Annotated in this window: 100 protein-coding genes and 1 pseudogene (2 of these 101 only partly in view); 54 read left to right on the top strand and 47 right to left on the bottom strand. The window is 64.1% G+C overall.

What is annotated here, in order from left to right; all coding sequences use genetic code 11:
- Both GGD40_RS31230 and GGD40_RS31225 read right to left on the bottom strand, forming a co-directional pair.
- Positions 1-519 carry the 5' portion of a haloacid dehalogenase type II gene (locus GGD40_RS31230; RefSeq protein ID WP_179710387.1) on the bottom strand. It extends 150 nt beyond the left edge of the window, so the window shows 519 of its 669 coding nt (coding positions 1-519); the start codon lies at positions 517-519; its stop codon lies off the left edge, out of view.
- A gap of 266 nt (positions 520-785) precedes the next feature.
- The gene (locus GGD40_RS31225) at positions 786-2,276 is read right to left on the bottom strand and encodes an aldehyde dehydrogenase family protein (RefSeq protein WP_179746233.1); all 1,491 of its coding nucleotides are present in this window, start codon (positions 2,274-2,276) and stop codon (positions 786-788) included.
- A 277-nt stretch (positions 2,277-2,553) separates the two neighbouring features.
- On the opposite strand from GGD40_RS31225, the gene GGD40_RS31220 reads away from it, so the two are divergent.
- From GGD40_RS31220 to GGD40_RS31205, 4 genes are all read left to right on the top strand, one after another.
- The gene (locus tag GGD40_RS31220; protein ID WP_373565380.1) at positions 2,554-3,474 is read left to right on the top strand and encodes a GNAT family N-acetyltransferase; all 921 of its coding nucleotides are present in this window, start codon (positions 2,554-2,556) and stop codon (positions 3,472-3,474) included.
- Positions 3,475-3,480: 6 nt separating this feature from the next.
- Complete coding sequence (locus GGD40_RS31215) at positions 3,481-4,407, top strand: 2-hydroxyacid dehydrogenase (protein WP_179746232.1); 927 nt, start codon at positions 3,481-3,483, stop codon at positions 4,405-4,407.
- Positions 4,408-4,592: 185 nt separating this feature from the next.
- Positions 4,593-5,990 carry an aspartate aminotransferase family protein gene (locus GGD40_RS31210; RefSeq protein ID WP_179746231.1) on the top strand — a complete coding sequence of 466 codons (1,398 nt, stop codon included), beginning with the start codon at positions 4,593-4,595 and terminating at the stop codon, positions 5,988-5,990.
- Positions 5,991-6,041: 51 nt separating this feature from the next.
- A complete protein-coding gene (locus tag GGD40_RS31205) occupies positions 6,042-6,539 on the top strand; it encodes an Lrp/AsnC family transcriptional regulator (RefSeq protein ID WP_035555332.1) in 498 nt (165 codons plus the stop codon).
- 27 nt (positions 6,540-6,566) lie between these two features.
- Here GGD40_RS31205 and GGD40_RS31200 read toward each other — a convergent pair whose 3' ends face one another.
- Positions 6,567-7,514: a LysR substrate-binding domain-containing protein gene (locus tag GGD40_RS31200; protein ID WP_111934234.1), complete on the bottom strand. Its 948-nt coding sequence runs from the start codon at positions 7,512-7,514 to the stop codon at positions 6,567-6,569.
- A gap of 136 nt (positions 7,515-7,650) precedes the next feature.
- On the opposite strand from GGD40_RS31200, the gene GGD40_RS31195 reads away from it, so the two are divergent.
- From GGD40_RS31195 to GGD40_RS31170, 6 genes are all read left to right on the top strand, one after another.
- Positions 7,651-8,733, top strand: coding sequence for a tartrate dehydrogenase (locus tag GGD40_RS31195; RefSeq protein WP_179746230.1), 1,083 nt, complete (start codon positions 7,651-7,653; stop codon positions 8,731-8,733).
- A 45-nt stretch (positions 8,734-8,778) separates the two neighbouring features.
- On the top strand, positions 8,779-9,768 hold the full coding sequence (locus tag GGD40_RS31190) for a succinylglutamate desuccinylase/aspartoacylase domain-containing protein (protein ID WP_179746229.1): 990 nt from the start codon (positions 8,779-8,781) through the stop codon (positions 9,766-9,768).
- Between the two features lie 33 nt (positions 9,769-9,801).
- The gene (locus GGD40_RS31185) at positions 9,802-10,146 is read left to right on the top strand and encodes a cupin domain-containing protein (RefSeq protein WP_035555324.1); all 345 of its coding nucleotides are present in this window, start codon (positions 9,802-9,804) and stop codon (positions 10,144-10,146) included.
- Between the two features lie 320 nt (positions 10,147-10,466).
- Positions 10,467-11,687 carry a porin gene (locus GGD40_RS31180; RefSeq protein ID WP_179746228.1) on the top strand — a complete coding sequence of 407 codons (1,221 nt, stop codon included), beginning with the start codon at positions 10,467-10,469 and terminating at the stop codon, positions 11,685-11,687.
- A 75-nt stretch (positions 11,688-11,762) separates the two neighbouring features.
- Complete coding sequence (locus GGD40_RS31175) at positions 11,763-13,121, top strand: MFS transporter (RefSeq protein WP_179710400.1); 1,359 nt, start codon at positions 11,763-11,765, stop codon at positions 13,119-13,121.
- Positions 13,122-13,249: 128 nt separating this feature from the next.
- Positions 13,250-13,582: a hypothetical protein gene (locus GGD40_RS31170; protein ID WP_179710402.1), complete on the top strand. Its 333-nt coding sequence runs from the start codon at positions 13,250-13,252 to the stop codon at positions 13,580-13,582.
- 43 nt (positions 13,583-13,625) lie between these two features.
- On the opposite strand, the gene GGD40_RS31165 is transcribed toward GGD40_RS31170, so the two are convergent.
- The 6 genes from GGD40_RS31165 to GGD40_RS31140 form a co-directional block, all read right to left on the bottom strand.
- Positions 13,626-14,795, bottom strand: a complete 1,170-nt coding sequence (locus GGD40_RS31165) for a glycoside hydrolase family 53 protein (protein WP_179710404.1) — start codon at positions 14,793-14,795, stop codon at positions 13,626-13,628.
- Between the two features lie 70 nt (positions 14,796-14,865).
- Positions 14,866-16,836, bottom strand: coding sequence for a beta-galactosidase (locus GGD40_RS31160; protein WP_179746227.1), 1,971 nt, complete (start codon positions 16,834-16,836; stop codon positions 14,866-14,868).
- 37 nt (positions 16,837-16,873) lie between these two features.
- Positions 16,874-17,725: a carbohydrate ABC transporter permease gene (locus GGD40_RS31155; RefSeq protein ID WP_105511463.1), complete on the bottom strand. Its 852-nt coding sequence runs from the start codon at positions 17,723-17,725 to the stop codon at positions 16,874-16,876.
- Positions 17,726-17,744: 19 nt separating this feature from the next.
- Positions 17,745-18,650, bottom strand: a complete 906-nt coding sequence (locus GGD40_RS31150) for a carbohydrate ABC transporter permease (RefSeq protein ID WP_035555311.1) — start codon at positions 18,648-18,650, stop codon at positions 17,745-17,747.
- A gap of 66 nt (positions 18,651-18,716) precedes the next feature.
- Complete coding sequence (locus GGD40_RS31145; RefSeq protein WP_179746226.1) at positions 18,717-19,970, bottom strand: ABC transporter substrate-binding protein; 1,254 nt, start codon at positions 19,968-19,970, stop codon at positions 18,717-18,719.
- Positions 19,971-20,081: 111 nt separating this feature from the next.
- Positions 20,082-21,221 carry an ABC transporter ATP-binding protein gene (locus GGD40_RS31140; RefSeq protein ID WP_179746225.1) on the bottom strand — a complete coding sequence of 380 codons (1,140 nt, stop codon included), beginning with the start codon at positions 21,219-21,221 and terminating at the stop codon, positions 20,082-20,084.
- A 204-nt stretch (positions 21,222-21,425) separates the two neighbouring features.
- On the opposite strand from GGD40_RS31140, the gene GGD40_RS31135 reads away from it, so the two are divergent.
- The 7 genes from GGD40_RS31135 to GGD40_RS31105 all read left to right on the top strand — a co-directional run bounded on the left by GGD40_RS31135 (position 21,426) and on the right by GGD40_RS31105 (position 28,885).
- Complete coding sequence (locus GGD40_RS31135) at positions 21,426-22,442, top strand: LacI family DNA-binding transcriptional regulator (RefSeq protein ID WP_179710409.1); 1,017 nt, start codon at positions 21,426-21,428, stop codon at positions 22,440-22,442.
- A gap of 216 nt (positions 22,443-22,658) precedes the next feature.
- Complete coding sequence (locus GGD40_RS31130) at positions 22,659-24,134, top strand: NAD-dependent succinate-semialdehyde dehydrogenase (RefSeq protein ID WP_179746224.1); 1,476 nt, start codon at positions 22,659-22,661, stop codon at positions 24,132-24,134.
- Between the two features lie 113 nt (positions 24,135-24,247).
- Positions 24,248-25,147, top strand: coding sequence for a LysR family transcriptional regulator (locus GGD40_RS31125; protein ID WP_179710413.1), 900 nt, complete (start codon positions 24,248-24,250; stop codon positions 25,145-25,147).
- Positions 25,148-25,271: 124 nt separating this feature from the next.
- The gene (locus GGD40_RS31120; RefSeq protein WP_179746223.1) at positions 25,272-26,594 is read left to right on the top strand and encodes an MFS transporter; all 1,323 of its coding nucleotides are present in this window, start codon (positions 25,272-25,274) and stop codon (positions 26,592-26,594) included.
- A 79-nt stretch (positions 26,595-26,673) separates the two neighbouring features.
- Complete coding sequence (locus GGD40_RS31115) at positions 26,674-27,714, top strand: amidohydrolase family protein (protein ID WP_179746222.1); 1,041 nt, start codon at positions 26,674-26,676, stop codon at positions 27,712-27,714.
- A complete protein-coding gene (locus tag GGD40_RS31110; protein WP_179710417.1) occupies positions 27,711-28,379 on the top strand; it encodes an RraA family protein in 669 nt (222 codons plus the stop codon). The genes GGD40_RS31115 and GGD40_RS31110 overlap by 4 nt, the downstream gene beginning before the upstream one ends.
- 107 nt (positions 28,380-28,486) lie before the next feature.
- Positions 28,487-28,885: a hypothetical protein gene (locus GGD40_RS31105; RefSeq protein ID WP_179746221.1), complete on the top strand. Its 399-nt coding sequence runs from the start codon at positions 28,487-28,489 to the stop codon at positions 28,883-28,885.
- 58 nt (positions 28,886-28,943) lie between these two features.
- Here the strand turns inward: GGD40_RS31105 and GGD40_RS31100 are convergent, their stop codons facing one another.
- From GGD40_RS31100 to gcvA (GGD40_RS31090), 3 genes are all read right to left on the bottom strand, one after another.
- Positions 28,944-29,798 (bottom strand): AraC family transcriptional regulator, encoded by an 855-nt coding sequence (locus GGD40_RS31100; protein ID WP_179710420.1) that lies wholly within the window; start codon positions 29,796-29,798, stop codon positions 28,944-28,946.
- An 18-nt stretch (positions 29,799-29,816) separates the two neighbouring features.
- Positions 29,817-30,533 carry an alanyl-tRNA editing protein gene (locus tag GGD40_RS31095; RefSeq protein ID WP_179746220.1) on the bottom strand — a complete coding sequence of 239 codons (717 nt, stop codon included), beginning with the start codon at positions 30,531-30,533 and terminating at the stop codon, positions 29,817-29,819.
- Positions 30,534-30,693: 160 nt separating this feature from the next.
- Positions 30,694-31,584, bottom strand: coding sequence for a transcriptional regulator GcvA (gcvA, locus tag GGD40_RS31090; RefSeq protein WP_179746219.1), 891 nt, complete (start codon positions 31,582-31,584; stop codon positions 30,694-30,696).
- Positions 31,585-31,715: 131 nt separating this feature from the next.
- Here gcvA (GGD40_RS31090) and GGD40_RS31085 point away from each other — a divergent pair, with 131 nt between their 5' ends.
- From GGD40_RS31085 to GGD40_RS31055, 7 genes are all read left to right on the top strand, one after another.
- Entirely contained in the window at positions 31,716-32,561 is an 846-nt protein-coding gene (locus GGD40_RS31085; protein WP_179746218.1) for a transketolase, read from the top strand.
- A complete protein-coding gene (locus GGD40_RS31080; protein WP_179746217.1) occupies positions 32,558-33,556 on the top strand; it encodes a transketolase family protein in 999 nt (332 codons plus the stop codon). The genes GGD40_RS31085 and GGD40_RS31080 overlap by 4 nt, the downstream gene beginning before the upstream one ends.
- Positions 33,557-33,661: 105 nt before the next feature.
- Positions 33,662-34,426, top strand: coding sequence for an SDR family NAD(P)-dependent oxidoreductase (locus tag GGD40_RS31075; protein WP_179746216.1), 765 nt, complete (start codon positions 33,662-33,664; stop codon positions 34,424-34,426).
- Between the two features lie 125 nt (positions 34,427-34,551).
- The gene (locus GGD40_RS31070) at positions 34,552-35,595 is read left to right on the top strand and encodes a TRAP transporter substrate-binding protein (protein ID WP_179746215.1); all 1,044 of its coding nucleotides are present in this window, start codon (positions 34,552-34,554) and stop codon (positions 35,593-35,595) included.
- A 4-nt stretch (positions 35,596-35,599) separates the two neighbouring features.
- Positions 35,600-37,459, top strand: coding sequence for a TRAP transporter large permease (locus GGD40_RS31065; RefSeq protein ID WP_035555263.1), 1,860 nt, complete (start codon positions 35,600-35,602; stop codon positions 37,457-37,459).
- A gap of 184 nt (positions 37,460-37,643) precedes the next feature.
- Positions 37,644-39,734, top strand: coding sequence for a transketolase (tkt, locus tag GGD40_RS31060; protein WP_179746214.1), 2,091 nt, complete (start codon positions 37,644-37,646; stop codon positions 39,732-39,734).
- A gap of 18 nt (positions 39,735-39,752) precedes the next feature.
- The gene (locus tag GGD40_RS31055; protein WP_035562702.1) at positions 39,753-40,718 is read left to right on the top strand and encodes a D-2-hydroxyacid dehydrogenase; all 966 of its coding nucleotides are present in this window, start codon (positions 39,753-39,755) and stop codon (positions 40,716-40,718) included.
- 54 nt (positions 40,719-40,772) lie between these two features.
- On the opposite strand, the gene GGD40_RS31050 is transcribed toward GGD40_RS31055, so the two are convergent.
- Positions 40,773-41,462, bottom strand: a complete 690-nt coding sequence (locus tag GGD40_RS31050) for an LrgB family protein (RefSeq protein WP_179746213.1) — start codon at positions 41,460-41,462, stop codon at positions 40,773-40,775.
- Between the two features lie 9 nt (positions 41,463-41,471).
- On the bottom strand, positions 41,472-41,867 hold the full coding sequence (locus tag GGD40_RS31045; protein ID WP_176061214.1) for a CidA/LrgA family protein: 396 nt from the start codon (positions 41,865-41,867) through the stop codon (positions 41,472-41,474).
- 239 nt (positions 41,868-42,106) lie between these two features.
- Between GGD40_RS31045 and gcvA (GGD40_RS31040) the strand changes: the two genes are divergently transcribed.
- On the top strand, positions 42,107-43,045 hold the full coding sequence (gene gcvA / locus GGD40_RS31040; protein WP_179746212.1) for a transcriptional regulator GcvA: 939 nt from the start codon (positions 42,107-42,109) through the stop codon (positions 43,043-43,045).
- A 7-nt stretch (positions 43,046-43,052) separates the two neighbouring features.
- Here the strand turns inward: gcvA (GGD40_RS31040) and GGD40_RS31035 are convergent, their stop codons facing one another.
- On the bottom strand, positions 43,053-43,829 hold the full coding sequence (locus GGD40_RS31035) for an SDR family NAD(P)-dependent oxidoreductase (RefSeq protein WP_035555257.1): 777 nt from the start codon (positions 43,827-43,829) through the stop codon (positions 43,053-43,055).
- 198 nt (positions 43,830-44,027) lie between these two features.
- On the opposite strand from GGD40_RS31035, the gene GGD40_RS31030 reads away from it, so the two are divergent.
- Positions 44,028-44,636, top strand: coding sequence for a TetR/AcrR family transcriptional regulator (locus tag GGD40_RS31030; protein ID WP_179746211.1), 609 nt, complete (start codon positions 44,028-44,030; stop codon positions 44,634-44,636).
- Between the two features lie 123 nt (positions 44,637-44,759).
- Positions 44,760-45,908 carry a peptidyl-alpha-hydroxyglycine alpha-amidating lyase family protein gene (locus GGD40_RS31025; protein ID WP_179710438.1) on the top strand — a complete coding sequence of 383 codons (1,149 nt, stop codon included), beginning with the start codon at positions 44,760-44,762 and terminating at the stop codon, positions 45,906-45,908.
- 14 nt (positions 45,909-45,922) lie between these two features.
- Here GGD40_RS31025 and GGD40_RS31020 read toward each other — a convergent pair whose 3' ends face one another.
- Positions 45,923-46,891 carry a LysR family transcriptional regulator gene (locus tag GGD40_RS31020; protein WP_179746210.1) on the bottom strand — a complete coding sequence of 323 codons (969 nt, stop codon included), beginning with the start codon at positions 46,889-46,891 and terminating at the stop codon, positions 45,923-45,925.
- Positions 46,892-46,992: 101 nt separating this feature from the next.
- Between GGD40_RS31020 and GGD40_RS31015 the strand changes: the two genes are divergently transcribed.
- The 6 genes from GGD40_RS31015 to GGD40_RS30990 all read left to right on the top strand — a co-directional run bounded on the left by GGD40_RS31015 (position 46,993) and on the right by GGD40_RS30990 (position 53,381).
- A complete protein-coding gene (locus GGD40_RS31015) occupies positions 46,993-48,069 on the top strand; it encodes an ABC transporter ATP-binding protein (RefSeq protein ID WP_179710441.1) in 1,077 nt (358 codons plus the stop codon).
- Between the two features lie 94 nt (positions 48,070-48,163).
- Positions 48,164-48,889, top strand: coding sequence for an HAD-IA family hydrolase (locus GGD40_RS31010; protein ID WP_179746209.1), 726 nt, complete (start codon positions 48,164-48,166; stop codon positions 48,887-48,889).
- Between the two features lie 5 nt (positions 48,890-48,894).
- Positions 48,895-50,232: an NAD(P)/FAD-dependent oxidoreductase gene (locus GGD40_RS31005; protein WP_179746208.1), complete on the top strand. Its 1,338-nt coding sequence runs from the start codon at positions 48,895-48,897 to the stop codon at positions 50,230-50,232.
- Entirely contained in the window at positions 50,229-51,137 is a 909-nt protein-coding gene (locus GGD40_RS31000; protein ID WP_179710445.1) for an ABC transporter permease, read from the top strand. The genes GGD40_RS31005 and GGD40_RS31000 overlap by 4 nt, the downstream gene beginning before the upstream one ends.
- Positions 51,134-51,928 carry an ABC transporter permease gene (locus GGD40_RS30995; protein ID WP_179710447.1) on the top strand — a complete coding sequence of 265 codons (795 nt, stop codon included), beginning with the start codon at positions 51,134-51,136 and terminating at the stop codon, positions 51,926-51,928. The genes GGD40_RS31000 and GGD40_RS30995 overlap by 4 nt, the downstream gene beginning before the upstream one ends.
- 25 nt (positions 51,929-51,953) lie before the next feature.
- Complete coding sequence (locus GGD40_RS30990; protein WP_179746207.1) at positions 51,954-53,381, top strand: aldehyde dehydrogenase family protein; 1,428 nt, start codon at positions 51,954-51,956, stop codon at positions 53,379-53,381.
- Positions 53,382-53,416: 35 nt separating this feature from the next.
- Here the strand turns inward: GGD40_RS30990 and GGD40_RS30985 are convergent, their stop codons facing one another.
- The 6 genes from GGD40_RS30985 to GGD40_RS30960 all read right to left on the bottom strand — a co-directional run bounded on the left by GGD40_RS30985 (position 53,417) and on the right by GGD40_RS30960 (position 59,802).
- A complete protein-coding gene (locus tag GGD40_RS30985) occupies positions 53,417-55,102 on the bottom strand; it encodes a GMC family oxidoreductase (protein WP_179746206.1) in 1,686 nt (561 codons plus the stop codon).
- A 117-nt stretch (positions 55,103-55,219) separates the two neighbouring features.
- A complete protein-coding gene (locus GGD40_RS30980) occupies positions 55,220-56,278 on the bottom strand; it encodes an ABC transporter substrate-binding protein (RefSeq protein ID WP_179746205.1) in 1,059 nt (352 codons plus the stop codon).
- Positions 56,279-56,703: 425 nt separating this feature from the next.
- The gene (locus GGD40_RS30975; RefSeq protein WP_218901355.1) at positions 56,704-57,423 is read right to left on the bottom strand and encodes a YbhB/YbcL family Raf kinase inhibitor-like protein; all 720 of its coding nucleotides are present in this window, start codon (positions 57,421-57,423) and stop codon (positions 56,704-56,706) included.
- 168 nt (positions 57,424-57,591) lie between these two features.
- Positions 57,592-58,476: a helix-turn-helix domain-containing protein gene (locus GGD40_RS30970; RefSeq protein WP_179746204.1), complete on the bottom strand. Its 885-nt coding sequence runs from the start codon at positions 58,474-58,476 to the stop codon at positions 57,592-57,594.
- Positions 58,477-58,545: 69 nt separating this feature from the next.
- A complete protein-coding gene (locus GGD40_RS30965; protein WP_179747106.1) occupies positions 58,546-59,046 on the bottom strand; it encodes a GNAT family N-acetyltransferase in 501 nt (166 codons plus the stop codon).
- Positions 59,047-59,199: 153 nt separating this feature from the next.
- The gene (locus tag GGD40_RS30960; protein ID WP_179746203.1) at positions 59,200-59,802 is read right to left on the bottom strand and encodes a hypothetical protein; all 603 of its coding nucleotides are present in this window, start codon (positions 59,800-59,802) and stop codon (positions 59,200-59,202) included.
- Between the two features lie 242 nt (positions 59,803-60,044).
- Between GGD40_RS30960 and GGD40_RS30955 the strand changes: the two genes are divergently transcribed.
- Complete coding sequence (locus tag GGD40_RS30955; RefSeq protein WP_179746202.1) at positions 60,045-61,946, top strand: potassium transporter Kup; 1,902 nt, start codon at positions 60,045-60,047, stop codon at positions 61,944-61,946.
- An 85-nt stretch (positions 61,947-62,031) separates the two neighbouring features.
- On the opposite strand, the gene GGD40_RS30950 is transcribed toward GGD40_RS30955, so the two are convergent.
- Together GGD40_RS30950 and GGD40_RS30945 are read right to left on the bottom strand one after the other, a co-directional pair.
- Positions 62,032-62,727 (bottom strand): hypothetical protein, encoded by a 696-nt coding sequence (locus tag GGD40_RS30950; RefSeq protein ID WP_179746201.1) that lies wholly within the window; start codon positions 62,725-62,727, stop codon positions 62,032-62,034.
- Between the two features lie 105 nt (positions 62,728-62,832).
- On the bottom strand, positions 62,833-63,084 hold the full coding sequence (locus GGD40_RS30945; protein WP_179746200.1) for a hypothetical protein: 252 nt from the start codon (positions 63,082-63,084) through the stop codon (positions 62,833-62,835).
- A gap of 514 nt (positions 63,085-63,598) precedes the next feature.
- On the opposite strand from GGD40_RS30945, the gene GGD40_RS30940 reads away from it, so the two are divergent.
- On the top strand, positions 63,599-64,423 hold the full coding sequence (locus GGD40_RS30940; RefSeq protein WP_257030631.1) for an alpha/beta fold hydrolase: 825 nt from the start codon (positions 63,599-63,601) through the stop codon (positions 64,421-64,423).
- Positions 64,424-64,578: 155 nt separating this feature from the next.
- Here GGD40_RS30940 and GGD40_RS30935 read toward each other — a convergent pair whose 3' ends face one another.
- The 4 genes from GGD40_RS30935 to GGD40_RS30920 are packed head-to-tail and all read right to left on the bottom strand — an operon-like array spanning position 64,579 to position 69,458.
- On the bottom strand, positions 64,579-65,544 hold the full coding sequence (locus tag GGD40_RS30935) for an efflux RND transporter periplasmic adaptor subunit (RefSeq protein WP_179746199.1): 966 nt from the start codon (positions 65,542-65,544) through the stop codon (positions 64,579-64,581).
- Positions 65,545-65,600: 56 nt separating this feature from the next.
- Positions 65,601-65,801 (bottom strand): DUF1656 domain-containing protein, encoded by a 201-nt coding sequence (locus tag GGD40_RS30930; protein ID WP_179710466.1) that lies wholly within the window; start codon positions 65,799-65,801, stop codon positions 65,601-65,603.
- Positions 65,785-67,284 (bottom strand): efflux transporter outer membrane subunit, encoded by a 1,500-nt coding sequence (locus GGD40_RS30925; protein WP_179746198.1) that lies wholly within the window; start codon positions 67,282-67,284, stop codon positions 65,785-65,787. Before GGD40_RS30925 ends, GGD40_RS30930 begins: the two co-directional genes overlap by 17 nt.
- Positions 67,281-69,458: an FUSC family protein gene (locus tag GGD40_RS30920; protein ID WP_179746197.1), complete on the bottom strand. Its 2,178-nt coding sequence runs from the start codon at positions 69,456-69,458 to the stop codon at positions 67,281-67,283. Before GGD40_RS30920 ends, GGD40_RS30925 begins: the two co-directional genes overlap by 4 nt.
- A 253-nt stretch (positions 69,459-69,711) precedes the next feature.
- On the opposite strand from GGD40_RS30920, the gene GGD40_RS30915 reads away from it, so the two are divergent.
- Complete coding sequence (locus tag GGD40_RS30915) at positions 69,712-70,632, top strand: LysR family transcriptional regulator (protein ID WP_179746196.1); 921 nt, start codon at positions 69,712-69,714, stop codon at positions 70,630-70,632.
- Between the two features lie 9 nt (positions 70,633-70,641).
- Here GGD40_RS30915 and GGD40_RS30910 read toward each other — a convergent pair whose 3' ends face one another.
- The 3 genes from GGD40_RS30910 to GGD40_RS30900 all read right to left on the bottom strand — a co-directional run bounded on the left by GGD40_RS30910 (position 70,642) and on the right by GGD40_RS30900 (position 75,405).
- Positions 70,642-73,659, bottom strand: coding sequence for an ATP-binding protein (locus GGD40_RS30910; RefSeq protein ID WP_179746195.1), 3,018 nt, complete (start codon positions 73,657-73,659; stop codon positions 70,642-70,644).
- A gap of 172 nt (positions 73,660-73,831) precedes the next feature.
- Complete coding sequence (locus GGD40_RS30905; protein ID WP_179746194.1) at positions 73,832-74,368, bottom strand: DUF3331 domain-containing protein; 537 nt, start codon at positions 74,366-74,368, stop codon at positions 73,832-73,834.
- A gap of 44 nt (positions 74,369-74,412) precedes the next feature.
- A complete protein-coding gene (locus tag GGD40_RS30900; protein WP_179746193.1) occupies positions 74,413-75,405 on the bottom strand; it encodes an MBL fold metallo-hydrolase in 993 nt (330 codons plus the stop codon).
- 219 nt (positions 75,406-75,624) lie between these two features.
- Here GGD40_RS30900 and GGD40_RS30895 point away from each other — a divergent pair, with 219 nt between their 5' ends.
- From GGD40_RS30895 to GGD40_RS30885, 3 genes are all read left to right on the top strand, one after another.
- Positions 75,625-76,761 carry an FAD binding domain-containing protein gene (locus GGD40_RS30895; protein ID WP_179746192.1) on the top strand — a complete coding sequence of 379 codons (1,137 nt, stop codon included), beginning with the start codon at positions 75,625-75,627 and terminating at the stop codon, positions 76,759-76,761.
- A gap of 274 nt (positions 76,762-77,035) precedes the next feature.
- Entirely contained in the window at positions 77,036-77,950 is a 915-nt protein-coding gene (locus GGD40_RS30890; RefSeq protein ID WP_179746191.1) for a helix-turn-helix domain-containing protein, read from the top strand.
- Positions 77,951-78,198: 248 nt separating this feature from the next.
- On the top strand, positions 78,199-81,210 hold the full coding sequence (locus GGD40_RS30885) for an ATP-binding protein (protein WP_179746190.1): 3,012 nt from the start codon (positions 78,199-78,201) through the stop codon (positions 81,208-81,210).
- Here GGD40_RS30885 and GGD40_RS30880 read toward each other — a convergent pair.
- The 11 genes from GGD40_RS30880 to GGD40_RS30830 all read right to left on the bottom strand — a co-directional run bounded on the left by GGD40_RS30880 (position 81,197) and on the right by GGD40_RS30830 (position 93,735).
- Positions 81,197-82,018, bottom strand: coding sequence for an alpha/beta fold hydrolase (locus GGD40_RS30880; protein WP_179746189.1), 822 nt, complete (start codon positions 82,016-82,018; stop codon positions 81,197-81,199). The two genes, GGD40_RS30885 and GGD40_RS30880, sit on opposite strands and share 14 nt — an antisense overlap.
- A gap of 144 nt (positions 82,019-82,162) precedes the next feature.
- Complete coding sequence (locus tag GGD40_RS30875) at positions 82,163-83,920, bottom strand: FAD-dependent oxidoreductase (RefSeq protein WP_179746188.1); 1,758 nt, start codon at positions 83,918-83,920, stop codon at positions 82,163-82,165.
- Positions 83,921-83,976: 56 nt separating this feature from the next.
- Positions 83,977-85,512 (bottom strand): alginate export family protein, encoded by a 1,536-nt coding sequence (locus tag GGD40_RS30870; protein WP_179746187.1) that lies wholly within the window; start codon positions 85,510-85,512, stop codon positions 83,977-83,979.
- The gene (locus GGD40_RS30865) at positions 85,502-86,449 is read right to left on the bottom strand and encodes a VOC family protein (protein ID WP_179746186.1); all 948 of its coding nucleotides are present in this window, start codon (positions 86,447-86,449) and stop codon (positions 85,502-85,504) included. Before GGD40_RS30865 ends, GGD40_RS30870 begins: the two co-directional genes overlap by 11 nt.
- 106 nt (positions 86,450-86,555) lie before the next feature.
- A complete protein-coding gene (locus tag GGD40_RS30860) occupies positions 86,556-87,230 on the bottom strand; it encodes a YoaK family protein (RefSeq protein ID WP_373565379.1) in 675 nt (224 codons plus the stop codon).
- Positions 87,231-87,270: 40 nt separating this feature from the next.
- Entirely contained in the window at positions 87,271-87,543 is a 273-nt protein-coding gene (locus GGD40_RS30855; RefSeq protein WP_179710495.1) for a DUF1427 family protein, read from the bottom strand.
- A gap of 32 nt (positions 87,544-87,575) precedes the next feature.
- Positions 87,576-88,217, bottom strand: a complete 642-nt coding sequence (locus GGD40_RS30850; protein ID WP_179746185.1) for an HD domain-containing protein — start codon at positions 88,215-88,217, stop codon at positions 87,576-87,578.
- A gap of 215 nt (positions 88,218-88,432) precedes the next feature.
- The gene (locus tag GGD40_RS30845; protein ID WP_179746184.1) at positions 88,433-89,902 is read right to left on the bottom strand and encodes a mechanosensitive ion channel family protein; all 1,470 of its coding nucleotides are present in this window, start codon (positions 89,900-89,902) and stop codon (positions 88,433-88,435) included.
- Positions 89,903-89,941: 39 nt separating this feature from the next.
- Entirely contained in the window at positions 89,942-91,810 is a 1,869-nt protein-coding gene (locus tag GGD40_RS30840; RefSeq protein ID WP_035555183.1) for an amidohydrolase, read from the bottom strand.
- 64 nt (positions 91,811-91,874) lie between these two features.
- Complete coding sequence (locus GGD40_RS30835) at positions 91,875-92,567, bottom strand: hydrolase (RefSeq protein ID WP_179746183.1); 693 nt, start codon at positions 92,565-92,567, stop codon at positions 91,875-91,877.
- 247 nt (positions 92,568-92,814) lie between these two features.
- The gene (locus GGD40_RS30830; RefSeq protein WP_179746182.1) at positions 92,815-93,735 is read right to left on the bottom strand and encodes a LysR family transcriptional regulator; all 921 of its coding nucleotides are present in this window, start codon (positions 93,733-93,735) and stop codon (positions 92,815-92,817) included.
- 130 nt (positions 93,736-93,865) lie between these two features.
- Here GGD40_RS30830 and GGD40_RS30825 point away from each other — a divergent pair, with 130 nt between their 5' ends.
- The 6 genes from GGD40_RS30825 to GGD40_RS30800 all read left to right on the top strand — a co-directional run bounded on the left by GGD40_RS30825 (position 93,866) and on the right by GGD40_RS30800 (position 101,236).
- Complete coding sequence (locus GGD40_RS30825; RefSeq protein WP_179746181.1) at positions 93,866-94,519, top strand: DsbA family oxidoreductase; 654 nt, start codon at positions 93,866-93,868, stop codon at positions 94,517-94,519.
- A complete protein-coding gene (locus tag GGD40_RS30820) occupies positions 94,516-95,664 on the top strand; it encodes an FAD binding domain-containing protein (RefSeq protein ID WP_179746180.1) in 1,149 nt (382 codons plus the stop codon). Before GGD40_RS30825 ends, GGD40_RS30820 begins: the two co-directional genes overlap by 4 nt.
- Before the next feature lie 30 nt (positions 95,665-95,694).
- Complete coding sequence (locus GGD40_RS30815) at positions 95,695-96,909, top strand: MFS transporter (protein ID WP_179746179.1); 1,215 nt, start codon at positions 95,695-95,697, stop codon at positions 96,907-96,909.
- A gap of 273 nt (positions 96,910-97,182) precedes the next feature.
- Positions 97,183-98,460: a c-type cytochrome gene (locus tag GGD40_RS30810; RefSeq protein WP_179746178.1), complete on the top strand. Its 1,278-nt coding sequence runs from the start codon at positions 97,183-97,185 to the stop codon at positions 98,458-98,460.
- Positions 98,457-98,975, top strand: coding sequence for a (2Fe-2S)-binding protein (locus tag GGD40_RS30805; RefSeq protein ID WP_179710511.1), 519 nt, complete (start codon positions 98,457-98,459; stop codon positions 98,973-98,975). Before GGD40_RS30810 ends, GGD40_RS30805 begins: the two co-directional genes overlap by 4 nt.
- Entirely contained in the window at positions 98,972-101,236 is a 2,265-nt protein-coding gene (locus tag GGD40_RS30800) for a xanthine dehydrogenase family protein molybdopterin-binding subunit (RefSeq protein ID WP_179746177.1), read from the top strand. The genes GGD40_RS30805 and GGD40_RS30800 overlap by 4 nt, the downstream gene beginning before the upstream one ends.
- Before the next feature lie 56 nt (positions 101,237-101,292).
- On the opposite strand, the gene GGD40_RS30795 is transcribed toward GGD40_RS30800, so the two are convergent.
- Positions 101,293-102,675, bottom strand: a complete 1,383-nt coding sequence (locus tag GGD40_RS30795; protein WP_179746176.1) for an MFS transporter — start codon at positions 102,673-102,675, stop codon at positions 101,293-101,295.
- A gap of 138 nt (positions 102,676-102,813) precedes the next feature.
- Between GGD40_RS30795 and GGD40_RS37110 the strand changes: the two genes are divergently transcribed.
- The 4 genes from GGD40_RS37110 to GGD40_RS30780 all read left to right on the top strand — a co-directional run bounded on the left by GGD40_RS37110 (position 102,814) and on the right by GGD40_RS30780 (position 106,918).
- Positions 102,814-102,939: a hypothetical protein gene (locus GGD40_RS37110; RefSeq protein WP_257030630.1), complete on the top strand. Its 126-nt coding sequence runs from the start codon at positions 102,814-102,816 to the stop codon at positions 102,937-102,939.
- A gap of 69 nt (positions 102,940-103,008) precedes the next feature.
- Positions 103,009-104,481, top strand: a complete 1,473-nt coding sequence (locus tag GGD40_RS30790) for a benzaldehyde dehydrogenase (RefSeq protein ID WP_179746175.1) — start codon at positions 103,009-103,011, stop codon at positions 104,479-104,481.
- A gap of 20 nt (positions 104,482-104,501) precedes the next feature.
- Positions 104,502-105,647, top strand: a complete 1,146-nt coding sequence (locus GGD40_RS30785; RefSeq protein WP_179746174.1) for an NAD(P)-dependent alcohol dehydrogenase — start codon at positions 104,502-104,504, stop codon at positions 105,645-105,647.
- 98 nt (positions 105,648-105,745) lie between these two features.
- The gene (locus GGD40_RS30780) at positions 105,746-106,918 is read left to right on the top strand and encodes a helix-turn-helix domain-containing protein (RefSeq protein WP_179746173.1); all 1,173 of its coding nucleotides are present in this window, start codon (positions 105,746-105,748) and stop codon (positions 106,916-106,918) included.
- Positions 106,919-106,960: 42 nt separating this feature from the next.
- Here GGD40_RS30780 and GGD40_RS30775 read toward each other — a convergent pair whose 3' ends face one another.
- The gene (locus GGD40_RS30775; protein ID WP_179746172.1) at positions 106,961-107,995 is read right to left on the bottom strand and encodes an MDR family NADP-dependent oxidoreductase; all 1,035 of its coding nucleotides are present in this window, start codon (positions 107,993-107,995) and stop codon (positions 106,961-106,963) included.
- 92 nt (positions 107,996-108,087) lie between these two features.
- Here GGD40_RS30775 and GGD40_RS30770 point away from each other — a divergent pair, with 92 nt between their 5' ends.
- The 4 genes and pseudogenes from GGD40_RS30770 to GGD40_RS30755 all read left to right on the top strand — a co-directional run bounded on the left by GGD40_RS30770 (position 108,088) and on the right by GGD40_RS30755 (position 112,571).
- A complete protein-coding gene (locus GGD40_RS30770) occupies positions 108,088-108,777 on the top strand; it encodes a TetR/AcrR family transcriptional regulator (RefSeq protein ID WP_257030629.1) in 690 nt (229 codons plus the stop codon).
- Between the two features lie 141 nt (positions 108,778-108,918).
- Positions 108,919-109,513, top strand: a pseudogene (locus tag GGD40_RS30765) (SDR family oxidoreductase).
- Between the two features lie 313 nt (positions 109,514-109,826).
- Entirely contained in the window at positions 109,827-110,801 is a 975-nt protein-coding gene (locus GGD40_RS30760; protein WP_179746171.1) for a CPBP family intramembrane glutamic endopeptidase, read from the top strand.
- 99 nt (positions 110,802-110,900) lie between these two features.
- A complete protein-coding gene (locus tag GGD40_RS30755; protein ID WP_179710526.1) occupies positions 110,901-112,571 on the top strand; it encodes an ABC transporter ATP-binding protein in 1,671 nt (556 codons plus the stop codon).
- A 20-nt stretch (positions 112,572-112,591) separates the two neighbouring features.
- Here GGD40_RS30755 and GGD40_RS30750 read toward each other — a convergent pair whose 3' ends face one another.
- The gene (locus GGD40_RS30750; protein WP_179713910.1) at positions 112,592-112,984 is read right to left on the bottom strand and encodes a nuclear transport factor 2 family protein; all 393 of its coding nucleotides are present in this window, start codon (positions 112,982-112,984) and stop codon (positions 112,592-112,594) included.
- A gap of 29 nt (positions 112,985-113,013) precedes the next feature.
- Between GGD40_RS30750 and GGD40_RS30745 the strand changes: the two genes are divergently transcribed.
- Positions 113,014-113,412: a VOC family protein gene (locus GGD40_RS30745; RefSeq protein ID WP_179746170.1), complete on the top strand. Its 399-nt coding sequence runs from the start codon at positions 113,014-113,016 to the stop codon at positions 113,410-113,412.
- A 49-nt stretch (positions 113,413-113,461) separates the two neighbouring features.
- Here GGD40_RS30745 and GGD40_RS30740 read toward each other — a convergent pair whose 3' ends face one another.
- A complete protein-coding gene (locus GGD40_RS30740) occupies positions 113,462-115,048 on the bottom strand; it encodes a DHA2 family efflux MFS transporter permease subunit (RefSeq protein ID WP_179710530.1) in 1,587 nt (528 codons plus the stop codon).
- Positions 115,045-115,343, bottom strand: the 3' end of a protein-coding gene (locus tag GGD40_RS30735; protein ID WP_179746169.1) for an HlyD family secretion protein. Its footprint extends 835 nt past the window's final position; 299 of the gene's 1,134 nt are visible here — the last part of the coding sequence; its start codon lies off the right edge, out of view — the gene reads right to left on this strand; it ends in the stop codon at positions 115,045-115,047. The genes GGD40_RS30740 and GGD40_RS30735 overlap by 4 nt, the downstream gene beginning before the upstream one ends.

The raw sequence follows: 115,343 nt of genomic DNA, 5'->3' as shown, positions 1-115,343 counted from the left end.
CGACACGTGCAGCACGTCTTCCGGATTGCAGTCCAGTTGATCGAACATGTATTCGAAGCCTTGCATGCGCGGCTTGTACGATTGCGCCTGCTCTGCCGTGAAGACTTTATGGAACGGCGCGCCGAGCTTGTCGACGTTGCTTTGAATCTGGTTGTTCGAGGCGTTCGACAGAATCACCAGCTTGTACTTCTTCGCCAGACGCGCGAGGCCTTCCGGCACGTCGGGATGCGGGCCCCAGGTCGGCACGGCCGTGTAGATCTTCTCGGCTTCCACTTCGTTGAAATCGACGTTCATGCGCTGGCAGGCACGGCGCAACGCGTTGACCACCACGTCGCGATACGGCTTCCATGCGCCGAGCACTTCGTCGCGGCGATAACCGGCGTAGAACGCGACGAGTTTTTCGAGGTCGTCGCCGCTCAGCAGGTGGCCGAACATTTCGCGCGTCATGTCGGCCATGCGGAATTTGGTCAGCGTGCCGTAGCAGTCGAAGGTGATGTACTTCGGTTCGAATTCGATCATGATGATGCAGTCCTATCGAGGTGGTGAACTCGCAGCGAGCTCATTGACGAAAACAGCGGAAAGCTCAGCGCTGTAGAAGATTTAATCAGCGCAAAAACATAGATGTTCCTGATTCGGGTGCTGCTGGTGACACAAACCATGCGTTTTGGGGCCGCTAGACAGCACAGAATGCGGCGATCGGGCCGAAAGGCTTGCTGGTTATGGGTTTGCGGTCGGCGTACCGCGGTGAGACAGGCTTTTGCCGCAATCAGCCGACCAACGCGCGCTCAAGGTCGCAGATCGATCAGCACGCTTTTGAAACGCAGGTTGGCCTCATAGGCCTGACGGCCGAGATCCTTGCCGATGCCCGAGCGCTTGTAGCCGCCCGTCGGAATCATGAAATCGGAACTGCGCCCGTAACGGTTGACCCACACCGTGCCGGCTTCGAGGCCGCGCACGAAGCGCAGCGCCCGGCCGAGGTCGGCTGTATGCACGCCCGCCGCGAGCCCGTAGTCGGGATGCTGGGCGAGCGCGAGCGCTTCTTCTTCAGTATCGAAGGTTTGCAGCGTCAGCACCGGACCGAAGATTTCCTCGCGCACGGCCTCCGACTGAGGCGTGACGTCCGCGAGCAGGGTCGGCGAGTAGAACGCGCCATGCGCGCCGCCGTCGACGCGCGTACCGCCATAACGCAGCGTCGCGCCCGCTTCGAGAGTACGTCCGACGATTGCCTCGATACGTGCCGCCTGCGGCGCGGAGATGATCGGCGAGAGCGTCGTATCCGCGGCCCACGTCGCGCCGGGTTTCAGTTCGGCGAAGAGTTTGCCGATGCGCTCGCTCAGCTCATCGGCAAGGCCTCGTTGAACCAGTAACCGCGAGCCCGTCACGCACACCTGGCCGGCATTGCCCGTGATCGAGCCGGCAATGCGGCGCGCCACGTCGTCCAGACGCGGGGCGTCGGCGAAGACGACTTGCGGGCTCTTGCCGCCCAGTTCGAGCGTGACCGGCTTGGTGCCGCTTTGGGCACAGGCTGTCATGATCGCGGCGCCGGTGCGCGTGGAGCCCGTGAAGGTGACCTTGCTGATCCTCGGATGACGCACGAGTTCGTCGCCGGTCACACGGCCGTCGCCCTGAATCACGTTGAAGATGCCGGCGGGCACGCCCGCCTTGACCGCCAGTTCGGCCAGCCGTAGCACCGAGAACGGCGTCATCTCCGACGGTTTCAGCACCACCGCGTTGCCCGCCGCCAGCGCGGGGGCGATCTTCCACGACGCCATCACCAGCGGGAAATTCCACGGCGCGATCGCGCCGATCACGCCATAAGGTTCGGCGATCATCATGCCCAGATGATCGTGATCGGTTGCCGCGACTTCGCCGCCCAGCTTGTCGGCGAACTCCGCGTAGAAGCGGATGCCCTCGGCGGTGAACGGCACGTCCCAGCCGACCGCCTGAGCGATCGGACGCGTCGAGCCGAGCGCTTCGAGGCGGCCGAGCGTGGGCGCGTCGGCTTCGACCAGGTCGGCGAAACGGCGCAGGATCTTTGCGCGCTCGCGCGGCGCCATGCGCGCCCAGCCGCTGTGGCGGAAGGCCTGCCATGCATTCTCGACCGCGCGGTCCACCATCGCGGGATCGGCGAGCGGAATGGACGCGTAGATCACGCCGTCCGACGGACGCAACACGTCGAGGCGACGCGCGCCGTCGTGCTCGTTGCCATCCACATACTCGCCGCCGATGAAATGCCCACTGCGAATCGCGACGTCGTTCGGATTGAAGCTGTGCATGAGAGAGGTCCTGTGTGACTGGCTGGAGGATCCGCGCGGCCGGCCTTCACCACGCCGCCGCCATGACAAAATCGTAGAGCCGCGTGCCTGGCATATGTCGCCGACAAAAATCGCCGCACAGCAGAACGCGCTGGTAATACAGGTCCAGACTGGGCGTTTTGCATCGATTTGCACGGCGGCCCGTTCCGGCGCCCCGGATAAAAAGATCGTCCTAGTCACACCGCGCAGCGGATGACACAGTGACGGCGTAAGCCTTCAGCCATTCAGGGAGTCCGGCGTGTCCGATTCGAAGACCGATTCGATTACCTATAGACGCTTCACCCTCGACGACATCGCCGCCGCGCACGCGCTGACCGTCGAGCTCAAGTGGCCGCATCGCGCGGACGACTGGCGCTTCGTCGCGCAACTGGGCGTGGGTTTCGTCGCGGAAGACGCGAGCGGCGTGATCGGCACCGCGCTGTGCTGGAAGTACGGCGCGAATCGCGCGTCGCTCGGTATGGTGATCGTGTCGCCGGCGCGGCAGGGGCACGGCATCGGCAGAAAGCTGATGGAATGCGTGCTCGAAGAACTCGGCGGCCGCGTCACGTTTCTACACGCGACACCCGCCGGTCAGCCGCTCTATGAAAAGCTCGGCTTTCGCGCGGCCGGCACGCTCGATCAACATCAGGGCGCGGCGTTCCAGCCGCCGCTGGTGTCCCTGCCGCCGGGCGAGCGGCTGCGCCCGCTCGGCTCCCGCGATACGGCACGGCTGGTTGAACTGGCTTCGCGGGCCAGCGGCCTGGATCGCGGCGAGGTGCTACCCGCGTTGATGAGCGCCGCCGACGGCATCGCGCTCGACCGCGATGGCGAACTGGTTGGCTTCGCGCTGTTTCGGCGCTTCGGGCGAGGCTTCGCGATCGGGCCGGTGGTTGCGCCCGCATCCGACGACGCGAGCCGCGCCAAGGCGCTGATCAGCCACTGGCTCGCGCTGAATGAAGGCGTGTTCGTGCGGATCGACACGCCGGGCGACAGCGGTCTGACTGAATGGCTGGAACAGTTGGGGCTGCCGCGCGTGGATACGGTGGTGAAGATGGTGCGGGCCGAGGCTGGCGTCACTAACGAACCCGCACAGGCAAATGACGTTGCGTCCGCAAGCACTGCTACCGCCGGACACGCCGCCTGCCTTCAATACGGCATCATCAACCAGGCAATCCTCTGACCGACCATGGCCTTTCTCTACAAAGCCGACCCGGCGCGCGGCGCCCAGTGGGCGAAACTCTTCGCGCAGAAAGCGCCGGACCTGCCCTTTCATATCTGGCCCGACCACGGCGATCCGGCCGCGATCCGTTATCTCGCCGCCTGGCAGCCGCCTGACAATCCCACCCGCACCTTTCCGAATCTGGAAGTCGTGTTCTCGGTCGGCGCCGGTATCGATCAGTTCGACCTGTCGAGCGTACCGGCGCATGTGCCGGTGGTGCGCATGATCGAACCGGGGATCGTCGAAGGCATGGTTGAATACGTCACGCAGGCCGTGCTGACGATTCATCGCGATCTGTTCGACTATGGTTTGCAGCAACAGCAGCAGGCGTGGCGCGAGTTGCCGCTTATGCCCGCCGGCCAGCGGCGCATCGGCGTGCTCGGACTCGGCGTGCTCGGCACGGCCGTACTGGAGCGCTTGCGGCTGTTTGGCTTCGACTGCGCAGGGTGGAGCCGCTCGGCACGCGAGATCGAGGGCGTCGACTGTTATGCGGGCGAAGGCGCGCTAGACAGGTTTCTCGCTCGCACCGACATCCTGATCTGCCTGCTGCCGCTGACGCCCGCGACCCGCGGCCTGCTCGACGCGGCATTGTTCGCGAAGCTGCCGCGCGGCGCGTCGCTGATTCAAACGGGGCGTGGACCCCATCTGAATCAGCACGACTTGCTCGCCGCGCTGGAGAGCGGCCAGTTGCACAACGCGATTCTCGACGTCACCGATCCCGAACCGCTGCCAGCAGGTCATCCGCTGTGGATGCATCCGCGCGTGCGCATCACGCCGCATATCGCCAGCGCGACGCGACCGGACACCGCCGTCGACGTGGTGCTCGACAATCTGCGCCGTCATCGCGAAGGCTTGCCGATGCTCGGTCAGATCGACCGGACCCAAGGTTATTGAACACGGCGCCGGACGCAAAACGGGCACGCCAAGCCGCTTTTGAACACCCGCAGCAGAAAATGCCGAGTTCATGCATCAAAACGCGTCGCGCGCGCTTTTCCGGCATTTGTTTAGGCAAGCGGTGAATCGTCGCTCGTCAGTAGTATGGAACGGTCAACAGCCTTTTCCCGCGACGAGAACCCATCATGCCGATTCATTCGCTCATTGAAGCCGACCGTAAGCATCTGATCCATCCGGTCATCAACTACCGCGCGCACGAAGCCCGTGGCGTCACCATCCTCGAATCGGCCAGCGGAGCGTTTCTGCGCGACGCGGCCGGCAACGAACTGCTCGACGCCTTCTCCGGCCTGTGGTGCGTGAACACCGGCTACGGCCAGCAGAGCATCGTCGACGCGGCGACCGCGCAGATGCAAAAGCTGCCCTACGCGACCGGCTATTTCCACTTCGGCTCGGAGCCGGCTATCGAGCTGGCGCAGAAGCTCGTCGAGGTATCGCCCGCTTCATTGCAGCACGTGTATTTCACGCTCGGCGGCTCCGACGCGGTCGACTCCGCGCTGCGCTTCATCACGCACTACTTCAACGCCACGGGCCATCCGTCGAAGAAGCACGTCATCGCGCTGAAACGCGGCTATCACGGTTCGTCGACCACGGGCGCAGGTCTCACGGCCTTGCCCGCGTTCCATCGCAACTTCGATCTGCCGCTGCCGAACCAGCATCATCTGCCGTCGCCGTATGCCTACCGCAACGATTTCGCCGACGACGCCGCGTTAATCGCCGCCTCGGTCGCCGCGCTTGAAGCGAAGGTCGCCGAACTCGGCGCCGACAACGTCGCGGCGTTCTTCTGCGAACCGATCCAGGGGTCGGGCGGCGTGATCGTGCCGCCGGTCGGCTGGCTCAAAGCCATGCGTGAAAGTTGCCGTAAGCTCGGCATCCTGTTCGTCGCCGATGAAGTCATCACCGGTTTCGGCCGCACCGGTCCGCTGTTCGCCTGCCAGGGCGAAGACGTCGAGCCGGATCTGATGACAGTAGCGAAAGGTTTGACCGCCGGCTACGCGCCGATGGGCGCGGTGCTGATGTCCGATGAAATTTATCAGGGCATTGCCGATGGCGACGCCGAAGCGGTGGTTGGCCACGGTCACACGTATTCGGCGCATCCGGTGAGCGCGGCGATCGGCCTCGAAGTGCTGCGCCTGTATCACGAAGGCGGGTTGCTGGCGAACGGCGTGGCGCGCGCGCCGCGCTTCGCGCGCGGTCTCGATGCGTTGCTCGCGCATCCGCTGGTGGGCGACTCGCGCCATCGCGGCCTGCTCGGCGCACTCGAACTGGTCGCCGACAAAGACAGCAAGGCGGGCTTCGACCCGGCGCTGAAACTGTCCGAGCGGATCGCCGCCGCCGCGTATGAAAACCGCCTGATTTTCCGCGCGTTCGGCGACAACATTCTCGGCTTCGCGCCGGCCTTGTCGTACACCGAGGCCGACTTCGACCTGATGTTCGAACGGCTCGAAAAGACCCTCGACGACGTGCTCGCGCAAGCCGACGTGCGGGCCGCGCTGAAGGTCAAAACTCACGCCGCTGCATGCTAGAGTAGAGGCACACTCAGCCTGTCCCACAACCGCCGGAGCGACAACGTTACGATGAGCAGCGACTGCAAGCTTGACCGGATCGACCTGCGGATACTTTCACAGCTGCAGAAGAAAGGCCGCATCACCAACGTCGAGCTTGCCGACGCGGTCGGCCTTTCGCCCAGCCCTTGCCTGATTCGCGTCAAACGTCTGGAGAAGGCCGGCTACATCATCGGCTACGGTGCGCAGATCCAGCTCGAAAAGCTCGGCGACGTACAGATCGTGTTCACTGAAGTCACGCTCGCCGATCATCGGCGGGAAGACTTCATCAAGTTCGTGAATGCGATCCGCGACGTCGACGAGATCGTCGAATGCCACCTTGCCAGCGGCGGCTACGACTACCTGCTGAAGTTCATCACGCGCAGCGTGAGCCACTATCAGAGCATTGTCGAAGGCTTGCTCGAACGCGATATCGGCATCGAGAAGTACTTCAGCTACGTGATCATCAAGTCGCCGTTCGTGAAGAGCCATTACCCGCTCGAAACGCTGTTCTCGCAGAACCACAACTAGGCGTGCCGATAGCGCCGAGCCATCAAGTCAGGGTTCGGCGGCTTGCTCCAGCGCCGCGCCTTCAGCCGGCGGACTCCATTGCGCGAACTCCTCGCTCAGAAAGTCCACACACACCCGCACCTTCGCCGACTGCGCGAGCCTCGCCGGATACACCGCCCACAGATTCGCCGGTTGCGTGACCTCGGGCAGCACCTGCTGCAACTGGCCGCTGTCGAGCAGCGGCCGCACGTCCCACATGGAACGCAACACGATGCCGCGCCCGGCCAGCGCCCATTGCACCGCCACTTCGCCGTGATTGGTCGACAACGGTCCGGTGACCTTGATCGACACCGCTTCGCCGCGCACCGTCAAGCGCCACAAACCGAACGGATGATCGCGCTCCTTGATCGCCAGACACGCATGCGAGGACAGCTCGGCGAGTTGACGCGGCGCGCCATGCCGCGCGATATACCCCGGCGACGCGCACAGCACCCGATGATTCGACGCGAGCCGCCGCGCGATCAGATGCGGCGCGATCTCGTCGCCGATGCGAATGTCGAGGTCGAAGCCTTCGCCGGCTACATCGACGAGACGATCGAACAGATCGAGCCGCACGCTCAGTTGCGGATAACGCTCCGAAAAACGCGCCAACGCGGGCGCCACGAAACGTCGTCCGAAACCGAAGCTGCTGGAAATACGCAGCTTGCCGCCGGGAATGCGGCGCGTGGTGGAGACGTCTTCCACCAGTTGATCGACGTCGTCGAGAATCTTCTCGGCCCACGCATAGACGCGTTCGCCGGCTTCCGTAATCGCGACCCGGCGCGTGGACCGATGCAATAACCGCGTACCGAGCGTAGTCTCGAGCACATTGATCCGTTTGCTGACGTATGCCGCCGACACCGACAAGGCCTCCGCTGCCGCGCTGAAACTGGACTTGCGCGCTACTTCGCAGAACACGCGCAAATCGCCGAGATCGGGTGAAGGGACGGAGTTCATAGGTCGCTCGGCGGTCCATGCGTTTGTACACGAATCGTGCACAGTGGCTTAACTAAAGCAACCATTTTAGGCTCAAACAGCAGGAATAAAATAAACCCGATTGAAGCGTCGAACGTCCTAATGGAGGAGCAGCAACATGTCGAAGAAATATCGGATCGCGGTCATTCCCGGCGACGGCATTGGTGTCGAAGTGATGCCCGAAGCGCTACGCGTGCTGGACGCGGTGAAAACCCGCTTCGGACTCGACTTCGAGTATCAGCACATTGAATGGGCGAGCTGCGACTACTACGCGAAACACGGCAAGATGATGCCGGACGACTGGAAAGCGCAACTGCAATCCGCCGACGCGATTCTGTTCGGCGCGGTGGGCTGGCCCGACACGGTGCCCGACCATATTTCGCTGTGGGGCTCGCTGCTGAAATTCCGCCGCGAATTCGATCAGTACATCAACCTGCGGCCCGCGCGTCTGTTTGCCGGCGTGCCGTCGCCGCTCGCGGGCCGTAAGGCCGGCGACATCGACTTCTGGATCGTGCGCGAAAACACCGAGGGCGAGTATTCGTCGGTGGGTGGCGTGATGTTCGAAGGCACCGAGCGCGAATTCGTGCTGCAGGAATCAGTGTTCACGCGGCACGGCAGCGAGCGCGTGCTGAAGTTCGCGTTCGACCTCGCACAGCGGCGCGAGCGCAAGAAGATCACGGTCGCCACCAAGAGCAACGGCATCGCGATCAGCATGCCGTGGTGGGACAAATGCGCGGCCGGCATCGCAGCGCAGTATCCCGACGTGACGTGGGACAAGCAGCATATCGACATTCTCTGCGCGCGCTTCGTGCTGAACCCGGATCGCTTCGACGTGGTGGTCGCCACCAACCTGTTCGGCGACATTCTGTCCGATCTCGGCCCCGCCTGTACCGGCACGATCGGCCTCGCGCCCTCGGCCAATCTGAATCCCGACCGCAAGTTTCCGTCGCTGTTCGAACCGGTGCATGGCTCGGCACCCGACATTGCCGGCAAGAACATCGCCAATCCGATTGCGATGATCTGGTCGGCGGCGATGATGCTCGACTTCCTCGGCAATCACGCAGGCAGGGAGCGCGAGGCGCACGACGCGATTCTCGCGGCCATTGAGGCGACGCTGGTGGCCGGCCCGCATACCGGCGACCTGGGCGGCAAGGCGAACACCACCGAAGTCGGCGAGGCGATCGCGGCTAAACTCAACTAAGCCCACCCGAGTCGGCCCGTCAACTCTCTGCCAGGACACTTACGCATGAGCATCGAAGCCTATCCGATCGAAGTCGACTTCCCCGACATCTCGGTGCATGAAGCATCGCCGTCCGGGATTGCCTACGTCCATACGTTCGACTCCGGCCTGCCCGGACCGCATGTGATGATCAATGCGCTCACGCACGGCAACGAAGTGTGCGGCGCGATCGTCGTCGACGACCTGCTGCGCCGCCAACTGCGGCCGCGGCGCGGACGCCTGACGCTGGCGTTCGCGAACGTCGCCGCTTACCTGAGCTTCGATCCCGCGAAGCCCGACGCCGCGCGTTTCGTCGACCAGGACTTCAACCGCGTGTGGACCGCCGCGACGCTCGACGACACCTCGCGCACCTCCAGCGAATTGACGCGCGCCCGCGAGATGCGGCCGGTGATCGACACGGTCGACGCCCTGCTCGATCTGCATTCCATGCACGAGAAGAGCAAGCCGCTGATCGTCGCGGGACCGCTGCAAAAAGGCAGCGAACTGGCCGTGAAGCTCGGCACGCCCGCCACGGTGATCTGCGACGAAGGCCATCCCGAAGGCCGCCGTATGCGCGATTACGAGGGCTTCGGCGACCCCGCCAGCACGAAGAACGCGTTGCTGATCGAATGCGGACAGCACTGGGAACACGGCGCGGTCGGCGTGGCGCGCGACACCACCGCGCGTTTTCTGCTGCTGGCCGGTGTGGTCGACGAAACGGATCTGCCGGCGGGCTGGCTCGCGCCGTTGCCGGCTGCGCAGCACATCGTGCGCGTGACGCAACCGGTCGTGGCGAGCAGCATGGACTTCCGTTTCGCCGCGCCGTACACGGGTCTGGAAATCTTCGAGAAGGCCGGCGCCGTGATCGGCTGGTCGAACGGCGAGGCGGTCGTCACACCTTACGACAACTGCATGCTCGTCATGCCTTCGCTGCGGCAACTGCGGCCAGGCGTCACGGTCGTGCGGCTCGGCAAGATCGAACAGACCGTCACGCGTTCCGACACCGCGGGCTTGTGATCCGTTTCAGCACATTCAAAAGGTAAAGCGAAGATGAAGGTACAGCAGCTCAAACAAAGCGTGAATCTGCGGAATCTGGAGGACTGGGGCACGGTCGGCTTGCCCGGCACGACGCCGATTCAGGTGTCCGGCGTGCAGCGCGTGATTGAAGGCAGCGAGGCGGTCGATACCGGCATTTTCGAATGCACGGCGGGCACTTACCGCCGTTCGATCAAGCAGGCCGAGGTCATGCACTTCATCGCCGGCCGTGGGCGCTTCACGCCGGACAACGAGGAGACCATCCATTTCGCGAGCGGCGACACGCTGTTCTTCGAAGCCAACACGGAAGGCCTCTGGGAAGTCGAAGAGACCATGCGCAAGGTCTACGTGATCTTCTGAATGCCGCGTTACGTGTTGCATTGAACGCCGCGTCAGGCCTTTAAGGCCGGCGCGGCCTCCCCTGTCTTTTCCCGGCACGCCGACGCGCGCCGCGGCCTCAGCAGTTCTCCCCGCTGTCCAGTGCCCTCTCCTTTTCGACGCACCGCTGCAACACGCTCGGGTAATCCCGCGTTGACCCTTCGTTGTCGATTTACTTACAGTGACGCCTGTTCGCATAAAGAATCACAGTTCTATATACGAACAAATCACAAAAATTGATCGACGACCGGATTGCCCGGCTTGCCAGCAAGCCGGAGCAGGTCGCCTTGGAGAACACCCTCATGAATCGCAACATCACCCTGACCCGGCTCGCCTGCGCGATGGCGGCATTGGCTAGCGCGCCCGCTTTCGCACAAAGCAGCGTCACGCTATACGGTATCGTCGACACGGGTATCGGCTATCAGAGCAGCCAGGCGCCCTCGCTCGGCTCGACCTCGGGCGGCAAGTCGAACGTCAAGATGATCAACGGCGTGTGGGCCGGCAGCCGCTTCGGCCTGAAGGGCACGGAAGACCTGGGCGGCAACACCAAGGCGATCTTCCAGCTGGAGTCCGGCTTCAATTCCGCCACCGGCGGCCAGCAATACACGAACGCGATGTTCGGCCGCCAGGCCTGGGTCGGCGTGACGAACCCGACCTACGGTACGTTCCAGGCCGGCCGCCAGTACACCGCGTACTACTCGCTGCTGTCGCCGTATAGCCCGACCACGTGGCTCACCGGCTACTACGGCGCGCATCCGGGCGACGTCGACGCACTCGACACGATCTACCGCGCCAACAACTCGCTGGTCTACACGTCGCCGAAACTGTACGGCTTCACGTTCAGCGGCTCCTACGCGGTCGGCGGCGTGCCGGGCAGCCTCAATCGCGGCTCGACGTGGAGCGGCGCGGTGCAGTACCTCAACGGCCCGGTCGGCATCGCGGTCGGCTTCATGCGAATCAACAATTCGACGGTGGGCGGCGGCGCGTATGGCGCGGATTCGACCGTGTCGAACAACGGCGCGCAGCCGGGCGTGTCGGCGGTGACCAACGGTTATCAGACCGCCCAGGCGCAGCAGCGCTTTGCCGTGACCGGCGGGTATAACTTCGGCAACGGCTGGGACGTGTCGGCGGCTTACTCGAACGTGCAGTACATTCCGGGCGTCGGTTCGAGCTTCCGCGACACCGCCATCTTCAACACGGCCGGCGCGGTGCTGCACTGGAAGCCGAGCGTCGCGTGGGACTTCGCCACCGGCTACAGCTACACGCGCGCGACCAAGGCGAACGGCATCACGAGTTCGGCGCAGTACCAGCAGGTCAACCTGTCCGAGTACTATGCCTTGTCGAAGCGCACCGGCCTCTACGCGTTGCAGGCGTTCCAGCGCACGAACGGCAACACGCTCGGCACGGCCGGCTCGGGGCATATCATCAGCGCCACGGCCACGATCGGCGACGGTTTCCAGAGCGCGCCCTCGTCGTCGCGCAGCCAGTTCGCCGCGGGCGTCGGCATCGTGCACCGCTTCTAAACGGCACGCGATCGTAGAAGAAAGAAAGGCTCGTGATCACGAGCCTTCGCGCTTTTTCGCAGTCAGGAGACCATCATGAGCCGCAGTACCGCTGTGAACGTTCAAACCTTCATCAACGAACATCCCTTCTCGCCGTTCCAGTGGCTCATTTTCTTCATGTGTTTCGTGATCGTGCTGCTGGACGGTTTCGACACGGCGGCGATCGGCTTCATTGCGCCTTCACTGATCGCGGAATGGGGCATCACGAAACCGGCGCTCGCGCCGGTGCTGAGCGCCGCGCTGTTTGGGCTCGCCTGCGGTGCGCTCGGCTCGGGACCGCTGTCCGACCGTCTCGGGCGACGCTCGCTGCTGCTCGGCTCGGTGCTGCTGTTCGGTGTGGCGTGCCTCGCGTCGGCCTTCTCGAGCAACATTGAACAACTCACGGTGCTGCGCTTCGTGACCGGCGTCGGACTCGGCGCGGCCATGCCGAATGCCGTGACGATGATGGGCGAATACTGCCCGGATCGCCGTCGCGCGACACTGATCAATCTGATGTTCTGCGGCTTTCCGCTCGGCGCCGCGTTCGGCGGTTTTCTCGCTGCGTGGATGATTCCGCATGTCGGCTGGCGTAGCGTGTTGCTGCTCGGCGGTATCACGCCGCTGTTGCTGCTGGTCCTGCTGCTGATCAAGATGCCGGAGTCGGTCCGCTACATGGTCGCCAATAGCGCGCCGGTCGAGCGGATTCGCGCGGCGCTCGCACGTATTTCGAGCGAAGCCGCGCAAGCGGGCTCGTTCACCATGACCGAAACCGCGCCGCAAACCGGTAGCAAGGGGTTGGGCGTGGTGCTGTCGCGTTCGTATATCGTCGGCTCGGTGATGTTGTGGGTCGCGTACTTCATGGGTCTGGTGATCTTCTACGCGTCGATCAACTGGATGCCGATTCTGCTGAAAGACGCCGGCCTCACGCCGCAACGCGCGACGTTGATTTCGGCGCTGTTCCCGCTCGGCGGCGTGGGCGCGGTGCTGTGCGGCGTGCTGATGGACAAGTTCAACGCGAACCGGATCATCGCCGCGTGCTATGCGTTGACGGCCGTGAGCGTGTACTTCATCGGTCAGGCGGTGGGCAATGTCGGTGCGCTGGTGTTTATCGTGTTCGTGGCGGGCGTGCTGATGAATACCGCGCAATCGTCGATGCCCGCACTCGCCGCCGCGTTCTATCCGACCGAAGGACGCGGTACGGGCGTGGCATGGATGCTTGGGATCGGACGCTTTGGCGGAATCGCCGGGTCGTTCCTGGTCGCGGAACTCACGCGGCGTCATTTCTCGTTCGGTGGAATCTTCGCGATGGTCGCGATTGCGGGGCTGATTGCGTGCGTGGCGCTGCTGCTCAAGCAGGCCGTGCGGCCGCATGTCGCGACGCCGGCGGGTTCGAATGCGGAGTCGTTTGGGCATTGATCCGCGTGCGCAAAAAAACGTCGCAAGCCACTTACCGATAAACTACGCGGTTCTTTATTCGCGCGGTCGCTGCGGTGGCGCATGCCATCGCTTTGATACCGCGCTCATTTAATGACAGGATTCCGGTCATGAAACGCGTAGTCGTATCCGCCCTGCTGGCAGCGGCGTGCCTGGCCCAACCGGCGGCCCAGGCCGTCGCCCAGACGGTCAGCAACCAATGTTTCGCGCTCGGCGATATCGCCGGCCAGGTCGCGTCGTGGCGCTCGCATAAAAAGACCAAGGCGCAAGCACTCGATCAGGCGGCCAAGTACTACAAGGATCCGTCCGACCGGCAAGCGGTCGACGCGATCATCGAAAAAATCTACGCGCCGAACGCACCGCATATGACGCCGGATCAGGCGAGCATGGTGTTCACGTCGGATTGCGCGAACCAGCAGAAAGCGCAGGCGCCCGCGAAATAGCGCCTGCTGTTCATGCGGCTACGTGTTTGTGCAAGCGTTTGGACTAACGCCTGCGAAACGCATCCAGCGAACTCAGCGCGTTGCCGTGGAAATCGAACAACGTGTTGTTGTCCCACTGATCGCCCGCGCCGACTTTCCATCCGACATTCGGCGTCGGGATCCACTCCGGCTCCCACCAGAACACGCCTTTGCCGCGGCCGCCCGGTATCGCCTTGACGATATCCGTCACCGCGCCGAGAAACTGCGCCTGGCCCGCAGGCGTCTGCGGGAACGTCGTGGAGCCGGTGTTGGTCATCGAGTTGGGTTCGGAATCGCCGTCGCTAGTGGTCCACGGGTATGCGGTCTCGACCACCATCACATCCTTGTCGTAGCGTGCCGCCATATCGTTCGCATTGTTCTGCAGATCGCTGAGCGAACCTTGCCATTGCGGGTAGTAAGACAGGCCGATCACATCGAACGTCACACCCCGCTGCGTCGCGCTGTCGAACCACCAGCGGCTGGTTGCATTGTTGCCGCCGCTATCGAGATGCAGCATGACCTTGATCCGGTCGTCGACGGATTTGACGGCGTCATGCCCCGCCTTCAGCAATTGCGCGAGGTTGTCCCACTGGTCGTACTTGCCGAGCGGCCACAGCATGCCGCCGGTGATCTCATTGCCCACTTGCACCCACTCGGGACGCACACCGTCTCGTTTGAGCAGGTTCAACACGTGCGAGGTGTAATCGGATAGCAGCGCGCAGGTCTGCGCGAGATCCTTGCCGACCCACGCATGCGGCGGATACTGCTTGCCCGGATCCGCCCACCAGTCGCTGTAGTGGAAGTCGATCAACACCCGCATGCCGAGTGCGGCGGCGCGGCGTGCCAGTACGCGCACATGCTCGGCATTGTTATAACCCGCTGCTGGGCTTTGATCCGCCGGGAAAAAGTTCGGATTGCCGGGATCGTTCCAGACCTTGATTCGAATCGCGTCGACGCCGTGGCTCCGCAACATGAACAGACAATCGAGCGGCTTGCCATGTTCGTAGAACTTCGCGCCGTTGGCTTCCAGTTCGAGCAGCGTCGATACGTCCGCGCCTTTCGCAAAACGGCTGCCACGCGCGGTCAAATCTACGTCGGCCGCTTCGGCCGCGAAGGCCGGCACGCCGACCGTTGCACCCACACCGGTCGCCGCTGCTGCCGACGCCAACCAGCCGAGCATTTCTCTTCGGTTCATCTGTCACCCTCCATTGATTGAACGGCGGTTCTTATGAAGGCCGCCTGCTCCAGGTTGAAGCGCTTGAATCTCAGTCGCCGACGGTTCGCCATGCACAGACGTCGCCGGTATTTAACTGCGCGTGGCCAAGTACGAAGTCCGCATGGGCCGGTGCGGGCGCTTGCGCGAGTTCGGGGCCGAAGTTGAACGCGAAGGTCAGCTCGCCACGCCGGCGAATCCGCACGCCGTCGGGTAGCCGTTGTGTTGCGATACCGGCTTGCCGCGCCGCCTGGGCCAGCACCTCGCGATGCAACGCGTGCGATAACCAGCCCGCTACGTAGCGCACGTTGCCGTGCGAGAGAATCGCCGGCCATGCGTCGTCGAATTGCGCTTCGATGCGGGTCTCGCCGTTGGCGCGAACATGCTCACGCCAATGCAGCGCCACGCCATCGGTATCGCCGATCGACAGCGCGGGCGCGAGCGTGGGACGCAGCGTTTCCACTTCCAGCACCTGGATCGGCAGCACGCGTTGCAGGGCACCGGGCGGCAGGGTCGACGGAATCGCGAACAGATTCGTTTTCGAGCCGCTGCGCGGCCCGAAGACCCATTGCGCGGTACTGCGTTCGATCTGATCGACCAGTGCGTCATCCATCACGGCGACGCTCGGCACGACCACCAGCCGATACGCCGAAAGATCCGCGTTGCGCGGCACGATATCGACGTCGAGTCCCAATTCACGCAGCGACTCGTAGTAGTCGAACGCCAGCGTCTGGTAATCGAAGCTTCTGCCATGACGCTGAATCTCGAACATCCATTGCGTCTCGTAGTCGAAGACCACGGCAACGGCCGCGCGCTCAGCCGCACCCAGTGCCGACAACGCCGGGCTCGCCGCAATCTCGCGCGCCGCCTGTTGCACTTCCAGGCCACCCGGCGACAATTCGTCGTTCGGCAGATTGAGGCCCGAATGCATCTGCTCCTGCGCATACGGACACTGACGCCAGCGGAAATACGACACCAGTTCCGCGCCGTGCGCGAACGCCTCATAGGCCCAGAGTCGGACCATGCCTTTCGCGGGCACCGGATTCCACGGCGCCCAGTTGACCGGCCCCGCCTGCTGCTCCATCACCCAGAAACGTCCACGGCCGATGGCGCGGTAGCGGTCGTGATCGAATGCCGACACATCGGGATGCGCGGTCCGTGCGTAGCGTGCCTTCTGCTCGTCGGGCAGCGCGATCGACTCCGTGCGGGCGATCGGATAGCTGTCCCACGCGGCAACGTCGAGCGCATCGCCTTCGGCGAAACGGTAGTGATCGAAGGTCGTGAAAAAACCCATGAAGTTGTGCAGCAGATCCGCGTCGGGCGCATGCTGCCGCAACACGTCGATCTGCTCGCAATGGAAGCTCGCCACTTCGTCGGACATGAAGCGGCGGAATTCGAGCAGGTGGATCGGATTAGCGTCGGTGGGCGTGAGGTTCGGCAGGCCGATCGCGTCGAACGACGGATACTCCATGCTCCAGAACACATTGCCCCAGGCGTCGTTCAATGCGCCGACGGTGCCATAGCGCAGATGCAGCCAGCGATGAAAACGCGCCAGCGCGGCGGCGGAATAACTCGGCACGGTATCGTGACAGCCGAGTTCATTATCGGTTTGCCACGCCACGATAGAGGGATGACGCCCATAGCGCGCCGCCATCGCGCTGACGATCCGCACGCATTCGCGCCGGTACGTGTCGCTTGAAATATCGTAGTGACGGCGCGAGCCGAAGTTCCAGCGCGTGCCGTCGGCGCGCACCGGCAGCACGTCCGGATGCGCGTCGACCAGCCACTTCGGCGGCGAGGCGGTCGGCGTGCCGAGCACCAGCTTCAGTCCCGCCGCGGCCAGCACGGCGACCGCTTCGTCGAGCCATTCCCACACGAATTCGCCGGCGCGCGGTTCCATCCGGCTCCACGCGAATTCGGCGATCCGCACGTGCGTGATGCCGAGTTCGACCATCCGCTTTGCGTCGTCGGCCCACATCGAACGGGGCCATTGTTCCGGGTAATAGCAAACACCTAGTTGCATGAACGTATCTCGTGAGTAGTTGAAGACGGGCAGGCGTTCAGCCTTTGCTCGCACCGAACGTCAAGCCGGCGACGAAGTGCTTCTGCATCAGGAAGAACATCAGCACGGAAGGCAGCGCGGCTAGTACCGAACCCGCGGCGACCAGATTCCATGCCGTCGTCCATTGCCCCTTGAGCGCGGCGACGCCCACGGTGATCGGCGCGGCGTCGTCGCCTTGCGTGAGACACAACGCCCAGAAGTAGTCGTTCCAGACGAACGTGAAGACGAGAATGCCGAGCGCGGCGAGCGCCGGCCGGATCAGCGGCAGCACGATGCGCCAGTAGATGGTCCATTCGCTCGCGCCTTCCACGCGCGCGGCTTCGATCATTTCGAAGGGCAACTGCTTGATGAAATTGCGCAGAAACAGCGTGCAAAAACCGGTCTGAAACGACACATGAAAAATCACCAGCGCCCACACGCTATTGAACAGGCCGACTTTCAACGCCATGTCGCGCACCGGGATCATCAGAATCTGGATCGGCACGAAATTGCCCGCGACGAACGCGAACAACACCGCCGTATTGCCGGGAAAGCGATAGGTCGCCAACGCAAAGCCCGCCATCGACGCCAGCACGATCGCGCCGAGTACCGACGGCACGGTAATCAACACGCTATTGGCGAAGTAATGCAGCATCGGCGTTTGCGTGAGCGCCGTGCCGTAGTTTTCGATTAACGCAAAATGTTTCGGCCAGCCCCAATAATCGCCTTGCGACAATTCATCGGACGAGCGGATCGACGTGACGAGCACAGCCAGCATGGGCAGCAGCCAGATCAGCAACGCGATCGGCAACGACACTTTATAAAGCGTGCGATTGAGCGGTTTCCAGCGTTCGACGGGAAGCGGATACATGACACGAACCTCCTGAAAATCAGCGTTCTTCGCGCAGCATGCGGCGCAGATGGAACACGATGTAGACGAGCATGATGGCGAACAGCACGACGGCAATCGCCGCGGAATAGCCTTCGCGGTAGTACTTGATCGCCTGGTCGTACATGTAATAGGCGAGCACCGTGGAGCTGTCGAACGGGCCGCCGCCGCTCATCACCGCGATCAGGTCGAAGCTGCGCAGCGCGCCGATCACGGTCAGCACAACCGCCATGAAGGTGGCGGGCCGCAATTGCGGCAGGATCACGTGCCAGAGCAAACGCACGCCCTTCGCGCCTTCCATGCGCGCCGCCTCGACCACTTCCGGATTGATGCCGGTGAGACCGGTGAGATACAGCACCATGCAGAACGGCGTTTGCGGCCACAGCGCGGCGAAGATGATCCCGAACGTCACCGTGTGCGGATCGCCGAGCACCGGAATGCCGTGGCCGACAATCAGCCGCAGCAGGCCGAAACCCGGATCGTAGAACCAGCTGAACACGAGCCCCACCACCACGCCGGAGAGCACGAACGGCGCGAAGAACAACGACTTCACGACCCGCATGCCGCGCATGTGCTGGTTCAGATACAACGCGAACAGCAGGCCGAGCGGCGGCGCAAGCAGGAACAGCGCGAGCCAGATCAGATTGTTTTTAAGCGCCGTGTAGAACGTGTCGGACTGGAACAGTTCGATGTAGTTGTCCAGACCCGCGAAGGTCTTCGGCGTCATGCCGTCCCAGTGATAAAAGCTGAGCGAGATGCTGCTGAAGATCGGATAAACCACGCATAGGCAAAACAACGCGCAACCCGGCAACAGGAAGAAAAACGCGGCGCGATGCTGATGACGGCGCGTCGTCGAGACGTGACGGTGCTGCGCCGCGGGTAAGCGGCGCGCTGCGGATTGAGACATGGATCGGGCCTCGTCGAAGATCGAAGGCAAGCGCTGGCGGTTGCTACGCCGCCGGCGCTTAGGGACTTACTTCTGGTAGATGCGTTTGCGAGTCGCTTCGAGGCGCACGAGCACGGCGTCGAGTTGCGACGGATCGCTGTAGAACTGCTGCATTGCTTTCATGCCTTCGTCGGCCATTTCCTTCTGCATGTCGCGGTCGTAGAACTGCGCGATGCCGCCCTTCGTGTTCGCGAGCGTCTGGAAGCCGACCTTGGAGATCGCGTCTTCCGGTTCAGCCGACTGACTGTTCGACGGCAGTTGCCCCCAGCCCTTCGCGAGATCCGCATTGATCTGCGGCTGTTCCATGAAGGCCAGCAGCTTGCGGGCGTCGGCCTTGTTCTTCGCTTTGGCAGGGATCAGCAGCACGTTGACCGGACCGTCTTCGGCCATCGGCACGTTGGCGTCGATCACCGGGAAGCGGAAGAAACCGGTTTGCGGTTTGATCGACGGCGGAATGCTCGCGGAGAAGAAGGTGCCCATCAGCATCATCGACGCCTTGCCGTTCACGAGAAACGGCGCGATCGAATCGAGGTCGTACGAGAGCGCGTTGTCGATGAAATAGTGATCGTCGATCAGCGTTTTCCACGCGGCGTAGACCTTCTTCACGCGCACGTCGGTGTACGGAATTTCGCCCGCCATCAATTGCTGATGGAACGCGTTGCCGTTGATCCGCAGATCGAGGTAATCGAACCAGGCGGCGAGTGTCCAGCTATCGCGCGCGGCCACCGCGATCGGCGCCACGCCGCTCGCTTTCAGCTTCTTGCAGGCGTCGAGAAACTCGTCCCAGGTTTTCGGCTCGCCCTTGATGCCGGCTTTGTCGAACAGATCCTTGCGATAGAAGAACCCGTACGCGTCGTAGCCGAGCGGCGCCGCGTACTGCTTGCCCTTATACGTCGACGCTTCCTTGACCGACGCGTATTGCTGCGACCAGCCGTTCTTCGTCCAGTCTGGCGACAGGTCTTCGAGCAGGCCACGTTGCGCGTAATAGGCCATCCGTTCGCCGTCGTGCCACGACACGACGTCGGGCGGATCGGTGGCGAGCCAGCCGCCCATCTGCACCTTGTACGCTTCCTCGGTGATGTAGGTCACCTTGAGGTCGACGTCGGGGTTCGCTTTCTTGAACTTGTCGAACGCGTCCTGCCAGGTCGAACGCTGGTTGCCGCGCGCCGATACGTTGACGTTGAGCGTGGCGGCGTCGGCTGTGGCGCAACAGAGTGTGCCGGCAACCAGAGCGGCTGCGACCGACAGTTGCGCAAGACGGCGAAGGCGTAGAGCAATCATCTTGTGTCTCCTTGACTACCTTGTTGGCTGACAGCCCGCGGCTGGCAGCGATGTAACCCGCTCTGTGGCGGAATCTGGTTCGGTATAAACGCGCGCTTCGTTAGCGCGGCTTCAGGCGGCGACCCGTTCGGGTTCGAAGCGACTGCGCCGCAAGGCGACGCCATCCGCGTCGAACAGATGACACGCGGCGGACGGAACGTGAATGCGAATGCGTTCGCCCGAGCCGATCGGCGTGTCGCCCGCGGCCTTCGCGACAAGCGAGCCGCCCGCGTGATCCGCGTGAATATAGCTGTGCTCGCCGAGGCGTTCCGACAGGACGGTCGTGCATTGGATCGATTGTTCGTCGCCGTCGAGGCACACATGCTCGGGCCGCACGCCGAGCGTGACCGGTTGGCCGCGCTGCAAGCGCTGGCCGTCTACTTGCGCGATCAACGTCTCGCCGCTTTGCGCGAGCGTGACGCTCACACGGCCCGGCTCGATCGACTCGACTACGGCGTCGATGAAATTCATTCGCGGCGAGCCGATGAATCCCGCCACGAAGCGCGACTTCGGATGGTGATACAACTCGAGCGGCGCGCCGCTTTGCGCGACGCTCCCGAAGCGCTCCGCATCGGCGCCGGCGTGCAGCAACACAATGCGGTCGGCGAGCGTCATGGCCTCGACCTGATCGTGCGTCACATAGACCACGCTCGCATTGGCAAAGCGCTGATGCAAACGGGCGATTTCGACCCGCGTCTGACCTCGCAACGCGGCGTCGAGATTCGACAACGGTTCGTCGAACAGGAACACGCCGGGCTCGCGCACGATCGCGCGGCCGATCGCAACACGCTGACGTTGCCCGCCCGACAACGCTTTCGGATAGCGCTCCAGAAACGCGTCCAGTTGCAGAATGCGCGCGGCCTCCCGCACCTTGCTGTCGATCACATCCTTCGGTTGCTTCGCGAGCTTCAGGCCGAACGCCATGTTGTCGAACACGGTCATGTGCGGAAACAGCGCGTAGCTCTGAAACACCATCGCCACACCGCGTGCCGCAGAAGGCACGTCGTTCATCAGACGCCCGCCGATATGCAACTCGCCTTCGCTCAAATCTTCGAGACCGGCGATCATTCTCAGCAAGGTCGACTTGCCGCAGCCCGAAGGCCCGAGAAACACACAAAACTCGTGCTGCGCGATGTCCAGATTCACGCGCCGGATCACCGGCGGATGCTCACCGTACGACTTCTGCACGTTCGTCAAACGAATTGCCGCCATGCTGCCCTCCGTGGATTTAACCGCTTAAATTTTTGTAAAAAATAAACGGCCAGACCTTGTGCGGCAGGCATTTAATCGCTTAAATTCGTGTTCGAGGGAAAAAGCCATGATGAGTGTCTCCGCTGTGTTTTTTGCAAAGTTATCAACGTCGCCCTCGGCCTGCAACATTTGAATCGCATTCCCTGAATTTGGGATAACAAGACTATGGTCACCCTGTCCGAAGTGGCGAAGCGCGCGCACGTTACCGCCGCCACCGTTTCCAACGTGCTGCGCAATCGCGACAAAGTCCGCCCGGAAACCGCTGAGCGCGTGCTGAAGGCAATTGCCGATCTCGGCTACCGGCCGAATCTGAATGCCCGCGCGCTGGCCGAGGGCCGCTCGTCGACGTTGGCGTTGATGCTGTCGAACATCTCGAACCCGTTCTACCCCGAGTTCGTGCTGGCCGCCGAACGCGCGGCGCGCAAAGCCGGCCACTTCCTGATGGTCTGCAATACCGACGACGACGCCGAAATCGGCCGCGCGTATCTGAACCAGATCGCGGGCACGCTGGCGGACGGCGTGCTCGTCATGAACACGGACATCACGATCAACGACCTCTGCGCGTCCGCCACGCACAGCGCGCCGATTCTGCTCGCCATGTGGGAACACCCGGAGTCGCCGCCCGCGCTGCCGTGCATCGCGGTGGACTTCGCCCGCGCAGGCGAGTTGGCCGCGCGGCATCTGCTCGAACTGGGGCATCGCGATATCGGCCTGTTGATCGGCGACGGGTGCGGCGGTTTGCAAGACGCGCGCTCGAACGGCTTTCGCGCGGCGATGCGGGCGGCCGGCATCGAGGCCGATGCGGCCGCGGTGCTGCAGATTCGCGATTCGATCGACGCCGGTTACGCCGCCTGCATGCAGTTGATGTCGAACCGGCCGCAGCTCACCGCGATTTTCGCCACCAACGACCTGCTCGCGATCGGCGCGGCGCAGGCGTTGATCACGCTGGGCCGCGCGGTGCCGGCGGACGTCTCGGTGATCGGCATCACCGACATTCAGCTCGCGCATCAGGTGCATCCCGCGCTGACCACGGTCGCGATCCAGACGGCGGCGATCGCGGAGTTGTCGATCGCGAGTTTGATCCGGCTGATCCAGACGCCGCACCAGCAACCGTCGATGGTGCTCGCGCCGCCGCCCGAACTGGTGGTACGCGCATCGACCGGGCCACGACGAACGCGCTGAGTTCGCGGCGGCCTGGTCTGCGGTGCGCCACGTCGGGCCGATTCAGCAGAAAATGCTGTCACGCTCCGAAAAAAACGCGCGCTACGCCGTCAGCGCCGTTATTGGCGACGTCATCCACGGCCACTCGCGCGTAGCATCGAAGCATCGATCGAAGGTACGCGAGCGCGCTGCCGCATGCCTTGATCTCATCCCGGGCAACCCTCAAGGAGTCACCCCATGTCTCTCGCCTTGACGCGCGATGAACTGATCCGCACGCACAATCTGATCGACGGCCAATGGACGGAGGCCGCCGACGGCGCGCGCTTCCCGGTCACCAATCCGGCCACCGGCGAGCAGATCGCCGAGGTCGCGAACAGCGGCGCAGCAGACGCGCGCGCCGCCACCGACGCCGCCGCCCGCGCCTTCCCCGCCTGGCGCGACAAGCTGCCGCGCGAGCGCGCCGAGTTGCTGCGCCGCTGGCACGCATTGATCGTCGCCAATACCGACGACCTCGCGAAACTGATGTCGATGGAGCAAGGCAAGCCGCTCGCCGAAAGCCGTGGCGAAGTCGCGTACGGCGCGTCGTACGTTGCGTGGTTCGCCGACGAGGCGACCCGCATCTACGGCGATCTGATTCCGCAGCAGCAGCGCGGCAAGCGCATGAGCGCGGTGAAGGAACCGCTCGGCGTGGTCGCGGCGATCACGCCGTGGAATTTCCCGCTCGCGATGATCGCCCGCAAGATCGCGCCCGCGCTCGCGGCCGGTTGCACGGTGGTCGCCAAGCCCGCCGAAGATACCCCGCTCACCGCACTCGCCCTCGCCGCGCTCGCTCAGGAAGCGGGTCTGCCGAATGGCGTGCTGAACATGCTGTCGGCGTCGCGTGAACAGGGCATTGCGGCGGTCGCCGACTGGCTCGCCGATGCGCGCGTGCGCAAGATCACGTTCACCGGCTCGACGCCGGTCGGTAAGCATCTGGCGCGTGAATCGGCCGGGACGTTGAAAAAACTCTCGCTGGAATTAGGCGGCAACGCGCCCTTCATCGTGTTCGACGACGCCGATCTCGACGCCGCCGTCACCGGCCTGATGGCGTCGAAATTCCGCAATGGCGGACAGACCTGCGTGTGTCCGAACCGCGTCTACGTGCAGGCCGGCGTTTATGAACGCTTCGCCGATCTGCTCGCGACGCGCGTCGCGGCTCTGAAGGTTGCACCCGCAACCGACCCGGACGCGCAGATCGGCCCGATGATCAACGCGCGCGCCATCGACAAGATCGCACGTCACGTGGAAGACGCCGTCGCGCACGGCGCGAAAGTGCTGACGGGCGGCAAGCGCCTGACCGAACTCGGCCCGAACTACTACGCGCCGACCGTCCTGACCGGCGCGCAGGACACCATGCTGGTGTGCTGCGAGGAGACCTTCGGCCCGGTGGCGCCGCTGTTCCGTTTCACCGACGAAGCCGAAGCGCTGCGTCTGGCCAACGACACGCCGTTCGGCCTCGCCGCCTACTTCTACACGCAGGACGTGCGGCGTATCGACCGCGTGGCCAGCCAGTTGGAAGCGGGCGTGATCGGCATCAACGAAGGCGCCGTCTCCAGCGAAGCGGCGCCCTTCGGCGGCGTGAAGGAATCGGGCTACGGCCGCGAAGGATCGAAGTACGGACTCGACGATTACCTGTCGATCAAGTACCTGTGCCAGGGCGGCTTCGATCGATAAGCGGCCTGGTTCATCCGCGACGATCGGGCGAAGTTCTATCCGACGAAACCCGCCCGACCGTCGCCGACCCGTTATCCTGTGCCTACCGGAAATCAGGTATCAGGACGAGCGTGATGAACCTTAGGGCCCTGCAGTGCTTTGTGATTCTTGCCGAGGAACTCAATTTCAGCCGCGCCGCCGAGCGCCTGCATATCGCGCAACCGGCGCTGAGCCAGCAGATCCGTTCACTCGAAGAACGGCTCGGAACACAACTGGTGGACCGAGCCAGGCGTCCGCTGGTGCTGACCGAGGCCGGCCATTATCTGTGTAGCGAAGCGCGGCAGATTCTCGGCTCGGTGGAACAGGTAACGCGCGCGGCGCAGGAAATCGGCGTGGGCCGGCGCGGCTGGCTCAGTGTCGGCTTCACGCGTTCGTCGATGTACAGCGTTTTGCCGCCCGCGCTCAAGGCGTTTCATCACGCGTATCCGCAAGTCGAACTGAAGCTCTTCGAGATGCTCACCGAGGAACAGACCGATGCGTTGCGCGATCTGCGCATTCATATCGGCATCGGCCGGCAGCCTGTTGCCGTGGAAGGCTGCACGTCGTATCCGCTGATGCGCGAACGCGTCATGGCCGCGCTCGAACCGAATCATCCTCTGGCGGCGCAACAAACCGTGCAGATCACGGAACTCGCCGATACGCCGTTGATTCTGTATCCGAAGCACCAGAACGCGCAGTTCAAACGCTCGGTGCTCTCGCTGTATCGCGATGCGGGCGTCACGCCGTTCGTTGCGCACGAGGCGTATGAAATTCAAACCGCCATCGCGCTGGTCGCCGCGGGACTGGGCGTTACGTTCATTGGCGAATCGGTGGCGCGGCATGGGCGCAACGACGTCGTGTTCCGCCATCTCGCGGGACCGGGTTCGTCGTATCGTTCTACCCTCGCGGCCACTTTCCGCACCGATGATGCATCGCCGCATCTGCGTGCGTTTCTCGACTGCCTGCCGCCGCCGCTCGCCGACGCGGCACTATAAGCAAAAACCTATACAAGCATAAGTAAGCGGTCTTGGACGGCTGATCCGCGCGTTCTTATCATGGGCTCACACATGATAAAGAACGCAGCGGCAGCAATGACTGTCGCCACACGGAGACACGTCAATGCCCTCAATCGATGAAGCCGCAACCATGCGCAAAGTGTATGGGCGCCTGATGCCCCTGCTCTTCGCGATGATGTTCTTCAACTACCTCGACCGGATCAACATCGGTTTCGCCGCGCTCGACATGAACAAACAGCTGGGCTTCAGCCCGGCCGTGTTCGGCTTCGCCGGCAGCATCTTTTTCTTCGGCTACATGCTGCTGGAAGTGCCGAGCAATCTTCTGTTGCATCGCGTCGGCGCACGCCGCTGGATCGCGCGCATTCTGCTCACGTGGGGCGCGGTCGCGGCGGCCACCGCGTTCGTGTTCAACGATTCGAGCTTCTACGTGCTGCGCTTTACGCTCGGCGTGATGGAAGCGGGTTTTCTGCCGGGCGTCGCGGTGTATCTGACCAAATGGTTTCCGGTGCGCTACCGGGCGCGCGCGGTGGGCGGCTACATCATCGCGGGGTCGTTTTCGGCGGTGCTGGGCGGTCCGATCTCGACCGCGTTGATGACCTACGCGAACGGCGTGCTCGGTTTGCAGGGCTGGCAATGGATGTTCATTCTCGAAGGCGTGCCCGCCATGCTGCTCGGCCTGGTGACGCTGCGCATCATGACCGAGCGCCCCGCCGACGCCGACTGGCTTTCCGTCGATGAAAAACGCTGGCTCGAAACCACGCTCGCCACGGAACGCGAAGCGCTGGGCGGCAACACGCATTTTCCGCTGCTGCGCGTAGCGAGCGATATTCGTGTGTGGAGCCTTGCGTGTCTGTTCGGTTGCGCGCTGGTCGGCATTTACGGCCTGTTTCTGTGGCTGCCGCAGATCGTCAAAAGCCTCGGCCATCTGACCAATCTCGAAGTCGGTTTTCTTTCGGCCGCGCCGCCCTTGTTCGGCGTGTTGGGCACCTTCCTGATCAGCCGCAGTTCGGACCGCACCGGCGACCGCAAGAAACACCTCGCGTTCGTGTACGGCATGAGCGCGCTGGCTATCGCCGGTAGCGCGTATGCGCCGAGTCCCGTGATTGCTTATGCGCTGCTGTGCGTGACCGGCCTGTTCATCTATGCGGGCAACCCGCTGTTCTGGAGCCTGGCGTCGTCGTTCAGAACCGGCGCGGCGGGCGCGGCGACTATCGCGCTGATCAACACGATTGCGCAGTTCGGCGGGCTGGTCGGTCCGTGGAGCATCGGGCTCGTGCGCAACGCGACCGGCAATTTCAAGCTGGCGCTGCTGACCATCGCGGCGTTCCTGATCGTCGCGACGATCATCGCGCTAGTGATGCGCGTCACGCCACCTGAAGACGAATCAACCTCGCTCGCCCATGGCGATGCGGCGCCACGAACCTGAGGACCGCGCGCCGGATCAGCGCATTGAATCCGGCACACGCAGGCACACGCATGAGCACAACTGAAGGGTATTGCACACCATGATCATCGATTGCCACGGTCACTACACGACCGCGCCTCCCCAGCACGAAGCCTGGCGCGCGCAGCAGATCGCCGCGCTGAAAGACGGCGGCACGCCGCCACCCCGCCCCACGATTAGCGACGACGAGATTCGCGACAGCATCGAAAACGGTCAACTGCGAATTCAGCGCGAACGCGGCACCGATCTGACGATTTTCTCGCCGCGCGCCGCCGGCATGGGTCATCACCTCGCCTCTGCCGAAGCCAACGCGGTCTGGTCCAGCGAGTCCAACGACCTCGTGCACCGCGTATGCGAACTGTTTCCGCGCAACTTTGTCGGCGTGTGCCAGTTGCCGCAGGCGCCGGGTGTGCCGCCCGCCAACTGCATTGCCGAATTGCGGCGCTGTGTCGAAGAGCTCGGGTTTATCGGCTGCAATCTGAATCCGGATCCGTCCGGCGGTCACTGGTCGGGTCTGCCGATCACCGATCGAAGCTGGTATCCGCTCTATGAAGCGATGGTCGAACTCGATGTGCCGGCCATGATTCACGTGTCGTCGTCGTGCAATGCGAATTTCCACGCCACGGGCGCGCATTACATCAACGGCGATACGTCGGCGTTCATGCAGTTGCTGCAAGGCGATCTGTTCGCCGACTTCCCCACGCTGCGTCTGATCATTCCGCACGGCGGCGGCGCGGTGCCGTATCACTGGGGACGCTATCGCGGCCTCGCGCAAGACATGAAACGCCCACTGCTCAGCGAGTATCTGCTGAACAACGTGTTCTTCGACACCTGCGTCTATCACCAGCCCGGCGCCGAATTGCTCGCCAAGGTGATTCCGGTCGGGAACATTCTGTTCGCGTCGGAAACGATCGGCGCCGTGCAGGGTATCGATCCGGAAACCGGCCACTACTACGACGACACGCGCCGCTATATCGACGCGATCGACTGGTTGAGCGCGGCGGACCGCCAATGTATCTACGAAGACAACGCCCGCAGCGTCTATCCGCGTCTGTCGCGGCAACTCGATCGTCAATTCGCCACACAAGGGGCAACGGTATGAATCCAATCGGCTGGCGCGAATACGAGTCCGCGCCTCAGGCCCAAGCGGCCACACTCGACGCGTTGCGGGAACTGGCGGTGTCGCTGCTCAGCGACAACATGGCGCGCTCAAGCGGCATGGTCGGCTTGCGCCCTTACCATCAACCACGGCCAATGGCCGGCACCGCGGTCACGGTCCATACGCGGCCGGGCGACAACCTGGCGATTCATCGCGCGTTCGATTTTTGCCGGCCTGGCGACGTGCTGGTGATCGACGGTGCCGGTGATCTCACGCAGGCGCTGATGGGCGAAATCATGGCGAGCTTCGCGGAAAGTCTCGGCGTGCAAGGCCTCGTGATCGACGGCGCGATTCGCGACGTCGGTGCACTTCGGCTGCGCGATTTTCCAGTGTACGCACGGGGCGTGACGCACCGTGGGCCGTACAAAAACGGGCCGGGCGAGATCAACGTGCCGGTGACGGTGGGCGGCATGGCGGTGCATCCGGGCGACATCATCGTCGGCGATGAGGATGGCCTTTTAGCAATCGCGCCCGCCGACGTGGAAGCCGTCATTGAAGGCGCGCGCCGCCAGCACGCGAAGGAAACGGCGTCGCTCAAAGCCATCGCCGAAGGACGCTTCGACCGCTCGTGGGTCGTGCCGCAACGGGAACGGATGATGAACAACTGACTTTCCCTGCGGCGCGAGCGCGGGCATGATAGCGGCGGTACGGCGCGCGGCTTCATGGTCCGCGCTCGCACGCGTCTTCCCACAACCCTGCAGGAATCATCTCCGTTATGGCGGACTATCTGAACGCGGCGACGCTGTTCGACCTCGCGCGTGAAGCGGAAGCGCACGTTGCTACGCCTTGCTCATGCACGAAAACGCCGCTCGACGGCTGGCAATCGCAGCCGTTGTCGATCGACGAAACGCAGTTCGAAGAAGTCGGCACGCTGATGCCGGAGGACGATCCGGAGCCGACCTTTAGCGAGTATCTACCGGGCAAGACGAATTACTGGGCAGCCGACGCGCCGATTGCGCCGCGTTACTTTCCGTATAACCGTTGTGCGGTCTGGCAATGCTCGCTGTGCAGCCGCATTTATTTGCGTTACACCGAGGGCGGTGGATATTTTGTCGATCGGCGTATGCGCTTGCTGCAGGCGGCGTTGATCGAAGATGTGCCGCTACCGGCGTGAGTTTTTAGGGCATGCGGTGCAGTACGCGCCTTAGCGCTCCCACGCGCCCGCAAGAAAACTAATGCCCCGGCTTCATCGCCGCGTACTTCCCCGGCGTGATCCCGTACGCTCGCTTGAACAAACGATTCAGATGGCTCTGGTCGTAAAACCCGACAGCCGCGGCGGCGCTCGCCGCGTTGTGCCCGGTCGCGAGCAGCCGTTTTGCGGCCAGCAGCCGCACTTGCGTCGCATAAGCGTGCGGCGGCAAACCAAACTCCTTGCAGAACGCTCGCGTCAGATAGTAGCGGCTCAATCCCACCAGTTCCGCGAGTTCATCAACTGAGATATCGCGCTCGTAGTTGGCCTCGAGATATTCACGCACCTGGGCCATCTTGTGCGCTTCACGGCGCGCCTCGCCGTAGCTCTGCGCGGATTCGCCATATCGGCCGACCAGCATGCCCATCGCGCCCCACCAGTTCGCCTGACGCTCCAGCAGCGACACCGCGCGCTGTTCGTCGAGGCTCGCATGTGCTTTCACCAGCAGACCCGCAAGGTGCGGATCCTGATAGAGCCCTGGCGGGATCAGCAACGGACTGTCGGCGCGCGACTCTGGCGAAAACACGGCGCTCAGCGCGCCCAGCCCTTCCATGTCGAGATAAATGGCCCGGTAAATCCATTCGCGGCCTTCCCACACTTCGCCGCTGTGATACTCGCCCGGTCCGAACACCAGCACGCTGCCCGGTCCGGCGACGTCGCTACCCGCGCGCGTATGGCATTGCCCCGCGCCGCTCTCTGTCATGACGATGACGAGTTCGTCGTGCAGATGCCGGTCGAACTTGTGATCGCCATAACGGGCGGTCGCGAGACACGCGCCGTCGAGCGCGCCATCGCGCCAGCAGACCACTTCCGGTTCGCTTTTATCCGACGTTTGCATGACGGGTCCTCACGGTGTTCATCCAACCAGTTCGATTCTGACACGGCGATTGCGGCGGCCCTTGTTCTCGATCTTGCCGATACGGATCTGACGCGACTGAGCGGTGTTGCTCAGATGCGTACCGCCGCAAGCCTGCCGGTCCAGATCGCCGATCTCGACGATCCGCACGCGGCCGTCCGACGTGGGTGGCGGCGCGACCGACAAGCTACGAATCAAGCCTTCGGTCGACTGCGCTTCGGTTGCGCTGACGTAATAGATGCGCACGTCCATGGCACGGCGGATCACCTCATTGACGGGTTCTTCGAGCGCGCGCAGCGCGTCGTTGTCCGCGTCGGGCAGATCGAAGTCCATGCGCGCCGTGCCGTCGGCATTGATCTGCGCGCCGGTCACGAGCGCGCCGGCGAAACGCTGGTACACCAGCGCGTTGAGAATATGCGTGCCGGTATGCAGTTGCGCGACGGTGGCGCGGCGCGCGGCGTCGATCGCGACATGCACGTCGCCGCTCAGTTCGAGCGGTTCGTCGAGCAGATGCCACAGCAGACCGCCTTCCGCCGCGATGCCGGTAATGCGCGCGGCGCCTCGCGCGTGCGTCAGCGTGGCCGCGTCCGAGACCTGGCCGCCACCGCCCGGATGCAGCGCGGAACGTCCCAGTACGACCGCGCCGGGTCGCGCGGCGAGTACCGTCGTGTCGAAATCCAGCAGATCCGGCTGTTCATGGCAAAGGTAGTGCGCCACGGTGAGGTTCCCGTATGAGATGACGAATGAGGCTAAGCATACTGAGTCTCAGGGGTGGGCGTCTTGGTTAAAAATGCTCTCGGTCGTGGCGAACGGACCACGGCCTCACGGCGCGCCGGCTCAGTCGAATCACCGGCATACGGCCCGTCAAAACACCCACTCACCGCTCCAGTTCCGCAAACAACCAGTCCTGAAAGCTATGCAGCTTCGGCAAGTCGGTGCGCGACTTCAGCAGATTCAGCGTATACCCCCGCACCTCCAGTCCCTCCAGCCCGAACGGCGCGACAAGCCGCCCCGTTTCCAGTTCGCGTTGCGCGAGCAGCAGGCTTTCGAGGCACACGCCGAGCCCGTCGACGGCGGCGCTCAACGCCATGAACGAGCGATCGAAACGCGGCCCACGTCCAATATCGACCCGCGTCTTTCGATGCAAACGCATCCAGTCACGCCAGCTCACCAGACAGCCTTCGCTATGAATCAGCGGATGGTGCTGCAGATCCGCGACGCCCAGCAGCGGATAGTCGCCGCTCATCAGCGCGGGCGAACAGAGCGGCACGATCGTCTCCGGCGGTAATTCGAGCACCAGCGTGCCGGCCGGTTGCAGCTTGCGCGGCCCATAGCGAATGTCGATATCGACCGCGCCTGAAATCAAATCCGCCGCTTCCGACGACGCATTCAAGCGCACATCGATATCGGTATGTGTAGCGCTGAACCGCGCGATACGCGGCATCAGCCATTGCGTCGCGAAGCTCGGCGTGCAGTGAATCGTCAAGATGTCGCTTTTCGCCACGCGGCCGATCTCGCGGGTGGCCGCGTCGATCCGCCCGAACGCCGAGGTGATTTCCTCGGCGTATTGCCGCCCCGAGTCGGTCAGCAGCACCGTGCGATGCAGCCGATGGAACAGACGAATGCTCAATTGCTCTTCGAGCAGCTTGATTTGATGGCTGATCGCGGACGGCGTCACGAACAGTTCTTCTGCTGCAAGCGCAAACGACGAAAGCCGCGCGGCGGCTTCGAACGCTTGTATCGACTTGAGCGTGACGCGATTGTGCATGGCAGCACCCAGGTGAATTCAATTCATCTATTGGCCATCTTAATTCGTTTGAGCGCAAACGGGCGCGAGATTACGCTTGAATCACTGGCCGCGGTGTCGATGCGGACCACAAAAAACCAAGGAGACGCCCAGTGAATCCCAGCGAAACCGCCCCTTACACCGAGCTCGCCGAGCACGCGTATCAGATCCGCCGCAACGCGCTGCGAATGGGCGAAGTGCAAGGCCAGGGCTATATCGGCCAGGCGCTCGACATCGCCGACGTGCTGGCGGTCGCCTACTTCCGCGCCCTGCGTTATCGCGCCGACGACCCCGACTGGGAAGGCCGCGACCGCTTCCTGCTGTCCAACGGCCACTACGCGATCGCGCTCTACGCGGCGCTGATCGAGGCCGGCATCATCGCCGATGAAGAACTGGAGACCTACGGCAGCGACGACAGCCGTCTGCCGATGTCCGGTATGGCGAGCTACACGCCCGGCATGGAGATGTCCGGCGGCTCGCTCGGCCAGGGCCTGACGATCGCGGTGGGCCGCTGCCTCGGCCTGAAGCGCAAGCAATCGGACGCGTTCGTCTACACGCTGTTCTCCGACGGCGAACTCGACGAAGGCGCGGTATGGGAAGGCCTGATGTCCGCCGCGCACTGGCAATTGGACAACCTGATCGCGATGGTCGACGTGAACAACCAGCAAGCCGATGGGCCGTCGTCGAACGTGATGGCGTTCGAGCCGCTGGTCGACAAGCTGCAGGCGTTCGGCTGGTTCGTTCAGCGCGTGGACGGCAACGACCTCGCCGCCGTGGTCGCCGCCTTCGACGCGGCGCGCGCGCACCCTGAGGCGCAGCCGCGCATTATCGTCTGCGATACGCGGATGGGCTGTGGCGTGCCGTTCCTCGAAGCGCGCGAGAAAAACCACTTTATCCGCGTCGACGCGCACGAGTGGCAACTCGCGCTGCAGGCGCTGGAAGCCGGGAGAAACGTATGAGCGCCGCCGCCCCGAAAGCGCGTTTGAAAACCTCGGCGATGATCGCGTCGATTGCCGGTGAAGGCCAGATCACGCGCTCGGCGCCGTTCGGTCACGCGCTGGTCGAACTGGCGCGCAACCGGCCCGAGGTGGTCGGCATGACCGCCGATCTCGGCAAATACACCGACCTGCATCTATTCGCCAAGGAATACCCCGACCGCTTCTATCAGATGGGCATGGCCGAGCAACTGCTGATGGGCGCCGCGGCCGGCATGGCGCACGAAGGCGCGCAGCCGTTCGTCACCACCTACGCGGTATTCGCCGCGCGCCGGGCTTACGACTTCATCCACCAGGCAATCGCCGAAGACAATCTCGACGTCAAGCTAGTCTGCGCGCTGCCGGGCCTGACGACCGGTTACGGCCCAAGCCACCAGGCGGCCGAAGACCTCGCGCTGTTCCGCGCGATGCCGAATCTCACGGTGATCGATCCGTGCGACGCGCTGGAAATCGAACAGATGGTGCCCGCCATCGCCGATCATCGCGGCCCGGTCTACGCGCGCTTGTTGCGCGGCAACGTGCCCGTCGTGCTCGACGAATACGGCTATCGGTTCGAGCTCGGCAAAGCAAAGCTGCTGCGCGACGGCGACGAAGTGCTGATCGTCTCGTCCGGAATCATGACGATGCGCGCGCTGGAAACCGCGAAAGAACTCGCCGCCGACCGCATCGACGTGGGCGTGCTGCATGTGCCGACCATCAAACCGCTCGACTCCGTCACGCTGCTGCGCGAAGCGCGCCGGCCGGGGCGGCTGGTGGTCGTCGCGGAGAACCATACGGTGATCGGCGGGCTCGGCGAAGCGGTGGCCAATGTTCTGCTGACCAACGGCGTCACCCCGCCGTTCCGCCAGATCGGCCTGCCCGACGCGTTTCTCGACGCGGGCGCGCTGCCCACGCTACACGACCGCTACGGGATTTCCACCCTGGCCATGTGCGACACGATCAAAGGCTGGCTGCGCTGAACCGCCTTGAAAACCAGCAAGCGTAGGCACCGCGTAGTCACCGCGTAGTCACCAATAGCCAGCAACGTAGCAATCCATAAGCATTCCATTCAGGAGATCCGCATCATGTCCGAATCACGTCTTCTCGACGGCAAAGTCGCTGTTATTTCCGGCGGAGCGTCGCCGCGCGGTATCGGTATGGCGACCGCCCGCATGTTCGCGGCGCACGGCGCGCGCGTCGCGATTTTCGATCTCGACGAAAACGCCGCGGTGGAAGCCGCCGCATCGATCGACAGCGCGCATCGCGGCTATGCCTGCGACGTCACCGATCGCGACGCGTGTCAGGCCGCCGTCGAACGCACTGTTGCCGACTTCGGCGCGATCGACGTGCTGATCAACAACGCCGGGATTACCCAGGCCGCCAAGTTGCTCGATATCGATGCGGCGGGCTGGGACCGGATTCTCGACGTCAATCTGCGCGGCGTGCTGTACCTGTCGCAAGCGGTCGTGCCGCAAATGAAGAAACAGAAGAGCGGCTCGATCGGCTGCATGTCGTCGGTGTCGGCGCAGCGCGGCGGCGGCATTCTCGGCGGGCCGCACTATTCGGCGGCCAAGGCGGGCGTGCTCGGTCTCGCGAAGGCGATGGCGCGCGAACTCGGCATCGACGGTATTCGGGTGAACTGCGTAACGCCGGGTCTGATTCAAACCGACATCAACGCCGGCAAGATCAGCGACGACAAACGCGGCGAGATTCTCGCCGGCATTCCGCTCGATCGTCTCGGCGTGCCCGACGACGTGGCCGGCGCATTCCTGTTTCTCGCGTCGCCGCTGTCGTCGTATATCACGGGCGCGGTGATCGACGTGAACGGCGGGATGCTGATTCACGGCTAATGCACGGCTGATTTACGTTACGCAAGCGATAGACAAGACGGGCGCGGCGAGCCATACGTGCAGCCACCGCGCCTCGAAAGCAAAAAACCATAACGACGCGCGATCCGGAATTGGAGGAAGACACCATGACTACCCGTTCGAACGCCCCGCAGGGCATCAGTCGCCGCACCTTTCTGAAGGCCGGCGCGACCTTGACCGCCGCCGCGCCGTTATGGAGCGTGTCGCGCCGCGCGCTGGCCGCGCCCGAGTTTTCGTACAAGCTCGCCACCGGCCAGGACCCCACGCATCCGGTCAACATCCGCGCGCAGGAAGCGATCAATCACATTCGCGACGCGACCAACGGCCGCCTCGACATCAAGCTGTTTCCGCAGAATCAGCTTGGCTCCGACACCGATCTGCTCTCGCAGGTGCGCAACGGCGGCGTGGAGTTCTTCAACCAGGCCTCGTCGATTCTGGCGACGCTCACGCCGGCCGCCGGCATCGTCAATACCGGTTTCGCGTTCAAGGATTACGACGCGGTCTGGAAAGCGATGGACGGCGACCTCGGCAATTACATCCGCGCGCAGATCGCCAAATCCGGCATCGTGTCGGTCAGCAAGGTGTGGGACAACGGCTTCCGGCAAATCAGTTCCTCCACGCGTGCACTGCGCACGCCGGCCGATCTGAAGGGCTTCAAGATCCGCGTGCCGCAGGCGCCGATGCTGACCTCGCTGTTCAAGGCGCTCGACGCGGGCCCCGCGCCGATCAACTTCAACGAACTGTATTCGGCGCTGCAGACGGGCGTGGTGGAAGGCCAGGAGAATCCGCTGCCGATCATCGCCACCGCCAAGCTCTATGAAGTGCAGAAGTACATCAGCCTGACCTCGCACGTGTGGGACGGTTACTGGATTCTCGGCAACCGAGCCGCGTGGGAACGTCTGCCGGCCGACATCCGCGCGATCGTCACGCGTGAGTTCGAGAAGGCCGCGATGCTGCAACGCGCGGACATCGCGAAACTCAGCAACTCGCTGCGCGACGATCTGAAGTCGAAGGGCATCACCTTCGTCGACGTGGATCGCGAAACGTTCCGCGTCGCGCTGGCCAAGACGAGCTTCTATCGCGACTGGAAAGGCAAATATGGCGACGAAGCCTGGGGCCTGCTGGAGAAGTCCGTCGGAAAACTGGGGTAATGCGATGACCACGATCTTCTATTCGCACGACGCGCAGCACCGCTTCGCCTGCGCGCTCGATTCCGCGCTCGGGCATCTGGTGGAGATTCCCGCCGCGTTGCTGGTGCTGGCGGAAATCGGCGTGCTGCTGGCCGGTGTGACGAGCCGCTACGTGCTGCATGCGCCGCTCGTCTGGTCCGACGAACTCGCGTCGATGCTGTTCCTGTGGCTCGCCATGCTCGGCGCCGTGATCGCGTTGCGGCGCGGCGAGCATATGCGGATGACGGCGCTGGTCGGCATGGCGTCCCCGGGCGTGCGGGCGTTTCTCGACGTGGTGGCGATCGCCGCGCCGATCGCGTTTCTGGCGATGGTGGTCGGCCCCGCGATCAGCTTCGCGCAGGACGAGTCGTTCATCACCACGCCCGCGCTCGAACTGTCGAATTCGTGGCGCGCGGCCGCGTTGCCGATCGGCTCGGCGTTGATGCTGCTGGTCGCCGTGGTGCGGCTCGCGCGCATGGGTAACTGGCGGCTGATTCTGGCCGCGCTGGCCACCGTCGGCGCGCTGGTCGGCGTCTTCGTTCTGCTCGGACCGATGTTGCGCGATCTCGGCAATTTGAACCTGCTGATCTTTTTCGTCGGGCTGGTCGCGCTCGGCGTGTTGAGCGGCGTGCCGATCGCGTTCTCGTTCGGACTCGCCACCTTCGGCTACCTCGCGCTCACCACCAACACGCCGATGCCGGTGGTAGTCGGCCGGATGGACGAAGGCATGTCGCATCTGATTCTGCTTTCCGTGCCGCTGTTCGTGTTTCTCGGCCAGTTGATCGAAATGACCGGCATGGCCGCCGCGATGATCGCGTTTCTCGCCAGTCTGCTCGGCCATGTGCGCGGCGGTTTGTCGTATGTGCTGGTCGGCGCGATGTATCTGGTGTCCGGGATCTCGGGTTCCAAAGCCGCCGACATGGCCGCCGTCGCGCCAGTGCTGTTTCCGGAGATGAAAGCGCGCGGCGCGAAACCCGGCGATCTGGTCGCGCTGCTCGCCGCGACCGGCGCACAGACCGAAACGATTCCACCGAGCCTCGTGCTGATCACACTCGGTTCGGTAACGGGTGTGTCGATCTCGGCGCTGTTCACGGGCGGCATGCTGCCTGGCATCGTGCTGGCGTTCACGTTGTGCCTTGTCGTGCAGTGGCGTTACCGGCGCGAGGATATGTCCGGAGTGAAGCGTGCGACGCGCGGCGAGATTCTGCGCAAGCTCGTGATCGCGTTCCCGGCGCTTGCATTGCCGTTCGTGATTCGCGCGGCCGTTGTCGAAGGCATCGCGACGGCGACCGAAGTGTCCACCATCGGCATTGCGTATGCGGTGCTGGCGGGCCTGCTGATCTATCGCCGCTTCGAGTGGAAACGGCTCAAGCCGATGCTGATCGATACCGCGTCGCTGTCCGGCGCGATCCTGCTGATCATCGGCGCGGCCACCGCGATGGCGTGGGCGCTGACCCAGTCCGGCTTCTCGGGCCAGCTCGCGCAAACGCTCGGCGCGTTGCCCGGCGGCGCGGCAATGTTCATGGCGGCGTCGATCTGCGTGTTCGTGATTCTCGGCAGCGTGCTCGAAGGGATTCCGGCCATCGTGCTGTTCGGCCCGCTGATGTTTCCGATCGCGCGCGCTATGCACATTCACGACGTGCACTACGCGATGGTCGTGATTCTGTCGATGGGTGTGGGCCTGTTCGCGCCGCCGTTCGGCGTGGGTTATTACTCGGCGTGCGCCGTGAGCCGTATTCATCCGGACGAAGGCATGAAGCCGATTCTGGGTTATATCGCCGCGTTGATGGTCGGGCTGATCGTGGTGGCCGCGGTGCCGTGGATTTCGATCGGGTTCCTGCATTAAGTTGCTGATGCGCGAGGTTGCGTCGGGTTGCCCTGAGCACGACGCAACCCGGCTTCGCGCAACCTTGGTTCTTGTTTCGCCCGCTGCACTCGCTTCGCCCTTCACAACCGAATCATTCCGTTTGTTCCAATCTGTCAGATTGCCGCCGCCCGCTTCGCGGGCTGGCGTAGAGGAGCCTGTTGCCATGTCCACCACCGAAGCCCAACCTGCTGCGATTAACGCTTCGCCCGCTTCCATTGCGCCTTCGGCCTCTCCAGCGCCTGCCGCTTCGACGCTCGCGCAACCAAACGCGCAACCGCAAGCGCAGCCCACGTTGCCCCTCGCCGATGCGATCCGCTTCCTCTCCATCGACGCGATCCTGCGCGCCGGCGAAGGCCATCAAGGCGTGCCGCTCGGCATGGCCGAAATCGCCACCGCGCTATTTACGCAGCACCTCAAGTTCAATCCCGCCGATCCCACCTGGCCCGACCGCGACCGCTTCGTGCTGTCCAACGGACACGGCTCGCTGCTGCTTTACGCGCTGCTCTATCTGACCGGCTATGGCGCGATTAGCCTCGCGCAACTCCAATCGTTCCGCGAACTCGGCTCGCATTGCGCGGGCCACCCAGAATACGAACCGGCGCACGGCATTGAAGCCACCACCGGCCCGCTCGGCCAGGGCATTGCCAACGCGTTCGGCATGGCGATCGCCGAAGCGTATCTCGCGGCGAAATTCGGCAGCGATCTGGTCGATCACACCACGTACGCGTTTGTCGGCGACGGCTGTTTGCAGGAAGGCATCGGTCAGGAAATGATTTCGCTGGCCGGGCATCTGCAACTGGGCAAACTGATTCTCTGCTGGGACGACAACCAGATCACCGACGACGGCAGTACCTCGCTGTCGATCAGCGAAGACGTCTGCGCGCGCTTTCGTGTCGGCGGCTGGCAGGTGATCGAAGTGGACGGGCACGATCTCGAAGCGGTGTCGGCGGCATTGACGATCGCGCGCGCGGACCCGCGGCCTTCGATGATCGCGTGCAAGACCGTGATCGGACGCGGCATTGCGCGCTTGCAGGGGCAGCGCGGCGGCCACAGCGGCAAGCTGTTCCAGGCGGACGCCGACGCGGCACGCGAACAACTCGGCTGGCCGCACGCGCCGTTCGACGTGCCCACGGAGATTCTGAACGCGTGGCGCGCGGCCGGGCATCGCAACGACGCGCAACATCGCGCATGGCAGGCGCGCGTCGCCGCGTTGCCGGAGGCGCAGCGCGCCGAGTTCAAGCGGGTGCAGTCCGGTCATCTGCCGCAAGGCTGGCGCGACGTGCTCGACGACTATCGCAAGCGCGCCGTGGAGCGCGGCGAAGCGCAACCCGGCATCGCCGTATCCGGTGAAATCAGTGACCTGCTCGCGCCGTTGCTGCCGGAACGCATGGTCGGTTGCGCCGATCTCGAAGCGCCCACCGGACACAAGCGCCAATTGCACGCGTTCACCGCTGCGGACCGCAGCGGCGCCTACGTTCACTGCGGCGTGCGCGAACATCTGATGGGCGCGATGGCCAACGGCATGGCGGCGCACGGCGGCGTGATCGCGACCAGCGTCACGTATCTGGCGTTCTCCGACTATCAACGGCCGGCCATGCGGATGGCCGCGTTAATGGGCTTGCCGGTGCATTTCGTGTTCAGCCACGACTCGATCGGCGTCGGCAAAAACGGGCCCACGCATCAGCCCGTCGAAATCCTCGCGTCGCTGCGCGCGATGCCGAACATGCGCGTGCTGCGTCCCGCCGACGCCGTGGAAGCCGCCGAATGCTGGGCGCTCGCACTGGAACACCGGCATGGTCCGAGCACGCTGGTGTTTGCGCGCCAGGCGCTGCCGCTGGTGCGCCGCGAACACAGTATCGAGTCGTTGTCGAAGCGCGGCGCTTACGTGCTCGCCGAAGCGAGCGACGCACCGCGCGCGGTCACCCTGCTCGCCACGGGTTCCGAAGTGGCGCTCGCGCTGCAGGCGCGCCGCCGCTTGCAGGACGAAGGCATTGCGACGGCGGTCGTGTCCATGCCCTGCTGGGAGATCTTCGACGAACAGGATGCCGCCTACCGCTCAGCAGTGCTCGGCGCAGGCACCGTGCGCGTGGGCATCGAAGCGGCCTTGCGTTTCGGCTGGGACCGCTATCTCGGCGAGCGGGGTGGGTTCGTGGGTATGACGGGATTCGGCGCGTCGGCGTCGGCGGAAACGCTGTATGAACACTTCGGCATCACCGCGGAATATATCGTCGCTGAAGCGAAGCGGCACCTGTAAATCATCGGGGACATGACCATGCATAAGATCGTTTTTCTCGACCGCACGACGTTGGCGCCGCAAATCGTGTTGCGCGAGCCGCGCTTCGATCATCAACTGATCGAGCACGATCGCACCGCGCCGGATCAGGTGCTCAAGCGCCTGGCCGGGGCGTCGATTGCGATTACCAACAAGGTCGCGTTAACCGACGACCTGCTCGCGCAGTTGCCCGACCTGAAGCTCGTCGCGGTGGCCGCGACCGGCACGGACTGCGTCGACAAAGCGGCGTGCGAACGACTCGGCATCGCGGTCAGCAATATTCGCGGCTATGCGATCAACACGGTGCCCGAGCACACCTTCGCGTTGATCCTCGCGCTGCGGCGCAATCTGATCGCCTATCGCGAGGACGTACTCGCCGGTGAGTGGCAGAAGTCCGGGCAATTCTGTTTCTTCACACACGCGATTCACGATCTGGCCGGCGCGCGGCTCGGCATCATCGGCGAAGGGGTATTGGGGCAGCGCGTCGCGGAAATCGGCAAGGCCTTCGGCATGCAGCCGATGTTCGCCGCGCACAAAGGCCGCGAAGGGCTCGGCCCGTTGTACACGCCATGGGACGAAGTGCTGGCGACCAGCGACATCATCACCGTACACAGTCCGCTCACGCCGCACACGCGCAACATGCTGGCCATGCCCGAGTTTCGCGCGATGCAGCGGCGGCCGCTGCTGATCAACACGGCGCGCGGCGGACTCGTCGATGAACACGCGCTGGTGCAGGCGCTCGATGAAGGGCTGATCAGCGGCGCGGGATTCGATGTGACGGCGGGTGAGCCGCCGGACGACGACAACCCGCTGCTGCGCGCCGCCGGTCGGCCGAATGTGATTCTGACGCCGCATGTGGCGTGGGCGTCGGATGAGGCGCAGCAGCGGCTGGCCGATCAGTTGATGGATAACATCGAGAACTTTGTCGATGGGACGCCGAGTAATCTGGTGCGGGGGAGTTATTGAACGGGGACGAAGACGGACGCGGTGCGTCGCCCATGCGCTGCTGTCCTGATCCGCTCACAGCAAGCGGAAAATCACCGGCAACAGCACCGCCGACGCGCAGCCCATCAGCACCATGCCGAGCGTGGCGAAGGCCACGGCTTCCGAGCCGAACTCGAGCGCACGCGTAATACCGAAGGTGTGTGACGTCAAACCCAGCGTGAAGCCCTTCACCGCCGGATCGTCGATACGAAGCGTCTTGAGCAGGAACGGCGTCAACGTCACACCAACCAGCCCCGTGACGAACACGCCGAGAATCGTCAGCGGCACGGACCCGCCGATTTTGCCCGCCACCGATAAAGCAATCGGCGTGGTCAGCGATTTGGTGCTGAGCGCCCGCTCCATCAGCGGACTCAACCCGAAGCCGCGCCCGAGCAGCAACGCGCTGCCCGTCACCGTCACGCCGCCAAGCAAGGTCGCGAACGCAATCCGCCACAGCGCCCCTCGCGCCTTGTGGACGTTCTCGTAAAGCGGCACGGCCAGCGCGACCACGGCTGACCCGAGCAGGTCGTGCAACGGCGCGGTGGCCTCGAAATACCGGCTATACGGCAGCCCGGCGCTCAGCAGCGCGACCACCAGTACACTGGTGGCGATCAGCACCGGTTGCAGCACGGGCAGTTTTCCCGAGCGCAGATATAGCCAGTTGCCGGCCGAATAGGCGGCAATGGTTAGCGCGATGAAGCCCAGAGAAATCGTGGCGGTCGTCATGTCCAGCCTCTAGCGTTGTGGAACGGATGACGCAAGCGGATCGGCGGCGGTGTCAACGCCAACGCCAACGTCGCCGTGACCCAGCAGTGCGTTGGCGATCCAGGCCGTGGCGAGACTGCCGCCCACCAGCGCGAGCACCAGCACGCAGGCGAGTCCAGGGATGCCGGACGGCACACGATGAATCAGTTCGACCACGCCGACGCAGGTCGGCACCAGCATCAATGCAAGGTAGCGCAGCAACGTGTCGGCCGGCCCTTTGAGTGGGGCATCTACCTTGCCGCGCACGACCAGCAGCGCGAACACCAGACCCAGTCCGATGATCGGTCCGGGGACCGGCAGCGCGAAACGCGTCGACAGGTCGTTGCCGACCAGATACATGGCAATGAAGAAGGCGAAACCGAACATGATCAGAGCGCTTTATCGAAGACGGCGCACGGGTGGCGCCGGACCTCAGCACTGTGACATCGGCCGGTCAACGCGAAAAGCGAGCATTTCGCAAGCTCGGATTAGTTTTGTTTGTGTCGGGTGAGCCGGCATAAGCCGGCATGAGCCGCGCTATACCCGAAAGGCTTTTCGCTTTGTCATGCGGACAAATCGGTGAATAATCGCTGTTCGCGCTTTACTTTGGCCACCGTCCGAATTCGATGAAATATCGCTTGCCGCCGTTGAACGCACTTCGCGCTTTCGAAGCCGCCGCACGGCATATGAGCTTCAAGAACGCCGCGGAAGAACTGTGCGTCACGCCCGCGGCGATCAGCCATCAGATCCGCAGCATCGAGGAATACCTCGGCATCGAGCTGTTTTGCCGCTCGAATCGCACGATCGAATTGACCGAACACGGCAAACGCTGTTTTCAGGAAGTCACGCTGGGCTTCACGCATCTGACGCGCGCCATGACCTGGGTCGACACGAGCCAGGAATCCCAGCGGCTGGTCATTACGGCGGGCCCGGCCTTCACGACCAAATGGCTCGTGCCGCGTCTGTCGGCTTTCACCGAATTGCACCCCGGCATCAAGACGCGCGTGTCGGCTTCGCTGGCGCTATGCGATTTCGTCAAGGAAGGCGTGGACGTGGCGATCCGCTTCGGCCGCATCGACACCGCGGGCTTGCATGTCGAACGCCTGATCGAGGAATCCGTGGCGCCGATGTGCAGCCCCGCGTTGCGTAACGCGGACGGCAAGCCCCTCACCCCCGCCGATCTCGCGCACGTCCCCCTGATTCACGACGAGTCGCTGCGAATGGTCGACCCGGCCGCTACCGGCTGGTCGGAGTGGTTCAAGCAGGCGGGCCTGAAAGGCGATGCCACGCGCGGCCTGTTTTTCAATCACGCGGATCACGCGCTCCAGGCCGCGGCCGAAGGCACGGGCGTCGTGTTGGGCCGGCGCGTACTGGCTGCGCCGGACGTGCGCAACGAACGCCTGATGATCCCGTTCGGCCCCGAAGTTGCAACGGGGCTGTTCTTTCACTTCGTCACGACGCCGGAGAAAAGCCGGAACGCTACGGTGAAGGTGTTCCGCGACTGGCTGTTCGAAGAACTGCGCCGTGAAGTGAAGCCGCTAGCGTGGGGAAACGGCACCCGCTAGCCGCGCATCACCCCTGACGAAACAGCGCCGAGCCCCAAGGTGCGCCAGTCGTGCCACCATCCACGACAATCTCCGCGCCCGTCATTCCCGAAGCGTCGTTCGACGCGAGGAACAGCACCGCCGCCGCGACTTCTTCCGGCGTGGCCAGGCGGCCAAACGGAATACGCGGTGCGAGCGCCTCTTCAGTACCGTCGAGCGTGGCGCCCTCACGCGCGCCGCGCGTCCAGATCGGTGTGCGCGTGCCGCCCGGAATCACGGTATTCACGCGAATGCCGCGTTGCACCAGTTCGGTTGCGAAGACTTTCGCCATGCCCGTAATGCCCGCCTTGGTCGCGGAATAAGCCGCCGAGCCCGGCGAGCCGAGTTCGCGCATCACCGAACCGTTCAGGACGATCGCACCGCCGGCGCTCATCAGCGGCAGCGCGGCCTGCACCGTCAGAAAGACCGCGGTCAGGTTGGTGCGCAGAATCGCCTCGAATGCGGCGGCCGATGTGCCGCCGAGCGGCGTCGGCCCTGAAATGCCGGCGTTCGCGAAGACAATGTCGAGCGAACCGTACGCGCTGCCGATCCGTTCGAATAGCGTGCCGATGGCCGCTTCGTCGTCGAGATTGGCCTGCACGCCTAGTGCGTTTTCGCCTAGCTCGGCGACCGCCTGGTCCAGCTTCGCGCGATCGCGGCCGGTAATCACCACGCGTGCGCCTTCGGCAATCATCAGCTTTGCCGTGACGAAACCAATGCCGCTATTGCCACCCGTGACCAACGCTGTCTTTCCCGTGAAACGCATCATCTTTCTCCTTCATGGCGCCGCCGGCCCAGCCAGAGCGATGGCCGCGCGACACCCGAAAACGGTTAAGCGGCCGAACACCGCCGCAAATAAACAGACATCCCGACGATGTCTCATCAGACCATTCTGCATGTTGATCGTCATGCACATTTTCAGTATTATGCTCGTCATGCAGATTGTCAAGAGGCGGTGAACGAAATGGGCTACTCGCAGGCACAGAAGGCGGAAAGCCGGCAGCGTGTGCTGGAAACAGCGTCGCGGCAAATCCGTGAAGACGGGATCGAGGCGCTCGGCGTGGCGGATTGCATGCGGCGCGCCGGGCTCACGCATGGCGCGTTCTACGGGCATTTTTCTTCGCGCGACGCGTTGATCGTCGAGGCGCTGGAATACGCGGTCGCTCAGAGCCGGCAGCGCATCGCGGCACTCAACACGGCGTCGGGTAAAGGCGGGGCCAAAGCGAAAGACCCATTGCAGGCCGTGGCGGAATTGTTTCTCAGCGATCGCCACGTCAAGGATCCCGGCAACGGTTGCGCGTTGTGCTCGCTGGCCGGCGAAGCCCGCCATGCGAGTCCGGAAGTCCGGGACCGTTTGACCCAGTACGTCCACTCGCTGACGTCGCAGATCGCCAAAACCCTGGCGGGTCCCAGCGAGAGCATGGCGCTCGGCATCGTCGCGACGATTGTCGGCGCGGTCACGCTGGCGCGCGCGGTCGACGAAGACAAGCTCGCGAAAGCGATTCTGGCTTCGTCGCTGGCGTTGATCGTCGCGCAGAACAAGGACGCGCGGCAAGCGGGGGCCATGGCGTAAAGACGACTTAGCCATTAAGCGCTTTGTGAACTAGGATTGCTTCTGTACGTTCGGCACATGACGTGTGCCTGATACGACTATCGCGCATGGGACCCGAATCAGCGTGCCCACCGGAGACAGAAGATGAACGAACAATATGGGTCGTTGTGCCCTTGCTGCGGCAGCGCGGAACATCGCGCAATCAGTCGCCGTACGTTCCTGAACCTGATCGCCGGCACCGCTGCCGGTCTCGCCATGCCATCCGCCTTCGCGGACACCCAATCCGCACCCGCGATTCCTTACGACTCGATTGCCAATCCCGTTCATTTGCCTAAAGACACGTATTTCGGCGAATGCTCCGGCATCGCGCTCAACTCGCATGGACATATCTTCGTGCTGTCGCGCGGCAACACCCACGGACCAGCCTATGGCGCGGCAGCGGCGCAATTGCTGGAGTTCGCGCCCGACGGCCGTTTCGTTCGCGAGATAGGACGCAATCTGTACGCGTGGTCGTTCGCGCATACGGTCAAGATCGACCGGCAAGACAATATCTGGGTGACGGACAAAGGCTCCGACATGGTGATCAAATTCACTCCGGACGGCCGCGTCGCGATGGTATTCGGCCGCAAGCAGGAAGCCGCCGACGAAGACACCGCGCCGCTCAAACACCCTAACCCGCCCCTGCCCGCCGAAGACGGACGCTTCCGCCAGGTGACGGACGTTGCGTGGGACGTGGCGGGCAATACGTACATCAGCGACGGCTATATCAACTCGCGCGTCGCCAAAGTGGATCGCGACGGCAACTGGCTCAAATCATGGGGCGAGCGCGGCACCGGTCCGGGACAGTTTCATACGCCGCACAGCATCGCGCTCGACGCGCACGACAACATCTACGTGGCCGACCGCAGCAACCGGCGCATTCAGGTGTTCGATACCGAAGGCACGTTCCTGCGGCAATTCACGATCGACGTGCCGGTGCCGCCGGGCGCGCGTCCGGCGATCGGCAACATGCCGGACGAAGCCACCTTCGCGGCCGGCACGTTTGCGCCGGGCGCACCGTGGGCGATCTGCATTTCACCGGGACCGAATCAGGTGCTGTATAGCGCCGACGGTTATCCGGGCCGTATCTACAAGATGACGCTCGACGGGAAAGTGCTCGGCGTGCTCGGTCAATCCGGCAAACAGTTGAAGCAGTTCGGCTGGATTCATCAGATGGCGTGCCCGTCGGAGAACGTGTTGTTCGTGGCCGAACTATTGAACTGGCGGGTGCAGAAGCTGGTGTTGCATGCGTGACGCGACTGCGGCCCCTAGATTGCGAGTCCCGCGCCCGCGAGCGAACGCCGCAGCCCCAATTGCGGATACGTGCGATCGACCTTGCGCACGTCGGCGCGGGTCTCCTCGACGATCCAGTCGCGCACCTGCGCCGCCGCAGGCGGCAACGCGCGGTTCTCCGGCCACACCAGACAGCAGCGCCGGTTCGTGACGATCAATTCCTGTTCGGCCGGCTGCAGCGCGCCCTCCAGCAGCCAATGCGACACCACATTGAGCCAGCCGAGCGCGACGCCCTGACCAAGCAGGGCCGCCTGCACGACGATCGCGTAGTCGTTGAAACTCAACATGCTCGCGGCATGCCGCCCATGTACCGCGAAGGCCGAGAAGCGGTCATGCCAGCCGCGTTCGCCGTCGTCCATCACGATCACGGTGTCGCCGTGCTCGCGGCCCGCTTCGGTCGCCGCCGTGTCGTGGTAGTGGCGATTGCACACCGGCAACAGCGTCTCCGGCATGACCAGCACGCTGTTCTCACCGATCTCGTCTTCGCGCAGAAAACGCATGCCCAGATCGACGTCGACGAGCGGTCCGCCAATGCGCCCCGAGATCAGCTGATACCGCAAGTCGACGTTCGGAAACGCCTGATTCAGCCGGTTCATGCGCGGCATCAGCCAGTGCGTCGTGAAGGCCGTGGACACCGACAGCGTGACCGACTCGACACCGGTTGCGCGCGCCTCGATCTCGCGGATCGCGCCTTCTATACCGTTGAAGCCCTCGGAGATCTTCCGGTAAAGAATCCTGCCGTTCTCGGTCAACTCGATACCGCCGCGCACCCGCTCGAAAAGACGCACGCCGAGATGGTCTTCCATACGCGCGAGCATGCGGCTCACCGCCGGCTGACTGACGTAAAGTTCCTGCGCCGCGCGCGTGAAGTTGCCGCAACGCGCTGCAGCTTCGAACACGAACAGCGCATTGGCGCTCGGCAGTTTTTTACGGAGATTAGGCATGACTTGATGTTATGCCTTCTCCAACAATTTGGGAATTGCCGCCAAAAATGACGCGGCCTATATTTTCCCTAACGCAGGCTTTTACAGCGAGACAGAACGTCATGGACGCACGAGCGAAAACAGGTGTTTCGATCCGATCGGCAGCGAAGCGCTATGGCCCGGTCGTGGCCCTCGACGACGTATCGCTCGAGATCGCGCCGGGAGAATTCGTCTCGCTGCTCGGGCCCTCGGGATCGGGCAAGACAACGCTGCTCGGCATTCTCGGCGGCTTCGTGCAGCCCAGCTCCGGCACGGTCTGGGTCGGCGAGCGCGACATTACATTCGCGCCGCCGCACAAGCGGGACATCGGCATCGTGTTTCAGAACTACGCGCTGTTTCCGCATATGAGCGTCGGCGAGAACGTCGCGTTTCCCTTGCGCGCGCGCCGTCAACCCAAAGCGACGTGGGCGAAGAAAGTCGCCGACGCGCTCGCGATGGTCGAACTGGCCGGCTACGAGAATCGCGGCATCGCCCAGTTGTCGGGCGGCCAGCGTCAGCGCGTGGCGCTCGCCCGCGCGATGGTCTTCGAGCCGCAACTGATCCTGATGGACGAACCGCTCTCCGCGCTCGACAAGCAGTTGCGCGAAACCATGCAGATCGAACTGCGCAGACTGCATCGCAAGCTCGGCGCGACGATCGTCTACGTCACGCACGACCAGCGCGAGGCGCTCACCATGAGCGACCGCGTCGCCGTGCTGAAGAACGGCCGGCTGGTGCAGATCGACACGCCCGAGCGACTCTATGACCGCCCGTGCGATGCGTTCGTCGCGAGCTTTATCGGCGAGGCGACGCTGCTCGACGTGACACGCGCCGGCACGGACGCCGTGCGTCTCGGCGAGACCCTGCTGCGCACTGCTCACCCGCTGCCGCGCGGCGACAAGCTGCTGCTCGCGGTGCAGACCGAAAAACTCGTCATCGACGGGGACGGCGCACACGACGGCGTCAACCGGCTGTCGTGCCGCGTCACCGAGGTGCTGTATCAGGGCGAGAGCCTGCGCGTGTTCGCCGCGCTCGCCGACGGCACCGCCATCAGTCTGCGACAACCCGGCGGCCATGACGCGCGCCGCCGGATTCCGCAGCCGGGCGCGCAGATGAGCGTCACGCTCGATCCCCAGGACACGATCGTGGTGCCCGCGTGATGTCGTCGTAGATCGGCGTGCCGATTCGATTTCCGGGCCCTTGCAGGGGCCGCTTCCTCTCCCGATTCACAGCAAACCGCAAAAGGATGATTTCATGAAGCTCACCGATTTCAAGGTTCTGACGTTCGACGTCGTCGGCACACTCATCGACTTCGAGCGCGGCGTGCTCGCCTCCGTGCGGCGCCTCGGCGGCGCGGCGGCGCAGGACCTGAGCGACGACCAGATCTTCGAGCCGTACATGCGTGGCCGCGCGGCATTCCCCGGCCGCTCGAGCCACGAAATGGCGAACGTCTACCTGTCGCTGGCGAAAGAACTCGGCCTGCCCGACGACCCGCAATCGGCCGCCGCGTTCCAGCGCGACGTGCTTGAATGGCCCGCGTTCGCGGATTCGGTCGCCGCGCTCAAGCGTCTGCGCAAGCACTACCGGCTGGTCGCGATGACGAATGCGGATCGCGTCGCGCTGTCGGCGTATGCGCACACGCTCGGCGATCCGTTCGACGACACCGTCTGCTGCGACGAAACCGGCGTGGCCAAACCCGATCCGCAATTCTTCGCGTACAACCGCGGCCGTCAGGCGGCCTTCGGCTACAAGTTCGGCGAGATTCTGCACACCGCGCAAAGCCAGTATCACGACATCGGCGTAGCCACGAAGCTCGGCTATGCCACCTGCTGGATCGAACGCCGCCAGGGCAACAAGGGCTTCGGCGCGACGCCAGTGCCGCAAGCCGTGACCACGCCGACCTTCACGTTCCCGACGCTCGCCGCGCTCGCGGACGCGGTCGAAGCCGAAGCACGCACCGCCCTCGCCGTCCCCGCCTGAAGCCGATGCTCGCGCCGACGACCCGCCCCACGCCCCCGCCCGATTCGCTGTGGCGGGCGCTCCTTGCCGCGTCGCCGGACGCCGGAGCGCCGCTCAGCACCGGCGCACCGCTCGCACGCGATCTCGATGTCGACGTCGCCGTGATCGGTGCGGGCTACTCGGGTCTGGCCGCCGCGTATGCGCTGCAAAAGCGCGGCGTCGACTGCGTGGTGCTCGATGCGAACCCGGTCGGCTGGGGCGCGAGTGGACGCAACGGCGGTGTGGTGTCGTCGAAATTCCGGCTGTCGTTTCCCACGATCCACCAGTTGCATGGCCTCGATACCGCGAAGCGCATGCATCGGCTCGCGCACGAAGGCGTGCGCGTGGTCGAAGCGCTGGTGGACGAATTCCAGTTAACGCGCGCCCGCTTCGACACCACCGGTAGTCTGCGTTGTGCTCATACCGAAGCGGCATTCGCCGCCATTCGTGCCGAAGCCGACTGGGTCCGCACGACCCTCGGCGATACGTCGATGAGCGTGCAATCGCGCGCGGAGATCGAGCACGAGACGGGCTCGAAGGGCTTCGTCGGCGGCGTGCTGAGCGCGGACGCCGGTACCATTCTGCCGCTCGAATACGTGCGCGGACTCGCACGCGGCATCACGCTGCGCGGCGTGCCGATCTACGAATCGACACCCGTGCAGCAAATGCAGCGCGCCCCGGGCGACTCGCGCGTGACGCTACGCACGCCGGGCGGCACGGTGCGCGCGAAGCAGGTAATCGTCGCGACCAATGCGTATTCCGATCTCACGGCGGCCACCTCGGCGTATCAGCGCGAACTCGTACCGTTTCGCAGCGCGATGATCGCGACCGAACGTCTGCCCGCCGATCTCGACGCACGTTTGATGGTCGAGCGGCGCAGCTACACCGAAACGCGCCGCATGATGAAGTGGTTCCGCAAAGTGGACGGCCGCATGCTGTTCGGTGGACGCGACGCCTTCGGCAAGGAAGGTCAGACGACCGGCTTCGACGCGTTGCAGCGTGCCATGGTCGCGCTCTTCCCCGATCTCGCGGACGTGCGGGTGGACTACCGCTGGTCGGGCTACGTGGGCATGACGTTCAATTCGCTGCCGCACGTGGGCCGCAGCGACGACGCCACGACCTTTTGTCTGGGGTATAACGGAGCGGGTGTCGCGATGGCGAGCCTGCTCGGCCAGCATGCCGCCGCGCTGGCGCTCGGCGAGACGCCCGAGCTGTCGCTGCTCGGCGCGCCCGGCCTGCGGCCCGTGCCCTTCCATTCGCTGCGTGCGCCGGGTGTCAGGCTCGTCGCCGCGTGGTATCAGTTTCTCGACGCCGTAGGTGCATGATGACAACCGCCAGGCCAATCTTCCAGGGCACCACGCCGATGCAGACCACCGGGTCCGATCCCGCCGCGCGCTACCAGCGCCGCGAGGATCGCACGATGCTTCTCCTGATGGCGCCGGCGCTCCTCGTGATCGTCGTGCTGCTGGTCGTGCCGCTCGCGTGGCTGTCGTGGCAGTCGATCTATCACGACGGCTTCACGTTCGAGAACTATCGGCGTATGTTCAGCGGCGCCTACCTCGAGACGTTTCTGCTGACCTTCAAACTGAGCTTCGTGGTGACCGTCGTCACGCTGCTGCTCGGCTATCCGGTCGCCTACTTCGCGGCCTCGCTGCCGCCAAAGCTGAGCGCGCTGGTGCTCGGCATGGTCATCCTGCCGTTCTGGACGAGCGTGCTGGTGCGCACCTATGCGTGGCTCGTGCTGCTGCAGCGCACCGGTCTCGTCAACAAGGCGTTGATCGCTTCGGGGCTGATCGAGCGGCCGGTGCAGCTCGCGTATAACCAGTTCGGCACGGTCATCGCGATGGTGCACATCCTGCTGCCCTTCATGGTGCTGCCGCTCTATTCGGCGATGCAGAAAATCCCGACGAATCTGTCGCAGGCCGGCGCGAGTCTCGGCGGCTCGCCGCTGCATGTATTCCTGCGCGTGTTTCTGCCGCTGTCGCTGAGCGGCGTGTTTGCCGGCGTGACGCTCGTGTTCGTGCTGTGCCTCGGTTTCTACATCACGCCCGAACTGATGGGCGGCGGCAAGTCGATCATGGTGTCGATGGTCGTGAGCCGCAATGTCGAGATCTACAACAGTTGGGGCGCGGCGAGCGCGGTCAGCGTCGTGCTGCTGGTCTGCGTGTTCGCGATTTTCTACGCCGCAAGCCGTGTGGTGCCACTCGAAAAGACCCTGGGCGCGAAATGAACAAACTCCCATTCGGACGGATCGTCCTCGGCGCGGCGGTCGTGCTGATCCTGCTATTCCTGATGGTGCCGGTGCTGATCGTCGTGCCGCTGTCGTTCTCCGACACCCGTTTCATGACGTTTCCGCCGCCCGCCTATTCGCTGCGCTGGTATCACTCGTTCTTCGACAACCCGGCGTGGATCGATGCCGCGCGCACCACGCTGACCGCCTCGGTGTGCGCCGCGCTGTTCGCCACGCCGCTCGGCGTGGCGGCTGCGTACGCAATCCAGAACGGCACGCACTGGATCATGCGCTACCTGCGCACGCTGCTGATGCTGCCGTTGATGGTGCCGATCATCATCGTCGCGGTGGGGGTGTTCTTCGTCTACTCGCAAGCAGGCTACGTGAATACGCTAGGCGGTCTGATTCTCGCCGACACGATGCTCGGGCTGCCGTACGTGCTGATCTCAGTCGGCGCCGATCTGCGCACCTTCGACCGGACTCAGGAGATGGTCGCCCGCAGCCTCGGCATGAACCGCCTGCGCAGCTTCATGACGGTGACGCTGCCGCAGATCAAGGCCAGCGTGATTTCCGGCGCGGTGTTCGTGTTCATTCAGGCACTCGATGAAACAGTGGTCGCGCTGTTCGTCTCCGGCGGCGAGAACCAGACGCTGACGCGCCGCATGTTCGTCACGCTACGCGACGAGATCGACCCGACCATCGCCGCGATCAGCACGATGCTCACCGCGCTGACGCTGTGCCTCGTGATGATCGTCGTCGTGAGCCGCCGCTCCAGCGCGGCGCGCGCCTGAGCTTCTTCTTCAACACAACTATTCCATGATCAATGCACTGAAGTTCTTTATCGACGGCGCGTGGGTCGAGCCGTCGGGCAACGCACGCCGTCCCGTCGTCGATCCCTGCACCGAGACCGCTTTCGCCGAAGTCGCAATGGGCACGCCGGCCGATGTCGAGCGCGCGGTAGCCGCCGCGAAACGCGCGTTCCCCTCGTTCTCGCAAACCACGCCCGCCGAGCGCCTCGCACTGATCCGCCGCATTCTCGAGGTTTTTCTCGACCGTCAGGACGAACTGGGCGACACGATCTCACGCGAACTCGGCGCGCCGCTCGCGATGGCCCGCGCGTGGCAGGCGGGCATCGGCCGGCGTCATCTTGAAGAACTGATCCGGACTTGCGAGAACTTCGCCTGGCAGCGCAGCAAAGGCAGCACGCTCGTCAATCACGAACCGGTCGGCGTGGTCGCGCTGATCACGCCGTGGAACTGGCCGATCAATCAGATCGTCTGCAAGGTCGCGCCCGCTATCGCGGCCGGCTGCACGATGGTGCTCAAGCCCAGCGAAGTCACGCCGCTCAACGCACTGCTGTTCGCCGAGATTCTCGACGCCGCGGGCGTGCCGCCCGGCGTGTTCAATCTGGTCAACGGCGACGGGCCGAGCGTCGGCGCGGCGCTGGCCGCGCATCCCGACGTCGACATGGTGTCGTTCACGGGTTCGACCCGTGCCGGCGTTGAGATCGCGAAGCTCGCGGCCCCGACCGTCAAGCGCGTGCATCAGGAGCTGGGCGGCAAGTCGGCCAATCTTCTGCTGGACGACGTCGATTTCGAAGCCGCCGTGACGGCGGGCGTCAACGCGTGCTTCAACAACAGCGGGCAGTCGTGCAACGCGCCGACGCGCATGCTGGTGCCCGCGGCACGTCACGACGAAGCGGTGACGATTGCACGGCGCGCGGCGCAGGCGCAGCGCGTCGGCCCGGCGAGCCACGAACGCACGACGATGGGCCCGGTGGTCAGCAGCGTGCAGTTCGAGCGCGTGGAGCGGCTCATCGCGGCCGGCATCGACGAGGGCGCGCAAGTCGTGGCGGGCGGCCTCGGACGCCCGCCGGGTCTCGAACGCGGCTATTACGTGCAACCCACCGTCTTCGCGGACGTGCGTCCTTCGATGACGATCGCGCGTGAAGAGATCTTCGGGCCCGTGCTTGCGATCATGCCGTATCGCGACGAAGAAGAAGCCATCGCGATCGCGAACGACAGTCCGTTCGGCCTGGCCGCCTACGTTCAATCCGCCGATCTGGAACGTGCCCGCCGCGTGGCGTTCAGATTGCGCGCCGGCAGCGTGTATCTGAACTACCCGTCATGGGACGCCGGCTCGCCGTTCGGCGGCTACAAGCAGTCGGGCAACGGCCGCGAATACGCCGAGTGGGGGCTCGAGGCCTTTCTCGAAGTGAAGGGCATCGTGGGGTATGGGCTCTAAGGAGCAGTGAGCGCTGCCAGGACGCGCCGAAAACCTCACACCCGCCCGCGCAACTGATCCGAGATACGCTCCGCGATCATGAGGGTCGGCACGTTCGTGTTCGCGCAAGGGATCGACGGCATCAGCGACGCATCGCATACGTAAAGCCCGCTGACGCCGTACACCGCGCCTTGCGCGTCGCAGACGGCGAGTGGATCGTGCGCGGCGCCCATGCGGCAGGTTCCCGACGGATGCCAGGTGCCGCCCACCGAGCGCTTTACAAAACGCGTCAACGCCTGATCGTCGGCGAGCAGTCCGGTCAGCGTGACGCCCCCGGTCACCAGCCGCCGCACGAGCCACCCGCGCAGCGGGCCCGCACAGTCCAGCAACGCGCTAAGCGTGCCGCGCTGCAACGCGTTCCACACGCCCGGCACCGCCACGCTCGCCACCCGCGGCGAGTAGCTCGACGGCAGCAGGGTCGCGCGATGCTTCGCCATCAGCGGATCGGCCAGCGTCGCCGCGCCGAAGCGCAGCGCGAGCTTCAAACGTTCGAGGTCGCGCGCGTCGGACAGCATGTTGAAATCCACCGCGGGTTCGTCGTGCGGATTCGCGGACGTGAGCGTCACGCGGCCGCGCGAATACGATTTGTTGACCCAGAAGAAGATCGTGCCGAGCCGGTAGCCGACCGAATGCCAGCCCGAACGCGACAGGATCGCGCCGTGCATGTCGCCGGGCACCGTGTCGCGTAGGCTCGACGAAAAACGCACGACGGCCTGCTCGTGATGCTCGTCGGGAAACGGCGTGCGCGCGGCGCGCGGCAGCAACGCCGACACCGCGATAGACGGATGTTCCATCAGATTGCCGCCGACACCGGCGCGATCCGCGAGTACCTCGATGCCGAGCGCGGCAAGCTCGGCAGCCGGTCCGATGCCGCTGCGCATCAGCAGCGCAGGACTGTGAATCGCGCCCGCGCTGACGATGACCCGTGCGGCATGCAACGTCTCGCTCGCCCCGTCACCGCCGGCAACACGAATACGCGCGCCCACCGCGCGCTTGCCGTCGAACAGCACACGCTCGACGAGCGTGTCCGTGCGAATCGTCAGATTCGGCCGCGCGCGCACACCGTCGTCGAGATAGCAGACTGAGGTCGGAATACGCTCGCCGGCCTCGCTCACACCGATCGAGCCGATAAACGTGCCGTCTTCCCACGCACCGTTCTGGTCGTCACGCCGCGGATGCCCGCGCGCGTCGAGCGTGGCGAGCACCGCGCGCACGAACGGCGAGACACGCGCCCAGGGCGCGCGCTGAATCCGCAGCGGACCACTCGCGCCATGCAGTTCGCCGCCGAAGTCGCAATCGGTTTCAAGCTTGCGGAAATACGGCAGACAGGTCTGCCAGTTCCAGCCGTGCGCACCGAGCGCGTGCCATTCGTCGTAGTCGGCGGGAGCGCCGCGATTCGCCATCAGCGCATTGATGGCCGAGCCGCCACCGAGCAGGCGTGCCTGTTCATAGCGGCGGCTGGCCGCCGGTCCACTGATGCGTGCCGTCAGGCGCTGCCAGAGATTCGCCGGGTCGAGATAGGCGCGGCCCGGATAGCGGCTGCGCACTGCGGCGGGCATATCCGTTCGCGAGATATTGCGACCGGCCTCGACGAGGCACACGGTCTTGCCGGCGTCTTCGGACAGGCGCGCGGCGAGCACGCAGCCGGCCGAGCCGCCGCCGAGAATCAGATAGTCGATCACGTTAGATGAGTACGCGGATAAGGCAAGCTGCGGGACGAGGGCACCGGTGGCGCCAAACGACGGCGCGCGGACTCGCCGCTTCGCGAGTCCGCGCGCCGGACTGGTTGCGCCCCGCTGTTACTGCATGAATTTGAGCCAGCGCGCCTTCGCCTGAACGCCGGCGTCCGACGCCCACCATTCCTCGGACATCAACGCCTGCTTCGCCGCATTCTCCGGCGAACTCGGCAGCTCGCTCGCGCGTTTGGCGTCGATCTTGCCCGTCTTGAACGCGGCCGGATTGCCCGGACCGTAGTCGATGTAAAGCGGCAGGTTCGCCTGCAAGTCGGGAGACACGGCCGCATTGACGAACTTGATCGCGTCGGCCAGATTCGGCGCGTTCTTCAGCACGCACAGTTGCGTGTTCTGCAGAATGCCGTCGTTGAAGGTGAAGTCGATATCGGGGTTGTCCTTGCGTACCGCACTCGCGCGACCGTTCCAGATCATCGTCATGTCGACTTCGCCGTCATGAAGTAATTGCGCCGACTGACCGCCCGAGGTCCACCAGACCGTCACGTCGGGCTTGATCTGCTGAAGCTTTTTAAAAGCACGGTCGACGTCGAGCGGATAAAGCTTGTCGCGCGGCACGCCGTCGGCGAGCAGCGCGGCTTCGAGCACGGTCTGCGGATCGTTGCGCAACGCGCGTGTGCCGGGGAAGGCTTTCACGTTCCAGAAATCGGCCCAACTCTGCGGGACTTTTTTCAAGGTCTTCTTGTTGTAGCCGATCACCGTCGAATAGAACTCGTACGCCACCGAGTACGGCGTGCGGTACTTCTCGGGCATCGACGCCGCATTCGGGAGTTTCGAAAAATCGAGCTTTTCAAGCAGGCCTTCCTTGCCGCCGCGCAAACAGTTGGAGGTCGGCGTATCGACCACGTCCCAGATCGGTTTGCCGGTTGCCCCCTGGGCTTTGATCTGCGGCCACGCGTCCGGAATGCTGTCCTGATTCACCGTGATATTCAGCAACTTCGCGGCCGGGTCGAGGATCGCCTTGGTCTGCGCTTCCTGATACGTGCCGCCCTGGGAGACGAAGGTAATCTTTCCAGCGGCGAAAGCGGGCGTCAAACAGGCGGACGCGAGCGTCGCCGCGCCAAGGATCAGAACAGCGGCAAGCGGGCGCAACGTTGGCTTCTTGATCACGACGGTGTCCTCGATACGGTTGGGCGAAAATTGCGCCGATGTAATGAGCGTTGAGCCCAATATAGTGAGTCTATTTCACCGCGACAACGCCTGAATTGTTTGAGTGGCCATGACATCACGTTATGAGGCCGGCTCCTCCCGGCACGCTATCGGGACGTTGGACCAGGCTACGCCCGGGTCTACCCTGACTGCTCGCGAGACCGCCAGCAGGAATGCGCCCGCGGTAGCATGGCGGCGGTTCGGCAAACCATGCTGCTCGTCCCCATCATGGGGATCGTTGCGGCCGCGCTCGCTCTCGGAGAACCCCTGGGTGCGAGAGAATTCGCTGCGATGGCGCTGATGTTAAGCGGCGTGGCGCTCGCGCTTCGACGCGGGAGCGCCAGGGTGAGCGCGGGGTGAGCGGATGTTAGCCGGGCCGTGGTCTGTCAGCGCCTCGCTGAGCGATTCACGAAGTAATCGACGCTCGCGCTTCCCGTGGCCAGAACATGCGTACGCATCGCTCGCAAAAGATCGGTGCGAGTGAATGGCCCCGACAATCCGAGCGTGCCGACATCGAGTGCGTAAACCGTCACCCGATAGCGATGCACACGCTCGTCGTTCCATGGCGGACATGGGCCCATGTAGCCGCCATACGGACCGTCCTTCATGAAGGCCGCGAAGCCGTTCTGACCTCTGACACCGTACGCCGTGCGTTCAAGCGGCAAACCGCCGTGAACGTGGCCGTCGCCGTCCAGCGCTTCCGGCAAGGCGGTCCGATCCCCGGGAATATCGGCGAGCACCCAGTGGACGAATTCCTGGCGAGGGGCGTCGAATGCGATGCTCGTGCCGGGCTGGTTCAGCGTCGACAGGTCGAGCGGCACGTCGGGATCGATCAGGGTCAACGCATAGGATCGCGTGCCGGCCGGTCCTCGCGACCATGTCACCGGGAGACTTCGGTTCGCGCCGGGTGCGCTTCTGCCGGCCGTGGTCGACACGCAGGATGCGTTGGTAAGCGCAAGCTGGCGTACCGCCGCAGAGGCCGGCGCTTTCGACGCACCGATCACGACCTGCAACATCTCCGCGCCCGCCTGAGCGCTGGCCGTGCCGGCCGCGAATGCGAATGTCGCGGCGACCGCTGTCGCGCAAAGTCTTGTTGTCGTTTTCATTTCCGTTCTCACTAGCTTGTCCGTCACGACAAATTAGCAAGCACGGTGCACCACAGCGCGCACGCAAACGCTCAAAGTTCGGCCAGATCCGATCAGTTGTTCGATACCCGCAATTGAGAAGCGAAAGCCGTCTCGTCGTCACCACGACTCGCGCGCTGTCACTCGCGGTTATTTGCCGTCGTCGATCGGCAGCGGATCGTGGATCGCACGCGGATCGGCGCCTTCAATCTCACGAAATCGCTCGATGAAGCGTCGCGACGACCGATACCCCGACGCCAGCGCCGCATCGCGCACCGAAACGCCCGCCTCCTTCAGCATGGAAGAGGCTGCAGCCATCCGTTCTTCGGCGAGCAACGCACGCAACGATTCGCCCTCGCCCGCGAGCTTGCGCCTGAGCGTGGCGTTGCTCATGCCCAATTCCGCCGACAACAGATCGGCCGTCCACGGATGATCGGGCCGCCAGCGCACGAGCGTACGCACAGCGTCGGCAATGGACTGCGCCGCCGCGTGCGGGCGTAACGGCAAAACACCGCGCGTGCCGAGGATCAACAGAATCTCCATGATCCGATGATCGACCAGCACGGGAGGCAGCGATTGCGTTGCAATGCCTTCTGCGGAATGCAGAATCGCGCCGATCAACAGCGGATCCAATCGCGCCTCGATGTTCTGTGCGCCCGTTTGCGCCTGCCATTCAGGATGAGCGCGATGCGCGCCGAGAACGAGCGCTTCCGAGAAATCCAGAAACAGCGCCCGGTAAAAGCCGGTGACATCATCGGGCACATTGACGACATCGCCACGCCATCCGCCCGGCAGCACGATTGCGCGACCGGCGGCGAAACTTGGCTGCCGGCCCATTGTTACGAGTTCCTTCGATCCCTCGAGCACGACGATCAACGACGGACGCGGCAGGAACACATCGGCGATTCGCTCTCTTTCTCGCGCGACGAACGCGAACATGGAAGGCCGAGCCGCGACGCGCAGCAACGACGGCGGCCGAGTATCCACTTTGGCGAGCCGCTTGAGCGCCAGCAATAAATCACGAGTCTCCGTCATACGTAGTCGACGCCTTGCAATAACGGGTAGTAGAAAAGAACCGAGCGAGGAATGCGCGAAAGACTCGCGTCACCGCAGCCGTTTAACCATGTGCTCTTCATCGTAAAACCGGCCATCTATCTGCATGGCGCGCGGCTCTACACCGAAGCGCTCAAACCCCTGCGATACGTACAATTTTTTCGCGGCTACATTTTCCGCATTGACGCACAACATCAACTGAACGCAGTCCCACTCGTTCGACGCATGCACCGTCGCGGCCGACAACAGCAACTGAGCAATGCCTTGCCCACGCTGCGACGGGTGAACGAACACGCCCCAGATTGTCGCCTTATGACGCACCTGAACCAGAGGCTCGCGGCGCACACCGGTAATCCCGATCAACTCGCTATCGGCGAATGCGCCGAAAACCGCTTGCAGGTCTGTCGATTGAATACGCGCGATGGTTTGTTCAGTCGAACGCGCCGACTCTTCTTCGCGAGTCGGCCATATTGAAGTTGGCGAGTTGTCTACCGCAAGAAGACGCAACGTTCTGAAAAGGCCGGCGTCGGCGGCGGTGAGTAGACGGATCATGGTTGTAATTTGAATTTCATCAAACAGGAAACAGGACACCGCTCAGCGCGGGCCAACAGCCGGCCGCATCGAGCGACTCCCGGATTCGATAACGAAAGCGATCCGGTGTTTTAACACGTTTGCGAAATGATCTACTCCGGCTCGTCTTCCCATTCACTTCAACCCGACGATGTAGAAGACGACATCCTCCTTGCCGACATTCTTGAGCTTGTAAGGGCCGCTCGCCTCGAAGACACGCACCTCGCCGGTCTTCCACATGGCCATTTCTTTTCTTCCGTCAGGATAGATCCGCTGGAGCGACCCGCCTTTTATCGCACGCACCACGCGGTAGGGGCGCGCGCGGCTATCGGTTTCAGCACCCGGTTTGATCCGTTCTTCCGAGGCCACCACCTTTTCGTTTTCCGCCATGACCTTGATCTGATCGGACGATGACGTCATCGGGGCCTTCTCCTGCGACATGGCCGGATTGCCCAGACTCATCATCACCGCGAACGCAACCCATTGAAGGCGTCCGATAAAAACCGCTAGTTTGGCCACGATGCACCTCGACGTTAAGGTCACGCAAACGCGAATCCCGTCATGCGGACTCTGCAATCCGTTATAGGCCAGCGCCAGCGCCGATATCAGACAAACCCGCGACTCGCGGCGTCGAACGCGACGTGCAGGCGCGCTGGGTAAAGGCATCGCAATGTTTTCTGAAAGGAAGCCACGGTAGGATTCGGGCTGGCACGTGTCGCAACGCGACGCGTCGATCATGCTTCGCCGAAGACATCGAGGATTCACATGAGTACTTACATCCTGCTGGGCGGTGGTTTCGGGCTCGCCCTACTCATCGCGATCTGGGGAATCTGGCGGCTGAGGTAGCGTCGCGCACACAGACCACGCCCGACCCGGCCTATCCTTTGCATCAGCTCGCGAGTCGCATCGACCGGCACTCATCGCCGCCCGTCCCGCCAGGCTAACGTTTCCGCCGCCTTTACTCCGCTTACGACAGACCTATGTCCTCCTCCGCGACTTCCTCACCCAACGCTCCCGCCAAGGCGGCCGCGCCAAGCCTCGTACTGGGCGCCATCGGCGTTGTGTTCGGCGACATCGGCACCAGCCCGCTCTACACGCTTCGTGAATGTCTGAAGGCGGCCGGCGGCATCACGCAAACGAACGTGTTCGGCATCGTGTCGCTGATCCTCTGGGCGATCATCATCGTGGTGACATTTAAATATGTCACTTTCGTGATGCGCGCCGATAACGACGGCGAAGGCGGCATCCTCGCGCTCACCGCGCTCGCGTCACGCGTCGCGCCCGAGCGGCTGCGGCAAGTGCTATTGACGCTCGGCGTGTTCGGCGCGGCGATGTTCTATGGCGATTCGATGATCACGCCGGCCATCTCCGTGATCTCCGCGGTGGAAGGCGTGACGCTGGTCGACCCGCACCTCGCCGAGTGGATCGTGCCGATCTCGCTCGTCATTCTCACCGGCCTCTTCAAGATTCAGAAGCGCGGCACCGGCACGGTCGGCAAAGTGTTCGGCCCGATCATGATCGTCTGGTTCGTCACGCTGGCGGCGCTCGGCTTGTCGCATATCATCCCGCACGTCGACATTCTGCGGGCCGTGTCGCCGACCTATGCGTTCGTGTTCGTGACGCATGCGCCCGGCACTGCGTTCATCGTGCTGGGTTCCGTGTTTCTCGCGTTGACCGGCGGCGAAGCGCTTTACGCGGACATGGGGCACTTCGGCAAGCGGCCGATCAACCTCGCGTGGCTGTTTCTCGTGTTGCCGAGCCTGGTGCTGAATTACTTCGGCCAGGCCGCGCTGGTGCTCGATAAACCGTCGACCATCGCCCAACCGTTCTTTCAGTCGGCACCGAGCTGGGCGCTGGTTCCGCTGGTGGTGCTGGCCACGGCGGCCACCATCATCGCGTCTCAAGCGGTGATTTCCGGCGCGTTCTCGATGACCAAGCAGGCCGTGCAACTCGGCTTCCTGCCGCGCATTCCGGTGGTCCATACGTCGTCGCACGAGATGGGCCAGGTGTACGTGCCGTTCATCAACATTTCGCTTTACGCGGCGGTGGTGTTCCTCGTCGTGTTCTTCAAATCGTCGGATAACCTCGCGGCGGCGTACGGGATCGCGGTGGCGTCGACCATGCTGTTGACGACCCTGCTGATGTATTTCATCACCCACGACCTGTGGAAATGGAGCCCGCTGAAAACAGCCGTGGTCATCGTGCCGCTCGCGCTGGTCGACGCCGTGTTCGTGTCGAGCAACGTCAGCAAGGTCATGGAAGGCGGCTGGTTCCCGTTACTGGCGGGCGGCGTGCTGTTCACCGTGATGACCACGTGGCACAAAGGGCGCGAAACCCTGATGGAGCGGATGAGAAGCGACAACCTTCCGCTGGCGACCCTGATTCATTCGCTATGCGACGGCGCTCATTCGCCGCCGCGCACCAACGGCACCGCGGTGTTTCCCGGCGGCGTGGCCGGCATGGCGCCCAGCGCGTTTCTGCACAACCTGAAACATAACGGCGTCATGCATCAGTTCAACATCTTCATGGCCGGTACGACCGACAACGTGCCTCACGTGCCGGACGAACAGAAAGCCGTGGTCGAAGATCTGGGACATGGCTGCTACTCGGTGGTCGTGCGTCATGGCTTCACCGAGATTCCCAACGTGCCGCGTGTTCTGGAGTTCGTGCAGAAACAGATTCCGGAATGGCACTACGAGCCCTCCGACACGTCGTTCTTCCTCGCACGCGATACGGTGCTGGCGACCGGCGAAAGCAAGGCGATGTCGTTGTGGCGCGAGAAGCTGTTCGCGTTCCTCGCGAGGAACGCGGCGCAGGCGGCCGAGTACTACAGCCTGCCCGCGAATCGCGTGGTGGAAATGGGCGGTCAGATCAATATCTGACGGCACAGCACGGGCGCCGTCCCGTGCCGACTGTTTGAGTCAATAAGACAGTGGACAGTGACGGCGTGCGTCGTGAGCGAACGGCTCAGGCTTCCGTGTCGACCATGCCGGTTGTCTTGCCGGAGGCGAGCATCAGTTGGGCAAGCTCGGAGGTGGCCATTTCAATGGCAGAATTGATCGTCGACACCTGACTCGACAAACTGCTCACACGAACTTCCTGAGCGCTGACCTGAACGTCGTCGTCAGTCGATTGCGTCGAGCTGGATTGACGCGAATGTTTGGCCTGTGTGGTTTGCGCGGATGCGTCGGCTGAAGCGTTACCGCTTGACTGAATCGCACCGATCGACTGGCTGCCTTGCGATTGCGAGCCGTGCGATACCCGTGTTTGCGATCCCTGCGCTTGCGACATTTGCGACTCCACCGCCGCGAGTTGCGCCTGCAGCCGCTGGATCAGTTGCGTGAGTTCCTGCATTTCGAATTCAGTGGCGCTCGAGCTGCTGGACGCACCGCCGCCACCACCTCCGCCACCACCCTTGCCGCCCTTGCCTTTGGCGTGAGTGGTCGAACTACTGCTACTCGACGAACCCGAAGCCGCCGAGGTCGACGTGGCGCTACCGGACTGCGAGCCGGATGAGCCCGATGAAGTAGCGGAAGTAGAGGCGGAACCCGCCGCGGCAGAACCCGAAGCCGCTGAATTCGCCGTAGTGGCCGTTGTCGTCGCGGCCGTTGCGCCGCCGTTGGTTTGCCACGCGTTGGGGCTGGTCGCGCTGGTGATCTGCATCAGCACACCTCCTTTAAACAGGTCAATTCATCGGGAATGAGCAAGCCCCGACGGACTGCTCCTCAATGAATAACGGCAGCGCGCGGCGCAAACTTTAGCGCCGCCTCAGCGATCTCCGCGCAGCCACGGTCTGTCCTCGCCACGCGCCGCCTTCTTTTTCGACGAAGGCCACACGGCCGCGATCAACCCGGCGATCAGTCCGAGCACCCCGACGAGCGCCATCAACCCACCGCCGACGTAAGGCGTCAGCGCCGCGCCAAAGGAATTGGCCGCGCCTAGAAACAGCAGACCGACGAGCAGCGCGACGCATCCCCCGATGCCCCACACGGCCGCTGCCACGGCAAAAAATCGACTCATTGTGACCCTGAGAAATGAATGCATCGTTGCGATGGTGACCGTATGGACCGGTGCGAGCAATACATGCCTCACACGCGAACGACCCGATGCAACTCAACACGATAGTTGGCGTGGATTGTACCTGGTGTAAAAAAAGCGCCGTCGCCGGCCTCGTTCACCTTCAATTCCCCCCGCGATTCGGCCTCGAATTCCGTTAAGAAGAATTAAGCATTCTGAAGTTCAACACAGCCGGTCGCGCCGTAGGATTCAACCTGTGATGTCCCATGACGCACCCGTCAGAACGGCACATCCATCAACAACACAAGAAACAACACAAGACTGGAGAATCACTTTGGCCCACTCATCCGAAACGCCGTCGGCGCAGCGCCGTCAACTACTCATGGCAGGCGCTGGCGCAGCGGGTGCCGCCGTCGCCGCCATGGCAGCACCGGGCGCCGCCATGGCAGCGGCATCCGCCAGCAGCAGCACGCACACGGGCAACTCGTCCCATTCACATCAAGGAGAGCGTCACACCATGAACTACGTTACGACTAAAGACGGCACGCGAATCTTTTACAAGGACTGGGGCACCGGCACGCCGGTGGTGTTCTCGCATGGCTGGCCGCTCGACGCCGATGCATGGGACCCGCAGATGCTGTTCCTGGTCAACAAGGGCTATCGGGTCATTGCACACGACCGCCGCGGCCATGGCCGCTCGGACCAGCCGTCGCACGGTAACGACATGGACACGTACGCGGACGATCTGGCCGCGGTGATCAACGCACTCGACCTGAAGGGCGCGATGCTGGTGGGCCACTCGACGGGCGGCGGCGAAATCGCTCACTACGTCGGCCGTCACGGCACCTCGCGCGTCGCGAAGATGGTGCTGATCGGCGCGGTGCCGCCGATCATGGTCAAGACCGAAAGCAACCCAAATGGCCTGCCGATGTCGGTATTCGACGGCATTCGTGCGAGCGTCGCCAGCAACCGCTCGCAGTTCTATAAAGACCTCGCGGTGCCGTTCTTCGGCTTCAACCGTCCGAATGCCAAGATCGAACAAGGCACGATCGACGAGTTCTGGCGCGAAGGCATGCTCGGTTCGATCAAAGGCCAGTACGACTGTATCAAGGAGTTCTCGGAAGTCGACTACACGGCCGATCTGAAGAAGATCGACGTGCCGACGCTGGTGCTGCATGGCGACGACGACCAGATCGTGCCGATCGACCAGGCCGGCCGCATGTCGGCGAAGATCGTCAAGAACGCCACGCTGAAGGTCTATCCGGGCGCGCCGCACGGCATGTGCACGACGGAGGCCGACAAGGTCAACGCCGATCTGCTGGCGTTCCTGCAGCAAGGCTAAGGTTGGGTCTCGGGGGTCGACGGCTCGATCAGCCGGACAGCCCCCGAAGCGAACCCATCATTCAGCACCGCCCGGCTGCACGACAGCCGGCGGTGCTGAATCGCTTCTACGGTCGTGATCCATCGAGCGCCATGGCGTTCAAACCGTTCAAGCGTTCACGACGAGTGACCGTCTTTCGGCCGCAGCGTGACCGTGCAGGTCATGCCCATCGCGAGCTTCATCCCGGCGGGAATGTGGTCGAGATGCACCCGCACCGGCACGCGTTGCGCGAGGCGCACCCACGTGAAGATCGGATTGACGTCCGCGAGCAGATCGCCGTTGCTGGTCGGATTGTCGCGATCGGCGATCCCGCTTGCAAGGCTATCGACGTGGCCAAGAATTTCCTCGCCACCCGACATTAGCCGCACCACCGCCTGATCGCCCACATGCACGTGCGGCAGCTTGGTTTCCTCGAAGTAGCCGTACACCCAGAACGAATGCGAGTCGATCAGCGCCATCCGCGCGCTGCCGGCCGTGGCGAAATCGCCCGGATAAAGATTCAGATTGGTGATGTACCCGTCCGACGGCGCGTGCACTTCGCTGCGCGCGAGATTGAGCACCGCCGTCTGCTGCGCGACCTGGGCGGCCTTGACCTGCGCCTGGGCCGCGCTGTAGGCGGCGACGTCGGCGGCATACGCGGCGGCCGACTGCTTCGCGAGCGACGCCGCGTCGACGCGGCTTTCGTCGGAAATCACATCGCCCGCCAGATTGGCGCGGCGCGCCGCCTGCGCGCGCTTCATCGCGAAGCCGGATTCGCTGCCCGCCATCTGTGCCTTGGCCTGCTCCACCTGCGCCTGAGCGCGCAGCAGATCGGCATCGGCTTGCGCCACCGCGTAGTGGAAACGCGCCGGATCGAGCACGAACAGAATGTCGCCTCGATGCACGAACTGGTTGTCCTTCACCCGCACTTCGCTGACGAGGCCGGAGACGTCGGTGGCGACCTGCACGACCTGGGCGCGAACCCGGCCGTCGCGCGTCCACGGCGAGAACATGTAGTCGAGCCACAGCAGGCGCACCAGCAGAATCGCCACGACGAGAAGGGTAAGCGTGAAGGCTCCGCGCAGCAGGGATTGCGTTTTCATCTTCTTGGCCGGACGTTAGCGGTCGGTGAATTCATGGAAGCGTTTCAGTGACGAGCTTATTGCCGCAGCAACAGCGCGATGCCGCTGAACAGCGCGGCGAACAACGCGATACGGAATAGCCCAGGGTGCCACGCATAGCGATAGAAGCCGAGCCTCGCCAGCACCAGATCGAGCACGAAAAACAGCAGCGCGCAGCCGACGAGAATCGGCAGCAGGCCAGGCACCAGTAGCGAGAACAGATCAATTTCGCCCGGCATCGCTGGCTCCTTGCGACACGTCGTCGGTCGGTGCGGACGGGAAACCGCCGCCCAGCTCTTTCATCAAAAGCGCCCACGCGTCGAGGCGTTTCGCCTGAATCTGCGCGAGGCTTTCCTCCTGCTGCAACTGTTCGTTCTGCGCGGCCAGCACGTTCAGAAATTCGGTGATGCCGCTGCGATAGCCGGTGTCGGCCAGCCGGAACGAGCGACGCGCCGACGCCAGCGTGCTTTCCACCGACGCCTGCTGCTGGTCGAGTGAACGCAGCGACACGACCTGAATCGCCACGCCCTGCATCGCGTTCACCACGCTCTGGTTGTAGGCGTCGACCGCGGCATCGCGCGAGGCGACCGCCACGCCGTATTGGCCACGGCGGCGTCCGCCGTCGAAGATGGGCAGCGAGATCGCCGCGCCTACGCCGTGGCCCATGCCGTCGCTATTCACAAAGTTGAAGAAGCCGCCGAAGGTCGCCGCCGAGCCGAGCGACGCCGTAGCCAGCAGATCGATGTCCGGATAAAAGTTAGCATGCGCGGCGTCGATGCCCTTGTCCGCTTCGAGCACGCGCCAGCGCCCCGCCACCACGTCCGGCCGATGGCCGAGCAGGTCCACCGGCAGCGACGCCGGCAACGCGACCGGCACGCTCAAGGCGAGGCCCGGACGGCGCAGCGTATCGCCGTAGCCCGGGCCTTTGCCGGCCAGCCCGGCGAGACCGATGCGGGTCAATGCAAGCTGCTGCTGCGCTTGCTGCACGCGTGTCGTGCTCGTCGCGAACTGCGTGGCGGCCTGGCTGACTTCGAGCTGACTGCCCACGCCCGCGTGCCAGCGGCGCGTTGCGATGTCGAGCGTGTGCTGCTGCTCGTCCTGCACTGCACGGTAGACGTCCAGCAGCGCGTACTGCAACGACAACTGCACGTAGCTGCGCACCACGGCGGTCTGCAATTCGATTTCGGCGAAGCGCGCGTCGGCGGCGGTCGCGTGCAGGTTGTCGAGCGCGCCTTCGCGAAGCGCCCGCGTTTTGCCCCACAAATCGAGATCGTAAGAGAGATCCGCCTGGATGCTGTTGCTCCACACCGTCGTGCCGCCCGGCGGCGCCGGCGTGTTGTAGCGCGCATAGCGGCGGCGTTCGAAACTGCCGCCGGCATCGAGTTGCGGCAACTCGGCCGCACCGGCAATCTGCAGCTGGAAGCGCGCCGCGTCGATCCGCGCCTCGACCGCGCGCAAGCCGGGGTTGCCAGCCGTGGCGTCCTGTACCAGCGTGTCGAGTTGCGGGTCGCCCCATGGTTGCCACCAGCGGTCGGTGGGCCACTTCGCGTCCTGCTGGGTCGCGCGCAACGCGGCCCCCGCATCGAGCGATGCCGGGTCGATCATCGACTCGCGCGTATGGATGCCCCCGCTGTCGATGCATGCGCCGAGCAACGACGTACACGCGAGCGCCACCGCTATTGCTCGCGACCTCGTCAAGGTGAACAGACAACGCGCGCTCATACTGGCGCTCCCGGGGGTTGCCACAGCCACACAGTATCGTCCTGCAAGGTCAGTTCGGTGAAGTGCAGCAACGCGCGCATCCGGCAATGCGTGAGCATCGCGGCATCCACCGTGTTGCTGTGCGTGATCGGCAACACGTCCAGCGCGCGCCGCGTCGCGGCCAAGGCGGCTTGAGCGGCCTGCGGCGCGGCATTGCAGAAGAGGTCGGCGAGCGCCGCCAGCCAGGCGTCCTGCGCGGCGGGCCAGCCGGACGGCAGCGCGTCGCCGAGCCGCTCGGTATCGAGCCGCATCTGGATCATCGCGCGGCCAATCTCCAGCGCGGCGAACGCCCAGCCGATCAGACGATTGCGATCCACGCGCGGATCGACCGGCGCCGCCGCGATCTGGATGATGAAATCGCGCAGGCTCAATTCGAAGCTGTAAAGCAGATCGTCGAGTTCGTCGTTACGCGCGCTCTCCGCCACCAGCGCGCGAATCTGCTTCAGGTACTGCGCGGAAATCCAGTCACCCGCGCGCGGCACGATGATCGAGAACGCGACCGCCGCGGCGGCGATACCGACCAGCAGCGCAAAGCCGGTATCGAGGTAAGCGCTCGGGTTATAAACAGTCGGATTCGAAATGCTGACGATAAAGCAGAAATAGATACTGAAGCCGAGGCCGAGCACCGCCGTCTTCGCGAACGAATTCACGTAGCTGCCCACCATCACGAAGATCGCTATCGACGCCGCGAGCAACGGAAAGTTATCGAAGCGCGGCAACAGAAAAAAGTTGAATCCGAAGCCCGCCAGCCAGCCGGACAGGCACCCGCCGAAAATCTGCCAGCTCACCACGGCCGGGTTCGGCACGAGCGCAAACAGCGCACTGGTGATCGCCACCGCGACGATCGCGCTGGCGCCGTTCACCCAGCCCGACGCGAGCCACGCCGCCCCGACCGCCAGCACCGCGATCGCCGCGCGCGCGCCGGCCACCAGCGCCGCCGTGCGGTTGGCTGTCGCGCGCGTCCGGCCGATCCGGCTGAGCGCCTGAAACACCGACAGGCTCCACGGCTGCCGGTCCTCGACCCGCGCGTCGACATAAGCGCGGCACAGCAGGCGCAGATCGGCGATCGAAAAGAACAGCGCCGCGCCGGTGGTCGCCGCGAACTGGCGCTGCTGCGGCGCCTGGCCGTCGAGCGATCGAAGCAGACGCTCCAGTTGCGCGGGCAGCGCCTGTTCGAACGCGTCGAGATGGGCCAGCATGGTCTGCACCTGGTCGAGCGCGACCGGTTCCGTCTGGCGCAGATCCGGCACGATGGCGAGCAGGCCGCCGAGCAATTCGTCGACGACCGCCAGCACGCGCGGACCGGCTTCGGCGGCGACTCGGGTCTTCAACTGATGCAGCGCATGAATCCACGCCACGGTGTCGAGAAAGCTCCGGTCGAGATCGAGAAACAGGTGGTTATGCAAACGGATCGACGGATCTTCGAACACCGCGCCGCTGCGCAGCGTTTCCACGCCGGCCCGCTCGCGGATCAGATCGAGAAACAGGTCGAACCCGGCGACGGCGGCCGTGCGTTCAAGCACCGCATGCAACGCATTCAACAGATGCGTGAAGTTGCGCTGGCTCGATGCGTAGAGCGCCGGCGTGACGCGCTGCGGAAACACCGCGGCGCTGATCACGCTCGCGCAGACCACGCCGATCACCACTTCGCTCACGGTGAACACGACGTTGTCGAACACGCCATACGGATTCGACCACGCCGGCATCGCGGTGATCGCCGTACCGTAGCCGGCCAGCACGAAACCATACGACTGAAAATTGCGGTAGTACGACGCGCCGAACACGCACGCGCCGATCCACGCCGCCAACGCGAGAAAGAACAGCAGCGGCTGCTGCGGGAACAACGCGATCAGCACGAGGCCCGCCAGACTGCCGCATACCATGCCCAGTCCGCGATAAAAACCGCGCGCGATGACCATGCCGCTTTGCTGATGCATCATCACGATCACGCACGACACCATCGCCGTGCCCGGCGTGCGCAGTTCCAGGCGCATGCACAAACCCATCGCCAGCGTCGCCGCCATGGCGACCTTGACGATGTGGAGCAGGCGCGGCGCGTCGTCGCTCCAGTACGCTTTCCACTCGTCACGCAGACGCGGCGAGGCCGCGCCTTCGGCATCCGCGGGCGGGGTCATAGGGCAGTCGTCAAGCGCTGGGTGAGCATGGGTGAGTGGCCAGGTGTCCGCGAGATAGCCCGGCGCCGTTCGGCGGCCGCAATCTGCCAAGGCTAGGCTATCCCATCAAAAATGTCCTGAACCGGAGTAAAAACACCTTAATGAATCGGGCCGTAGCGCGCGAAGAAAAAAGCCGTGCCGGTCGTGCGAAGGCATTAGCGAAACGACCGGAATCCAGTATGCTGGCGGTCTTCAAGCCTTCCCGCCGTTCGCCATGAATCTCTCTTTCGAAGTGCTGCAGGTGCTCGACGCCATCGACCGAACCGGCACCTTCGCCAGTGCGGCCGAAACGTTGCACAAGGTGCCGTCGTCGTTGACGTATCTGGTCCAGAAGCTGGAGCTCGATCTCGGCGTCAAGCTGTTCGACCGCAGCGGCAGGCGCGCCATGCTCACGCACGCGGGGCGCGTGGTGGTCGAGGAAGGGCGCCGTCTTCTGCAGGCGGCGGAAGACCTCGAATGCAAGGCCAAGCGCATCCAGCACGGCTGGGAAACCGAACTGCATGTCGCGATCGACGAAATCATTCCGTTCGATCTGCTGTGGGATCACGTCAGCGATTTCTACAAGCTGAAGCTCGATACCCGCCTGCATCTGTCGAAAGAAGTGCTGGGCGGCTCGTGGGACGCGCTGCTCACGCGTCGCGCGGACCTGGTGGTCGGTGCGGCGGGCGACCCGCCGCCGATTCCCAATCTGATGGCGAAGCCGATCGGCTCGTTAAAGCATGTCTTCGTGGTCGCACCGGATCATCCGCTCGCGTCGGTGCCCGGCCCGCTGACGCAAGACATCGTGGCGAAATATCGCGTGGTGGCGATCGGCGACACGTCGCGCAAACTGGCGCCGCGCACCATCGCGATTGCCGACAACCAGGAGGTCATGACGGTCCCCACGCTCGAAGCGAAACTCGCCGCGCAGATCCGCGGTCTCGCGGCCGGCACGATTCCGGAATGCCTCGCCGCCGAGCCGCTGAGCCGGGGTGAACTGGTGCAGAAGGAAGTGATCGGCATGCGGCACACCACGCATTTCTATCTCGCGTGGCGCGGCGACGAAACGGGTAAGGCGCTGCGTTGGTGGGTCGAGCAACTGGACCGGCCGACCCTGATCGACGACGTCGCGCAACAAAGAATGATGCACGGCTGAAGAGGCGGCCTAGTCGCGCTCTACCACGTTGCTTCGAGCGTCTTCGTCGAATGAATCCACGCGGGTGCGGGGAATCCTGGCGGCAGCGGATCTTGAGGCTTGTGAGGCGGTAGCGGCTGAAGCGGCGCCCTGCTCGCCGGCCGCCGCCGACGCGATCAGCAGCACGTTGGTCGCGGCCTTGAAGTCGTCCCAGTCGAGCCCTTCGGTCAGCTTCGCGCACGCGGAACTCAGCAACTGCGCCGCCTCGACGCTGCGGCCTTGCGTGTGCCATAGCGCGCCCAGGCTGGTCGCGGCGCGCAGTTGCAACGAACGGCAGCCTTGCGCGAGCGAATCTTCCAGCGCCGCGATCAAACAGTCTTCCGCATCGCGCGCGACGATCTCCGACGGCGGCGCACCCGCCGGCGCCATCAGCAGCAATTCGCCATGAATGCGCCTGAGTTCGCCGGCATACCAGTGGTCGCCGGTTTCGTCGCAGCGCATCAGCGCGCGCGTCACCGTGGCAACGCCGTCGTCCCGTTGACCCGCGCGGCCAAGCGCGAGACTGTACTGACCGATCAGCATCGCGCGCGGCGCGCCGAATTCGAGCGACTCGAGATGCTCCAGCGCGACACGGAACGCATGCAGACGCTCAGGGCTAACATCGTCCAGCGAGCGCAGGTATTCGCCGAAACAACGGCAACAGGCTTGGGCCACGCTCAACCCCGCATGCGTCGCGACTTCGTGCAGCAGCGCGAGCGCCTGAGCCGCCCGCTCGCGCTTGCCCGATAACAGCGCGAGCGGCACCAGCGCCTCGATCAGCACATAGCATTTGACGATCGCCTGTTGCTGATTGCACGCGTCGACGACGCACGCCTCGGCATGCCGAAGCGCCTGATCGCGCCACCCCTGCAACCACAGCACGCGCGCCAGCGTCGCGCGGCCGACAATGCCTTGATCGACGGAGCGTCCGAGCGGCAGACCATAGCGCAAGCTGTCGCAGCGCAGCAGCATCTGTTCGATCGACGTGCGCGCCTGCTGCTGATCGCCCGCATAGTGCGACGCGATGCCCAGCAGCCGGTACGCGAGCACCGCGTTGCTCGCGTCGCCGGTCTCGGCCGCGCGCGACGCGAAGCGCCTCGCGAACGCCAGCGCATTGCGCGCCGCGCCGGACGACTGGCTCCCATTCCACATGCCCCACAAGGCCCGCGCTTCGAACGCCGCGTCGCCGAGCGCGATCGCCGACGCCAGAATCTCGGACCACAGGCCACGCGTTTCGCGATCCGGTCCATTGACGTAGACCAGCGCCGCGCCGAGCGCCGCCTGCAGTTCCATCCGAACCCGCAGATGGTGGGTCGAGCGCGAGCCGTAGTGCGTTGCCGCGACGGCGTCGAGCGCGCGCCGCGCCCACCTGCAGCATTCGTCGACCAGCGAGAGCTCGTAAAGCAGAAAGACCGTCTTCACGGCCAGTGTCTCGCCGAGCGCTTCATCGCCCTTGGGCGACAGCGCCCAACCGAGCGCCGCGCGCACGTCGTCCAGCAGCGCGCGCATGCGCTGATACCAGGCGTCGGAGAACGCATTCGCCGGGTCCGCGCGACCCTGCGCCTCGCGCTCCAGCAGACTCTGGAAGTAACGCGCGTGCTGCAGCGTGACAGTGCGCCGCTCGCCGTTGTCTTCGAGCTTCTGGATCGCGTAGGCGCGCATGGTCTCCAGCAGCCGGTAGCTGGCGCGGCCGCCTTCCATACGCGTGACCACCAGCGATTTTTCGACCAGCCCCGAGACGGCGGCGATCACGTCGAGCTCGCGCAACGTGTCGTCACCGGCTACCGCGATCGCCGCTTCCATCGTGAAGCTGTTGACGAAGATGCCGAGCCGCCGCAGCGTCGCGCGCTCGGCGTCGTCGAGCAGCGCGTGGCTCCAGTCGAGCGTGGCTTTCAAGGTCTGATGGCGCGGCAACGCCGTGCGATTGCCGCCGGTCAGCATATTGAAGCGATCGTCGAGATGCTCCGCGAGCGTCTCGATGCCGAGTATCGCCGCGCGTGCCGCCGCCAGTTCGATCGCGAGCGGAATGCCGTCGAGACGGCGGCAGACCTCGCCGGTCAGATGAATGCTTCTCTCATCGGAGGAAAAGCGCGTGTCGATCGCGCGGGCACGCGACACGAACAGTTCGACCGCACTGCATTGCAGCACCTCCTGGCTGGGATCGTCCCGCGCCGGCACGTCGAGCGAAGCGACCCAGTACAGATGCTCGTCGGCGACGCGCAGCGGCTCCCGGCTCGTTGCCAGCACACGCAAGGAGGGACTCACATTCAGGAGCGTCTCGGCCAGTTCCGCGGCGGGCCCGAGCACGTGCTCGCAGTTGTCGAGCACGAACAGCATGCGCCGCTCGCCGAGCTCCCTGGTGAGGGTGGCGAGCGTCAGCGGACCCATCGACGGCGCGACGCCGACGCTCGCCGCGAACGCGGCCAGCACGCCGCTCGCGTCGGTGGCGGAAGCCAGCGAGACCAGATAGACGCCATCGGGAAACCGCGTCAGCAGGCCGCGCGCGATCTCGACCGCAAGGCGGGTCTTGCCGATGCCGCCCGATCCGACCAGCGTCACATGGCGGGCCGACGACAAGGCCAGCGCGATGTCTTCGAGCGCTTTGCCGCGGCCGATCAACGGCGAGTAACTGACCGGCAGGTTATGCGGCGCGGCGAGGCCGGAGGTGGCACGCTCGGCCACTTGCTCTTCGTGGTCTGTGTCGTCGGGCGTCTGCGGCGCACGGCTCTGCAGCAAGCGGTAGCCTCGGCCGGACACCGTGCGAATCAGTCCGCGACTTTCGCCGAGCATCTTGCGCAGCGCCGACATATGCACTTGCAGATTGTTTTCTTCGACGATTGCATTCGGCCAGACGGCCTTCAGCATGTCGTTCTTCGACACCAGTTCACCGTTCGCGGCGATCAGCACGGCCAGCATATCGAACGCGCGGCTGCCCAGCCGGACGGGCTTACCGTCGGCCAGCACTTCGCGGCGCTCGAGATCGACCAGAAGCGAACCTATGCGAATCATTACCTGAGTTCCCTGGCGCAACGAATGGAGGAAAAACTGAGGAATGCCCGCTCAGCGTTGCGTCCCCGAAGTCTAGAACATCGCTGGCCATGGATGCGCGAAAAAAACTGAACGTATGATTCAAAAAATTTGTACTAAGCGCGCACTGCGTGACGCGCCGCTTACGCGCTATCTAGCGCGCGCTGCCCGTCATCGCCACCTTCATGGCGGGCAGTTGCTCGACCACCGAGGCGAGAATCATCGCCGCCGCATTGGCAGGAATCGACGCGCGCACTCTCGGCTTGTAGATCATGTCGTCGCGACGGATCACCGCGCCGCTCAACGCGCAGCGTCCCTTGAGTCGGGCGCGGCAACTGATCCACACCTGATCGGCGTAGCGGCAGCGCGTGGCGTCCTGCCACAGCACCGCGATCGACGACTCGGACAAGCGCTCCACCACTTCCACCTGAACGTGCGGCGTCAGCGCATAAGCCGCGCGCCGCGAAGCAGGCCGCAGCAGGAAGGCCTCACCCGCGCCTTCGCCCTCGCCCTCGCCATCGCTCCGGTCGACGCGGCGCAATGCGTGGATCACGTGATTCCATACCGACACACCGGCGTCATCGAAGGCCGCGCCGCTCTGCTCGTACGAAGCCTGGCACGCTGCCTGACGGGCACCGTTCGCTTGCAGCGTGTGCTGCCTGAGCGAGCCCGAAACCGTTTCCGTTTTCATTTGCCGTTCTCTCGAAGTGGTGAAAGACGAACCCGACGCCGCGATCATGGCGCAGGTGCGGCTTCGTAGTTGACTGGTACCCAGTCATACGTCATGCCGTTCCTTCTGATATGCCCCAAGCCCGGAAAGGCGATGTGCGCGGCGCCCACCAGGTAGTGCCGGTCGGCCGCGAGGTTGAGCGCGTAGCGGCGCGAGCGCTGTGCCGAAGCCGCGTCGGTGTCGTACTCGACGGTGGCTGCGGGGTTCTGCAACTGGATCGATGCCACATGAATCACATCGCCCCAGACCAGCAGATCCTTCGCATCGCTGTCGACGAGATACGCCGTGTGACCCGGTGTATGACCCGGCAGCGCGATAGTGTGAATACCCGGTTCGAGATCCGTATTGCCGCTGAAGGTTTTGAAACGCCCGGACGCGACATAAGGCGCGACGGACGCGACCGCCGCATCGAAGAAGGTACTGAGGAAGCTCGGCGCGGTCAGTTTGTTAGCCGGATTCAGCCAATAGTCCGCTTCGGCCTGGCTGACCCGCACCACCGCATTCGGAAACACCATCGCGCCGTTGGCGATGATGCCGCCCACGTGGTCCTTATGCAGATGCGTCAGCAGCACTTCGTCGACCTGCGCGGGTTGATAGCCCGCGGCGCGCAGATTGGCCAGCATATGTCCGCAGCAATCGCCGTACAGCACGCCCGCGCCGGTATCGATCAGTATCAGCTTCGAGCCGGTGTTGATCAGAAACGCGTTGATCGAACCTTGCACCGGCGCATGCAGAAAATCGCGTTCGAGATCGCGGGCAATTTCAGCTTTCGGTACACCTTCGACGACCGTGTCGATCGGAAACGGATGCGTGCCGTCGAGCAACGCGGTCACTTCGAATTGCCCGACCATGATCCGGTAAAAGCCCGGGCCCTGGGTTCGGACCTGCGGCGCGGCGGCCGACGCGGCAAGCGGCCACGCGCTCACGATCATGCTCAATATCACGAGGCACCAGGCTGTTGCCTGCGTGGACCACGCGTGCCGGATCTGCTTCTTCATTACGTTCCTGTGGGTTGTCTCAACGGTGAAAAAAGCATACGACGACGCGTCCGTAACCGTTGCTAATTTTTATTAATTGTCCTGAGCCAGCGGGGTTTTCAGCCTGTTAATGCCAAAATTAAACCCTGTCCTACGCGCTAAAGTCCGCATTAGCGCAAGGCCGATGAAAACCCTTTCTGCTTCGGCTGAAGCATCACTTCGATCCGTAGCGCAACCCCTATGAAAATTGCTATTGCCGGTGGTTCGATCGCGGGCCTCGCCTGCGCGTTGACGCTGACCTGCAAGGGTCACGACGTCCACGTCTATGAACGTTCAGCGGCGCCGCTGCGCGGTCGCGGCGGCGGCGTCGTGGTGTTGCGGCAGATGTTCCACTTTCTCGAACAGCACGGCTATCCGGTGCGCGGCATGCTGTCGGTGCCCGCGCACCGGCGCCGCTGGCTCGATGCCGAGGGCAGCGTGATTCGCGACGAACCCGAGTTGCTGCCGTTCTCGTCGTGGGACGCTGTTTACCGGTCGTTGTGCAGCATGCTGCCGTCCGGCGCGATGCATTACGGGCACACGGTCGCCAGCCTCGCGCAAGACGCGGAGGGCGTGACGATCCACTTCGACGAGCACGCCGAGCCACTTCGCGTGGACCTCCTGATCGCCGCCGACGGCACCGGCTCGCGGCTTCGCGCCATGCTGTTTCCCGCTAGCGCGTCGTCTTATGCGGGTTATATCGCGTGGCGCGGCGTGGTGGAGGAAAGTGCGTTCGAACGCGCCGATATCGCGGAGCTGATCGAGAACATGACGCTGTTACGCGCGGACGGCGCGCTGTTCATGACGTTTCTGATTCCCGCGCTCGACGGCTCGCTCGAAACGGGCAAGCGCCGCTTCAACTGGCTCTGGTACCGGAACGAAACCGACGCGGCCACGCTCGCCTCGTTTCTGACGGACCGCGAAGGCCGGCATCACCATGCGTCGATCGCGCCCGGCGAACTGTCGGCGCACTCGCTCGCGCACCTGCAACACGCGGCCGCCGCGCATCTGCCGCCTGCGCTGTCGCAACTGGTGGCTGCCACCGGTGCGCCGTTCCTGCAAGCCATCGCCGATGTACTGAGTCCGTCGTTCGCTCAAGGGCGTGTCGCGCTGGTCGGCGACGCCGCCTGCACGCTGCGGCCGCATACGGGTTCGGGCACCTCGAAAGCCGCCGACGACGCCGTCAGCCTCGCGCAAGCACTGGACACCTCCACGGCGACACCGGACGTGGTCCGAGCGCTCGCCGACTGGGCCACGGCGCGACGCGCGGCGGTCGAACCGCTGCGTCTCAAAGGACCACGGCTGGCTGAGTCGTTCGGTCTTGGGTCGCCGTCATAACGCGGCAAAACGCAACGGCGCGGATATCCGCTCATGGCGAAGGCCGGTGGCTTTAAATCGAACACCAGCGGCACTGCGCAGACCATTGCGCGCTGTTAGAAAGCCGATTAAAGACTTATTGAATCGCACACAGGAAGCTCAACAAAAAAATTAATATTTAACATTTGTCGTTTTCCGAGATAATCGCGCCACCACGCCGACTTTCACCCTCCATGATTTTGGCCAGACGCAGCGGGCCAAAAACCTGCCGCGCGACGAACAGAGGTGACGGATCATGCTCAACGACGCAAACATTTTTACCACCGCGGCATCCCGGCAAAAAGACTCGCTCGGATGTGTTTCTAATCAACTGCATAAAGACCTCGAACTGCACACCGGCGAGTTCACGTTTTATCGTAAATGCCGCCGCGAGCAGAACACCAGCGAAGTCGCTACGCCACCGTCGGACCGCGGCTTCCTGATCGGCGTTTCGCTGGCGGCCGGTCACCGTCGACGAATCATGTCCGGCAACCGTTCGACCCTGCACGACTTCGAGAAGGACTCGGTCTACGTTCGCAATTTCGAAGACGACTACCGGGCCGACCTGCACGGCGCATTCGACTTCGTGCTCGTCGAGCTATCGCACGCATTCGTCACGAACACCTGCTATGAGCGCGGCGGTTCGGCGATCACCGGCTTCTCGTCGCTGCTGGGCAAGAAGGACCCGATCTTCGGTCACCTGGCGCAGGTGCTCGCGCTGACGCTGGACAGCCGTAGCGAGGCCAGTCCGCTGTTTGTCGAGCAACTGGGTGTCGCGCTCGGCACGCATCTGATCGACCGCTATGGCAAGGTCGCAAGCGAGTCGGACAAGAAAAGCCGGCGCCTCTCGAGCCTGCAGGAAACCCGCGCGAAAGACATGCTGCTCGCGAGGACGCAGGGCAGTATCTCGCTCGAAGAAATCGCCAGCGCGTGCAATCTGTCGCGCAGTTACTTCATCCGCGCGTTTCGCGAGACCACGGACCGCACGCCGCACCAGTGGCTGGTGGAGCGGCGCATCGATCGCGCACGCGATCTGCTGAAGCATTCCGACGCACCGTTGTCGGAGATCGCGATTGCTTGCGGCTTCGCCGATCAGAGCCACTTCACCCGCACTTTCTCGCAACTGGTCGGCGCGCCGCCCGGCACCTGGCGCCGCGAGACCCGCAAGTAAAGTAAAGCGCGCCGGCCCTCGGCGCGCTTCGATCGACCGGCTTCAAACAGCCCCGTTTTAATCAGACGATAACCCGCCCGATCGCGGCGACGACTTTCTTACAAAGCATCGTACTTACATGCAAGACGCAAGGGTTTGGCTCAGGTAACTTCGAGCCTGCCAAACTCAGCCGCCCAGCCCGTCCAGTCCCGCCGGCACACCGTCGTGTTTCCCATGCACGTCCCCTATTCCTGAACCTGAAGAACATCATGATCGAAATAGGCAGCTTCCAGATCGATCTGGGCATGCGCACTTTGCGGAAGAACGGCGAGGTGGTGCATGTCGGGTCGCGCGCTTTCGACATTCTCGCGGTCGTCGCCTCCGCCGGCGGACGCCTCGTCACGAAAGACGAGTTGATGGACACCGTCTGGCCGAACACGGTCGTCGAAGAAAACAACGTTCAGGTCCACCTGTCGGCGCTGCGCAAAATCCTCGGCGCGGACCGCGATCTGATTCTCACGGTGCCTGGCCGCGGCTACCAGCTTCTGCAGCGACGCAAGAACGCGAGCGCCGCTCAGTTCGCCGCGCCGGTGAGCCACGCTCGCAGTCTGCCGCCGTCCAAGGCCGGATTGCAGGGACGTGACAACGCCGTCCGGCAGATTCGCGCGATGCTGTCGCAAACGCCTGTGTTGACCCTCGTCGGCGCGGGCGGCATTGGCAAGACGAGTCTCGCGATCGAAGCGGCTCGCCACACCGCGGACGACTTCAAAGAGCCGGTGAGCTTCGTCGAACTGGCTACGTTGAGCACCGAGTCCGACGTGCTCCGCGCCATCGCCGACACCTGCGGGCTCGACCTGCCCGAGCTGCCCACCGTGGCGCAGTTGGTCGCGGCGTTCGGCCAGCAACTCAGGCTGCTGGTACTCGACAACGCGGAGCATGTGATCGGCGCCATCGCGACGATCGTCGATGCGATCGTGGCCGGCAACGACCAGCTGCGGGTGCTGGTCACGAGCCGCGAACCGCTGCGCATTCTGCCCGAGGCGATCTTCCGGGTCGATCCGCTCGACGTGCCGTTACCGCAGGCGGGCGCGGCCGAAATTCTGCGCTGTTCGGCGGTGAAGCTGTTCCTGCAGCGCGCCAATTCGCTGCAAGGCGCCATTGGCGCGGACCCGGAGGAATTGCGCCTGGTCGGCGAGATCTGCCGGCGGCTGGACGGCATTCCGCTCGCGATCGAACTCGCCGCCGCGCGCGTCGTCGCGCTGGGCGTGGAAGGCGTGTACCGCCGGCTGGACGATCGCATGGCGATTCTGGCGGGCGGCTACCGCACCGCGCTGCCGCGTCATCAAACCTTGCGCGCAACGTTCGACTGGAGCTTCGCGATACTCGATACCGACACGCGGACGCTGTTCCGCCGTCTGGCGATCTTCGGCGGCAGCTTCACGTTCGAAGCGATGTGCGCGGTCACGTGCGACTCGGAGCATTCGGTCGCGAACGCGATCAGCGCGATCACGGAGCTGGTGGCGAAATCGCTCGTGAACGTCGAATTCGACGGACCGGTCGCGAAGTACCGCCTGTCCGAATCGACCCGCGCGTATGCATTGGAGAAGCTGGTCGCCGAAGGCGAGTTGCAGATCATCACGTCGCGCAATGCCCGCTATCTCTCCAGTTACTTCCAGGCACAAACGGACGAGAGCCAGCGCCACCACGCCACCAATCCGCAAGAGCGCCAGCAGACGCTCGAAGACGCACGCGTTGCCTGTGACTGGGCCTTTTCGCCCAACGGCGATGCGCGCGTCGGCGTCGAACTGGCGTCGAACCTGGTGGGTGCGTTGCTCGATGCGGGCCTGATCGAAGAATGCTGCACCCGCGCCACGCAGGCGGTGGACGCGCTCGACGCGCTACCCGCCGGCACCGTCGATACCGCCAGCGACATGCGCGTGCGCGCGGCGCTGGCTTCGGCGTTGCCGTATGTGTGCGGACCGGTGTCCAAAGCGGCGCAACTCTGGCGCGACGTGCTCGCGCGCACGGCCGCGACCGGCGACCAGGCGTTCCAGGCGCACGCGCTATGGGGCTTGTGGAACACGATGCTGTCGCTGGGCAACATCAATGAATCGATCAACGTGGCGAAGCAGTTCCAGCAACTGGCTGTCCAGCACGGCACGCCGTGGCAGAAGATTCTCGCCGACCAGATCGGCGCCATTTCGCAGCACTGTCACGGTCGGCATGCACTGGCCAAGGCAGGACTGGAGAACGTCGCTCAACGCATCGTGCAGATGCGGCGCGACGCACAGAGCGCCGGCTGTTTCGCGGTCGATCCCGCGGTGTACTGCAACGGCACGCTCGGCCGGATCGCGTGGCTGCAGGGCGACCCCGACGCGGCCACGGCGCTGATCGATACCGTCGTCGACACGATCCGTCCGGACACGCTCGAACCGTCGCTCACGCACGTGCTGGGCGCAACGGTCATTCCGTTCGCACTGATGTCCGGCGATCTGGCTCGCGGCTCGCGCTATATCGACATCATGCGATCGCAGGCGGCGCTGCACGGCTTCACGAACTGGCTGGACTATTGCGACTGCCTGGCCGCCTGCCACGACATTCTCGAAGGACGCGCCGGACAGGCGCTAGCGGTGCTCGACACGCGGCTCGACGCGTTGATGTCGCGCGGTTTCCGGCGCCTGATCACGCCATTTATCGTGGCGTACGCCGAGGCGCTGATCGAACAGGGGCGCATACCGGAAGCCACCACGCGGCTCAACGACGCGCGCGACTTTTGCCGCAGCAACGGCGAACTGTTTTTCCTGCCGGAAGTCTGGCGGGCATTCGGTCTGGCGGCTCAAGCCGAAGCGGCGCAGCACGCGAAAGCGAGCGAGGCTTATGAAGTGAAAATCGCGTCCGCATCCGCGTGCTTTTCGGAGGCGCGGCAGCTTGCCCGCGAGCAGGGCGCGAAGATGTGGGAATTGCGGGCGTCGACGGCCATGGCGCGTTTGCTCGACGCACAAGACCGCACGGAAGAAGCCATCGGTTTGCTGGCGCCGCTCGTGGCCGAGCTGCAACGCGCCGCCGGTACGTCCGATGCGAAGGCGGCGCAGGCCTTGCTCGGCAAGCTGTACAAACGCAGCGGCAAGAGCGACGCCAAGACCAGGAACGACGTGAAGGCCACCTCGAAGGGCGCGGTAAAAACCGTCCGCCAAGGCGCCGGCAAGAGCGGCGAAAAAGCCGCCTCGCGACGTCGACCGGCGGAGAATACCCCGCCGGCCTACTCCGCTACGACTGAATGAACTCCAGCAGGTCCGCATTCACGCGGTCCGCGTGCGTCACGCACAAGCCGTGCGAGGCGCCTTCGTAAATCTTCAGCCGCGCCTGCGGCATGAGCTTCGCCGTCGGCAGGCCGGAGATGCCGAGCGGCACCATCTGATCATCGTCGCCTTGCAGCACCAGCGCCGGCACGGTGACGCGCCGAAGGTCTTCGGTGAAATCGGTTTCCGAGAATGCCTTGATGCAGTCGTACACCGCCTTGATCGAGGTCTGCATGCCGTCGCGCCAGAAGGCGTCGAGCGTGCCTTGCGACACCTTCGCGTCCGGCCGGTTCGCACCGAACAGCGGCGCCGCGACGTCCTTCAGAAATTGCGCACGGTCGGCGCGCACGCCCGCGCGCATGCCGTCGAATACCGCCATCGGCAAACCGTCGGGATTCGCCGGTGTTTGCAACATGAGCGGCGGCACCGCCGCGAGCAACACCGCTTTCGCCACCCGCTTCGTGCCGTGGCGCGCGATGTAACGCACCACCTCGCCGCCCCCGGCCGAATGGCCGACCAGCATCGCGTCCTTCAGATCGAGCGAGTCGAGCAGCCCCGCGAGATCGTCCGCGTAAGTGTCCATGTCGTGGCCCTGCCACGGTTGCGACGAACGCCCGTGACCGCGCCGGTCATGCGCAATCACACGGTAGCCGCGCTCGGCGAAGAACATCATCTGCGCGTCCCAAGCGTCCGCGTTGAGCGGCCAGGCGTGGGAAAACACGATCGGCTGGCCCGCGCCCCAATCCTTGTAATAGATCGACGTGCCGTCCGTGGTGGTGAAGTAAGACATGATTCGTGCTCCGTGTGATGTGATAAAGCGGTCCGCGCGGTTGCGCCGGCGCTTAGGTCAGTGCCTGGGCCGGCGCTCGCGCACGACTTGTTTCGGGAGTCCGCAATAAGGCAAGCAAACAGGTCCTGCGCGCGAACCGCGGCGCTATGCGGCGACCGCAGCCGTCCGGCTCAGATACGCGTGAATCTGACTCACCACCGCCGCGCCGTCGCCCACGGCGGCGGCCACGCGTTTGGCCGATTCCGAGCGCACGTCGCCGACCGCGAACATGCCCGGCACGCTGGTTTCGAGTGGATAGCGCGCGTTCGCTTCCGGCGAGAGTCCGTGCTGTTCGCTGCGAGCGAATCCGGTGACGACGAAGCCGCGGTTATCGAGTTCGACACCGCTCGCGCCGAGCCAGTCGGTCTTCGGGTCCGCGCCGATAAACAGAAACAGATGCCGTGTTTCGATGGTCTCGTCGATCGTTGCGTCGCTCTGCTCGTCCTCGCGACGAATCCGCAAATGCGTCAGGCCGGCTTCATCGCCGTCGAGTCCTTGCAGCACGCAACGCGGGCACAGCGTCACATTGGGCAGCGAGCCGATTCGGTCGATCAGATATCGCGACATGCTCGAGCACAGGTCCTCGCCGCGAATCAGCACGCGAATGCTGCGCGCGAAGTTGGCGAGAAACACCACCGCCTGGCCGGCCGAATTGCCGCCGCCCATCAGCACGATGTCCTGCCCCTTCACCAGCTTCGCTTCGATCGTCGATGCCCAGTAGTAGGTGCCGCGTCCTTCGAAGTTTTCGAAGCCCGGCACCGACGGCTTGCGGTACGCCGCGCCGCTCGCCACCACGACCGTGCGGGCGCTGATGCGCTGCCCGTCGAACAGCGACAGCACGAACAAACCGTCCTGCCGCTCCACGCACAGGACCTTGCCGGGAATCGCCAGATGCGCGCCGAACTTCAGCGCCTGCTGGAACGCGCGCGCGGCGAGCGCCTGACCGGAGATGCCAGTCGGAAAACCCAGGTAGTTTTCGATCCGCGAACTGGCGCCCGCCTGGCCGCCCGGCGCGCGTTGATCAAACACCGCGACCGACAGACCCTCGGTCGCCGCATAGACCGACGCGGCGAGTCCCGCTGGTCCCGCGCCGACAATCGCGACGTCGTACACATGCGAAGGCTCGAAGGTCGGCACCAGCCCGAGACATGACGCGAGCTGCGCCTCGTCCGGCGCGCGCAGCACCGAACCGTTCGGGCAGAACACCAGCGGAAAATCGCCGGGGCCCGTCGTCATGCCGCCCAGCAGCGTGATCGCTTCGGGATCGCTGCGTGCGTCGATCACCATCGCCGGATACGCATTGCGGCGCAGAAAGCCTTGCAGTCTGACGAGACGCGCATCGTCGCCATTGCCGACGATAATCGGCCCGAGCCCCTGCTCGATCAACCCGAGCCGCCGCAGGATCAGCGCACGCATGATGTGCTCGCCGAGTTGCGCGTCGGCGACGATCAACGCACGCAGCCGCTCCGGCTCGATCACGAGCGTCTCGACCTCCGTCAACGCAATGCCGTCGATCAATGCCGGCTTGCCGGACAACTGCGCCATCTCCGCCATGAAATGGCCGTCGTCATGTTCGGTGACGAGCGTCGCGCGGCCGAAACTGTCGCGCGACTCGATCCGCACGCGCCCATGCAACAGCACGAACAGGCCGAGCGCCACGCGTCCGGTTTCGAAGATGAACTCGCCCGCCTTGAACGACATCGGCCGGGCGAAGCGCCGCAGACTCTGAATCTCCGCCGCCGACAGGCGCGGGAACATCTGATGCTGCCGGTATTCCAGCGAGGAAAACGGAAACTCGAGTTCCGACGACGCGGCGACTGCCGCTGCGTCGGCGGCGGCGGCGGAAAAATCCGGGGTGCTCATGACATGACCTCTTCTAGCGCGTCATCGTGACGACGGAATGCAAACCCTGCGGCTCTCTACCAGCCGAACTTGAATTCGGCGCCGATATAGTCGGCATTGCGCGCGCCCAGATCGCGCAGCGACGGTCCCACCTGGAAATGCACCGCTTCCACGGCCGCGGTGAGATTGGCGGCGACCGCATAGTCGGCGCGCAACTGCGTATAGAAACCGGTCCAGCCAGTACCGTGACCCGCCGTGCCCGGCACGACCGCCGAGCCTTGCTGATAGACGGCGTCGGCGGTGGTCTCGCGCCATTGCAGACCCACGCCCGCGAGCAGCGTCAGCTTGCTGTTCGGCTTGAGCGTCAGCGTCGGCTTCACGTGAATCAGGTTCGCGTAACCGGTGTAGCCGGCCAGCGCGAAGTAATAGCCGTTCGGAAACAGCGGATTGAACGTGCCGATGCGGCCGTCGCCCGGATGGTTGTCGCCCGAGGCGGCATCCACCTGCACGCCGAGACGCGGCGTCCACGGCGCGGAGGCCAGCGTGTAACCCGCCAGCGATCCGACCGCCCACGCGCCGATCGTTTTATTGCCCACGTGCCCCGACTGATACATGCCTTCGACGTCCCAGTCGATATGCCCGAGCGTGCCGGCATAACGCGCGTCGAACACGTCGCGATGCTCGTTGCCGGTGGCATCGAGAAAGCGCGCGTTGTTACGGTTGTAGCGCGAGTAATACGCGGATACGTCGCCGGGTCCGACGCCTTTGCGCTCCACCCGCACACCGCTGAACGTCAGGTCGCGGTTGGACACGTCGTCGAAATCCGAGTTGTCGCGATACTGCACCGGCTGCGACGCGTACGCGATCCAGCGCCATGGGCCGGTCTCATAGTCGGCCCAGACGGCGTCGAACGCCTGACGCACGTTCGGGCCGTCGCGCACGGAAATGAATCGCTGCAAGTCGAACGCCATTTCCTGGCGGCCGACGCGGAACTTGAACGTGCCCGGCCCGAGCGGTTCCGTAATCGCGACGAACGCCTGCCGCAAGTCGAGCGGATTCTTGTCGACCGGCGTGACGTTGTCCTTGCCGTAGGGCTGCGCGCTTTCGAACTGCGTGAATATCTGCACATGCGGGCCGAGGTGCACGTCGGCGTGCACTTCGAGTCGCTGCAGCAGATAGGTATCGTCGTGTCCGCTGCCCAGGCCGAAGAGCGGCGCGTCGTTCATCTCGACCCGCTCGCGCCACACCATGCCGAGCGAAATATAGGCGTCGGGGTTCCCAAACAACGGAATGTACTTGAGCAAATCGAACGGCTTTTTCGGCACGCACGGATTCGCCAGCACCGACCAGTTTTCCTGCCAGCGGTTGAACATGATCACGGGACGCGCGCACGACGCAGCCGGCGTGGTGGCGGCCACCACGGTGTCGCTGCCCGCCGCGGTATCGTCCGCGCTGCCTAGCGCGGTATTCACCGCGGCCGCGGCCGGCAGCGCCGCCGCCAGCCCCGTGCCCAGCAGCAACGCACGAACCGCGCGCAACGCGCTGTCGCGCCGCCCCCGGCGCTCAGCGCGCGTCGACGCCGATCGGTTCACGACGACGGCTTCATTGACCATCGTGCACTTCGGCAATGTATCCGCCCGGGAATTCGAGCATCGCGGTCTTGTGCGAGCCGCTGGTGTACGCCGGATAGAGCACCTTCGCACCGGCCGCTTGCGCACGTTCGAGCGTTTGCGCAACGTCGGCGACCGCGTAGCCGGTGGTCTCACGTCCGAACGGGAACGGCAGCTTGCCGTCCGTCACGAACACGACCATGCGGCCGAAACCCGAACTGATCTGAATCTCGCGCACCGTCTCGCCCGGACGGCCGATCACGCCGGCATCCGCGCGCGGATTGTCCGACACCACCTTGCCGTGCGAGAAGTGCAGCCAGCGGCGCACGAAGTTATTCGCTTCGTAACGCGACACGTACACGCGGTTATCCGGCACGCTCTGAAGCGGCGCATAGTTCGGCGCCTTGGTGTGCCAGTAAAGCTGCATCGTCAGACCGCCCGGCCATTGAATGATCGCGTCCTTGCCGATCGGGTCGTCGAACGAATCGACCAGCACATCCGCGCCGGCCGCGCGCGCGGCTTTCACGGCCTGATCGATGTCGGTGACGAGGTAACCGGTGCGCTCATTGCCGAACGGATACGGCACCGGCGTTTCGAAGCCGAACACCGACAGCATGCCGACCGGCGTCTGCACGTATTGCGACGCGGTCTTGCTCGGCGTCGGCGTGACCGTGAACACGGCGCGCGGCGACGCCTTGCCGCCGAACGTCGTGATGAAGCTGGTGACGAACGCGTCGAGGTCGGCGTCGGCCACGTACACGTGGGTCGTGTCGTACTGCGCCCCGACCGACACGTCGGGGTGCTTCACCAGCGCCGTCTTGGCGCCCGGCACTTCCGCCGGGCCGGCATCGGCGAAGGCGGACGAAACGGGCGCGAAGCCGATCAGCAGCGCGGCGGACAGCAGCGCGAGAGGACGAAACCGATGCAGCGATTTGAACATTTGGATTACCCGATTGTGTTAGCAACGATTGAACGACCAGCCTCGGCACCGCGAGGCCGTATGGGTTGATCTGCGGAGAGCGGCGCGTCCGGCGCCGTGGCGCGAATCATGTCGCGGCCCGCCTCTTCCAGGCCAGAAACAGCAGCACGGCCACGGGCAATGCCACGGCGACGAACGACACCTGCACAAAAGCCAGCGCGCCGGCCATTGCCCCGACGGCGAAACCGCCCATGGCGGCGAGCGTCGACTTGAGCCGTCCGCTCACCTTCTGCCCGTGATCGCCTTGCGTACCGCGATGAATCAGTTCGACCACATCCAGCACCACCTGCGTGACGTTGCCGGTCATCACCGTATTCGGCAGGCCGGTCACCTGCAGCAGCCGGCCGCGCGCGTTCTGCACGCCCATGGCCATGGTGCCCAGCACGCCGCAAATCAACACCATGGCGGCGCTCACATCCGTGATCGGCGTCGCCAGCATGCCGGTCACGAGAAACGACGTCAGCAGCGCGGCCTGCAGCAGATACAACGCGCTTGCCGCCTGCGCCGCGTGGTGGCGCTCCAGAAACTTGAAAATCACACTGCTCATGGCAATGCCCGCGATGAACGACGGAAACGCCAGCAGCTTCAGCAGCACGCCTTGGCCCACACCGGCCACTTCCGCGCCGATCAGCACGAAGTTGCCGGTCACATGCGCGGTGAACAGGCCGAACAGCGCGATGAAGCCGAGCGTGTCGACGTAGCCCGCAATCAGCGCGAGGATCGTGTCTTCGTGCTGGTTCACCCGCGCCGCTCCGTTTTGTGCGAGCAGTCCACGCGTGCCATCAGCCGCCGTCCTTCGGCGCGCCCGGCGTGACTGCCTTTTGCACCGCGCCGCCGTTCGCCTGCGCGACTTGCACCGGTTGCGGCTGGGTCTGACTCTGCGTTTGTTCCTGCGCGAAGAACTGCGCCTTGACGACCGGTATCGCGTGCTCGCCCAGCACCATGCCGAGCAGCCCAGCAAGCGCGATCAGCGGCGGCGCCGGCGACTGCACTTTCAATAGCCAGTACAGCAATCCGACGCCGAAACCGACGCCCAGTGAAATGAGGTAGCCCATGCTTTGTTTCCTTTCCAGAATCCACTTCAATTTCAATTCGACCAGTCCGAACCCAGCACCAGTCCACAAAAATTCAGCCGGCGATAGTTCGGATCCCACCGGTCCAGCACGTCGGCATTCACGGTCCCGTACGTCGTCGCGGGACGATGCTCCATGCCGCGCGCGTACGCTTCGATCAGCTTCTTCTTGAAGCCGGATTCGCGCGGATACGCCTGCACGATTTCGTCGCGCTGCTGCGCGGTGAATTCGTCGTAATGCTCGCCGCGCACGTCCATCTGCACACCGGCGCTGATCATCGCCACCAGCGGCGACATGTACTGCGGAATGCCCGGCGTGGTATGCAAGGCAATCGCCGTCCAGACTTCCTTGATGTCGCTATCGGCCACGGCGTACTGCTGCAGAAACTCACGCGCGGCGTTCGCGCCGTCCACTTCGAAACGATGCAGCGAGTTTCGATACTTCAGATTCAGCCCGGCGTTGTGAAACAGCGCGCCAACGTAGAGCAGTTCGGCGTCGAACGTCAGGTTGTCGCGGTGTCCCGCCAACGCCCCGAACAGAAACGTGCGCTGCGCGTGATGGAACATCAACTCGGATTCCACGCTGCGCATCAAATCGCTTGCCGCCTGAGCCACTACGCCATCGGGAATGTCCACGCCGGCAATGGTTTTCTTCATCTCAAGTCTCCGTATGGGACGTCCCCGCCGTGGCGCGCTCCGGCGCTGACGGGGCGGCCTCGCCGCCAAGCCAGGCGGGACGAAACGAGGTCAGGTCCACTCCATTGCAGCGTAACGAGTTAACCCCATTAAGACTTTGGCACTTTCTTAAAAAGACTTAATCGACGCGACCGTTATGCCGAACCGATCAAAGCCGCGCACGTCGGGCGTGACCGTCACAGCGTCAACTCGTGGAAGCGCCGCACGCCGTCGCGAATCCATTGCAGCAAGCCACCGGGGTTGTCCTCCACGCCGTGCGGCGGCGCCAGCAACAATTCTTCAGTGGCGTGGTGTTCCGACAGCAGACGGCACATCTCCTTCGCTACATCGGGGCGCCGCTCGAGCACCGGCGTCAACGCGGTCTTATCGAGCCGGAACACGATGGCGCGGGTTGTGGCGCGCACGATCACCGCCGTCCTGACGCCCGCCAGAATGCCCGACTGGCCGATCGAATCGCCGGGCGCGAGGCGCCGCAACTCGACCTCGCCGCCGTCTTTCGAGACGACCGCCTTGGCCACCCCTTGCGCGAGAATGTGCAGTTCGTGGCCGCTCTCGTCCGCGGCCGTGTAAATGGTTTCGCCGACATCGAATTCGTGCCGGGTGAGCTTCGCGGCAAGTTCGTTCAGTTCGTTGTCTTCGAGCGTGCGGAAGATCAGCACGTTGCGCAGCAGGCGCTGCTTCTCGGTGATGCCGGCGGGCGCCGGCTCGGGCACCGACAGCGGCTGCAACAGCACGCCGCGCGACGCCAGATGCCGGTGCGCGAGATCGAACAGGTCGTTGCGCACCTCGATTTTTCTGTCGAGCTCAGCGACGTAGCAGACGATCTCGTACTCGATCGCGTCGTTGGTTGCGCGCCGCACGCTGACAACCGGTTTGGGATCGTCCAGCACGCCTTCGGCGCTCTGCGCGGCGTTCGACAGCGCCGCCAGCACGAGCGCCGGCCGGATCGACGGTTTGATCGGCAGCACGACGCTGATGCCATGCGTATGCGACGGCTGATTCGCGTTGACGATGTTGGTGCGCGCCGCCACGCTGTTCGGGATCACGACGATATTGCCCTGGCCGTTCAGCAGGCTGGTAGCGCGCCAGTTGCTCTCGATCACCTTGCCTTCCACCTCGCCGATGGTGACCCAGTCGCCAATCCGAAACGGCTCGGTGGCGTTCAGCACGACACCGGAAAACACGTCGTTCAGCGTGCTCTGAATCGCCAGCCCGAGCACCACGGCTAACGCGCCGGAAGTAGCGAGCAGCCCGCGCACCGGCAGTTGCAACACGAAGGCGATCGCGCCGACCGCGGCGGCCAGAAACAGCAGCGCGCCGAACACGTCCTGAAACAGCCGTTCCTTGTGCCACGTTTCGGGCAGCACGGTGCGATCCAGCACGATGGTCAGCAGCCGCGCACCCTGTAGCCACCAGACCACTTCCAGCACTTGCGCGAGCAGATGACGCAGCGGTTGATCGGGCCACGGCGCCGCACGCAGCGGATTCATGCCCGAACTGAACAGCACGTAAGTAGACAGAGCGAACAGGAGCGCCCGGAAAGCGAGGCGCGCCTGATCGCTCGTGCGGATCATGAACCGCCACGCGAGAAAATCGAGCACCAGAATGCCGAGGCCGAACAACACGCCATCAGTCAGAGTCGGCATACAGCTCCTCGCTCGCGGGGTGGATTGAACCGGTAACGCTCAGAAAGCGAAGCAGCTACATCCCAGCGCGCCCCAGAAGCCGTTCGAATCGCTGACCGGCACGTTCTTGCGCCACGCCCAGCCGTGCGCGTGAGCATGCACGCCGCACAGATTCACGCAGCCGTCCACGCAGGCCACCGCGGTGGGTTTGTAGCGGCTGTAGCCACCGAACTCCGCGACCGGCGACCACGACGGGCTGACCGGCAGCGCGGGCGGGGCGAGCGGCGCGAATTCGTCGTCGGCGTAGACGACCTTGCCGCCCACCACCGTCATGACCGATTCGAGGAACTTGATGCGGCTCTCGTCGACGCTGAAGTAGTCCTCGCTGAGCACCGCGAAATCGGCGAATTGGCCCGGCACCAGCGCGCCCTTCTTGTCGTCTTCGTTCGAGAACCACGCGCTGCCCACCGTGTAGCGACGCAGGGCTTCCATGCGGTCGAGCCGGTTCTCGGCCGAATACATCTGCGTGCCGCCCACCGTCTTGCCCGACACCATCCAGTACAGCGAGACGAACGGGTTGAAGCTGGCGACGCGTGTCGCGTCCGTACCCGCGCCGACCGGCAGGCCGGCGTCCAGCATGTGGCGGATCGGCGGCGTGCGCTTGACGGCCTCTTCACCGTATTGCTGGATGAAGTACTCGCCCTGGAAGGCCATACGATGCTGGATCGCAATACCGCCGCCGAGCGCGCGGACGCGCTCGATATTCTGTTGCGTGATCGTTTCGCAATGGTCGAAGAACCAGCGCAATCCGTTGAACGGAATGTCGGCGTTGACGCGTTCGAACACGTTCAGGAAACGCTCGATCGACTCGTTATATGTGGCGTGCAGACGGAACGGCCAGCGGTTCGCCACCAGCAGGCGCACCACCGCTTCGAGTTCCACTTCGAGCGTGTCCGGCAGATCGGGGCGCGGTTCGAGAAAGTCTTCGAAGTCCGCCGCCGAGAACACCAACATTTCGCCGGCGCCGTTCACGCGTAAAAAATCGTCGCCGTCGCCGGGCTTGGTCACTTTCACCCACTTCGCGAAATCTTCGATTTCCTTTTTGGCGTTCTGCGTGAACAGGTTGTAGGCGATCCGCACGGTCAGTTCATTGTGCTTCGCCAGGTCCATGATCACGGCGTAATCGTCCGGGTAGGCCTGGAAGCCGCCGCCCGCGTCGATCGCGCTGGTCACGCCGAGACGGTTCAACTCGCGCATGAAGTGCCGCGTGGAATTGCGCTGATCTTCCGGCGGCAGCTTCGGACCCTTCGCGAGCGTCGCGTACAGGAGCCCGGCGTTCGGCCGTGCGATCAGCATGCCGGTCGGATTGCCGCGCTTGTCGCGCTGAATCTCGCCGCCCGGCGGATTCGGCGTGTCTTTCGTATAGCCGACCGCGCGCAACGCGGCAGCATTCAGCAACGCGCTGTCGTACAGATGCAGGATGAACACCGGCGTATCCGGTGCGATGGCATTGATTTCTTCGAGCGTCGGGCCACGGCGTTCAGCGAACTGGAATTCGTTCCAGCCGCCCACCACGCGCACCCATTGCGGCGCCGGCGTGCGGGCCACCTGCTTGCGCAACATGTCGAGCGCGTCCGCGAGCGACGGCACGCCGTCCCAGCGCAGTTCAAGGTTGAAGTTCAGGCCGCCGCGAATAATGTGCAGATGCGAGTCGTTCAAACCGGGAATGACGGTGCGCCCCTGGAGGTCGACATGCCGCGTCTTGTCGTTGACATGCCGCATCACGGCGTCGCGGGAACCCGCGGCGACCACGCGGCCATCGGCGACGGCGATCGAATCGGCGAACGAACGCTTGTCGTCCTGCGTGGCGATCTTGCCGTTGAAGAAGACGACGTCGGCCGGCGTCGGCGCGGAAGTACTGGAAGTCATGGCGATCCTCATAGGGAGCGCTCCGCGTCGAATGCGCGGAGCTAGTCAGGGCAAGCGGGCGTGCTTACTTCGTCTTCGCCGGCACTGCCGCCAGGATTTCGTGCTGCTGCGCCGTGCGCTGAGCTGCCTTGTGAACCATCGTGTACGCGTAGTCGACGCCCATGCCGTACGCGCCCGAATGCTCCTTGACGAGCTTCATGATCGCGTCGTACGTTTCCTTGTGCGCCCAGTCGCGTTGCCATTCGAGCAGCACCTGTTGCCACGTCACCGGCACCACGCCGGCCTGGATCATGCGTTGCATCGCGTAGTCGTGCGCTTCTTTCGACGTGCCGCCCGACGCGTCGGCAACCATGTAGATTTCGTAGTCGCCTTCGTCCATGGCGCACAGCGAGAAGGTGTTGTTGCACACTTCGGTCCACAGACCGGCCACCACCACTTTCTTGCGACCGTTCGCCGCAAGTGCGTCACGCACCTTCTGGTCGTCCCACGAATTCATCGACGTGCGTTCGAGCACCTTGTGATCCGGGAACACGTCCAGCAATTCCGGGTACGTGTAGCCCGAGAAGCTTTCCGATTCCACCGAGGTAATCGTGGTGGGAATATTGAATACCTTCGCTGCCTTTGCGAGGCCGACGACGTTGTTCTTCAGTGCTTGACGATCCATCGACTGAACGCCGAAAGCCATTTGCGGCTGCTGGTCGATGAAGATGAGCTGGGAGTTTGCCGGGGTCAGCACTTCGAGTTTCGGATTAGCCATGACTATGTAAGTCCTAAAAGGGTGAGTTGACATGGGAGACATGCCGCACTTGCCTGAAGTGCGTGAAAAACTGAAACCAGTCTAGCCACGGCGTTTATCAACGTCCTTGTTGAACCCCTTAATCATTCTTAAAAAATATCAAGCTTCAGAACCCACGGCGGATGCGTTGCGCGTGCCGCCCTCAGAACTATTCATTTTTTTGCAGGACATTAAGCCGGCGCTCTTTCTACACTTCGGTGGCCGCTGTTCAGCCTTCGAGCGCACCTTGCAGCCGCGCTTCGAGAAACTGCACGAGCGTGCGCACTTTGCTGGAGTGACGGCGATTCGGTAGATACGCGGCATAGACGACCGCGTCGCCCTGATGCGGGCTGGCGTCGAAATCTTCGAACAACCGCATCAGACGACCGGCGCGAATCTCGGCGCTGACCTGCCACTCGGGCAGCAACGCAATGCCGCGGCCCGCCATTACCGCTTCGAGCAGGATGTCGAGACCGTTCGACAGCAAACGCCCACGCACCTCGACGCGCTCTTCTTCGCCGTCGCGGTCGAAGGTCCACATCTGACGCGTGCGATAGCCGCCGCCGTACGCGACCCGCAGACATTCGTGGTCGGCCAGTTCCTGCGGCGTGCGAGGCGTGCCGTGCTGTTCGAGGTAGCCATGGCTCGCGACGACGTAGCGCGGATTGTCGGCCAGCTTCCTGGCGATCAGGTTGGGGTCGCGATCCAGCCGGCCGATCCGGATCGCCACGTCGATCCGTTCGAGCGCGAGGTCGAGAAAGTTGTCGGCCACCACCACGTCGAGAAAGACGCGCGGATGGTCGGCGAGAAACGCCGCCAGGTGCGGCGCGAGTCTTAAGCGGCTAAAGGTGGACGGCACCGAGATGCGCAGCGAGCCGACCGGCGACGCGCCGCTGTCGAACACGCTCTCGTCCGCCTCGGCGAGATCGTCGAGCACCTTGCCGACCTGCTCGACGTAGGCGATGCCGGCGTCCGTGAGACTGACCTTGCGAGGCGTGCGGGTCAGCAGCGCGGAGCCGAGCGACGCTTCCAGCGAGTCCATCAGGCGCGTGACCGACGAAGTCGCCACGCCAAGACGCCGCGCGGCCTTCGAAAAGCCGCCGGCATCGGCGACTTCCAGCAGCGTTTTCACGGCAAGGAATTTGTCCATGGTCGGTATCGGTTTCGGTGTCGATAGAGGTTTGGTTGCAAAAAACGCAACGCGGGTTTGCATTTTAGTCCCATTCCGCAACACAAACGCAACGCATAAGCTGCATCCGTTACCTAGTGAGGGGTGCAACATGCAAGCCATTCAGGTGGAAGTTCATTACGACTTTATTTGCCCGTGGTGCTGGATCGGCCAACGGAATCTTTCCGCGGCGCTGGCCGACGCCGGCGTCGGCGAGGCCGTGTCGATTCGCTACGTGCCATTCGAGCTGAACCCGTCGATGCCCGTGGAAGGCATGGAGCGGCGCGCCTATCGAACCCTCAAGTTCGGCAGTTGGGCACGCTCGCAAACCATGGACGCGCAGGTGACGGCCGCCGGCCTGAGCGCCGGCGCGGCATTCGACTACGACCGCGTGCTGCGCACGCCGAACACGCGTCTCGCGCATCGGCTGATGCAGTTCGCGCAGTGCCGCAATGAGCCGCGCACCACGGCCGCGCTGTATCAGGCCATCTATGCCGCGTACTTCGCCGAAGGCCACGACATCGGCTCGCTCGACACGCTGGTCGCGATCGCCGCCGAACACACGTTCGACGCGGACGAAGTGCGCGCTTATCTGGCGAGCACCGCGGGCGATCTGGAGGTCGACGCGGCGCGCGAACGAGCCGACCGGCGCGGCGTTCAGGCGGTGCCCACGATCGTGATCGACGACCACGCGATCAGCGGCGCGCAGCCGCCCGTGGTGTTCACTCAGGCCCTGCGTGCGGCAGCGCGGAGGGACGCAGCATGAAAGCCCTCGAGCAACCGCGTGCCGTCGTGATCGGCGGCTCGCTGGGCGGCCTGTTCACGGCCACCACACTGCGCGCGGCGGGCTGGCGGGTCGACGTGTTCGAAACCTCGACCCACCAACTCGACAGTCGCGGCGGCGGCATCGTGCTTCAGCCGGACGTGCTGGACGCGCTGCAGTTTGCCGGCGTCGCGCTGCCGGACCCGCCGGGCGTGGCGTCGGGCGAGCGCATCTATCTGGATCGCGACGACCGCCGCGTCGAGCAGTTATCTATGCCGCAAATGCAAACGTCGTGGAGCCTGCTGTATCGCGCCATGAAAGAAGCGTTGCCCGTCGAGTCGCAGCACGCGGGCGAGACCTTCGGCGATTTCCGCATGAACGGCGAGCAGATCGTCGCGCAGTTCGAAAGCGGCCGCAGCGAGCAGGCCGATCTGCTGATCGGCGCCGACGGTATCCGTTCGACGCTCAGGCGGCGGCTGTTGCCCGAGATCGTGCCGGCCTATGCGGGCTATGTCGCATGGCGCGGACTCGTCGAGGAACCGAACCTGCCGCTGCAGGCCGCGAACACGCTGCGTGAGCGCTTCACGTTTCAGCAGGGCGAAGAACACTCGGCGCTCGCCTATCTGATTCCGGGCGAGCGCGACTCGACCGCGGTCGGCGAACGTCGCTGGAACTGGGTGTGGTATCGCAAGTACAGCCGCGAGCAGCTCGATAGTTTGCTGGTCGACCGGTACGGCCATCCGCGGGCGTTTTCGTTGCCGCCGGGCTCGACCAAGCGCGCCGACGTCGCCGTGTTGCGCGACGACGCCGCGGCCTTGCTGGCGCCGACGTTTCGCGCGCTGGTCGACAGCACGGACGATCCGTTCCTGCAGCCGATCGTGGATCTGCGCTCGCCGCGCATGGTGTTCGGCCGCGCGGTGCTGCTCGGCGACGCCGCCTCGGTGCCGCGTCCGCATACGGCGGGCAGCACCGCGAAGGCCGCCGCGAATGCGCATGCACTGGCGCGGGCGTTGTCGTCGACATGGCAGAGCGGTGTAACGATCGACGCCGCGCTCAAGCGCTGGGAAAACCAGCAGTTGCAACGCGGCCGCCTGATGACCGATCTCGGTATTTCGCTCGGCGACCGGGTGATGAACATCGCTCGCTGAGTTCACGTTTTTTCTTTTTAGGGAGTTGCAATGTCAACCCAGGCATCCACGACGGCGAGCGGTATCGGCCACGTCAAACTGACACGCGGATTGATCGCGCTGTTCGCATTCTGCTGCGGCGCGATCGTCGCGAATCTGTACTACGCGCAACCGATCACCGAACTGATCGCGCCGGACATTCACATGTCCACCGGCACCGCCAGCCTGATCGTTTCGCTGACGCAGATCGGCTATGCGCTCGGCCTGTTCTTCCTCGTGCCGTTGGGCGATCTGCTGGAGAACCGCAAGCTGATGATCGCCACCGCGCTTGTTTCAATTGCGAGTCTCGCCGCCGCGACCTTCGTGCATCACGCCGGCTGGTTCCTCGCGATTTCACTGCTGATCGGCTTCAGCTCGGTCGCCGTGCAGATCCTGATTCCGCTCGCCGCGCATCTCGCGCCGGACGAATCGCGCGGCAAGGTGGTCGGCACGATCATGAGCGGCCTGCTGCTCGGCATTCTGCTGTCGCGGCCGATCTCCAGCGTGGTGGCGGGACACTTCGGCTGGCGCGTGGTGTTCGGCGGCGCCGCCGTGTTGATGGCGATCGTCACGAGCGTGCTCGCGCTGACCATTCCGCGCCGCCAGCCGGATCACAAGGCGACCTACTTCGAGCTGATCGGCTCGCTCGGCCACCTGGTCCGCACGATGCCGGTGCTGCGTCACCGCTCGCTGTATCAGGCACTGATGTTCGCTTCGTTCAGCCTCTTCTGGACCGCGATTCCGATCGAGTTGACGCGGCAGTTCGGGCTCTCGCAGACCGCGATCGCGATCTTCGCGCTGGTCGGCGCGATCGGCGCGACCTCGGCGCCGGTGGCGGGACGTCTTGCCGATGGCGGCCATACGATGCGCGCCACGCTGATCGCGCTGGTGGTGGGCGCGCTCGCTTATACGCCGGCGTTGATTCATCCGGCGTGGGGGGTGTTCGGCCTGGTCGCGACCGGTATCGTGCTCGACTTCGCCGTGCAGATGAACATGGTGCTCGGCCAACGCGAGATCTATGCGCTGCACGCGGCGAGCCGCAACCGGCTGAACGCGCTGTATATGACCAGCATTTTTGTGGGCGGCGCATTCGGTTCGGCGTTGGCCAGTCCGCTGTATGAGCATGGCGGCTGGACCCTGGTCGCGACTGTTGCCACCGCCTTCCCGCTGATTGCGCTCATTCACTATCTCGTGATCGGTCGGCCGCACGCAGCGCGGATTGCATGACGCTTTCAGTTTCGATTCAAGCAGCAAGGCGTCCGGACGGCATCGCGCCGTTCGGATTAACAAGTATTTAGTCCGGCTTCAGGAGTTCTTAGTGCGTTGGCGATACGCTAACGCTACCGAGTCAAACACCGGCACGACAACCCATCGTTGCAATTAAAAAACCGTGCCGTTCCACTCGTTGGGATCCCACGGCGACGGCGCTCGTCCCCACTCGCATGCACTACCCAGCGCATGCGTTTTCTTTAAATCAAGACTTCAGTGAGAGGTGCGTGAATGACCCGCAAGTCGAAACTGCTGGCGGCAGGCGGCGTGGTCATCCTCGCCGCGCTGACCGTTTTCCTGCTGCTGGCGTGGAACCCCGCCATCGATCCGATCGCGCCGCCGGCCGCGACGTCGTTCGACTCGCAGACGCGGCTCGCGGGCGCGCGTGTCGTGGCGCTCGGCGATTGCATCGTCTGCCATACCGCGAAGGGCGGCAAGCCGTTCGCCGGCGGTCTGCCGCTCGCCACGCCGTTCGGCACGATCTACGCGACGAACATCACGCCCGATCCCGAGACGGGCATCGGCAACTGGTCGCTCGACGCGTTCACGCGGGCGGTCCGTCACGGCGTGGCACGCGACGGTCATCTGCTGTATCCCGCGTTTCCGTATATCCACTTCACGCGCATGTCCGATCACGATGTCGCGGCGGCCTACGCGTATCTGATGACCCGTGAACCGGTCCACGCAACCGCGCCCGCCAACGACCTGATCTTCCCGCTGAATTTCCGTCCGCCGCTGGCCTTCTGGAACGTGTTGTTCCTGCGTCCCGGCGAGCAGCAAGCGGATGCGTCGAAAGACGCGCAGTGGAATCGCGGCAAGCTGCTGGTGGATGGCCTCGGGCACTGCGCGTCGTGTCATTCGCCGCTCAATGCGATTGGCGGCGAAAAGCTGGGCCATGCGTTCGATGGCGGCGTGGTCGACGGTTGGGAAGCGCCCGCGCTCAATGCGCTCGGCGCGGCGCCCAAGCCGTGGACCCAGCAGCAACTCGTGACCTATCTGCGCACCGGCCGCGCCGGCGAACATGGCGCGGCGGCCGGTCCGATGCTGCCCGTTACGCGCGATCTGGCCACCGTGCCGGAAGAAGACGTGCAAGCGATCGCCTCTTACATTCTGTCGATCCAGAAGCCGCAACCCGCACTCGCCAACGTGGCGGCCCAAGGCGCGACCTCGCCCGGCGCGCAACGCGGTGCGCTGCTGTTCGCCGCCTCGTGCGCGCAGTGCCACGGCCCTGCCGCGCCGATGCAATCGATCGGCGAACGCCCCACCCTCGCCTTCAGCACCGCGATCAACGCGACCACGCCGCGCAACACCGCGCAGATGATCCTCAGCGGCAACGGCTGGCAGGGCGAGGACAGCATGAACTACATGCCCGCCTTCAGCGAGGTCTATAGCGACCAGCAGATCGCCGATCTGGCGTCCTACGTTCGCGCCGCGTATTCGCAGCGCGGTCCGTGGCAGGACGTCGAGGCGACGGTCGCGAAAGTCAGAAAGGAGAACAACGCGCGATGATCCACCTTACCGTCAATGGCGTGCAACACACGCTCGATATCGATCCCTCCACGCCGCTGCTCTACGCGCTGCGCAACGACCTGCATCTGCATGGCGCGAAGTTCGGCTGCGGACTCGGCCAGTGCGGCGCCTGTACCGTGATCGTCGGCGACAAGGCGACGTTCTCGTGCCTGATTCCGGTGTCGGCGATCGGCACGCGCGCCGTGCGCACGATCGAAAGTCTCGGGACGGCCGAGCATCCCGGCCCGTTGCAGAAGGCGTTTATCGATCACCAGGCGGCGCAGTGCGGCTACTGTATCGCCGGCATGATCATGCGCGCGCAGGCGCTGCTCGATCGCAATCCGCGCCCTACCGAGCGCGAATTGCTCGACCATATGGAAACCAACCTCTGCCGTTGCGGCACGCACACACGCATTCTCGCGGCGATCCGCGAAGTCGCGCATTTGCCGGTACCGGATACGGCGGCTACGTCTGCCGCAACTTACGGCGCGGTGGCTCACGGAGGCGCGCAATGAGCCTCGATCACGACGACGTCAACGAAGGACGCCGCCGCTTCCTGATGTCCGGCGCGCTGGTGGTGAGCTTCAGCCTGTTCCCCGGCGTCAGGGCGATGGCGCAGGAAGTGATCGCCGACGAAGGCGCGGCCGTGCATATCGGCAAAGCGACCCAGACGCTGGCCGGCAGCCTGAAGACCAATCCGTATCTCGACGCGTGGATCAAGATCGATCCGGCCGGCAAGGTGACCGTCTACACCGGCAAGGTGGAACTGGGCACCGGCGTGCGTACCGCGCTGTTGCAAGTCGCGGCCGAAGAGCTCGACATGGCGCCCGCGCTGATCACGTTCCTGACCGCCGACACCGGCGCGTCGCCGGACGAAGGGCTCACCGCCGGCAGCCACACGATGGCCGATAGCGGCAGCGCGTTGCTGAACGCCGCCGCCCAGGTGCGCGGTCTGCTGGTCGACGCCGCGGCCGCTAAGTTTGGCGTGAGCAGCACGGTGCTGAACGTGCGCAACGCGGTGATCAAAACGCCCGACGGCCGCAGCATGACCTACGGCCAGGCGGTGGGCTTTGTCGATCTGCATCGTCTGGCGACACCGTCGTCGCCGCTGAAAGATCCCGCTACCTTTAACGTGATCGGCACCTCGCTGCCGAGACTCGACATTCCCGGCAAGGTGAGCGGCGGCGTGAGCTACGTGCAGGACATCACGATGCCCGGCATGCTGCACGCGCGCGTGGTCATGCCGCCCGTGTACGACGCCCAACTGATGCAGACCAACACACCCGAAATTCTGAAGATGCCGGGCGTGATCAAGGTGATCCGCGACGGCAGCATGCTCGCCGTGGTCGCCAAAGGCGAATGGCAGGCCGTGCAGGCACAGCGTGCGCTCGCGGCCGGCAGCCAGTGGAGCGGCGGTCGCACGCTACCCGATCCGGCCACCGTGCATCGCGATCTGAAGACGATCTCCACGCAGCACATCGAGATCGCCAACACGCACAGCGCGGCGGGCGCACCCGTCAAAACGCTTAGCGCGAAATACACCAAGCGCTACATGCTGCACGGTTCGATCGGGCCGTCCTGTTCGGTCGCGCTGTTCAAGGACGGCGTGATGACGGTGTGGACGCATTCGCAAGGCGTCTACCCGCTGCGCGACGGCCTCACTGAAATGCTCTCGCTGCCCAAGGAGCAGGTTCGTTGCATCCACATGGAAGGCTCCGGCTGCTACGGCCACAACGGCGCGGACGACGTCGCCGCGCACGCCGCACTGATCGCGCGCGAGTTGCCGGGCCAGCCGGTGCGGGTGCAGTGGATGCGCGAACAGGAGCACACGTGGGACCACTTCACGCCCGCGATGGTCACCGAAGTGAGCGCGTCGCTCGACGCGGGCGGCAGCATCGTCGACTGGAACTACGCGCTCTGGAGCAGTTCGCACAATGAGCGGATCGTCAACGCGGGTCGGCTCCTGCCGGCGCGCATGCTGGCGAAGCCTTTCGTCTCGGCGCCGTCCGTGCCGATGGTGCAGCCCGAAGGCGGCGGCGACCGCAACGCGATTCCGCTGTACACGTTGCCGAACGTGCACGTCATGAACAATTTTTCGCCGACCATGCCGCTGCAAACCTCGGCGATGCGTTCGCTCGGCGCGCACATGAACGTCTTCGCGATCGAAACCTTCATGGACGAACTGGCCGCCGCTGCGGGCGCCGATCCGGTCGCGTTCCGGCTCAAGCATATGCAGGACCCACGCGCGCATGACGTGATCAAACTCGCCGCCGAAAAATTCGGCTGGCCGCGCGCAGCGCGCAAGCGTAATCACGGGGTCGGCTTCGCGTTCGGCAAGTACAAGAACCTGATGGCTTATGTCGCGATGGCCGTGGAGATTTCCGTCGTGCCGGAAACGGGTCAGGTGATGCTCGAACACGCGGAAGTCGCGGTGGACTGCGGGCAAGGCGTCAACCCGGACGGCATTCGCAACCAGATCGAAGGCGGCGTGCTTCAATCGGCCAGCTGGACGCTGTATGAGGAACTGAAGTTCGATACCTCGCGAATCCGCAGCTTCGACTGGAGCAGTTATCCGATCCTGCGGTTTTCGGCGGTGCCGCGTGCCGTGAACGTGCATCTGATCAACCGGCCCGGCATGCCGTTTCTGGGCGTCGCCGAAGCGTCGATGGGTCCGACCGCAGGCGCGCTCGGCAATGCGTTGTTCGATGCGACGGGTCAGCGTTTGCGTGATTTGCCTTTGGCCGGCGAGAGTTTGCGCAAGCGGATCGATGTGTAGCCATGCGGTTGCGGTTGTGGTTGTGGTTGCCGTGGGTGCTGCGCGCGGTCGCTGACTCACGACAGGCGGCAGGGTTCCGCGTCAACCGGGCGCGACGCCACCCACCACACGCAGGCGGCGATCGTCGATAGCGTCACGACGATGCCCAGAATCACGTTCATCGCCTGCTGAAACACGTGGGCGGTGGAAATGAACGTGCCGAAGATCGCCACGCCCAGTGCGGAGCCGCTTTGACGCGCCGAATTCAACACGGCGGCGGCAATCCCCGCGCGATTTTTATCGACGGTACCGAGCGCGGGCGAGGTCGCCGCTGGTGAAATAAAACCGGACGCCATGCCAATGGCGAGCATCGGCACGACGGCGACCCAGTAAGGCGAAGCGGCGTTCGCGAGGCTCATGCCGAGGGCGCCCAACGCGTACAGCGCGAACGCGATACACATCGACTCTCTCGTGCCCAGCCGCTTCACGACCCGGCTCGACAGCAGGCCGCCCAGCGCGACCATACCGGTCATCGGCAGGAATGCGAGGCCGGTGTCGAGTGCGGAATAACCGCGCGCCTGCTGGTAGAACAGGCTGAACGTGAACAACATGCCGTAGAAAACAAACGCCGACACCAGCGACACCAACGTCGACGCCGAGAACAACGCATTGCGGAAAAACTGCATCGGCAACATGGGATGCCGGGTCCGCGTCTCGATCACGAAGAACGCGAGCCACGCGACGCCACTGATCGCGATACCCGCGACGATCGGCGCGGATTGCCAGCCGAGCCGATGCCCTTCGATCAGCACGCCGATCACCGTACCCAGCGCGACGATTCCCGCCAGTTGTCCCGGCAGATCGACATGCCGCGTTCCTGGCGACGTCGTGCGCTCGACCGCTTGCGCGAGCCAGATGCCGGCGAGCCCGATCGGCACATTCACGAAGAAGATACTGCGCCAGCCGAGCAGATGAATCAGCAGCCCGCCGATCAACGGACCGGATGCCATCGCCACACCGCCGCAACCCATCCACAGACTCACGGCTGCGGCGCGACGCGCGGGAAGCGGATACGCGTCGTTGATCAGCGCGAGCGAACACGGCACCAGCATCGCGCTACCGACGCCCTGCAACGCGCGCGCCAACGTCAGCGTCGTGAGGTCGGGCGCGAATCCGCACAGCACCGAGCCGAGCACGAAAACAGAAAGCCCGGTGAGGTAGACGTTGCGCGCGCCGAGTCGGTCGCCGAGCGTGCCGCCGGTCATCAGCAGACTCGCGAAGGTCAGCGTGTAAGCGTTGACGACCCACTGGAGCCCCGCTATGTTGCTTCGCAGCGTACGGCTGATTTCCCCCAGCGCCACATTGACGATAGACGCGTCCAGCAACACCACCGTGTAGCTGATACAGGTGGCGGCGAGCACACGGGACGCGGCGCTGCGAGTCGGCGCGAGCGCGGCCACGATCAGCGGACGGCCGCGTTGGCCGCGGCGGTTTCAATGGCGAAATGAAGGTTCGCGGTCACGGGGCGTCCAGGTCGAAAGAAGTTGAGACGAGTGTAGAGGCCGCCCGCCTGCCGATGCTTCGACACGAATCGAAGCATGCTCATGCATTTCGATCACCACGCGCGCACTGTTCGGAAACTGGACACTTTCGCGCCGCCCGCCCTGTCGCCGCAGCGCTTTGCGCCGCTGGAACAAACACCGATAGCGGCCGCCACGGCGTAGCGCCTATCTTCAGCGACCGGCGGACCCTGCATGGGTCCATAGCCAACTTGCACTGTTTCAGGAGATAGCATGAGCGTCACTCTTCCCTCGCGGTTACTCGACAGCGACCTCTGGCAAGCCCGCCTGTTCACCGGCGACTGGCACGCCGGCAGCGCCGAAGCGGAGGTGACAGAGCCGGCCACCGGCCAGCGCCTGGGGCGTATCGGCATGGCCGACGCCGCGCTGATCGGCGAATCGGCGGCGAACGCGTCGCGCGCGCAGCCCGCCTGGGCCGCGCTGCCCTACGACGAACGCGCGGCCGTGCTGCGCCGCGCGGCGCGGATGGCGGAGACGTACTTCGACGAGATCGTCGAATGGGTGGTCCGGGAAAGCGCTTCGACACGCGCGAAAGCGGGCTTCGAAACCGCCGTTACGGTCAAGGCGCTGCATGAAGCGAGCAGTCTGCCGTCGCGTTCCGCCGGTGAAGTGCTGCCCTCGGTGCCGGGACGCCTGTCGTTGGCGCGCCGCCGTCCGCTCGGTGTGATCGGCGTGATCTCGCCGTTCAACTTCCCGCTGTATCTGGCCATGCGCGCGGTCGCGCCCGCCATCGCGCTGGGCAATGCCGTCGTGTTGAAGCCGGATCCGCGAACGGCCGTGTGTGGCGGTTTTGCGATCGCGCGTATTTTCGAACTTGCCGGCTTGCCGAAGGGCGTGCTGCACGTCTTGCCCGGCGACGGCGCCGCGGGCGCGGCACTGACCAGCGACCCGCACGTGGCAATGATCCAGTTCACCGGTTCGACGGCGGCGGGCCGCAAGGTCGGCGAAGCAGCCGGCCGGCATCTGAAGAAAGTCTCGCTCGAACTGGGCGGCAAGAACTCGCTGATCGTGCTCGACGACGCTGACCTCGAACTGGCCGTCGCCAATACCGCCTGGGGCGCGTACCTGCATCAGGGGCAAATCTGCATGGCGACTGGCCGTGTGCTCGTGCAGCGCAAAATCTACGCGGCCTTCGTCGAGAAGCTGGTCGCGAAAGCCGCCAGCCTGACGGTCGGCGATCCAGCCACCGCCGACGTCGCGTTAGGTCCGCTGATCAACGCCGCGCAACGCGATCACGTGGTGCGCGTGGTCGCCGACGCGCAGCAGGCCGGCGCGATTCTCGAGACCGGCGGCCACAGCCGCGAGTTGTTCTTCGAGCCGACCGTGCTGAGCGACGTCACGCCGGACAACCCAGCGTTCAACGAAGAGATCTTCGGACCGGTCGCGGTCGTCGTGCCGTTCGACAGCGACGAGGATGCGATTGCGCTCGCCAACCGCACGGAATACGGGCTCTCGATGGCGATCGTCACGGCGAATGTCGGCCGCGCGCTGCGCATGGGCGAACGCCTGCGCACCGGCCTGCTGCATATCAACGACCAGACCGTCAACGACGAGGTGATCAATCCGTTCGGCGGCGTGGGGGCATCGGGCAACGGCACCAGCATCGGCGGCCCGGCGAACTGGGAAGAGTTCACCCAGTGGCAGTGGCTCACGGTCAAGGGCGAAGCGCCCTTCTATCCCATCTGAAGCACGCCAAGGAGACAGCCATGACAACATCGACATCAACGACAACGGCCGCCGGATTTCGCGCCATCACCGCCGCCGTCGCGACCGCGAAGGGCGAGCCCTTCGCGATCCGGCAGGCGCGGATTCGCGCGCCAAAAGACGACGAGGTGCTGGTCCGCGTCGTGGCGACCGGCCTGTGCCATACCGATCTGATCGTGCGCGATCAATACTACCCGGTGCCCTTGCCGGCCGTGCTGGGACACGAAGGCGCGGGCGTCGTCGAAGAGACCGGTCCTGCCGTCAAGAACCTCAAGGTCGGCGATCATGTGGTGCTGACTTATGGCGCGTGCGGTTACTGCGCCTCTTGCAGCGGTGGCCACGGCGCGTACTGCCAGCACTTCTTCGGATTGAACTTCGGCGGCGGCGATCTCGAAGGCCGCAACGCGATCGAAGACGACGAAGGACGGCCGCTGCACGATCATTTCTTCGCGCAGTCGTCGTTCGCAAGCTTTGCGATCGCGCGCGAAAACAATGCCATCAAGGTGCCGCGCGACGCGCCGCTGGAGTTGCTCGGGCCGCTCGGCTGCGGTATCCAGACCGGCGCGGGGGCCGTCATCAACTCGTTGAAGGTGCGGCCGGGCAGCAGCTTCGCGAGCCTCGGCGCGGGCGCGGTGGGCCTTAGCGCGGTGATGGCCGCGCGGGTCGCGGGCGCCGCCACGATCATCGCCGTCGACGTCGTGCCGTCCCGGCTGACGCTGGCCAAAGAGCTGGGCGCGACGCATACCGTGAATAGCCGTGAAGTCGACATGATCGAAGCGATTCGCGAGATCACCGGAGGGGGCGTGGATTTCGCGCTCGAATCGACGGGCCGCGCGGAGGTGCTGTCGCAAGGCATCGAAACGCTCGGCCGGCTCGGCGCGATGGGCGTGGTCGGCGCGCCGCCGCTCGGCACCCTGGCGCAGTTCGACATCAACAGTCTGCTGCTGAATGGGCGCACGATACGCGGCATCGTGGAAGGCGACAGCGTGCCGCAAATCTTCATTCCGCAACTCGTGCAGTTGTATCAGCAAGGGCGGTTTCCGTTCGACAAGCTGGTCCGGTTCTACCCGCTCGACCAGATCAACCAGGCCGCCGAAGATAGCAGCAGCGGCGTCACGCTCAAACCGATCCTGCGGTTCGCGCATTGACGGGTGCCGGGTTGGCGATGCTGCGCGCAAGCGCTGAGGTATTCTGTGCGGGCATGGCGCGGCAGCGGTCAGTGACGCTGCGCTGACTGGAGACCCGTATGGCCAAGATCGCTTCAGCGGATTCACGGCAACAACGCCTGCATGTGGCGCGCGCGCGGTTTGTCGGCGGTGAGCAGTTGCCGGCGGCGCTGCTGTCCGCGCCGGTCGCGCGCTCGTGGGAGCGCTCGCGCGGCACCGGCTTGCTGCCCTCCAGCACGCCGCAATACGAGCTGCTGGATAAGTCGCGCACCTTGCGCGACTCGAAAGCCGACCGGCGTCTCTATAGTTGCGTCGTCGACGAAATCGAACAGTTGTGGGACGCGTTCGGCGGCACCGACTGGACGATCTTCTGCGTCAATACCGAAGGCACCATCGTTCACGCACGACAGAGTCCCTCCTGCGACGACGACCTGTTGCTGCCGATCACGCCGGGCCGGCGCGTCGTCGAGCCCAACATCGGCACGACTGCGCCGGGTTGCGTGATTCACGACGGCACGGAAACCATCGTGGCGGGCGGCGAACATTACCTCGATGAGTTCGAACGGGTGTTCTGTCTCGCCGTGCCGTTGTTCGGCTTTCACGGCGAAGTGATCGGCGCGCTGGATATTACCGGCACCGGGAAACGGAACGTGTCGCAGGTTCAGGAGCAGTTCCGGCTCGCCGCGCTGGCAGCCGAACAGCGTCTGTTCGCCACGCTGCGGGGCTGTCATCTGTTGCGCGTGCAACATGATCCGCGCTGGCTCGGCACGCCGCTCGCCGGCCTGCTCGCGGTCGAAGAAGACGGCCAGTTGCGCGCCGCCAGCCGGATGGCGCGGCGCATGCTCTCGCTGCCCACGGGCGCGCCGCTGCCGGCTCTGGAGTTGCGCCAAATTTTCGACGACGCGACGCCCGCGCAACTCAACCGCTTGCTGCAACGAGGCCGCGGCGTGCAACGCGTCGCGCGCGCGGACGGCAGCCATATCTGGGTGGAATATGCGCGCGCGCCGTTGAATCGCAGCACTGCGCGACGTGCTGCGCCTGTTACTGTCGCGGGCTTCGGTCAGGCGGCACCGGCTCTGGCCGGGAGCGGCAAGCAAGGCAGTTTGCAAGAGCAAACGCTCAATGCAATCCAGAGCGCGATCGATGAGCACGCCGGCAATATCGCGGCGGCGGCGCGACAACTCGGTTTGTCGCGGACTACGTTGTACGCGAAACTGCGGAAGCTTCGCGACACCGGGATGATGGGCGGTTGATGGGGACTGGTGTTTTTCGCTTTCCGTTTTTTTGGTTTCCGCTTACGGTTTGATCACCACTGTTCCGAAGTAATCTCCTCGAATCACCTGCTCCAACGCGAGCGGCGCATGGTCGAGCCCGTCGATGATCTCGTGCGGAAAGCGGATGCTGCCCGCGTCCAGCCATCGTGCGAATTGTTGAATCCACTCCGCGTAGGCTTCGGGATCGTCGTCGGCGCTGTAGCCGCGCAGTGTGATGCGCTTCACCAATAGCTGCACGGAATCCAGTTCGACCGGCGCGGTTCTGCCCGCGCCATGGCTCGCCAGTTGCCCCGACAGCGTACCGACGATCACCACGCGCGCGCCTTCACGCGCGCTCGCAATCGCCGCCTGCAGTTGTTCGCCGCCGACATTGTCGAGAAACACATCGATACCTTCCGGTGCGGCCTCAGCCAGCTGTTCGGCAATCGGTGTAGCGCCTCGCCACACCGCCGCGTCGTAACCCAACTCGGACACTAACCGCGCCGCCTTCTCGCGGGAACTGGTGCTGCCGATCACGCGCCCCGCGCCCAGCAAACGCGCGATCTGCCCGGCCATCGAACCGTTCGCGCCGGCCGCGCTGGAAATAAAAACCGTGTCGCCGGGGTGAATCGCCACGCCGCGAGTCAGTGCGGCATAGGCGGTCCAGCCATGCCCCAGATACGCGATCGGGTCCGGCAATCCTCCGATAACCCGCTTGCAATCCGCCGTAGGGACCGCTGCGTATTCGCGCCAGCCCTGAAAATGCAGCACCAGGTCGCCTGGATAAAAACCGCTGCCCGCAGGCGCGGAAACGATTTCACCAAGCGCTTCGGCCGCCAGCGTGTCGCCCTCGCGCAAGGCGGGGAACGGCACGCCTTTTACGTCTTGCGCGCCTTTGCTGATCATCATGCGCAGTGACGCGGACAGTAGGAAGTAGTGGTTGCGAACCAGCACCTCATGATCGGATGGCTTCGGCAGCGATGTCGAAACGATCTCGAAGTTGTCGGCGTGGGGCAAGCCTTCAGGCTGCGACTTCAAGCGAACTTCGCGGCTGGTGGCGGGGAGTGTCTGGGTCATTTGAAAGTCCTCGTGAGGCTATGCGCGCACGTCATTGCCAAACGTGTCGAACAATGTGAGCATAGCGCTCATATTCTCCCCGGAGCAGACACTTGACTACTCGCATTCCCTCGCGTCCTTCGACGATGCGCAAAGAGCCGCGCCAGGCGCGTTCCCGTGCCACGGTCGAAGCGATTCTGATGGCCGGGGCTCAGGTTTTGGGCCGCCGCGGCTGGGCCGGTTTCACGACCAATGAGGTTGCCGAAGCTGCCGGCGTGAGCATCGGCTCGCTGTACCAGTATTTTCCGAACAAGCTGATCTTGTCCGAGGCAATCACGGCGCGCCACTTCGACGAGATTCTCGCGGTGCTGCGCGGAATCGGTGATGAGACGTTGCCGCTGGCGCGGCGTGTGGAGCAATTGGTCGACGGCATGATCGGCGTTCACAGCATTAACCCGGCGCTGCATCGCGTGCTGCTTGAGGAGGCGCCGCGCGCTCGTGGGCCAAGGTCGGTTCATGACCGCTTCGAGGCGGAGTATTTGCGCTGCTACGCGGCATTGATCGCGCAACCGGACGACGCGCGAAACCGCGAATCCGCCGATGCGGCCGCGCAGGTCGTTTCCGCTGCGGTGGCGGGCGTGATTCATGACGCCGCGCATCGGGGGACGATCGGTTTGCCTGTGCTTAAACAGGAACTGGTGGATATGGTGGACGCGTATCTGCTTCGGCGACGTCGGCGTGAGCGTGCGAGGGTGGGTGTGCGGGAAATGAGCGGAAGTGGGCGAGCAACTGTGAAGCGTTGAGCTCGTGAGCGGGTCCGATTGGATGGCTGAGTTGCAGCATCGAATCGAACCGCAAGAAACGGAGTGTTAGAACCGGGACGCCTCGGCACTATCTCGCCGCGGGCAACGTCGCCCGTATCACTCGACACAGGGAACACGATCATGCATGCATTGACCGGCAAAGTCGCCATTGTCACCGGCGCAAGCTCAGGCATTGGCTATGCAACGGCAAAGCTGTTCGCAATGGAAGGCGCCCGCCTCGTCGTTAGCGCTCGTCGTCGGGCCGAGCTCGATGCGTTGGTGGCCGAGATCGAAGCGAACAGTGGCCGGGCGCTCGCCGTCGCCGGCGACGCGCGCGACGTGCTGCTCGCGCCGCGTTTGGTGGAGGCGGCGGTGAATCGCTTCGGTGGTTTGGACGTTGCGTTCAACAATGTCGGGACCACCGGCGAAATGGCACAGGTATGCGGCCAGCAAAGCCGGGTTGGTCGGACTAACGAAAGTGATCGCGGCGGAGTTCGGCAACAAGGGCATTCGTGCCAACGCCATCCTGCCGGGCGGCACCGATACGCCAATGGGACAGGCCGTGGCCAGCACGCCGGAGGCTCGCGCGTATGTGCAGAATCTTCATGCGCTGAAGCGCCTCGCGCGGCCGGAGGAGATTGCGCGGTCGGTGCTCCATCTCGCGTCCGAAGCGTCGAGTTTCATGACGGGCACCGCGATGCTTGTCGACGGTGGGGTTTCTGTTAGTCGGAGCTAGGTAACGTGCGGTGGGAGCGGTCGGGTCCGCCCAGAGGACCCTGACCTTCTTCTGAAAGCATCGTTGCGGATTCGTGTAATCGTGCCGTTTTGCTCTCGACGGAGACGGAAACCGCACCAACTGCGGCCGCTCGACTTATGCCTATCGCGTAGGTGCAGGTCCACGATAAACAGTCAGTTGACGCAGCATCATGGTTCGTCGAGAATCGGAGCCGCCTGCGCACTCAAGCGCTTTTTGTAGGGCTAATGTAACGCGCGGCCCGAATACGTCCCAGGTTTATCTCTACAAGCAAAACAAAAAAACGAGGCAACGCATGAGCGATTCGAAGCACTACAGCACGGCGTCGAGCGGTCCTGATCGTAGTGTCGACCCACTCTCGCAACAGCCCGGCCGGTTGCGTCGTTTCTTCGGTGGCAAATTCAAACGTATCTGGATCGGCCAAGACGGCCTGCGCTCAGGCTGGGCCGCGTTGCTCTTTGTCATGATCGTCAGCGGTTTGATTGCGGGCGCGGCGTTTATCGCACATCTGCTGCATCACCTTCCGCCCAGAACCACGGAGATGGTCCCGACGAGAATGCTCATCGGAGAAATCGTCATGATCCTGGCGGGCGTCGTCGCCACCAAAATCATGAGTCTGATCGACAAACGCTCGTGGCTCGACTATGGACTGCGTGCACGACATCGCGTTGCCCATCTCGTGCAAGGACTCTTCTTCGGTGTTCTGGCCATGTCGCTCATGATGGCCGCGCTGCGCTATTTTCACGCGGTGACCATTGAACTGTCCGGCCTGCAATTGGGACCGCTGATTCAATCGGCCGCGGTCTGGGGGGCGTTGTTCCTGCTCGTCGCGTTTAACGAGGAATTGTGTTTCCGGGGCTACGTGTTCTTCCGTTTGCTTCGCGGCGTGGGCCCCGTCGTCGCCACTATCGTCACCGCCGCTATTTTTGCGCTCGCGCATATGGGCAATCCGGGCGAGACGGTATTCGGCATTGCGTCCGTCGCCGCCGCCGGGCTCGTGTTCTGTCTCGCGGTTTGGCGCACGGGGTCGCTGTGGTGGATCATCGGCTTTCACGCCGCGTGGGACTGGAGCCAATCGTTTGTGTTCGGTGTCGCCGATAGCGGCTCGATGGCGACCGGACATTGGCTGACGAGCCACACAAGTGGACCCGCCTGGTTGAGTGGCGGCGCGGCAGGTCCGGAAGGCAGCGTACTGATGCTGCCGATGATGGCCTTGCTCGCGTTCGTGATCATTCGAACCTTGCCGAAAAACGGCGGACGGCCAGCGTAAAAGCTGAACAACCCTGCCCGCGCTCCGGTCATAGGCATTCAACACCGCTTCGTACAATCTCCGATCATCGCCGGTTACCTATCGCAAAGAGGCGTGCAGATGATTAAACAAACCAATTGGCATATCGTAGCGTCTCCCGTCAGCAGTATTCTCAGTAAGTTCTGGCACATGTCTCGCGGCACCATAGCCCTCGTCGCGGCAGTCGTAGCAGGTTCCTCGCTGGTCTCGGTCTTCGCGCCGTTTGCCTTTTCCCGCCTGGTCGACCGGCTTTCCAGTCATCATCTGATCGAGACGATTTTCGCGGGATTCCTGCTTTACGCGATCCTCGTCGGCGCCTCGCTCACGTTGGGAAACACGGCGAGATATCTTGCGCTGATGGCCGCCGAAAATCTGAATTTCATCTCGTCCACCAGCTTCTTCGAGCGTCTGTCGAAAAAGTCGCCGCGCTTTTTTATCGAACATAATCCGGTGGAAGTTCAGGCCGCTCAGGCACAGGGTGCGCAAGCCCTCAGCATGACGGTGAACCTGGTATTGAGCATTATTCTGCCCGGCGCCATCCAGCTCGTCTTGACACTGGCCGTCCTGGGCGCCGCGCTCGATACAAAAATCGCCGCGGTCGTGCTCCTCTACGGCGCGGTATTCACTTCTCTCACCTATTTCACCAACGTTTGGACACGGCCACACCTGAATCGGGCGATCAGTGTTGCGCAAGCCAATGCGAGCCTGGTCGGCAATGCAATCACGTCGATGGAAACGCTGCGCTATTTCGGCAGTTCCGGGTGGATGAGCAACCGCTTCAATCATGGCGCTACGGAAGTTCTGGAGAACTGGCGGAGCTTTTGCGTTAAACGGATCGCATATGCCGGAGTGTATGGCGTGGCGCTCACACTCCAGTTTGTGATCGCCTTTACTCTTTTTCTGCCGCGCTACAAGGCTGGGCTGGTGAGCGTCGGCGATATCGTGTTGTTCAACGTGCTGCTGCTCGAACTCAACCATCCGTTCGAAATGGTGGGACTGGCGATCGAAAACCTCATTCAGTCGTATGCACGGATACAACCTTTTGCCCGCATGTGGGCGGCCGCCGAGGAGATCGAACCCGCTTCGCCGCGCACCGAATTGCCCGCGAGCAACGGGCGGATTGAATTCCGGCGTGTCGGTTTCACGTATGAGGATGGGCGCGGCGTGTCCGATGTGTCTTTTACGGCTGCGAGAGGCGCGGTGACATTCCTCACCGGCGAATCCGGCTCGGGTAAATCCACGGTGTTCAAGCTGGCGTTAAAAGCGATCGAGCCTTCGGAAGGAGAGATCCGTATCGACGGCTTCGATCTGCGCGAGATCGCCCGCAAGGATTGGTACGGCATGGTCGGCGTCGTTCCGCAGGAGATCATGTTGCTCAACGACACGCTAACGGCGAATATCGTGCTCGGCCGGGAGGTCGACGAAACTCGCTTACGCGAGGCCGCAGCGAGAGCCGCGATTCTCACGCGGATCGAAGATCTGCCCGATGGATTCGCCACGGTAATCGGCGAACGCGGCCTGAAGCTGTCGGGCGGTGAGCGTCAACGGGTGGCCATCGCCCGCGCGCTCTACGGCAAACCGAAGCTGCTGTTTCTCGACGAAGCCAGTTCCGCACTCGATGAGCCCACGGAGACCGGCATCATGGACCATATCCGCACGCTGGCGGACGAAGTCACCGTGCTGGCCATCACGCATCGCAAGAGCACGATCCATTCAACCGATCACGTCGTCGACCTGCAAAATCACGCGTAGAAACACGAAAGCCACCCCACTCACTCAATCCGCTCGACCCACTTCGTGCGATCGAACGGCGGCTCGTAATTCTCCGGCCAGTACTCGACCACGCGGGCAATTTTGCCGTGCTCGACCGTGAAGAACGAAATCGCTCTGGCCTGCAGGACGCTATCGGTAATGGAAACATCCGATACCGCGTCCGTCTCATTGCCGACAATGCGATTGATCGTGAAAACCCACCGCCCTTGCGCGGGGTACGCCGCATTGAACTGCGCGAAATTGGCGGCACCGCGAATGCGCTCATTCGATTGCGGCCACTCGAGCATGAAGTCATCCGTCAGAACCGCCGTGGCGGAATGGAAATCGTTAGTGGCCATGAGACGCCAAAACTCCTGAACCACACGCACCGCGTTCTCGGTAGACTGGGTCATATCTGATCTGTTCCTCGGAGAAAGTGGAAATGATTTCACACGTTTTTATCGGTGTCACCGATTTCGATCGTGCCGTGCAGTTCTATTCGCCCGTCATGGAAGCATTGCGGCTCAAGATGAAGTTCTGCGACCGGGACACACCGTGGGCCGGCTGGATGGCGCCGGATGCGCCACGCCCACTCTTCCTGATCGGCAGGCCGTTCGATGGTCATCCGGCAAGCTGCGGAAACGGCCAGATGATCGCGTTGCTGGCGCCGGACCGGCGCGCGGTCGATCTCGCCCATGCCCGCGCGCTGGCGCATGGCGGCTCGTGCGAAGGTGCTCCGGGGCTGAGACCGCACTATCACGCGAACTATTACGGCGCGTACTTTCGGGACCCCGACGGCAACAAGCTGTGTGTCTGCCATCACGATCCGGTCGACGCATAGAGCGCATAGCACGGGGCGTTGACGAAGACCTCGCGATTCATCCGTTCGGCTAGCCGCTCTTCTTGCGCCCTCGCAAAGCAAACGCCGCGAGCGTACATCCGAGCATCGCGATCCCGGCCAGCAGGAACGTATCGCTGTAAGCCATCAGAAGCGCTTCACGCCCGATCACTTTATCGATCACGCCGAGCGCCACCTCGCGCGTCCCGCCCAACCCGGTCGACGCCAGCGCATCCGCGCGGCCGACGTAACCGCGCGTCAGCGTTCTGACCATGTCGATCATCCGCTCGCGGTACGCACCGTTAAACGGCGTGATCGCTTCGCCGATCCGCGACGCGTGCATTTTTTCCCGCTCGACCACGATCTGACTGGCAATCGCAATGCCGATCGCGCCGCCCAGATTGCGCACCATGCTGAAGAGCCCGGAGGCCGATCCAAGCTGCGATTTTTCGATCCCGTCCACGGCCATCACACCCAGCGCAACGACCACGAGCGACTGCCCGATGCCACGCACGATCAGCGACGGCACGACTACATTCGCCGACGCATTCACGTCGAGATGAATATTCATCAGGCAGCCGATCGCGACCAGCGTGAAGCCGACGATGATGGCGGTCCGCGCACTCGTACGGCGCATCAGCGGCGGTGTCAGAAACGACATCACGAACTGAACCAGCCCATACGGCACCATCATCACGCCGATATCGCGCGCGCTATAGCCCTGCAATTCGGCAAAGTAGTTCGGCACCAGAAACACCACCGCGAACACCACGCCGCCGAACAGGAACTGCATCAGACTGGCTATGCCGAAGTTATAGCGGCCGAGCAATTTCAGATTGATGAACGGCTCGTCGCGATGCAACTGCGCGATCACGAAAACGCTCAGTCCCACGAGCGCAACCACGAACATCTCCGTAATGAAGCTGGAACCGAACCAGTCTTTTCGGCCGCCCTCCTCCAGCACGATCTGCAATGCGCTGAGGCCGATCGCCATGCTCGTTATGCCGAGCCAATCCGCTTTGCGCAAGCGGTCGAGATGTACGGGCTCGGGCTTGATCGCCCAGCCGATCGCGCCAAGCAGCACGAGCGCGGGCGGAATCTGCAGATAGAAAATCCAGCGCCACGAATACATGTCGGTCAGCCAACCGCCCAAAGACGGCCCCGCCGCCTGCGCGACATTATTGGCGACGGCGAACAGCGCCATGCCGAGCGGATGTCGCGACGCCGGCAACTCCGTGACGATCAGTTGAAACGACAACGGAATCAGCACGCCGCCGAACGCCCCTTGAAAAGCACGCGCGGCGATCATCGCGTCGATGGTCGGCGCGATCGAGCACACCAGTGAGAAGACCAGGAATCCGCTCGTCCCGACCAGCATCACGCGACGGATCGAAAACACGCGCACGAGCCAGCCGGTCAACGGAATCACGATGATCTCCGCAACCAGGTACGCGGTGGTGATCCACGAACCCTCTTCGAAACTCGCACCGAGCGAGCCTCGAATATCGGGCAGCGACGCATTGGTGACGTGGACGTTCATGCCGGCCATGAAGCAGCCGAACACACCGCCGAGCACGGCCACCCAGGCGCGCAGCGACACCGGATCATGCGCGCGGGAAGCACTCGCGGTCGTACTCATGAGCGACTCGCGGCGGACGGCGCGGCAGCCACGTCGGTGTGAACGCGCGCGACCACCGACATGCCCGGCCGGAGGTCGAGCGCATCGCGTTGCCCGGCATCCACGCGGATCTTCACCGGAATCCGCTGAACGACCTTGGTGAAGTTGCCGGTCGCGTTATCCGGCGGCAGCAGCGCGAACTGCGCGCCGGAGCCTGGCGCGATGCTCGCCACGCGTCCACGCAGCGTATGCCCGGCGTAAGTGTCGACGTCGATCTCGACCGGCTGACCCGGCCGCATCGCGGCGACCTCGGTCT

This window comes from Paraburkholderia bryophila, from assembly GCF_013409255.1.
GTDB lineage: Bacteria > Pseudomonadota > Gammaproteobacteria > Burkholderiales > Burkholderiaceae > Paraburkholderia.
This window is presented reverse-complemented; position numbering and strand designations above follow the sequence as displayed.

Bases quoted from the DNA above. Each gene is read 5' to 3' on its own strand.
- GGD40_RS31225 (WP_179746233.1), bottom strand. From the start codon at position 2,276: ATGCACAGCTTCAATCCGAACGACGTCGCGATTCGCAGTGGGCATTTC.
- GGD40_RS31215 (WP_179746232.1), top strand. From the start codon at position 3,481: ATGGCCTTTCTCTACAAAGCCGACCCGGCGCGCGGCGCCCAGTGGGCG.
- GGD40_RS31210 (WP_179746231.1), top strand. From the start codon at position 4,593: ATGCCGATTCATTCGCTCATTGAAGCCGACCGTAAGCATCTGATCCAT.
- GGD40_RS31205 (WP_035555332.1), top strand. From the start codon at position 6,042: ATGAGCAGCGACTGCAAGCTTGACCGGATCGACCTGCGGATACTTTCA.
- GGD40_RS31200 (WP_111934234.1), bottom strand. From the start codon at position 7,514: ATGAACTCCGTCCCTTCACCCGATCTCGGCGATTTGCGCGTGTTCTGC.
- GGD40_RS31195 (WP_179746230.1), top strand. From the start codon at position 7,651: ATGTCGAAGAAATATCGGATCGCGGTCATTCCCGGCGACGGCATTGGT.
- GGD40_RS31190 (WP_179746229.1), top strand. From the start codon at position 8,779: ATGAGCATCGAAGCCTATCCGATCGAAGTCGACTTCCCCGACATCTCG.
- GGD40_RS31185 (WP_035555324.1), top strand. From the start codon at position 9,802: ATGAAGGTACAGCAGCTCAAACAAAGCGTGAATCTGCGGAATCTGGAG.
- GGD40_RS31180 (WP_179746228.1), top strand. From the start codon at position 10,467: ATGAATCGCAACATCACCCTGACCCGGCTCGCCTGCGCGATGGCGGCA.
- GGD40_RS31175 (WP_179710400.1), top strand. From the start codon at position 11,763: ATGAGCCGCAGTACCGCTGTGAACGTTCAAACCTTCATCAACGAACAT.
- GGD40_RS31170 (WP_179710402.1), top strand. From the start codon at position 13,250: ATGAAACGCGTAGTCGTATCCGCCCTGCTGGCAGCGGCGTGCCTGGCC.
- GGD40_RS31165 (WP_179710404.1), bottom strand. From the start codon at position 14,795: ATGAACCGAAGAGAAATGCTCGGCTGGTTGGCGTCGGCAGCAGCGGCG.
- GGD40_RS31160 (WP_179746227.1), bottom strand. From the start codon at position 16,836: ATGCAACTAGGTGTTTGCTATTACCCGGAACAATGGCCCCGTTCGATG.
- GGD40_RS31155 (WP_105511463.1), bottom strand. From the start codon at position 17,725: ATGTATCCGCTTCCCGTCGAACGCTGGAAACCGCTCAATCGCACGCTT.
- GGD40_RS31150 (WP_035555311.1), bottom strand. From the start codon at position 18,650: ATGTCTCAATCCGCAGCGCGCCGCTTACCCGCGGCGCAGCACCGTCAC.
- GGD40_RS31145 (WP_179746226.1), bottom strand. From the start codon at position 19,970: ATGATTGCTCTACGCCTTCGCCGTCTTGCGCAACTGTCGGTCGCAGCC.
- GGD40_RS31140 (WP_179746225.1), bottom strand. From the start codon at position 21,221: ATGGCGGCAATTCGTTTGACGAACGTGCAGAAGTCGTACGGTGAGCAT.
- GGD40_RS31135 (WP_179710409.1), top strand. From the start codon at position 21,426: ATGGTCACCCTGTCCGAAGTGGCGAAGCGCGCGCACGTTACCGCCGCC.
- GGD40_RS31130 (WP_179746224.1), top strand. From the start codon at position 22,659: ATGTCTCTCGCCTTGACGCGCGATGAACTGATCCGCACGCACAATCTG.
- GGD40_RS31125 (WP_179710413.1), top strand. From the start codon at position 24,248: ATGAACCTTAGGGCCCTGCAGTGCTTTGTGATTCTTGCCGAGGAACTC.
- GGD40_RS31120 (WP_179746223.1), top strand. From the start codon at position 25,272: ATGCCCTCAATCGATGAAGCCGCAACCATGCGCAAAGTGTATGGGCGC.
- GGD40_RS31115 (WP_179746222.1), top strand. From the start codon at position 26,674: ATGATCATCGATTGCCACGGTCACTACACGACCGCGCCTCCCCAGCAC.
- GGD40_RS31110 (WP_179710417.1), top strand. From the start codon at position 27,711: ATGAATCCAATCGGCTGGCGCGAATACGAGTCCGCGCCTCAGGCCCAA.
- GGD40_RS31105 (WP_179746221.1), top strand. From the start codon at position 28,487: ATGGCGGACTATCTGAACGCGGCGACGCTGTTCGACCTCGCGCGTGAA.
- GGD40_RS31100 (WP_179710420.1), bottom strand. From the start codon at position 29,798: ATGCAAACGTCGGATAAAAGCGAACCGGAAGTGGTCTGCTGGCGCGAT.
- gcvA (WP_179746219.1), bottom strand. From the start codon at position 31,584: ATGCACAATCGCGTCACGCTCAAGTCGATACAAGCGTTCGAAGCCGCC.
- GGD40_RS31080 (WP_179746217.1), top strand. From the start codon at position 32,558: ATGAGCGCCGCCGCCCCGAAAGCGCGTTTGAAAACCTCGGCGATGATC.
- GGD40_RS31075 (WP_179746216.1), top strand. From the start codon at position 33,662: ATGTCCGAATCACGTCTTCTCGACGGCAAAGTCGCTGTTATTTCCGGC.
- GGD40_RS31070 (WP_179746215.1), top strand. From the start codon at position 34,552: ATGACTACCCGTTCGAACGCCCCGCAGGGCATCAGTCGCCGCACCTTT.
- GGD40_RS31065 (WP_035555263.1), top strand. From the start codon at position 35,600: ATGACCACGATCTTCTATTCGCACGACGCGCAGCACCGCTTCGCCTGC.
- tkt (WP_179746214.1), top strand. From the start codon at position 37,644: ATGTCCACCACCGAAGCCCAACCTGCTGCGATTAACGCTTCGCCCGCT.
- GGD40_RS31055 (WP_035562702.1), top strand. From the start codon at position 39,753: ATGCATAAGATCGTTTTTCTCGACCGCACGACGTTGGCGCCGCAAATC.
- GGD40_RS31050 (WP_179746213.1), bottom strand. From the start codon at position 41,462: ATGACGACCGCCACGATTTCTCTGGGCTTCATCGCGCTAACCATTGCC.
- GGD40_RS31045 (WP_176061214.1), bottom strand. From the start codon at position 41,867: ATGTTCGGTTTCGCCTTCTTCATTGCCATGTATCTGGTCGGCAACGAC.
- gcvA (WP_179746212.1), top strand. From the start codon at position 42,107: ATGAAATATCGCTTGCCGCCGTTGAACGCACTTCGCGCTTTCGAAGCC.
- GGD40_RS31035 (WP_035555257.1), bottom strand. From the start codon at position 43,829: ATGCGTTTCACGGGAAAGACAGCGTTGGTCACGGGTGGCAATAGCGGC.
- GGD40_RS31030 (WP_179746211.1), top strand. From the start codon at position 44,028: ATGGGCTACTCGCAGGCACAGAAGGCGGAAAGCCGGCAGCGTGTGCTG.
- GGD40_RS31025 (WP_179710438.1), top strand. From the start codon at position 44,760: ATGAACGAACAATATGGGTCGTTGTGCCCTTGCTGCGGCAGCGCGGAA.
- GGD40_RS31020 (WP_179746210.1), bottom strand. From the start codon at position 46,891: ATGCCTAATCTCCGTAAAAAACTGCCGAGCGCCAATGCGCTGTTCGTG.
- GGD40_RS31015 (WP_179710441.1), top strand. From the start codon at position 46,993: ATGGACGCACGAGCGAAAACAGGTGTTTCGATCCGATCGGCAGCGAAG.
- GGD40_RS31010 (WP_179746209.1), top strand. From the start codon at position 48,164: ATGAAGCTCACCGATTTCAAGGTTCTGACGTTCGACGTCGTCGGCACA.
- GGD40_RS31005 (WP_179746208.1), top strand. From the start codon at position 48,895: ATGCTCGCGCCGACGACCCGCCCCACGCCCCCGCCCGATTCGCTGTGG.
- GGD40_RS31000 (WP_179710445.1), top strand. From the start codon at position 50,229: ATGATGACAACCGCCAGGCCAATCTTCCAGGGCACCACGCCGATGCAG.
- GGD40_RS30995 (WP_179710447.1), top strand. From the start codon at position 51,134: ATGAACAAACTCCCATTCGGACGGATCGTCCTCGGCGCGGCGGTCGTG.
- GGD40_RS30990 (WP_179746207.1), top strand. From the start codon at position 51,954: ATGATCAATGCACTGAAGTTCTTTATCGACGGCGCGTGGGTCGAGCCG.
- GGD40_RS30975 (WP_218901355.1), bottom strand. From the start codon at position 57,423: ATGAAAACGACAACAAGACTTTGCGCGACAGCGGTCGCCGCGACATTC.
- GGD40_RS30970 (WP_179746204.1), bottom strand. From the start codon at position 58,476: ATGACGGAGACTCGTGATTTATTGCTGGCGCTCAAGCGGCTCGCCAAA.
- GGD40_RS30965 (WP_179747106.1), bottom strand. From the start codon at position 59,046: ATGATCCGTCTACTCACCGCCGCCGACGCCGGCCTTTTCAGAACGTTG.
- GGD40_RS30960 (WP_179746203.1), bottom strand. From the start codon at position 59,802: ATGATCGACGCGTCGCGTTGCGACACGTGCCAGCCCGAATCCTACCGT.
- GGD40_RS30955 (WP_179746202.1), top strand. From the start codon at position 60,045: ATGTCCTCCTCCGCGACTTCCTCACCCAACGCTCCCGCCAAGGCGGCC.
- GGD40_RS30950 (WP_179746201.1), bottom strand. From the start codon at position 62,727: ATGCAGATCACCAGCGCGACCAGCCCCAACGCGTGGCAAACCAACGGC.
- GGD40_RS30945 (WP_179746200.1), bottom strand. From the start codon at position 63,084: ATGAGTCGATTTTTTGCCGTGGCAGCGGCCGTGTGGGGCATCGGGGGA.
- GGD40_RS30940 (WP_257030631.1), top strand. From the start codon at position 63,599: ATGAACTACGTTACGACTAAAGACGGCACGCGAATCTTTTACAAGGAC.
- GGD40_RS30935 (WP_179746199.1), bottom strand. From the start codon at position 65,544: ATGAAAACGCAATCCCTGCTGCGCGGAGCCTTCACGCTTACCCTTCTC.
- GGD40_RS30930 (WP_179710466.1), bottom strand. From the start codon at position 65,801: ATGCCGGGCGAAATTGATCTGTTCTCGCTACTGGTGCCTGGCCTGCTG.
- GGD40_RS30925 (WP_179746198.1), bottom strand. From the start codon at position 67,284: ATGAGCGCGCGTTGTCTGTTCACCTTGACGAGGTCGCGAGCAATAGCG.
- GGD40_RS30920 (WP_179746197.1), bottom strand. From the start codon at position 69,458: ATGACCCCGCCCGCGGATGCCGAAGGCGCGGCCTCGCCGCGTCTGCGT.
- GGD40_RS30915 (WP_179746196.1), top strand. From the start codon at position 69,712: ATGAATCTCTCTTTCGAAGTGCTGCAGGTGCTCGACGCCATCGACCGA.
- GGD40_RS30910 (WP_179746195.1), bottom strand. From the start codon at position 73,659: ATGATTCGCATAGGTTCGCTTCTGGTCGATCTCGAGCGCCGCGAAGTG.
- GGD40_RS30905 (WP_179746194.1), bottom strand. From the start codon at position 74,368: ATGAAAACGGAAACGGTTTCGGGCTCGCTCAGGCAGCACACGCTGCAA.
- GGD40_RS30900 (WP_179746193.1), bottom strand. From the start codon at position 75,405: ATGAAGAAGCAGATCCGGCACGCGTGGTCCACGCAGGCAACAGCCTGG.
- GGD40_RS30895 (WP_179746192.1), top strand. From the start codon at position 75,625: ATGAAAATTGCTATTGCCGGTGGTTCGATCGCGGGCCTCGCCTGCGCG.
- GGD40_RS30890 (WP_179746191.1), top strand. From the start codon at position 77,036: ATGCTCAACGACGCAAACATTTTTACCACCGCGGCATCCCGGCAAAAA.
- GGD40_RS30885 (WP_179746190.1), top strand. From the start codon at position 78,199: ATGATCGAAATAGGCAGCTTCCAGATCGATCTGGGCATGCGCACTTTG.
- GGD40_RS30880 (WP_179746189.1), bottom strand. From the start codon at position 82,018: ATGTCTTACTTCACCACCACGGACGGCACGTCGATCTATTACAAGGAT.
- GGD40_RS30875 (WP_179746188.1), bottom strand. From the start codon at position 83,920: ATGAGCACCCCGGATTTTTCCGCCGCCGCCGCCGACGCAGCGGCAGTC.
- GGD40_RS30870 (WP_179746187.1), bottom strand. From the start codon at position 85,512: ATGGTCAATGAAGCCGTCGTCGTGAACCGATCGGCGTCGACGCGCGCT.
- GGD40_RS30865 (WP_179746186.1), bottom strand. From the start codon at position 86,449: ATGTTCAAATCGCTGCATCGGTTTCGTCCTCTCGCGCTGCTGTCCGCC.
- GGD40_RS30855 (WP_179710495.1), bottom strand. From the start codon at position 87,543: ATGGGCTACCTCATTTCACTGGGCGTCGGTTTCGGCGTCGGATTGCTG.
- GGD40_RS30850 (WP_179746185.1), bottom strand. From the start codon at position 88,217: ATGAAGAAAACCATTGCCGGCGTGGACATTCCCGATGGCGTAGTGGCT.
- GGD40_RS30845 (WP_179746184.1), bottom strand. From the start codon at position 89,902: ATGCCGACTCTGACTGATGGCGTGTTGTTCGGCCTCGGCATTCTGGTG.
- GGD40_RS30840 (WP_035555183.1), bottom strand. From the start codon at position 91,810: ATGACTTCCAGTACTTCCGCGCCGACGCCGGCCGACGTCGTCTTCTTC.
- GGD40_RS30835 (WP_179746183.1), bottom strand. From the start codon at position 92,567: ATGGCTAATCCGAAACTCGAAGTGCTGACCCCGGCAAACTCCCAGCTC.
- GGD40_RS30830 (WP_179746182.1), bottom strand. From the start codon at position 93,735: ATGGACAAATTCCTTGCCGTGAAAACGCTGCTGGAAGTCGCCGATGCC.
- GGD40_RS30825 (WP_179746181.1), top strand. From the start codon at position 93,866: ATGCAAGCCATTCAGGTGGAAGTTCATTACGACTTTATTTGCCCGTGG.
- GGD40_RS30820 (WP_179746180.1), top strand. From the start codon at position 94,516: ATGAAAGCCCTCGAGCAACCGCGTGCCGTCGTGATCGGCGGCTCGCTG.
- GGD40_RS30815 (WP_179746179.1), top strand. From the start codon at position 95,695: ATGTCAACCCAGGCATCCACGACGGCGAGCGGTATCGGCCACGTCAAA.
- GGD40_RS30810 (WP_179746178.1), top strand. From the start codon at position 97,183: ATGACCCGCAAGTCGAAACTGCTGGCGGCAGGCGGCGTGGTCATCCTC.
- GGD40_RS30805 (WP_179710511.1), top strand. From the start codon at position 98,457: ATGATCCACCTTACCGTCAATGGCGTGCAACACACGCTCGATATCGAT.
- GGD40_RS30800 (WP_179746177.1), top strand. From the start codon at position 98,972: ATGAGCCTCGATCACGACGACGTCAACGAAGGACGCCGCCGCTTCCTG.
- GGD40_RS37110 (WP_257030630.1), top strand. From the start codon at position 102,814: ATGCTCATGCATTTCGATCACCACGCGCGCACTGTTCGGAAACTGGAC.
- GGD40_RS30790 (WP_179746175.1), top strand. From the start codon at position 103,009: ATGAGCGTCACTCTTCCCTCGCGGTTACTCGACAGCGACCTCTGGCAA.
- GGD40_RS30785 (WP_179746174.1), top strand. From the start codon at position 104,502: ATGACAACATCGACATCAACGACAACGGCCGCCGGATTTCGCGCCATC.
- GGD40_RS30780 (WP_179746173.1), top strand. From the start codon at position 105,746: ATGGCCAAGATCGCTTCAGCGGATTCACGGCAACAACGCCTGCATGTG.
- GGD40_RS30775 (WP_179746172.1), bottom strand. From the start codon at position 107,995: ATGACCCAGACACTCCCCGCCACCAGCCGCGAAGTTCGCTTGAAGTCG.
- GGD40_RS30760 (WP_179746171.1), top strand. From the start codon at position 109,827: ATGAGCGATTCGAAGCACTACAGCACGGCGTCGAGCGGTCCTGATCGT.
- GGD40_RS30755 (WP_179710526.1), top strand. From the start codon at position 110,901: ATGATTAAACAAACCAATTGGCATATCGTAGCGTCTCCCGTCAGCAGT.
- GGD40_RS30750 (WP_179713910.1), bottom strand. From the start codon at position 112,984: ATGACCCAGTCTACCGAGAACGCGGTGCGTGTGGTTCAGGAGTTTTGG.
- GGD40_RS30745 (WP_179746170.1), top strand. From the start codon at position 113,014: ATGATTTCACACGTTTTTATCGGTGTCACCGATTTCGATCGTGCCGTG.
- GGD40_RS30740 (WP_179710530.1), bottom strand. From the start codon at position 115,048: ATGAGTACGACCGCGAGTGCTTCCCGCGCGCATGATCCGGTGTCGCTG.